Annotated in this window: 102 protein-coding genes, 2 tRNA genes, 2 pseudogenes and 1 riboswitch (2 of these 107 cut by a window edge); of the genes and pseudogenes, 62 read left to right on the top strand and 44 right to left on the bottom strand. The window is 62.9% G+C overall.

Going from position 1 to position 112,224, the window contains the following annotated elements:
* On the top strand, positions 1-1,780 hold the 3' portion of the coding sequence (gene msbA, locus ACZ6YA_RS09510; protein WP_465896837.1) for a lipid A export permease/ATP-binding protein MsbA. Its footprint begins 29 nt before the window's first position; 1,780 of the gene's 1,809 nt are visible here — the last part of the coding sequence; its start codon lies beyond the left edge, outside the window; the stop codon is at positions 1,778-1,780.
* A 130-nt stretch (positions 1,781-1,910) separates the two neighbouring features.
* The gene (hldE, locus tag ACZ6YA_RS09505) at positions 1,911-3,332 is read left to right on the top strand and encodes a bifunctional D-glycero-beta-D-manno-heptose-7-phosphate kinase/D-glycero-beta-D-manno-heptose 1-phosphate adenylyltransferase HldE (RefSeq protein ID WP_465896836.1); all 1,422 of its coding nucleotides are present in this window, start codon (positions 1,911-1,913) and stop codon (positions 3,330-3,332) included.
* Between the two features lie 30 nt (positions 3,333-3,362).
* Here the strand turns inward: hldE and ACZ6YA_RS09500 are convergent, their stop codons facing one another.
* Genes ACZ6YA_RS09500 through ACZ6YA_RS09485 form a run of 4 tightly spaced genes read right to left on the bottom strand, consistent with a single transcriptional unit; the run spans position 3,363 to position 6,746 of the window.
* Entirely contained in the window at positions 3,363-4,331 is a 969-nt protein-coding gene (locus ACZ6YA_RS09500; RefSeq protein WP_465896835.1) for a metal ABC transporter ATPase, read from the bottom strand.
* Positions 4,332-4,382: 51 nt separating this feature from the next.
* Complete coding sequence (locus tag ACZ6YA_RS09495; RefSeq protein WP_465896834.1) at positions 4,383-5,195, bottom strand: aldo/keto reductase; 813 nt, start codon at positions 5,193-5,195, stop codon at positions 4,383-4,385.
* A complete protein-coding gene (locus ACZ6YA_RS09490) occupies positions 5,192-6,367 on the bottom strand; it encodes an NAD(P)/FAD-dependent oxidoreductase (protein ID WP_465896833.1) in 1,176 nt (391 codons plus the stop codon). The genes ACZ6YA_RS09495 and ACZ6YA_RS09490 overlap by 4 nt, the downstream gene beginning before the upstream one ends.
* Before the next feature lie 46 nt (positions 6,368-6,413).
* Entirely contained in the window at positions 6,414-6,746 is a 333-nt protein-coding gene (locus ACZ6YA_RS09485) for a DMT family transporter (protein ID WP_465896832.1), read from the bottom strand.
* A 180-nt stretch (positions 6,747-6,926) separates the two neighbouring features.
* Between ACZ6YA_RS09485 and waaA the strand changes: the two genes are divergently transcribed.
* Positions 6,927-8,198, top strand: a complete 1,272-nt coding sequence (gene waaA, locus ACZ6YA_RS09480) for a lipid IV(A) 3-deoxy-D-manno-octulosonic acid transferase (RefSeq protein WP_465896831.1) — start codon at positions 6,927-6,929, stop codon at positions 8,196-8,198.
* 117 nt (positions 8,199-8,315) lie between these two features.
* Here the strand turns inward: waaA and ACZ6YA_RS09475 are convergent, their stop codons facing one another.
* Positions 8,316-9,749, bottom strand: coding sequence for a TolC family outer membrane protein (locus tag ACZ6YA_RS09475; RefSeq protein ID WP_465896830.1), 1,434 nt, complete (start codon positions 9,747-9,749; stop codon positions 8,316-8,318).
* A gap of 162 nt (positions 9,750-9,911) precedes the next feature.
* Positions 9,912-10,018: riboswitch (TPP riboswitch) on the top strand.
* 155 nt (positions 10,019-10,173) lie between these two features.
* Between ACZ6YA_RS09475 and thiC the strand changes: the two genes are divergently transcribed.
* The gene (gene thiC / locus ACZ6YA_RS09470) at positions 10,174-12,054 is read left to right on the top strand and encodes a phosphomethylpyrimidine synthase ThiC (RefSeq protein ID WP_465896829.1); all 1,881 of its coding nucleotides are present in this window, start codon (positions 10,174-10,176) and stop codon (positions 12,052-12,054) included.
* Positions 12,055-12,132: 78 nt separating this feature from the next.
* Positions 12,133-13,416, top strand: coding sequence for a putative hydroxymethylpyrimidine transporter CytX (gene cytX, locus ACZ6YA_RS09465; protein ID WP_465896828.1), 1,284 nt, complete (start codon positions 12,133-12,135; stop codon positions 13,414-13,416).
* On the opposite strand, the gene ACZ6YA_RS09460 is transcribed toward cytX, so the two are convergent.
* Positions 13,385-14,131 (bottom strand): RsiV family protein, encoded by a 747-nt coding sequence (locus tag ACZ6YA_RS09460; protein WP_465896827.1) that lies wholly within the window; start codon positions 14,129-14,131, stop codon positions 13,385-13,387. The two genes, cytX and ACZ6YA_RS09460, sit on opposite strands and share 32 nt — an antisense overlap.
* 184 nt (positions 14,132-14,315) lie before the next feature.
* Between ACZ6YA_RS09460 and ACZ6YA_RS09455 the strand changes: the two genes are divergently transcribed.
* The 9 genes from ACZ6YA_RS09455 (at position 14,316) to ACZ6YA_RS09415 (ending at position 23,683) form a co-directional block, all read left to right on the top strand.
* Entirely contained in the window at positions 14,316-14,933 is a 618-nt protein-coding gene (locus tag ACZ6YA_RS09455; protein ID WP_465896826.1) for an NUDIX domain-containing protein, read from the top strand.
* The gene (locus tag ACZ6YA_RS09450) at positions 14,924-15,376 is read left to right on the top strand and encodes a DUF1249 domain-containing protein (RefSeq protein ID WP_465896825.1); all 453 of its coding nucleotides are present in this window, start codon (positions 14,924-14,926) and stop codon (positions 15,374-15,376) included. The genes ACZ6YA_RS09455 and ACZ6YA_RS09450 overlap by 10 nt, the downstream gene beginning before the upstream one ends.
* Positions 15,377-15,461: 85 nt before the next feature.
* Positions 15,462-16,265: a 3',5'-cyclic-AMP phosphodiesterase gene (gene cpdA, locus ACZ6YA_RS09445; protein WP_465896824.1), complete on the top strand. Its 804-nt coding sequence runs from the start codon at positions 15,462-15,464 to the stop codon at positions 16,263-16,265.
* Between the two features lie 216 nt (positions 16,266-16,481).
* On the top strand, positions 16,482-17,090 hold the full coding sequence (locus ACZ6YA_RS09440) for a YqiA/YcfP family alpha/beta fold hydrolase (protein ID WP_465896823.1): 609 nt from the start codon (positions 16,482-16,484) through the stop codon (positions 17,088-17,090).
* A gap of 35 nt (positions 17,091-17,125) precedes the next feature.
* A complete protein-coding gene (gene parE, locus ACZ6YA_RS09435; RefSeq protein ID WP_400796792.1) occupies positions 17,126-19,030 on the top strand; it encodes a DNA topoisomerase IV subunit B in 1,905 nt (634 codons plus the stop codon).
* Positions 19,030-20,013 (top strand): esterase-like activity of phytase family protein, encoded by a 984-nt coding sequence (locus ACZ6YA_RS09430; protein ID WP_465896937.1) that lies wholly within the window; start codon positions 19,030-19,032, stop codon positions 20,011-20,013. Before parE ends, ACZ6YA_RS09430 begins: the two co-directional genes overlap by 1 nt.
* Entirely contained in the window at positions 20,010-20,528 is a 519-nt protein-coding gene (locus ACZ6YA_RS09425) for a retropepsin-like aspartic protease family protein (RefSeq protein WP_465896822.1), read from the top strand. The genes ACZ6YA_RS09430 and ACZ6YA_RS09425 overlap by 4 nt, the downstream gene beginning before the upstream one ends.
* Before the next feature lie 10 nt (positions 20,529-20,538).
* On the top strand, positions 20,539-22,797 hold the full coding sequence (parC, locus tag ACZ6YA_RS09420; protein WP_465896821.1) for a DNA topoisomerase IV subunit A: 2,259 nt from the start codon (positions 20,539-20,541) through the stop codon (positions 22,795-22,797).
* Positions 22,798-22,972: 175 nt separating this feature from the next.
* The gene (locus ACZ6YA_RS09415; RefSeq protein WP_465896820.1) at positions 22,973-23,683 is read left to right on the top strand and encodes a PqiC family protein; all 711 of its coding nucleotides are present in this window, start codon (positions 22,973-22,975) and stop codon (positions 23,681-23,683) included.
* Between the two features lie 153 nt (positions 23,684-23,836).
* On the opposite strand, the gene ACZ6YA_RS09410 is transcribed toward ACZ6YA_RS09415, so the two are convergent.
* Positions 23,837-25,303 (bottom strand): histidine kinase, encoded by a 1,467-nt coding sequence (locus ACZ6YA_RS09410; protein WP_465896819.1) that lies wholly within the window; start codon positions 25,301-25,303, stop codon positions 23,837-23,839.
* A gap of 134 nt (positions 25,304-25,437) precedes the next feature.
* Between ACZ6YA_RS09410 and serB the strand changes: the two genes are divergently transcribed.
* Positions 25,438-26,652 (top strand): phosphoserine phosphatase SerB, encoded by a 1,215-nt coding sequence (gene serB / locus ACZ6YA_RS09405; RefSeq protein WP_465896818.1) that lies wholly within the window; start codon positions 25,438-25,440, stop codon positions 26,650-26,652.
* 182 nt (positions 26,653-26,834) lie between these two features.
* Positions 26,835-27,236, top strand: coding sequence for a lectin OAA family protein (locus tag ACZ6YA_RS09400; RefSeq protein WP_465896817.1), 402 nt, complete (start codon positions 26,835-26,837; stop codon positions 27,234-27,236).
* A gap of 53 nt (positions 27,237-27,289) precedes the next feature.
* Here ACZ6YA_RS09400 and asd read toward each other — a convergent pair whose 3' ends face one another.
* From asd to ACZ6YA_RS09385, 3 genes are read right to left on the bottom strand one after another with little or no spacing between them, the layout of a single operon-like run.
* A complete protein-coding gene (asd, locus tag ACZ6YA_RS09395; RefSeq protein WP_465896816.1) occupies positions 27,290-28,153 on the bottom strand; it encodes an archaetidylserine decarboxylase in 864 nt (287 codons plus the stop codon).
* 9 nt (positions 28,154-28,162) lie between these two features.
* Positions 28,163-28,972: a rhodanese-like domain-containing protein gene (locus tag ACZ6YA_RS09390; RefSeq protein WP_465896815.1), complete on the bottom strand. Its 810-nt coding sequence runs from the start codon at positions 28,970-28,972 to the stop codon at positions 28,163-28,165.
* A 44-nt stretch (positions 28,973-29,016) separates the two neighbouring features.
* A complete protein-coding gene (locus ACZ6YA_RS09385; protein WP_465896814.1) occupies positions 29,017-30,552 on the bottom strand; it encodes an HDOD domain-containing protein in 1,536 nt (511 codons plus the stop codon).
* Between the two features lie 130 nt (positions 30,553-30,682).
* On the opposite strand from ACZ6YA_RS09385, the gene motA reads away from it, so the two are divergent.
* Both motA and motB read left to right on the top strand, forming a co-directional pair.
* Positions 30,683-31,534, top strand: a complete 852-nt coding sequence (motA, locus tag ACZ6YA_RS09380) for a flagellar motor stator protein MotA (RefSeq protein ID WP_400687322.1) — start codon at positions 30,683-30,685, stop codon at positions 31,532-31,534.
* 3 nt (positions 31,535-31,537) lie between these two features.
* Positions 31,538-32,560 carry a flagellar motor protein MotB gene (gene motB, locus ACZ6YA_RS09375; RefSeq protein ID WP_465896813.1) on the top strand — a complete coding sequence of 341 codons (1,023 nt, stop codon included), beginning with the start codon at positions 31,538-31,540 and terminating at the stop codon, positions 32,558-32,560.
* A 135-nt stretch (positions 32,561-32,695) separates the two neighbouring features.
* Here motB and rsgA read toward each other — a convergent pair whose 3' ends face one another.
* On the bottom strand, positions 32,696-33,727 hold the full coding sequence (gene rsgA / locus ACZ6YA_RS09370) for a small ribosomal subunit biogenesis GTPase RsgA (RefSeq protein WP_465896812.1): 1,032 nt from the start codon (positions 33,725-33,727) through the stop codon (positions 32,696-32,698).
* Positions 33,728-33,868: 141 nt separating this feature from the next.
* On the opposite strand from rsgA, the gene orn reads away from it, so the two are divergent.
* Together orn and ACZ6YA_RS09360 are read left to right on the top strand one after the other, a co-directional pair.
* Positions 33,869-34,411: an oligoribonuclease gene (gene orn / locus ACZ6YA_RS09365; protein ID WP_465896811.1), complete on the top strand. Its 543-nt coding sequence runs from the start codon at positions 33,869-33,871 to the stop codon at positions 34,409-34,411.
* Between the two features lie 91 nt (positions 34,412-34,502).
* Complete coding sequence (locus tag ACZ6YA_RS09360) at positions 34,503-35,114, top strand: trimeric intracellular cation channel family protein (RefSeq protein WP_400796826.1); 612 nt, start codon at positions 34,503-34,505, stop codon at positions 35,112-35,114.
* Between the two features lie 162 nt (positions 35,115-35,276).
* Here ACZ6YA_RS09360 and queG read toward each other — a convergent pair whose 3' ends face one another.
* The gene (gene queG / locus ACZ6YA_RS09355) at positions 35,277-36,341 is read right to left on the bottom strand and encodes a tRNA epoxyqueuosine(34) reductase QueG (RefSeq protein WP_465896810.1); all 1,065 of its coding nucleotides are present in this window, start codon (positions 36,339-36,341) and stop codon (positions 35,277-35,279) included.
* 65 nt (positions 36,342-36,406) lie between these two features.
* Between queG and ACZ6YA_RS09350 the strand changes: the two genes are divergently transcribed.
* From ACZ6YA_RS09350 to ACZ6YA_RS09270, 17 genes and pseudogenes are all read left to right on the top strand, one after another.
* On the top strand, positions 36,407-37,267 hold the full coding sequence (locus tag ACZ6YA_RS09350) for an NAD(P)H-hydrate dehydratase (protein WP_465896809.1): 861 nt from the start codon (positions 36,407-36,409) through the stop codon (positions 37,265-37,267).
* A complete protein-coding gene (gene tsaE / locus ACZ6YA_RS09345) occupies positions 37,264-37,719 on the top strand; it encodes a tRNA (adenosine(37)-N6)-threonylcarbamoyltransferase complex ATPase subunit type 1 TsaE (protein WP_465896936.1) in 456 nt (151 codons plus the stop codon). Before ACZ6YA_RS09350 ends, tsaE begins: the two co-directional genes overlap by 4 nt.
* A 20-nt stretch (positions 37,720-37,739) precedes the next feature.
* Complete coding sequence (locus ACZ6YA_RS09340; protein WP_465896808.1) at positions 37,740-39,170, top strand: N-acetylmuramoyl-L-alanine amidase; 1,431 nt, start codon at positions 37,740-37,742, stop codon at positions 39,168-39,170.
* Positions 39,167-41,065 carry a DNA mismatch repair endonuclease MutL gene (gene mutL, locus ACZ6YA_RS09335; RefSeq protein ID WP_465896807.1) on the top strand — a complete coding sequence of 633 codons (1,899 nt, stop codon included), beginning with the start codon at positions 39,167-39,169 and terminating at the stop codon, positions 41,063-41,065. The genes ACZ6YA_RS09340 and mutL overlap by 4 nt, the downstream gene beginning before the upstream one ends.
* A gap of 1 nt (position 41,066) precedes the next feature.
* Positions 41,067-42,038 (top strand): tRNA (adenosine(37)-N6)-dimethylallyltransferase MiaA, encoded by a 972-nt coding sequence (miaA, locus tag ACZ6YA_RS09330; protein WP_465896806.1) that lies wholly within the window; start codon positions 41,067-41,069, stop codon positions 42,036-42,038.
* Between the two features lie 94 nt (positions 42,039-42,132).
* Complete coding sequence (gene hfq / locus ACZ6YA_RS09325) at positions 42,133-42,393, top strand: RNA chaperone Hfq (protein ID WP_003249532.1); 261 nt, start codon at positions 42,133-42,135, stop codon at positions 42,391-42,393.
* Between the two features lie 12 nt (positions 42,394-42,405).
* Entirely contained in the window at positions 42,406-43,707 is a 1,302-nt protein-coding gene (gene hflX / locus ACZ6YA_RS09320) for a ribosome rescue GTPase HflX (protein WP_465896805.1), read from the top strand.
* Positions 43,708-43,803: 96 nt separating this feature from the next.
* Positions 43,804-44,985, top strand: coding sequence for an FtsH protease activity modulator HflK (gene hflK / locus ACZ6YA_RS09315; protein WP_465896804.1), 1,182 nt, complete (start codon positions 43,804-43,806; stop codon positions 44,983-44,985).
* On the top strand, positions 44,985-45,854 hold the full coding sequence (hflC, locus tag ACZ6YA_RS09310) for a protease modulator HflC (RefSeq protein ID WP_465896803.1): 870 nt from the start codon (positions 44,985-44,987) through the stop codon (positions 45,852-45,854). The genes hflK and hflC overlap by 1 nt, the downstream gene beginning before the upstream one ends.
* Before the next feature lie 300 nt (positions 45,855-46,154).
* Complete coding sequence (locus tag ACZ6YA_RS09305; protein WP_465896802.1) at positions 46,155-47,342, top strand: ATP phosphoribosyltransferase regulatory subunit; 1,188 nt, start codon at positions 46,155-46,157, stop codon at positions 47,340-47,342.
* 56 nt (positions 47,343-47,398) lie between these two features.
* On the top strand, positions 47,399-48,691 hold the full coding sequence (locus ACZ6YA_RS09300; protein WP_300028445.1) for an adenylosuccinate synthase: 1,293 nt from the start codon (positions 47,399-47,401) through the stop codon (positions 48,689-48,691).
* 511 nt (positions 48,692-49,202) lie between these two features.
* Positions 49,203-49,895 (top strand): annotated as a pseudogene (locus tag ACZ6YA_RS09295) (methyl-accepting chemotaxis protein); the annotation flags it as partial.
* A 21-nt stretch (positions 49,896-49,916) separates the two neighbouring features.
* Positions 49,917-50,801, top strand: a complete 885-nt coding sequence (locus tag ACZ6YA_RS09290) for a methyl-accepting chemotaxis protein (protein WP_465896935.1) — start codon at positions 49,917-49,919, stop codon at positions 50,799-50,801.
* Between the two features lie 69 nt (positions 50,802-50,870).
* A pseudogene (locus ACZ6YA_RS09285) lies at positions 50,871-51,323 on the top strand (DUF2867 domain-containing protein).
* A gap of 251 nt (positions 51,324-51,574) precedes the next feature.
* Positions 51,575-52,063 carry an Hcp family type VI secretion system effector gene (locus tag ACZ6YA_RS09280; RefSeq protein WP_465896801.1) on the top strand — a complete coding sequence of 163 codons (489 nt, stop codon included), beginning with the start codon at positions 51,575-51,577 and terminating at the stop codon, positions 52,061-52,063.
* Positions 52,064-52,072: 9 nt separating this feature from the next.
* Complete coding sequence (locus ACZ6YA_RS09275) at positions 52,073-53,047, top strand: hypothetical protein (RefSeq protein ID WP_465896800.1); 975 nt, start codon at positions 52,073-52,075, stop codon at positions 53,045-53,047.
* Positions 53,044-53,418 carry a hypothetical protein gene (locus tag ACZ6YA_RS09270; RefSeq protein ID WP_465896799.1) on the top strand — a complete coding sequence of 125 codons (375 nt, stop codon included), beginning with the start codon at positions 53,044-53,046 and terminating at the stop codon, positions 53,416-53,418. Before ACZ6YA_RS09275 ends, ACZ6YA_RS09270 begins: the two co-directional genes overlap by 4 nt.
* Before the next feature lie 64 nt (positions 53,419-53,482).
* Here ACZ6YA_RS09270 and ACZ6YA_RS09265 read toward each other — a convergent pair whose 3' ends face one another.
* The 4 genes from ACZ6YA_RS09265 to ACZ6YA_RS09250 all read right to left on the bottom strand — a co-directional run bounded on the left by ACZ6YA_RS09265 (position 53,483) and on the right by ACZ6YA_RS09250 (position 56,504).
* Positions 53,483-55,048: an ABC transporter permease gene (locus ACZ6YA_RS09265; RefSeq protein ID WP_465896798.1), complete on the bottom strand. Its 1,566-nt coding sequence runs from the start codon at positions 55,046-55,048 to the stop codon at positions 53,483-53,485.
* Complete coding sequence (locus tag ACZ6YA_RS09260) at positions 55,048-56,061, bottom strand: extracellular solute-binding protein (RefSeq protein ID WP_465896797.1); 1,014 nt, start codon at positions 56,059-56,061, stop codon at positions 55,048-55,050. The genes ACZ6YA_RS09265 and ACZ6YA_RS09260 overlap by 1 nt, the downstream gene beginning before the upstream one ends.
* Before the next feature lie 182 nt (positions 56,062-56,243).
* Positions 56,244-56,330: transfer RNA gene (locus ACZ6YA_RS09255), tRNA-Leu, on the bottom strand.
* A gap of 87 nt (positions 56,331-56,417) precedes the next feature.
* A tRNA-Leu gene (locus ACZ6YA_RS09250) sits at positions 56,418-56,504 on the bottom strand.
* Positions 56,505-56,775: 271 nt separating this feature from the next.
* Between ACZ6YA_RS09250 and rnr the strand changes: the two genes are divergently transcribed.
* From rnr to azu, 9 genes are all read left to right on the top strand, one after another.
* Positions 56,776-59,358: a ribonuclease R gene (gene rnr / locus ACZ6YA_RS09245; RefSeq protein ID WP_465896796.1), complete on the top strand. Its 2,583-nt coding sequence runs from the start codon at positions 56,776-56,778 to the stop codon at positions 59,356-59,358.
* Positions 59,355-60,101: a 23S rRNA (guanosine(2251)-2'-O)-methyltransferase RlmB gene (gene rlmB / locus ACZ6YA_RS09240; protein WP_465896795.1), complete on the top strand. Its 747-nt coding sequence runs from the start codon at positions 59,355-59,357 to the stop codon at positions 60,099-60,101. Before rnr ends, rlmB begins: the two co-directional genes overlap by 4 nt.
* Positions 60,102-60,407: 306 nt before the next feature.
* Positions 60,408-60,833 carry a 30S ribosomal protein S6 gene (gene rpsF / locus ACZ6YA_RS09235; protein ID WP_033701800.1) on the top strand — a complete coding sequence of 142 codons (426 nt, stop codon included), beginning with the start codon at positions 60,408-60,410 and terminating at the stop codon, positions 60,831-60,833.
* 28 nt (positions 60,834-60,861) lie between these two features.
* Entirely contained in the window at positions 60,862-61,092 is a 231-nt protein-coding gene (rpsR, locus tag ACZ6YA_RS09230; RefSeq protein WP_003249563.1) for a 30S ribosomal protein S18, read from the top strand.
* Between the two features lie 33 nt (positions 61,093-61,125).
* Positions 61,126-61,989 (top strand): hypothetical protein, encoded by an 864-nt coding sequence (locus ACZ6YA_RS09225; RefSeq protein WP_465896794.1) that lies wholly within the window; start codon positions 61,126-61,128, stop codon positions 61,987-61,989.
* A 20-nt stretch (positions 61,990-62,009) separates the two neighbouring features.
* A complete protein-coding gene (gene rplI, locus ACZ6YA_RS09220; RefSeq protein ID WP_012316464.1) occupies positions 62,010-62,456 on the top strand; it encodes a 50S ribosomal protein L9 in 447 nt (148 codons plus the stop codon).
* Positions 62,457-62,569: 113 nt separating this feature from the next.
* Complete coding sequence (gene dnaB, locus ACZ6YA_RS09215) at positions 62,570-63,967, top strand: replicative DNA helicase (protein ID WP_401079678.1); 1,398 nt, start codon at positions 62,570-62,572, stop codon at positions 63,965-63,967.
* Positions 63,968-64,176: 209 nt separating this feature from the next.
* A complete protein-coding gene (locus ACZ6YA_RS09210; protein WP_465896793.1) occupies positions 64,177-66,480 on the top strand; it encodes a YgiQ family radical SAM protein in 2,304 nt (767 codons plus the stop codon).
* A gap of 410 nt (positions 66,481-66,890) precedes the next feature.
* Complete coding sequence (gene azu / locus ACZ6YA_RS09205; protein ID WP_465896792.1) at positions 66,891-67,340, top strand: azurin; 450 nt, start codon at positions 66,891-66,893, stop codon at positions 67,338-67,340.
* Positions 67,341-67,472: 132 nt separating this feature from the next.
* Here the strand turns inward: azu and nadE are convergent, their stop codons facing one another.
* Positions 67,473-68,300, bottom strand: coding sequence for an ammonia-dependent NAD(+) synthetase (gene nadE, locus ACZ6YA_RS09200; protein ID WP_465896791.1), 828 nt, complete (start codon positions 68,298-68,300; stop codon positions 67,473-67,475).
* 3 nt (positions 68,301-68,303) lie between these two features.
* Positions 68,304-69,509, bottom strand: a complete 1,206-nt coding sequence (gene pncB, locus ACZ6YA_RS09195; protein ID WP_465896790.1) for a nicotinate phosphoribosyltransferase — start codon at positions 69,507-69,509, stop codon at positions 68,304-68,306.
* Between the two features lie 515 nt (positions 69,510-70,024).
* On the opposite strand from pncB, the gene ACZ6YA_RS09190 reads away from it, so the two are divergent.
* The 6 genes from ACZ6YA_RS09190 (at position 70,025) to ACZ6YA_RS09165 (ending at position 76,483) form a co-directional block, all read left to right on the top strand.
* Complete coding sequence (locus ACZ6YA_RS09190; RefSeq protein WP_182362148.1) at positions 70,025-71,161, top strand: branched-chain amino acid ABC transporter substrate-binding protein; 1,137 nt, start codon at positions 70,025-70,027, stop codon at positions 71,159-71,161.
* A 154-nt stretch (positions 71,162-71,315) separates the two neighbouring features.
* On the top strand, positions 71,316-72,230 hold the full coding sequence (locus ACZ6YA_RS09185) for an ABC transporter permease subunit (protein ID WP_016489422.1): 915 nt from the start codon (positions 71,316-71,318) through the stop codon (positions 72,228-72,230).
* 2 nt (positions 72,231-72,232) lie between these two features.
* The gene (gene livM, locus ACZ6YA_RS09180; RefSeq protein ID WP_465896789.1) at positions 72,233-73,534 is read left to right on the top strand and encodes a high-affinity branched-chain amino acid ABC transporter permease LivM; all 1,302 of its coding nucleotides are present in this window, start codon (positions 72,233-72,235) and stop codon (positions 73,532-73,534) included.
* Complete coding sequence (locus tag ACZ6YA_RS09175) at positions 73,531-74,406, top strand: ABC transporter ATP-binding protein (protein ID WP_465896788.1); 876 nt, start codon at positions 73,531-73,533, stop codon at positions 74,404-74,406. The genes livM and ACZ6YA_RS09175 overlap by 4 nt, the downstream gene beginning before the upstream one ends.
* Positions 74,403-75,119, top strand: a complete 717-nt coding sequence (locus ACZ6YA_RS09170; protein WP_465896787.1) for an ABC transporter ATP-binding protein — start codon at positions 74,403-74,405, stop codon at positions 75,117-75,119. The genes ACZ6YA_RS09175 and ACZ6YA_RS09170 overlap by 4 nt, the downstream gene beginning before the upstream one ends.
* A 596-nt stretch (positions 75,120-75,715) precedes the next feature.
* Positions 75,716-76,483, top strand: a complete 768-nt coding sequence (locus tag ACZ6YA_RS09165) for an SDR family oxidoreductase (protein ID WP_465896786.1) — start codon at positions 75,716-75,718, stop codon at positions 76,481-76,483.
* Positions 76,484-76,571: 88 nt separating this feature from the next.
* Here the strand turns inward: ACZ6YA_RS09165 and ACZ6YA_RS09160 are convergent, their stop codons facing one another.
* The 3 genes from ACZ6YA_RS09160 to ACZ6YA_RS09150 form a co-directional block, all read right to left on the bottom strand.
* Positions 76,572-77,669: an AGE family epimerase/isomerase gene (locus ACZ6YA_RS09160; protein ID WP_465896785.1), complete on the bottom strand. Its 1,098-nt coding sequence runs from the start codon at positions 77,667-77,669 to the stop codon at positions 76,572-76,574.
* A 50-nt stretch (positions 77,670-77,719) separates the two neighbouring features.
* Positions 77,720-78,352, bottom strand: coding sequence for a TetR family transcriptional regulator (locus ACZ6YA_RS09155; RefSeq protein WP_403134261.1), 633 nt, complete (start codon positions 78,350-78,352; stop codon positions 77,720-77,722).
* A gap of 122 nt (positions 78,353-78,474) precedes the next feature.
* On the bottom strand, positions 78,475-78,972 hold the full coding sequence (locus ACZ6YA_RS09150; protein WP_465896784.1) for a phage infection protein: 498 nt from the start codon (positions 78,970-78,972) through the stop codon (positions 78,475-78,477).
* A 341-nt stretch (positions 78,973-79,313) separates the two neighbouring features.
* Between ACZ6YA_RS09150 and ACZ6YA_RS09145 the strand changes: the two genes are divergently transcribed.
* Positions 79,314-81,380 carry an AsmA family protein gene (locus ACZ6YA_RS09145; protein WP_465896783.1) on the top strand — a complete coding sequence of 689 codons (2,067 nt, stop codon included), beginning with the start codon at positions 79,314-79,316 and terminating at the stop codon, positions 81,378-81,380.
* A gap of 32 nt (positions 81,381-81,412) precedes the next feature.
* On the opposite strand, the gene ACZ6YA_RS09140 is transcribed toward ACZ6YA_RS09145, so the two are convergent.
* Positions 81,413-81,943, bottom strand: a complete 531-nt coding sequence (locus ACZ6YA_RS09140; RefSeq protein WP_400796899.1) for a ferritin-like domain-containing protein — start codon at positions 81,941-81,943, stop codon at positions 81,413-81,415.
* Positions 81,944-81,991: 48 nt separating this feature from the next.
* Positions 81,992-82,333, bottom strand: coding sequence for an osmotically-inducible lipoprotein OsmE (gene osmE / locus ACZ6YA_RS09135; RefSeq protein ID WP_465896782.1), 342 nt, complete (start codon positions 82,331-82,333; stop codon positions 81,992-81,994).
* Positions 82,334-82,457: 124 nt separating this feature from the next.
* Here osmE and ACZ6YA_RS09130 point away from each other — a divergent pair, with 124 nt between their 5' ends.
* Positions 82,458-83,348: an alpha/beta fold hydrolase gene (locus tag ACZ6YA_RS09130; protein ID WP_465896781.1), complete on the top strand. Its 891-nt coding sequence runs from the start codon at positions 82,458-82,460 to the stop codon at positions 83,346-83,348.
* Here the strand turns inward: ACZ6YA_RS09130 and ACZ6YA_RS09125 are convergent.
* Positions 83,345-84,217: a DMT family transporter gene (locus tag ACZ6YA_RS09125; protein ID WP_465896780.1), complete on the bottom strand. Its 873-nt coding sequence runs from the start codon at positions 84,215-84,217 to the stop codon at positions 83,345-83,347. The genes ACZ6YA_RS09130 and ACZ6YA_RS09125 overlap by 4 nt on opposite strands.
* A 139-nt stretch (positions 84,218-84,356) precedes the next feature.
* Here ACZ6YA_RS09125 and ACZ6YA_RS09120 point away from each other — a divergent pair, with 139 nt between their 5' ends.
* The gene (locus ACZ6YA_RS09120) at positions 84,357-84,641 is read left to right on the top strand and encodes a PsiF family protein (protein ID WP_465896779.1); all 285 of its coding nucleotides are present in this window, start codon (positions 84,357-84,359) and stop codon (positions 84,639-84,641) included.
* 70 nt (positions 84,642-84,711) lie between these two features.
* The gene (locus tag ACZ6YA_RS09115; protein WP_403134277.1) at positions 84,712-85,719 is read left to right on the top strand and encodes an AI-2E family transporter; all 1,008 of its coding nucleotides are present in this window, start codon (positions 84,712-84,714) and stop codon (positions 85,717-85,719) included.
* Positions 85,720-85,843: 124 nt separating this feature from the next.
* On the opposite strand, the gene ACZ6YA_RS09110 is transcribed toward ACZ6YA_RS09115, so the two are convergent.
* The gene (locus ACZ6YA_RS09110; RefSeq protein WP_465896778.1) at positions 85,844-87,115 is read right to left on the bottom strand and encodes an Hsp70 family protein; all 1,272 of its coding nucleotides are present in this window, start codon (positions 87,113-87,115) and stop codon (positions 85,844-85,846) included.
* 164 nt (positions 87,116-87,279) lie between these two features.
* On the opposite strand from ACZ6YA_RS09110, the gene cbpA reads away from it, so the two are divergent.
* Complete coding sequence (cbpA, locus tag ACZ6YA_RS09105) at positions 87,280-88,242, top strand: curved DNA-binding protein (RefSeq protein ID WP_465896777.1); 963 nt, start codon at positions 87,280-87,282, stop codon at positions 88,240-88,242.
* A gap of 2 nt (positions 88,243-88,244) precedes the next feature.
* Complete coding sequence (locus tag ACZ6YA_RS09100; RefSeq protein ID WP_465896776.1) at positions 88,245-88,550, top strand: chaperone modulator CbpM; 306 nt, start codon at positions 88,245-88,247, stop codon at positions 88,548-88,550.
* A gap of 176 nt (positions 88,551-88,726) precedes the next feature.
* Here the strand turns inward: ACZ6YA_RS09100 and ACZ6YA_RS09095 are convergent, their stop codons facing one another.
* From ACZ6YA_RS09095 to cbiE, 17 genes are all read right to left on the bottom strand, one after another.
* Positions 88,727-89,242 (bottom strand): GNAT family N-acetyltransferase, encoded by a 516-nt coding sequence (locus ACZ6YA_RS09095; RefSeq protein ID WP_465896775.1) that lies wholly within the window; start codon positions 89,240-89,242, stop codon positions 88,727-88,729.
* 31 nt (positions 89,243-89,273) lie between these two features.
* Entirely contained in the window at positions 89,274-89,972 is a 699-nt protein-coding gene (urtE, locus tag ACZ6YA_RS09090) for an urea ABC transporter ATP-binding subunit UrtE (RefSeq protein WP_465896774.1), read from the bottom strand.
* A gap of 130 nt (positions 89,973-90,102) precedes the next feature.
* Complete coding sequence (gene urtD / locus ACZ6YA_RS09085) at positions 90,103-90,960, bottom strand: urea ABC transporter ATP-binding protein UrtD (protein ID WP_465896773.1); 858 nt, start codon at positions 90,958-90,960, stop codon at positions 90,103-90,105.
* A complete protein-coding gene (gene urtC, locus ACZ6YA_RS09080; RefSeq protein ID WP_465896772.1) occupies positions 90,957-92,036 on the bottom strand; it encodes an urea ABC transporter permease subunit UrtC in 1,080 nt (359 codons plus the stop codon). The genes urtD and urtC overlap by 4 nt, the downstream gene beginning before the upstream one ends.
* A complete protein-coding gene (gene urtB, locus ACZ6YA_RS09075) occupies positions 92,036-93,523 on the bottom strand; it encodes an urea ABC transporter permease subunit UrtB (RefSeq protein WP_465896771.1) in 1,488 nt (495 codons plus the stop codon). The genes urtC and urtB overlap by 1 nt, the downstream gene beginning before the upstream one ends.
* Positions 93,524-93,640: 117 nt before the next feature.
* The gene (gene urtA / locus ACZ6YA_RS09070; RefSeq protein ID WP_465896770.1) at positions 93,641-94,906 is read right to left on the bottom strand and encodes an urea ABC transporter substrate-binding protein; all 1,266 of its coding nucleotides are present in this window, start codon (positions 94,904-94,906) and stop codon (positions 93,641-93,643) included.
* 189 nt (positions 94,907-95,095) lie between these two features.
* Positions 95,096-96,502, bottom strand: coding sequence for a D-serine/D-alanine/glycine transporter (gene cycA, locus ACZ6YA_RS09065; protein WP_465896769.1), 1,407 nt, complete (start codon positions 96,500-96,502; stop codon positions 95,096-95,098).
* Positions 96,503-96,713: 211 nt separating this feature from the next.
* Positions 96,714-98,081, bottom strand: coding sequence for a PepSY-associated TM helix domain-containing protein (locus ACZ6YA_RS09060; RefSeq protein WP_465896768.1), 1,368 nt, complete (start codon positions 98,079-98,081; stop codon positions 96,714-96,716).
* Between the two features lie 58 nt (positions 98,082-98,139).
* Complete coding sequence (locus ACZ6YA_RS09055; protein ID WP_465896767.1) at positions 98,140-100,206, bottom strand: TonB-dependent copper receptor; 2,067 nt, start codon at positions 100,204-100,206, stop codon at positions 98,140-98,142.
* A gap of 68 nt (positions 100,207-100,274) precedes the next feature.
* Positions 100,275-100,700, bottom strand: a complete 426-nt coding sequence (locus ACZ6YA_RS09050) for a DUF2946 domain-containing protein (RefSeq protein WP_465896766.1) — start codon at positions 100,698-100,700, stop codon at positions 100,275-100,277.
* Between the two features lie 25 nt (positions 100,701-100,725).
* Positions 100,726-101,211 carry a copper chaperone PCu(A)C gene (locus tag ACZ6YA_RS09045; protein ID WP_465896765.1) on the bottom strand — a complete coding sequence of 162 codons (486 nt, stop codon included), beginning with the start codon at positions 101,209-101,211 and terminating at the stop codon, positions 100,726-100,728.
* A 48-nt stretch (positions 101,212-101,259) separates the two neighbouring features.
* Positions 101,260-101,649, bottom strand: a complete 390-nt coding sequence (locus ACZ6YA_RS09040) for a DUF2946 domain-containing protein (protein ID WP_465896764.1) — start codon at positions 101,647-101,649, stop codon at positions 101,260-101,262.
* 216 nt (positions 101,650-101,865) lie between these two features.
* Positions 101,866-102,720, bottom strand: coding sequence for an SPFH domain-containing protein (locus ACZ6YA_RS09035; protein WP_465896763.1), 855 nt, complete (start codon positions 102,718-102,720; stop codon positions 101,866-101,868).
* 25 nt (positions 102,721-102,745) lie between these two features.
* On the bottom strand, positions 102,746-103,183 hold the full coding sequence (locus ACZ6YA_RS09030) for an NfeD family protein (protein ID WP_400796955.1): 438 nt from the start codon (positions 103,181-103,183) through the stop codon (positions 102,746-102,748).
* Positions 103,184-103,294: 111 nt separating this feature from the next.
* Entirely contained in the window at positions 103,295-104,017 is a 723-nt protein-coding gene (locus tag ACZ6YA_RS09025) for a cobalt-precorrin-6A reductase (RefSeq protein WP_465896762.1), read from the bottom strand.
* Positions 104,014-105,108: a cobalt-precorrin-5B (C(1))-methyltransferase gene (locus tag ACZ6YA_RS09020; RefSeq protein WP_465896761.1), complete on the bottom strand. Its 1,095-nt coding sequence runs from the start codon at positions 105,106-105,108 to the stop codon at positions 104,014-104,016. The genes ACZ6YA_RS09025 and ACZ6YA_RS09020 overlap by 4 nt, the downstream gene beginning before the upstream one ends.
* Entirely contained in the window at positions 105,101-106,312 is a 1,212-nt protein-coding gene (gene cbiE / locus ACZ6YA_RS09015) for a precorrin-6y C5,15-methyltransferase (decarboxylating) subunit CbiE (RefSeq protein WP_465896760.1), read from the bottom strand. Before cbiE ends, ACZ6YA_RS09020 begins: the two co-directional genes overlap by 8 nt.
* Before the next feature lie 121 nt (positions 106,313-106,433).
* Here cbiE and cobG point away from each other — a divergent pair, with 121 nt between their 5' ends.
* From cobG to cobJ, 4 genes are read left to right on the top strand one after another with little or no spacing between them, the layout of a single operon-like run.
* A complete protein-coding gene (gene cobG / locus ACZ6YA_RS09010) occupies positions 106,434-107,765 on the top strand; it encodes a precorrin-3B synthase (RefSeq protein WP_465896759.1) in 1,332 nt (443 codons plus the stop codon).
* Positions 107,758-108,384: a precorrin-8X methylmutase gene (locus tag ACZ6YA_RS09005; protein ID WP_465896758.1), complete on the top strand. Its 627-nt coding sequence runs from the start codon at positions 107,758-107,760 to the stop codon at positions 108,382-108,384. The genes cobG and ACZ6YA_RS09005 overlap by 8 nt, the downstream gene beginning before the upstream one ends.
* On the top strand, positions 108,381-109,115 hold the full coding sequence (locus ACZ6YA_RS09000) for a precorrin-2 C(20)-methyltransferase (protein ID WP_465896757.1): 735 nt from the start codon (positions 108,381-108,383) through the stop codon (positions 109,113-109,115). Before ACZ6YA_RS09005 ends, ACZ6YA_RS09000 begins: the two co-directional genes overlap by 4 nt.
* A gap of 2 nt (positions 109,116-109,117) precedes the next feature.
* A complete protein-coding gene (cobJ, locus tag ACZ6YA_RS08995; protein ID WP_465896756.1) occupies positions 109,118-110,809 on the top strand; it encodes a precorrin-3B C(17)-methyltransferase in 1,692 nt (563 codons plus the stop codon).
* Between the two features lie 12 nt (positions 110,810-110,821).
* Here the strand turns inward: cobJ and ACZ6YA_RS08990 are convergent, their stop codons facing one another.
* Positions 110,822-111,418 (bottom strand): MarC family protein, encoded by a 597-nt coding sequence (locus ACZ6YA_RS08990; protein ID WP_465896755.1) that lies wholly within the window; start codon positions 111,416-111,418, stop codon positions 110,822-110,824.
* A gap of 30 nt (positions 111,419-111,448) precedes the next feature.
* Positions 111,449-112,224: the final stretch of a hybrid sensor histidine kinase/response regulator gene (locus ACZ6YA_RS08985; RefSeq protein WP_465896754.1), read on the bottom strand. It continues 1,996 nt past the right edge of the window; the window shows 776 of its 2,772 coding nt (coding positions 1,997-2,772); the start codon falls outside the window, past its right edge; its stop codon occupies positions 111,449-111,451.

Genomic DNA, 112,224 nt, shown 5'->3' with positions numbered 1-112,224 from the left:
CACCTCCAGCCTGAAGATTTATTTCCGGCTGCTGAGCTACGTGAAACCCTACATCGGCATTTTTCTGCTGAGTATTGTCGGTTTCGTGATCTTTGCCTCGACCCAGCCAATGCTGGCCGGGATTCTCAAGTACTTCGTCGACGGCCTGAGCAACCCGGAAGCGGTGTTGTTCCCCACCGTGCCTTACCTGCGCGACTTGCAGTTGCTGCAAGCGGTACCCTTGCTGATCATCTTGATTGCGGCGTGGCAAGGGCTGGGTTCGTTCCTTGGCAACTATTTTCTGGCCAAGGTCTCTCTGTCCCTGGTGCATGACCTGCGCGTCGAGTTGTTCAACAAGTTGCTCGTGTTGCCCAACCGCTATTTCGACAACCACAACTCCGGGCACCTGATCTCGCGCATCACCTTCAACGTGACCATGGTCACGGGGGCCGCCACCGATGCGATCAAGGTCGTGATCCGTGAAGGCCTGACCGTGGTGTTCCTGTTTGCCTATCTGTTGTGGATGAACTGGCACCTGACCCTGGTGATGGTCGCCATCCTGCCGGTGATCGCGGTGATGGTCAGTGTCGCCAGCAAGAAATTCCGCAAGCAGAGCAAGAAGATCCAGGTGGCCATGGGCGACGTGACGCATGTCGCTTCCGAGACCATCCAGGGCTACCGCGTGGTGCGCAGCTTCGGCGGCGAGGCCTACGAAGAGCAGCGTTTCAGCCGTGCCAGCCAGAGCAACACCGACAAACAGCTGCGCATGACCAAGACTGGCGCGCTGTACACGCCGATGCTGCAACTGGTGATCTACAGCGCCATGGCGGCCTTGATGTTCCTCGTGCTGTTCCTGCGCGGCGATTCCACCGCCGGTGACCTGGTGGCCTATATCACCGCCGCAGGCTTGCTGCCCAAGCCGATCCGCCAGTTGTCGGAAGTCAGCTCGACCATTCAGAAAGGCCTGGCCGGTGCCGAAAGCATCTTCGAGCAGCTGGACGAGGCGCCTGAGATCGACCGCGGCACCGTGGAGAAGGAGCGGGTTGAGGGCCGCCTGGAAGTACGCAACCTCAGCTTCACCTACCCCGGGACCCAACGTGAAGTGCTGAGCGACATCAGCTTCACCGCCGAGCCAGGGCAGATGATCGCCTTGGTGGGGCGTTCGGGCAGCGGCAAGTCGACGCTCGCGGCGCTGATTCCTCGGTTCTATCACCACGATCAGGGGCAGATTCTGCTCGATGGCGTTGAGATCGAAAATTATCGCCTGCGCAACCTGCGTCGGCACGTTTCGCAGGTGACCCAGCATGTCACGCTGTTCAACGATACCGTGGCCAACAACATCGCCTACGGCGACCTGGCTGGCGCGCCGCGCGCCGACATCGAAGCGGCGGCGGCCGATGCCTACGCCAAGGAGTTCGTCGACCTGCTGCCAAAAGGGTTTGACACCGACGTCGGTGAAAACGGCGTGCTGTTGTCCGGCGGCCAGCGCCAGCGCCTGGCAATTGCGCGGGCCCTGTTGAAAAACGCGCCTTTGCTGATCCTCGACGAAGCCACTTCGGCCCTGGACACCGAGTCCGAGCGGCATATCCAGGCTGCCCTGGACCATGTCATGCAAGGCCGAACCACGCTGGTGATCGCCCACCGCCTGTCGACCATCGAGAAGGCCGACCAGATCCTGGTCATGGACCAAGGCCGATTGGTGGAGCGCGGCACCCATGCCGAGCTGCTGGCAGCCAATGGCTATTATGCCCGCTTGCATGCCATGGGCCTGGAAGAGCCGGCGAAGGCCGATATCACCTGAGTACACCTTCATCGGGGCCGTTCGGCCCCGATTGTCACCGGAATTTTCCAGGGGCAGATCTGGCCATAAAGCCGTCGCCTACCCTGTGCTAATATCCTGCCCCTGTTCATTATTTTCATATGGGTTGCCCATGAAGTTGTCCATGCCGCGTTTCGATCAAGCCCCGGTATTGGTGGTCGGCGATGTCATGCTGGACCGCTACTGGCATGGCGGTACTTCGCGTATTTCGCCTGAGGCGCCAGTGCCGGTGGTCAAGGTCGACCAGATCGAGGATCGCCCTGGCGGCGCGGCCAACGTTGCCTTGAACATCGCCGCCCTCGGTGCCCCGGCAGCGTTAATCGGCGTCACCGGCCAGGATGAGGCCGCCGACAGTCTGGCCAACAGCCTGCAGGCTGCCGGCGTACGTTCAGTGTTCCAGCGCATCGCGCATCAGCCGACCATCGTCAAGCTGCGGGTCATGAGCCGTCACCAGCAGCTGCTGCGTATCGACTTTGAAGAACCGTTCGCCACCGACCCGCTATCGCTGGGGGCCGAAGTCGACAGCCTGCTCGAAGGCGTCAAGGTGCTGGTGCTGTCCGACTACGGCAAGGGTGCACTGAAAAATCACCAGAGCCTGATCCAGGCCGCACGTGCCAAGGGCATTCCGGTCCTGGCCGACCCCAAGGGCAAGGATTTCTCGATCTATCGGGGGGCCAGCCTGATCACCCCGAACCTCAGCGAATTCGAGACCATCGTCGGCCGTTGCGTCGATGAAGCAGAGCTGGTTGCCAAGGGCCTGCAGTTGCTGCTGGACCTGGACCTGGGGGCATTGCTGGTGACCCGTGGCGAGCACGGCATGACCTTGCTACGCACCGGCCAACCGGCGCTGCACCTGCCGGCCCGTGCACGTGAGGTGTTCGATGTGACCGGTGCCGGCGATACCGTGATCTCTACCCTCGCCGCGGCCATCGCGGCCGGTGAAGACCTGCCTCATGCGGTGGCCCTTGCCAACTTGGCAGCGGGTATCGTGGTGGGCAAGCTGGGTACTGCGGCAATCAGCGCACCTGAGTTGCGCCGGGCGATTCAGCGTGAGGAGGGTTCCGAGCGTGGCGTGCTGGGCCTGGAGCAACTGCTGCTGGCCATCGACGATGCGCGCGCACACAACGAGAAGATCGTCTTCACCAACGGCTGCTTCGACATCCTGCATGCCGGGCATGTGACGTACCTGGAGCAGGCGCGTGCCCAGGGCGATCGGTTGATCGTCGCGGTCAATGACGATGCCTCGGTCAGCCGCTTGAAAGGCCCTGGCCGCCCGATCAACAGCGTCGATCGGCGCATGGCCGTATTGGCTGGCCTGGGCGCAGTGGATTGGGTGATCAGCTTCCCCGAAGGCACGCCGGAAAACCTGCTGAGCCAGGTCAAACCGGATGTGCTGGTGAAGGGGGGGGACTATGGTATCGACCAGGTAGTCGGCGCCGATATCGTCAAGGCGTATGGCGGTACCGTGAAGGTGCTGGGGCTGGTCGAAAACAGCTCGACCACCGCGATCGTCGAGAAGATCCGCAAGCACTGATGTGCCGGGGGCTGCATAGCAGCCTCCCATTCACTTGTGCAATGAGGTTCGTGCGCGCTCCAGTAGCGCCCGGGCCTTGTCGCCAAAGCGCTGCAGATGTGACGCCTTGGCGGGCTTGCGCTCCACCAATCCCTGCTGCTTCACCCACTCTTTCCAGCGTATCCGCTCATCACTGACCACCCAGCCGTCCTGGCGCGCGAAGCTTTCGGCCAGGTACAGCCCGCGGGTGCTCGCAGGTATCAATTCGTCCTTTTTGAGCGTATACAACTCGGCGAGCGGCTGGCCATCCTGCACTGGCATCAGGTACAAGTCCGGTCGCTTACGGTTGAGCCGTGCCACCAGTTGATCGCCTTCGAGGCGTTCATCCACATGGAACAGGCTCAGTTTCTTCGCCTCTCTGGGCACTTGCAGGCGCATGTCGTAGATGAGCTGCAGAGAGGCTGTTGGCAGGTGCACATAGGCCCGTGGGCGCTCTAGCAGCATCAGATTGCCGCAGTGCACTGGCCGCGCAGCACCGGATTCCGGCGTCAGCACGAAGGGCAGCGACTCACGGTAGTGCAAAGCGGCGTCATAGGGCGCCGGTAGCCAGGTGTCGTTGAAGCGCCCACCCAGCCAGCCTTCCGGGGTTTCCAGCAGGCATTCTTCTGCCACCTCTTGAACCGCGGTATGCAGCGGCAGGTTGAGTTCCTGGGCTGGGACATATCCTGAAATCAATTTCAGCACCACGTCACCGCGGTCCTGCCGCCGTTGCCGCACCAGTACCCAGTAATCACGATTCTGCCAGTGCAGGGTCAGCCGTACTGAGACCCCCAGGTTGGCCAGCTCGACTACGAAGCGCTGATTGTCGGGCAACTGAATGGCGCGCCGACGCTGCTGGGTCTGGGCAAAATTCAGCGGCATACCGATGCTTTGGTAGACCAGGCCTTCGGGGGTGGCTTCGACATGCAGTGGCAGTGTCTTGAAATTGCTCGGGTTCTTGCGGATCAGCGTACGCGGCACGAGGCTCCTCCTTGCGTCGGGTCAGTCTCCAGGCCTAGGGGCAGGGACCACTCAGTGCTGGCCCAGAATACGGGCGACGGTGGCCACGTTGTGGGCCAGATGCAACGGATTGATGGTGCCGACGATAGCACTGCTGACGCCCGGGTGAGCGAACAGTAGCTCGAAACTGGCCTGCACCGGGTCGACACCAGGGGCAAGGCAGACATGCCCGCTGGCCAGGGCCTTCTTCACCAGGATGGCCTTGCCGTGTTCGGCAGCGTAGTCCAGCACCGGGCGTTCTGCCTGCTCGTCAAGGTTGTAGGTGACCATGGCGCAGTCGCCCTGTTCGAGCGCCTTCAGGCCACCGGCGACGGTCTTGCCGGAGAGGCCGTAGCCGAGGATCTTGCCCTCTTGCTTGAGCGCGGCGAGGGTCTGGTAGACCTCCTGTTGTTCGAGGATTGCCAGATCGTTGCCATCGGAATGCACCAGCACCAGCTCGATGCGGTCGGTTTCCAAGCGGCGCAGGCTGCGTTCGACCGAGAGGCGGGTATGTGCTGCACTGAAGTCGAAGTGCGACAGCCCAGCTTCGAATTCTTCGCCGACCTTGCTGACGATTACCCATTCATCGCGTTGGCCACGCAGCAGCGGGCCCAGGCGCTCTTCACTGCGGCCATAGGCCGGTGCCGTGTCGATCAGGTTGATACCCAGCTCGCGCGCCTGCGCCAGGAGCAGGCGGGCGTCGTCATCACCGGGGATGGTGAACCCGGTGGGGTACTTCACGCCCTGGTCGCGGCCAAGTTTGACCGTGCCCAGGCCCAGAGGAGACACCTTGAGGCCGGTGCTGCCCAACGGTCGGTGGAAGTCGTGAAGGGTTGGCAGGGTCATGGCAGCAGTTGCTCCCAGGCCGGTACGCCGAGCGGTGGGCGCGGCAGCTCGCTGAGATCGGCTTGAGGACCAGGGCGTATACCATCGCGTTCCAGTGCGGCCATTACACGATCACTGAAATCGGGCGCCAGCGCCAGCTTGGTCGGCCAGCCGACTAACAGGCGTTGCTGGTCGGCGAGGAAGGCATTGTCCGGGCGTACCAGGCCCGATTGTGCAGGCTCGGCACGGTCGACGCGCAGGGTGGCCCAGCGCACCAGGCGTTGGTCGACCCAGGGCAGCAAATTGGCGATTTCCTTTTGCGCCGCAGCGATCTGCGCTGCCGGCTCGCGCGCCACGCCATCGGCTTCGGCCAGGTCGCCGCCGAGGTACCAGACCCATTGACCATCGGCCGCCGGGTGGGTGGTCACCGTGACCCGTGGTTTGGGCCCGCCGCCCAGGCAGTGGGCATACAACGGTTTGAGATTCGGCCCTTTGGCCATGACCATGTGCAGCGGCCGGGTCTGCATGGCCGGCTGACTCAGACCCAGGTCCTGCAGCAAACCTTCGGTGCCGGCGCCGGCGCTTAGGACGATGCGCTGGGCGCGGATTTCACGTCCGTCCACGCGTAGGCCGACCAGCGCGTCACCTTCACGCAGCGGCTCGATGCGCTCACCCGCGAGCAGCGAGTCCCCGGCCAGTTCAGCCAGGTTGGCCAGCAGGCTGGGCACGTCGATGACCAGCTCCGCCAGGCGATAGACCTTGCCCTTGAAGGCACGGTCCTGCAGTGCGGGTGGCAGCTGGTCACCTTTGACCTGGTCGACCCGGCCGCGCACCGCCTTGCTGGCGAAAAAGCTGGTGAGGTTGCCGGCCAGCGTGCCCGGTGACCACAAGTAGTGGGCATCGGAGAGCAAGCGGGTGCGCCCGAGGTCCAGTTCGCCAGTCCCGGCCAGGGCTTCGCGCCAGCGCCGCGGCATGTCGGCAATGGCTTCCGAGGCACCGGTCAGGGCGCCGTGCAGGGCGTATTTGGTACCGCCATGGATAATGCCCTGGGACTTGATGGTCTGCTCGCCACCCAGGCTGGCGCGTTCCACCAGCACTGTCGAATAACCCAGGCGGCGCAGGCGGGCGTTCAGCCACAGGCCTGCGACCCCGGCGCCGACGATCAGCACGTCAGTGGAAATGGCGGTTGGCATGGCGGTACCTCGAAGACTGGGACAGCTGGCAAGTATACAGCCCGCATCAATGCCCGGCAGTTTTCGAGAACAGCTGAATCACCACCACTCCACCGACGATCATCGCCATGCCCAGCATGGCTGGCACGTCCAGCTTCTGCCCATAGATCACCAAGGCCGCGATGCTGATCAGCACAATCCCCAGGCCCGACCAGATGGCATAGGCGATCCCTACTGGAATGCTACGCACCACCAGGGTCAGCATCCAGAACGCGATCGCGTAGCCGACCACCATCAGCAACAGGGGCAGCGGCGTGCTGAAGCCCTTGACCGCTTTCATGGAGGCGGTGGCGACGACTTCGGCACAGATGGCGATGGCGAGGTAGGTGTAGGCGTTCATTGGGGATTCTCCGGTTGCTGGTCGGGCATTCTAAGGGATTTGTGGGGGCGGGGAGGGTGGCAGGCGACCGTCTTGAAGTTTTTAGCGCCTTTGAGATCGAGCGCCGCCCGTGCGGCGCATCGCGGATGAATCCATTCCTACATCTGGTTCGGGCCAGTCCATCCTGTAAACTTCGCCGCCATGAATAGAACTCTCTATACCCTGCTGTTTCACCTGGGCCTGCCACTGGTTGCGCTGCGCCTGTACCTGCGTGCGCGCAAGGCGCCGGCTTACGGCCAGCGCATCGGCGAGCGCTTTGCCCTTAACCTGCCAGCCATGCAGCAGGGCGGCGTCTGGGTGCATGCCGTCTCAGTCGGTGAAAGCATCGCCGCCGCCCCCATGGTGCGCGCGCTGCTCAAGGCCTATCCGGACCTGCCGATCACGCTTACCTGCATGACCCCGACCGGTTCCGAGCGCATTCAGGCCCTGTTCGCCGATGAACCACGCATCCAGCATTGCTACCTGCCCTACGACCTGCCGTGGGCGGCGGGGCGTTTTCTCGATCATGTAAAGCCCAAGCTGGGCATCATCATGGAAACCGAGCTGTGGCCCAACCATATTCACCAGTGTGCCAAGCGTGGTATCCCGGTGGCCTTGGCCAACGCCCGGTTGTCAGAGCGTTCCGCCCGTGGCTATGCGCGCTTTGCCAAGCTGACCCGACCAATGCTCGCCGAGATGAGCCTGATCGCGGTGCAGACCGAGACCGAGGCGCAGCGCTTTCGCGATCTCGGCGCGCGTTCCGAGTGCGTGCAGGTGACGGGCTCGATCAAGTTCGACTTGAAAATCGACGATCAACTGCTGCCGCGCGCCCAGGCACTGCGCGAGCAGTGGGGCGCAAGTCAGCGCCCGGTGTGGATTGCCGCCAGTACCCATGAGGGCGAAGACGCGCTGATCCTGCAGGCGCATCGCCAATTGCTCCAGGCACACGGCGATGCGCTGCTGATCCTGGTGCCACGTCACCCCGAGCGGTTCGACGCAGTGCATGCCTTGTGCGCAGAACAGTTCGCCACCGTGCGCCGCTCTACCGGCAGTGCAGTGGATGGCCAGACCCGCGTGTTGCTCGGCGATACCATGGGCGAGTTGCTGTTCCTCTACGCCTTGGCCGATATCGCCTTCGTCGGCGGCAGCCTGGTCGCCACCGGTGGCCACAACCCGCTGGAACCCGCGGCGCTGGCGTTACCGGTGATCATGGGGCCACAGGTGTTCAACTTCCTTGAAATCAGCGCGATGTTGCGCGAGGCGGGGGCGTTGCAGCAGGTGGAGGATGCCGACGGGCTGGCCGAGGCGGTGCGCCGGTTGGTGGAGTTGCCGCAGGATGCGCAGCGCATGGGCGAGGCGGGCAGGGCGGTGATGCGGGCCAATCAGGGGGCTTTGCAGCGCTTGCTGGATGGGCTGGGCGCCCTTATTCGCTGAGGAATGTGGTGCGCCCTTCGCGGGGCGAGCCCGCTCCCACAGGTATTGATGCAGAACTGCAGGTCTGCGCTGAACCTGTGGGAGCGGGCTTGCCCCGCGAAGGGCGCACCGCCCATCTCAAGGCCTACGCTCGAAGTTCTTCGCCGCCGCCGCTGCCAGGTCCGGCGGGAGGAAATCCTTGTCCGGGTTGTAGTCCGCTTTCAGATACCGCTTGAGGTCCACCAGGTCCTGCGGGCTCAAGGTCCCGGCCGCTTGTTTCAGGCTGAGGTTGTCGAGGATGTAGTCATAGCGGCTGTTGTTGTAGTCGCGCACCGAGGTGTATAGCTGACGCTGGGCGTCGAGGACGTCGACGATGTTGCGGGTGCCGACCTGGTAGCCGATTTCGGTGGCTTCCAGCGCGCTCTGGTTGGAAATGATCGACTGCTTGCGCGCCTGTACCTGCTCCACATCGGTATTCACCGCGCGGTGCAAGTTGCGCGTGTTTTCCACCACCTGACGGCGCAGGCTCTCGCGTTGCTGCTCGCTCTGGCTCAGGCGTTGATAGGCCTCGCGCACTTGCGAGCTGGTCAGGCCGCCGCTGTAGATCGGAATGTTCAGCTGCAGGCCGATACTGGTCTGCTCGACGTCACCGCTGTAGCGCACGCCCAGTTGCGAGGGGTTGCTGAAGCCCAGGTTGTCGTTGTCGCCTTTCTGGTACTTGGCCACCGCATCCAGCGTCGGGGCGTGGCCGGCCTTGCGCTGGCGCAGGGTTTCTTCGGCCGCATCGACGGCGTAATTGGTCGCCAGCAGGTTGAGGTTCTGCCGGCCGGCGGTCTCGACCCAGGCCTTGGCATCGTTGGGCGTGGGCACCTGGATCGGCAGGGTATGGACCACACCCTGAATCGAAGAGTATTCGCGGTTGGTCAGGGTCACCAGCGCCTCGAAGGCATCCTGAACCTGGCGCTCGGCGATGATCCTGTTGGCGCGGGCGGTGTCATAGCTGGCCTGGGACTGCAGCACGTCGGTCTTATCCGACAAGCCCACGTCAAAACGTTCGTTGGACTGGTCGAGTTGGCGCTTGAAGGCGGCTTCCTCGGCCTTGGTCGCTGCCAGGTTGTCCTGGGCACGCAGTACCGCGAAGTAGTTCTGCGCGGTTTGCAGGATCAGGTTCTGCTCGGTGGCCGACAGCTCCAGCGCCGCTTGCTCGTTGACCGCCTCAGCGGCCTGCAGTTGGAACCAGCGGTCGGCACGGAACACCGGCTGAGCCAAGGTTGCGCTCCAGGAATTGCCGCTGCGGTTGGAGGTGATCGACGGTTCGTCGAGTTTGGTGCGGGTATTCTGCATCTCGGCACCCGCCGACAGGTTCGGCAACAGGCCTGCGCGGGCCTGGGGCACCACTTCGCGGCGAGCGCCATAATCGGCGCGTGCGGCAGCAAGATCGGCGTTGTTGTCGACCGCTTCCTGGTAGACGCTGACCAGGTCGGTTTTCACTGTTGTGGGCACATCCGCTGCCCAGACCACTCCGTTGGACGCACAAGACACGGCTATCGCCAGTGAGAGTTTGCGCAGCATAGAGGCAATCCTTGTACGAAATTATAATTTCTGAACTGTTGAGTATCGAAAGATGGGCCAGTGTAAGGCCGAGCGCGGTTGGCAACAATCGCCGTGTGCGCCTTTCATCATCGCTACCATTTACCCGCTTGGCTTTGCCGACCACTCCAGTCTAGACTGCGCATGTTCTTGTCGGGGTGCCTTGAAGCAAAGGCTGAGATCGCATAGGTGCGGATCCCGTTGAACCTGATCAGGTTAGCGCCTGCGTAGGGAACAAGATTGCTCGCCTTCCCGGGGAGCCTCTTGTGCAAGGTCCGGGAATGTCTCAGCTGCTTGCAGCTCATGGCACCTCGTCCTCGCACTGCACTCGTCTACGAGTGCGTCCGCCTCTTTCAGGTTTACCCCCGACATTCCGCCCGCTTGGAAGCCGTCTGGAGAGCCTGTGATGACCAAACAAGAAAAAACGATCAACCTCAGTGAGTCGGCGCAAGTCGATCAGCAGTCCGTGCAACCGTTCCCGCGTTCGCGCAAGGTCTATGTCGAAGGTTCGCGCCCGGACATCCGCGTGCCGATGCGCGAAATCAGCCTGCACGACACCCCCACCGATTTCGGCGGCGAAAGCAATGCCCCGGTGCTGGTGTATGACACTTCCGGCCCGTACACCGACCCGAATGTCATCATCGACGTACGCAAAGGGCTGGCCGATGTCCGTTCGGCCTGGATCGACGCGCGTGGCGACACCGAGCGCCTGGGCGGCCTGAGCTCGAACTTCGGCCAGCAGCGCCTGAACGATGCCGAGCTTGCCAAGCTGCGCTTCAACCACGTGCGTAACCCGCGCCGCGCCAAGGCCGGCGCCAACGTCTCGCAGATGCACTACGCCCGCCAGGGCATCATCACTGCCGAGATGGAATACGTCGCCATCCGCGAGAACATGAAGCTGCAGGAAGCCCGCGCCGCTGGCCTGCTCAAGCAGCAGCACGCCGGCCACAGCTTCGGCGCCAACATCCCGAAAGAGATTACCGCCGAGTTCGTGCGCGAGGAAATCGCCCGCGGTCGCGCAATCATCCCGGCCAACATCAATCACACGGAACTGGAGCCGATGATCATCGGCCGCAACTTCCTGGTGAAGATCAACGGCAATATCGGCAACAGCGCCCTGGGCTCCTCGATTGAGGAAGAAGTGGCCAAGCTGACCTGGGGCATTCGCTGGGGTTCGGATACGGTCATGGACCTGTCCACCGGCAAGCACATCCACGAAACCCGCGAGTGGATCATCCGCAACTCGCCGGTACCGATCGGCACCGTGCCGATCTACCAGGCTCTGGAAAAGGTCAACGGCGTGGCCGAGGACCTGACCTGGGAATTGTTCCGCGACACCCTGATCGAGCAGGCCGAGCAGGGCGTGGACTACTTCACCATCCATGCCGGTGTGCTGCTGCGCTATGTGCCGCTGACCGCCAAACGGGTCACCGGCATCGTCAGCCGGGGTGGCTCGATCATGGCCAAATGGTGCCTGGCGCACCACAAGGAAAACTTCCTGTACACGCATTTCGACGAGATCTGCGAAATCATGAAGGCCTACGACGTCAGCTTCTCGCTGGGTGACGGCCTGCGCCCCGGTTCGATCGCCGACGCCAACGATGCGGCGCAGTTCGGCGAACTGGAAACCCTCGGCGAGCTGACCAAGATCGCCTGGAAGCACGACGTTCAGTGCATGATCGAAGGCCCGGGCCATGTGCCGATGCAGCTGATCAAGGAGAACATGGACAAGCAGCTGGAGTGCTGCGACGAGGCGCCGTTCTACACCCTCGGCCCGCTGACCACCGACATCGCCCCCGGTTACGACCACATCACCTCGGGTATCGGCGCGGCGATGATCGGCTGGTTCGGTTGCGCCATGCTCTGCTACGTCACGCCGAAAGAGCACTTGGGCCTGCCGAACAAGGATGACGTCAAGACCGGCATCATCACCTACAAGATCGCCGCGCACGCCGCCGACCTTGCCAAGGGCCACCCCGGCGCGCAGATCCGTGACAACGCCTTGTCCAAGGCGCGTTTCGAGTTCCGTTGGGAAGACCAGTTCAACCTTGGCCTGGACCCTGACACCGCACGCGCTTTCCACGACGAGACACTGCCGAAGGAATCGGCCAAGGTCGCGCACTTCTGCTCGATGTGCGGGCCGAAGTTCTGCTCGATGAAGATCACCCAGGAAGTGCGTGAATACGCCGCCAGGATCGAGACGGTGGACGTGTCCGTCGAGCAAGGCATGCGTGAGCAGGCCGAGCGGTTCCGCCAGGAAGGCAGCCAGCTGTATCACAAGGTGTAAGGCACTCCACTGCCTCGGTGGGAGCTTGCTCCCACAGAGGGACCGGTATCTATCCCAACATTTGCGGCGATAAGCACAATGACAACCCCCAGCCACTTCTCCCCCGACCACCCGGTCCCCACCACCCAGCGCCCGTTCGGCGGCCGCGATCTGTTCTCGCTATGGTTCTCCCTTGGCATTGGCCTGATGGTCCTGCAGGTCGGCGCTATGCTCGCCCCAGGCCTTGGCCTGGCCGGCGCGGTATTGGCCATCGCCCTCGGCACTGGCGTGGGCGTGCTGTTGCTGGGGGCCGCCGGCGTGATCGGTAGCGACACCGGCCTGTCCGCCATGGGCACCCTGCGCCTTAGCCTGGGCAGCCAAGGCGTGCGCTTGCCGGCGCTGCTCAACCTGCTGCAACTGGTCGGCTGGGGCGCCTTCGAGATCATCGTCATGCGTGACGCCGCCAGCCTGCTGGGCGCACGCGCATTTGGCGAAGGCAGCCTGTGGAACAGCCCGATGCTCTGGACCCTGTGCTTCGGTGGCCTGGCCACCTTGCTGGCGGTGAGCGGGCCGCTGGCGTTCGTGCGCAAGGTGCTGCGCAAATGGGGTATCTGGGTGCTGCTGGGCGCGTGCCTGTGGCTGACCTGGAATCTGTTCGCCAAGGCCGACCTGGGCGAGTTGTGGCGCCGCGCGGGTGACGGCTCGATGTCGCTGGCCGTCGGCTTCGACATCGTCATCGCCATGCCGCTGTCCTGGTTGCCGCTGATTGCCGACTACTCGCGCTTCGCCCGCAACGGCCGTCATGTCTTCGGTGGCACCGTACTGGGGTATTTCATCGGCAATACCTGGCTGATGAGCCTAGGCGTGGCGTACACCCTGGCTTTCGCCCCGAGCGGTGAGGCCAACGCGTTGCTGCTGGCGCTGGCCGGTGCCGGGATGGGTATTCCGTTGCTGCTGATCCTGTTGGACGAATCAGAAAAGGCCTTTGCCGATATCCACTCGGCGGCGGTATCGACCGGGATGCTGGTGCGAGTGAAAGTCGAGCACCTGGCCTTTGCCATCGGCGTGCTGTGCACCCTGATCGCCCTGCTGGCGCCGCTGGCCCAGTACGAGAACTTCCTGCTGCTGATCGGCTCGGTATTCGCGCCGCTGTTCGGCGTGGTGTTGATGGACCACTACGTGATCCGTCGCCGCCGCTTGCCTGCGCAAGTCGAGGGTTTGCACTGGCAGGCACTATTGGCCTGGGCGGTAGGCGTGGTGGCGTATCACGTGATTGCCGCGCAAGCGCCGGAGCTGGGGGCTACGCTGCCAGCATTGCTGCTGGCAGGTGGGCTGCATCTACTGCTGGGCTTCAGCCGCGGCCGGGAAACAATTCGGGCTTGAGTACGCCGTTCAGGCGCGGGTAAGGCAGCTTCAACTCCACGTGACCCATGGAATAGGGCGCGATGGAGTAGACCTCGTACTTGACCACGACTGCGCCGTAGGTCAGAGCGATGTGCGGCGACTTCTTGAACGGCCACGTCTTGACGAACTCGGCATCCTTGTCCATGCCCACGCTGATCAACCACGCGCGGTGCGATTCCTCGACCGTCTTCCAGAAGGTCTCTTCCTGGCCCGGCAGCAGCATGTCTTGCAGGGTCAGCACCTTGTCCAGCTTGCGCGAATAGTTGATGAAGCCGCGGCCCGGCATGCCGTGGGCGCCGCCGCTGTCGAGGTAGCTGGACAGCTCGATGATCACCAGCCCGTCATGCTGCTCGCGTACCTTGGCTTGCAGGTAGCTGCTGTTGCGTTTGTCGGCGCTGGCCAGGTATTGCTGTTCGTACGCCTGCAAAGTGCTGGGGGCGGTGCCATGCTGGTTGTCTTCGGTCAGCTGCAACAGGCGCTTTTCGACGATGGCGTCGAGCTTGGGCAGGTCCGGGAAGTGGATAGTATCGATGTTCACCAGCGGGCAGTCGCTGGCGCTGCAGCCGGGCTTCACATGCTCCCAGGCGTCGCGCTTGACCTCCAGCGGGGCCCGGTAATTGGGCGTGAACAGGCTCTGGCAGGCACCGAGGGCCAAGGCCAGCACAGCCACGGAAGTCAGTTTGACAAGTGTCATGATGATCCTTGCAGTACAGATAAAGTCGCCCTTTGACCGCCTGCGCGGCCTTCAGTTCGCCACTAAGCTAACAGACAGTAGACCCGCTGTCCCGAGTGCACGAACGGTTACCGGAAAGGGGTGAAACGGGAAAGCGTGCAGAGTAGGATGGCGCGAAGCAGTATTCGAGGTAATGAGGATTTCCATGTCAGACGCGTTGAATTCAGTGCCCAAGGGCTTCGACATCATCGAGCGGGCCAATTGCTTCCAGGGCTTCTACAAGCTCGACAAGCTGCGCCTGCGCCATGAACTGTTTGCCGGCGGCATGGGCCGCGAGATCAGCCGCGAGCTGTTCGTGCGTCACGATGCCGTGTGCGTGCTGCCGTACGATCCACAGCGCGACGAAGTGGTGTTGATCGAGCAGTTCCGCGTTGGCGCGCTGGGCAAGACGGACAATCCCTGGCTGATCGAAATGGTCGCCGGCCTGATCGACAAGGACGAACAGCCCGAAGAAGTCGCCCACCGGGAAGCCGTAGAAGAGGCCGGCCTGACCTTCAAAGCCCTGTGGCCAATGACCCGCTATTTTCCGTCGCCAGGCGGCAGTGATGAATACGTGCACCTGTTCCTCGGCCACTGCAGCAGTGAAGGCGCCGGTGGCCTGCACGGCCTGGAAGAAGAGGGCGAGGATATTCGCGTGCGCGTCTGGCCCTTCGAGGATGCCTTGCAGGCCGTGCGTGACGGGCGCATCTGCAATGCGGCAACTATCATCGGTTTGCAATGGCTGGCGCTGAACCGTGACGAAGTACGAGGTATGTGGAAGTGAACCTGCTGCGTGAGCGTTATCGGGTCGATCTGGCCGGGCTGCAAGCAGCCTGCGAGGCCAATTACGCCCGGCTCATGCGCCTGCTGCCCGACATGCGCACCACTCAGAGCTCGCGGCGCATCGGCATGACTCAGGGCGATCAGATGCTCGGGGTGCTGGTGCTCGACGTGTTACTGGCCTGCCCGTACACCACCACCCTGCGGGTACGCCAGGAGCACAGCCTGCCGTGGCTGCCGGTGCCGCACCTGGAAGTGCAGGTGTACCACGATGCGCGCATGGCCGAGGTGGTCAGCGTCGAACACACCCGGCGCCTGCGCAGTATCTACCCCTATCCGAACCAGGCCATGCACCAGCCGGATGAAAAAGCCCAGCTCAATCTGTTTCTGGGTGAATGGCTGAGCCACTGCCTGGCCTGCGGCCACGAACTGGCAAGCGTGCGCTGAAATGTGAAGGCGGTCGGGTTCGGGTGTTTGCTTACAACCCTTACCCCGCCATAATTCCCGCTGAATCCGCACGAGGAGACGGCCGGTGCCGTACCCAGACCCATCCGATGCACCCGTCTACGTGGTGCAATTGACCGACGCTCATTTGTTCGCCGACCCCGCAGGCACACTGCTGGGCCTGCGCACCCGCGACAGCCTGCGGCATGTGATTGCCCAGGTGCGGCGTGAGCAGCCCCGTATCGACCTGTTGTTGTGCACTGGCGACCTGTCCCAAGATGGCAGCGTCGCGTCGTACCAGGCATTTCGACAGCTGACCGGCGCGTTTGCTGTCACCACCCGCTGGCTGCCGGGCAACCATGATGAGGCCAAGATCATGGCCGACGTGGCGCCACAGCTGGTACAGGCGGTAACCGATGTGGGGGCCTGGCGTGTGGTGATGCTCAACTCGGCGGTGAGTGGCGCGACCCATGGCCTGCTTGAGCCCGATCAATTGGCCGTGCTCGATGAAGCGCTGGAGACGGCCGGCGAGCGCCACTGCCTGGTGTGTTGCCACCACCAGCCGGTGGATATTGGCTGTGCCTGGATCGCCCCAATCGGGTTGCGCAATGCCGACGCGCTGCTGGGCCGCCTTGAGGTTTATCCACAGGTGAAGGCGTTGCTCTGGGGGCATATTCATCAGCAATGGGATGAGCAGCGCGGTGGTGTGCGTCTGCTGGCCACGCCATCGACCTGCATCCAGTTCGCCGCGCGCAGCGAAGATTTCAAGGTGAGCGAAGAGCAGCCTGGATATCGGTGGTTGCGGCTGTATGCCGACGGTCGGCTGGAAACGGGTGTAGAGCGGGCGACGGACTTTGACGTGAAGCTCGACTTCAATAGCCCGGGCTATTAACGCGTTGTGCAGAGAACGCTGTGAGAGCGGCTTCAGCCGCGAAGCAGGCGACGCGGTGGATGGCGCCGGCTTTGCCGGTGATCGCGGCTGAAGTCGCTCCTACAGATAAATTGTTGCGAAAATCCCGCCGTCACGCCAAAACCCGACGAACACGCTACACTGCGCATCCCTGCGCCCGCACCCTCGGGCGCGAAGCCTAAGATTTCCGGGGGCAGCATGTCGGGTTCCATCCTCTATATCCATGGCTTGAACAGCTCACCGCTCTCCACCAAGGCGCGCCAGCTCGAAGCCGTGATGCAACAGCTAGGCCTGTCGGGCCAGTTGAGCGTCCCCGCCTTGCACCATCACCCGCGCCACGCCATGGCCCAGCTTGAAGCCGCCATCGCCGAGCTGGGTGCGCCTCTGCTGGTCGGCAGTTCGCTCGGCGGCTACTATGCCACCCATCTGGCCGAGCGCCATGGCCTCAAGGCGCTGCTGATCAACCCAGCGGTTACCCCGCACAAGCTGTTCGACGGCTATCTTGGCACCCAGCGCAACCACTACACCGACGAATCCTGGGAGCTGACCCACGACCATGTTCAGGCCCTGGCCGAACTGGAAGTGCCAGCCCCCACCGATGCCAGCCGCTATCAAGTGTGGTTGCAGACGGCCGATGAAACCCTGGACTATCGCCACGCCGCGCATTATTACCGCGCCTGCGCCCTGCGTATTCAGGCCGGTGGCGACCACAGTTACCAAGGCTTCGCCGCGCAGATCCCGGCCCTGCTGGCCTTTGCCGGGGTTGCCCGGGGGCAGTATGCGGCACTCGATTTTTCTGTATTTTGATCTTTTTGCATTCACCAGACTGACGACGAGAACCCATGGCCAATCCCAGCGCTAGCGCCTATAACGCAGACGCCATCGAAGTCCTCTCGGGCCTTGACCCGGTCCGTAAACGCCCGGGCATGTACACCGATACCAGCCGGCCGAACCACCTGGCCCAGGAAGTCATCGACAACAGTGTCGACGAAGCGCTGGCGGGCCACGCCCGTTCGGTGCAAGTCATCCTGCATGCCGACCACTCGCTGGAAGTCAGCGACGATGGCCGTGGCATGCCGGTGGATATCCACCCCGAAGAGGGTGTGTCGGGGGTCGAACTGATCCTTACCAAACTGCACGCGGGTGGCAAGTTCTCCAACAAGAACTACCAGTTCTCCGGCGGCCTGCACGGCGTCGGTATTTCGGTGGTCAACGCCCTGTCGACCCAAGTGCGCGTGCGCGTCAAACGCGACGGCAACGAGTACCAGATGACCTTCGCCGATGGCTTCAAGGCCAGCGAGCTGGAAGTGGTCGGCACGGTCGGCAAGCGCAACACCGGCACCAGTGTGTACTTCAGCCCGGACCCCAAGTATTTCGATTCGCCGAAGTTCTCCATCAGCCGCCTCAAGCACGTGCTCAAGGCCAAGGCCGTGCTGTGCCCGGGCCTGCTGGTCAGCTTCGAGGACAAGGCCAGCGGCGAGAAGGTCGAGTGGCACTACGAGGACGGCCTGCGCTCCTACCTGGTCGACTCGGTGAGCGACTACCTGCGCCTCCCGGACGAGCCATTCTGCGGCAGCCTGGCCGGTAACAAGGAAGCTGTGGATTGGGCGTTGCTGTGGCTGCCCGAAGGCGGTGACAGCGTTCAGGAAAGCTACGTCAACCTGATTCCCACGGCCCAGGGCGGTACCCACGTCAACGGCCTGCGTCAGGGCCTGCTCGATGCCATGCGCGAGTTCTGCGAGTTCCGTAACCTGCTGCCGCGCGGGGTCAAACTGGCCCCGGAAGATGTCTGGGAGCGCATCACCTTCGTCCTCTCGATGAAGATGCAAGAGCCACAGTTCTCCGGCCAGACCAAAGAACGCCTGTCGTCCCGCGAGGCGGCAGCGTTCGTTTCAGGTGTGGTCAAAGATGCGTTCAGCCTGTGGCTCAACGCCCACCCCGAGGTTGGCATGCAGTTGGCGGAATTGGCCATCAGCAACGCCGGTCGGCGTCTCAAGGCGAGCAAGAAGGTCGAGCGCAAGCGCGTTACCCAGGGCCCGGCTTTACCGGGCAAACTGGCTGATTGTGCCGGGCAGGACCCGATGCGCGCCGAGCTGTTCCTGGTCGAGGGTGACTCCGCCGGTGGTTCGGCCAAGCAAGCGCGGGACAAGGAGTTTCAAGCCATCCTGCCGCTGCGCGGGAAAATCCTCAACACTTGGGAAGTGGACGGTGGCGAAGTCCTGGCCAGCCAGGAAGTGCACAACATTGCCGTGGCCATCGGCGTCGACCCGGGCGCAGCCGACCTGTCGCAACTGCGTTACGGCAAGATCTGCATCCTTGCCGACGCCGACTCCGACGGCCTGCACATCGCGACCCTGCTGTGCGCGCTGTTCGTCCAGCACTTCCGCCCGCTGGTCGAGGCCGGCCACGTCTACGTGGCCATGCCGCCGCTGTACCGCATCGACCTGGGCAAGGAAATCTACTACGCCCTCGACGAAGCCGAGCGTGACGGCATCCTCGACCGCCTGGTGGCCGAGAAGAAGCGCGGCAAGCCGCAGGTCACGCGATTCAAGGGGCTAGGCGAGATGAACCCTCCGCAGCTGCGTGAAACCACCATGGACCCGAACACCCGGCGCCTGGTCCAGCTGACCCTGGACGACCTGGCGGGCACCACCGAGATCATGGACATGTTGTTGGCCAAGAAACGTGCCAGCGATCGCAAGAACTGGCTGGAGACCAAAGGCAACCTGGCCGAGGTCCTGGTTTGATTCGTCTGCTTGTCGCAGCGTTACTCGCGCTGGTTGCTCTGCCGAGCCTGGCAGGCAACTGGCCGGAGCTGAGGTTGACGTCCGAGCATCCGATCGACGGCATGCGCGGCGGCAACCTCTCGGGCCTTGCCTTCTGCCGTGGCGCGCTCTGGGGTGTTTCCGACCGCGACGATGACCGCATCTACCGCCTCGACCAGCAGAGCGGCGTCTGGCGCGCCCAGCCGCTGACCTTTACCCCACCACCGGTACCGGACAGCGGCTTGCCGTGGGGGCTCAAGTCGCGCAACTGGGCGGTATCGCACATTCGTGGCGGCGAGCTGGATTTCGAAGGCATCACCTGCGACCAGGCCGGCAACCTCTACCTGGTCAGCGAAGCCCATGCGGCAGTGCTGCAACTGCCGATCATCGGGGAGCCTGAATGGCTGAAGATCGACCCGGCGATGATTCGCCAGGCCCGCGCCAGTGGCATGTTGCTGCAATTCAATGCGCTGTTCGAAGGCCTGGCGATCAACCCGACGGGTGACCGGATGTGGTTGGCAGCCGAACGTGAGCGCCGCGGCTTGGTGAAGATCGAGCGCCAGCAGTCGGTGTGGACCTGCGGGCGCAGTTGTGTGCTGTTGAGCGAGGCCGGGGTCGAGATGCAACCGGCGCAAATGCCCAATGCCCGTGCGCTTTCGCGCGACTTTGCCGACTTGGCCTGGTTCGACGGCAAGCTGTTCACCCTCGAACGCAATGCCTACCGCGTCTGCCGCCGGGACGTCGACAGCGGCAAGGTCGAGCGCTGCTGGTCGTTCGCAGCTGATGCACTGGTGCCCGAGCGCCGCTACGATCAGCCGTTCGGCCTGGCTGAAGCCTTGGTGATCGATGCCAAGGGCGCCTGGATCGGCCTGGACAACAACAACGGTGATCGCGCCGATGGCGAAAGCCGGCCGATCGTCTGGCGCTTTGCCGTACCCGAAGGCGGCTGGAGTAGCAAACCATGAGCCAGCCGCCGGGCAAGCGTGCGGGCCGGGTGCTTATGGTCCTCGCCTGGGCGGCGGCGCTGTTCCTGGCCACGCGCTTTTTCGGCGAGTGGGAGGCGCGCGAGCGCAATCCAAACAGCCAGGTTCAGTCCGAGCATGGTGAAGGTTTCATCGAAGTGCGGTTGCTAGGCAATGGACAGGGCCACTTCGTAGCGGACGGTGCGATCAATGGCCGAGTGGTGCACTTCATGCTCGACACTGGCGCCACCGACGTGGCAATCCCCGAAGCGCTGGCCCGCGACCTGGACTTGCAGCGTGGCAGCCCGGTCATCCTCAGTACGGCCAATGGCCGCACGGAGGGCTATCGCACCCGCCTGGACAACCTGCAACTGGGCGACATCCGCCTGCAAGGCGTGCGTGCGTTGGTGGTGCCGGGGCTGGACGGGCAGACCGTGTTGCTCGGCATGAGCGCCCTGAAACAACTTGAATTTACCCAGCGCGGCGGCACCATGCTGCTGCGCCAGAACCTGAAATAACGAGGCCCGCATGAGCGACCCATTGGAACTCAGCCTCGACGGCGTCGAACGCCGCTCGCTGGCTGACTTCACCGAACAGGCCTACCTCAACTATTCCATGTACGTGATCATGGACCGGGCCCTGCCGCACATCGGCGATGGCCTCAAGCCTGTGCAGCGACGCATTGTCTATGCCATGAGCGAGTTGGGGCTTGATGCCGATTCCAAGCACAAGAAGTCGGCGCGTACCGTCGGCGACGTGCTCGGCAAGTTCCACCCCCACGGCGACTCGGCCTGCTACGAAGCCATGGTGCTGATGGCCCAGCCGTTCAGCTACCGCTATACGCTGGTGGATGGGCAGGGCAACTGGGGTGCGCCGGACGATCCGAAGTCGTTCGCTGCCATGCGATACACCGAGGCGCGCCTCTCGCGCTATTCCGAAGTACTGCTCGGTGAGCTGGGCCAGGGCACTGTGGACTGGGTGCCGAACTTCGATGGTACCTTGCAGGAACCGGCCGTACTGCCGGCGCGTTTGCCAAATATTCTGCTCAACGGCACCACCGGCATCGCCGTGGGCATGGCCACCGATGTACCACCGCATAACCTGCGTGAAGTGGCCAGCGCCTGCGTACGCCTGCTCGACGAGCCGAAGGCCACCTTGGAGCAGCTGTGCGAGCACATCCAGGGCCCGGACTACCCGACCGAAGCCGAGATCATCACGCCGCGCGCCGAGATTCTCAAGATCTACGAAAGCGGTCGCGGTTCGATTCGTATGCGCGCCGTGTACCGGGTCGAGGACGGCGACATCGTGGTCACCGCGCTGCCACACCAGGTCTCCGGGGCCAAGGTCCTGGAGCAGATCGCTGCGCAGATGCAGGCCAAGAAGCTGCCGATGGTTGCCGACCTGCGTGACGAATCAGACCACGAGAACCCGTGCCGCATTGTCATCATTCCGCGCTCCAATCGCGTGGATGCTGACGAGCTGATGCAGCATCTATTTGCCACCACCGAGCTGGAAAGCAGCTACCGAGTCAACGTCAATATCATCGGCCTGGACGGACGGCCGCAGCTGAAAAACCTTCGCGCCTTGTTGCTGGAGTGGCTGCAGTACCGGATTGGTACCGTGCGTCGCCGCCTCCAGCACCGCTTGGAAAAGGTCGAGAAGCGCCTGCACTTGTTGGAAGGTTTGCTCACTGCCTTCCTCAACCTGGATGAAGTGATCCACATCATCCGCACCGAGGAGCACCCCAAGCAGGCCCTGATCGCCCGGTTCGACCTGACGGATATTCAGGCCGACTATATTCTCGAGACCCGCCTGCGCCAACTGGCGCGCCTGGAAGAGATGAAAATCCGAGGCGAGCAGGACGAGTTGCTCAAAGAGCAGGCCAAATTGCTGGCCCTGCTCGGCAGCGATGCCAAGCTGCGCAAGCTGGTCCGCAGCGAGCTGATCAAGGACGCCGAAACCTACGGCGACGACCGCCGTTCGCCGATCGTAGAGCGTACTGAAGCCAAGGCTTTGTCGGAAAACGAGCTGATGCCGACTGAACCGGTCACCGTCGTATTGTCGGAAAAGGGCTGGGTGCGTTGCGCCAAGGGGCATGACATCGATGCCACCGGCCTGTCCTACAAGGCGGGTGATGGTTTCAAAGCCGCCGCTGCCGGCCGCTCCAACCAGTTTGCCGTGCTGATCGACTCCACCGGACGTAGTTACTCGGTGGCCGCGCATACATTGCCATCGGCGCGTGGTCAGGGTGAACCACTGACTGGCCGCCTGACCCCTCCGCCGGGGGCGACCTTCGAGTGCGTACTGTTGCCAGAGGATGACGCCCTGTACGTGGTGGCTTCCGATGCCGGTTACGGCTTCGTGGTCAAAGGTGAAGACCTGCAGGCCAAGAACAAGGCGGGCAAAGGGCTGCTCAGCCTACCCAACGGCGCCAAGGTGATCAGCCCGCGCCCAGTGGCCAGTCGTGAGCAGGACTGGCTCGCGGCCGTCACCACCGAAGGTCGTCTGCTGGTGTTCAAGGTTGCTGACTTGCCACAGCTGGGCAAAGGCAAGGGCAACAAGATCATCGGTGTGCCGGGTGATCGGGTCGCCAGCCGTGAGGAATATGTCACAGATCTGGCGGTGATCGCCGAGGGTGCGACGCTTGTATTGCAAGCTGGCAAGCGTACCCTGTCTCTGAAACCCGATGACCTTGAGCATTACAAGGGCGAGCGCGGTCGGCGTGGCAGCAAGCTGCCACGCGGGTTCCAGCGTGTCGATGGATTGCAGGTGGAAAGTCCTACGTAACCTGGTGAAATGTCTGAAACGGCAATTTCAGCGCCGTTTCGGGCAGAAAAACTGGAGTCGGGCCGATATTTCACGGATGATAGTGCCCCTTCGGTGCCGGCGTGGCCGTGCGCCCGATTGAATCTATATCAGTATCACTGCGGTTAGCCTGGTGGCGACCGCCTGGATGGGATGAATGAAATTTCTGCGCCTTCCAATTGCGCTGTTGATGACGGGCTTGCTGGGACTGAGCGGGTGCAGCATGCATCAGCCGGTTGCCCTGTATCAGCTCGACAGCGGTGATCCTGGCCAGCCTTCACAGAGTGCGGGCATGGCCGTGGTGGTTGGCCCGGTGTCGGTCGCCGATTACCTGCAGCGCGAAACCTTTTTGCAGCGTCAGGCCGATGGCAGCCTGAGTTCGGCGACGGACGGTCGTTGGGCGGGCAGCCTGTCGGCTGATATCGACCAACTGCTGGTGCGCCAACTGGCCTGGCGCCTGGATAGCCAGCGCGTGGTCCTGGCCCCGGCCAGCAGCGGATTCTCGCCGGATGTGCAGGTGTTGCTGTCGATCACCCGCCTGGACTCGGGCAAGAACCAGCCGGCCATCCTCGATGCCCAATGGCGTCTGCTCGACCGCCGCGGCAATGTGCGTGACAACCGCATCGTGCATCTCGAGCAGCCGCACGAGGGCACCGAGTCGTCGCAAGTGCAAGCCCAAGGGCAGCTGCTGCAGAAGCTTGCCGAGCAGCTGAGCTCTGCGGTCAAGCCGCTGGCCAACCAGCCTGCCATTGCCGAAGAAGCGCCGAAGAAGCCTGCTGCACCGGTGCAGGTCAAGAAGGCACCAGAGAAGTCGAAGATCCCGATGGCTTCACCAATTCGTACCGATATGGAAGTCTATCGGTTCTGATGGTTCCGCCAGCTACAAAAAAGCCCGCATTCTCGCGGGCTTTTTTGTAGCTGCATGTTCTGGCCTCTTCGCGGGGCAAGCCCGCTCCCACAAGTTTGAAGCCTGCGCGGCACCTGTGGGAGCGGGCTTGTCCCGCGAAGAGGCAGCCCGGTATCAGGCCCTGCGTTCGTGCATCCGCGCCAACTGTCGCTCCAGCATCGAAGGGTAGGGCTCCATCAAGCGCTCGACACAGCTGGCCCCTTCGGGGCTGGCAATCGGCCGGATGCGAGCACGCTGGCGAATCAGGACGTCATCACTGATCTTGCGCTCCACCAGCAGCAGGTTGCGGCTGTGCTGGGAAAGCGCCAGGGCGTCCTGGGCCTTCTCGGCCATCAGCAGGTCGACTTGCTCCAGACCGTGCAGGTCATCGCCCAGGGTCAGGCCCAGCTGCAGTTGCAGGGTAATTCCGCTGTCGGCCACCTCGATCTGCAGGGCGTGGCCCAACGCACGCAGCAGCTCGCCGCAGCAGATGGCGTTGGTCAGGTAGTCCTCACCGCAGTCGCGGCTGTGGAACAGCACCAGGGTGCTACCGTCGTTGAGCGTGTGGGTCTCGCCTTCATACAGCGACGCGGCCTGCTCCAGGCAGTCGCGGTAGCGCTCCAGCAGCTCGGTCAGGCGGGTGCGGGGCAGGCGGCGAAGTTGTTCCTGCGAACCCAGCTGCACAGCCAGTACCGCGCTGCTCTGTGGCTCATCGGATTCGACCACGGTGGCCTTGGGTGCGGGCTCATCGTTGTCCAGCAGGCCGGCAAAGGCCGCCTCGTCGTCTTCGTCGTCGCCCAGGGCGGCAACCTTGGCGCGTGGCGCTGCCTTGACCGGTACGGCAACCTCGTGCAGGTCGTCGAACTCGTCCTCGTCCTCTTCTTCCTCCGGTTCAGGCTCCGGAGGTGGCGGCGGCGCCAGGCGCGCGTGCAACTGACGGGCGATATCGCCGATCTCGTCCTGACGATCCGTCGCTGGGGTATAGGGGTGCGGGTCACGCAGCCATACCCGCAGTTGCAGCAGCGGCAGGGTGATGTGGCGACCTTGGCGCAGGCTCAGGCTCAGCGCCAGGGCCAGCAGGATCGCGGCCAGGATGCCCATGCTCTGCAGGCTGATCAGCATCGGCTGCTGGAACTGGCTCATGTCCAGGCTGATGCGCAACTGCCCGGCGGTCACGTCCTGGAAGGTGATCTTGGTCTGGTACAGGCCTTCCGCTTCGCCCAGCAGGCTGTTGCGCGGGCGTTGCCCGGCTTCGGCCAGGATGCGGTTGTCCACGCTGTAGATCGCCGCATGGGCCACCAGCGGGTTCTTCACCAGATTGCCCAGCAGCACGTTGAGGCTGAGGATGTCGTTAGACACCAGCAGCTCGGTCGCCGAGGTGGCGGTCTGGGTGGTCAGGCTCTGGCCAAGGGCGTCGGCCTGCTCGTGCATCGCCTGCTTGAACTGCAGGCCCATCACGCAGGCATAGATCACCAACGCCAGCGCCACCAGGAATATATTGGTGCAGGCGATGCGCAGTGCCAGGGGAACGCGACGTTGGCGCAGGGCACGGAAGATCATGAGGAAGAAGTTGTCTGGTTTGACGGGCGTGGGCCGGTTCACAGAGCGCGGCTCTTAATGGCATGAAAGTGTTGCGCAGTATAGCGATCAGAGTTTTGTCGGCAAAGTATCGTTGGCGCCCGATGGTCATGGAAAATCGGTAGAATGCGCATTTTTCATCGAAGTCGGAGCCAGTTGTGCGCGAAATCGTCCTGATCAACATCACCGGAGAGGACCGCCCCGGTCTTACCGCCGCCATCACCGGCGTCCTGCTCCAGGGCGCAGTGAACATTCTCGACATCGGCCTGGCGGTCATGCACGGCACCCTGTCGTTTGGCATTCTGGTCGATATCCCCGATAACGAAGTGGCCACCCGCTTGCTGCAAAGCGTGCAGTCCAAGGCCCATGAGCTGAACCTGCAGGCCCGTTACACACCGATTTCCGAAGCGGACTACCAGCACTGGGCCGACGGCCAGGGTGAGCCGCGCTACATCGCCAGCGTACTCAGCCGCAAGATTACCCCTGAGCAGCTGCAGCGTGTCAGTGCCGTCATCAGCCAGTATGGCCTGACCATCGAGCGCATCGAACGGTTGTCCGCACGCGTCGCTCTAGACGCCCAGAGCGATAAAGGCAAGGCGGCACTGGAGATTTCCGTGCGCGGCGAGCCGAGCGATGCCCAGGCGCTGCGTGCCGACTTCTTCGCCTTGTCCGAAGCCTTGAACATCGACATTGCCTTCCAGAAGGACGACCTGTTCCGTCGTAATCGCCGCCTGGCGGTGTTCGACATGGACTCGACACTGATCGAGGCTGAAGTCATCGACGAGCTGGCCAAGGCAGCAGGTGTCGGCGAGCAGGTCGCAGCCATTACCGAGCGAGCGATGCGCGGCGAACTGGACTTCCGCGCCAGCTTCAAGGAGCGCATGGCGCTGCTCAAGGGCCTGGATGTCGGTGTACTGGATGAAATTGGTGCTTCCCTGCGCCTGACCGAGGGTGCTGAAAACCTGTTCGCCGAACTCAAGCGCATGGGTTACAAGACGGCCATTCTTTCTGGCGGCTTCACCTACTTTGCCAAACAGGTGCAGGCGCGCCTGGGCATCGATTATGTGTTCGCCAATGAGCTGGAAGTGGTCGATGGCAAAGTTACCGGGGTGGCCGTCGAGCCGATCGTCGACGCCCAGCGCAAGGCCGAGTTGTTGCAGCAGCTGGCCAGCGAGGAGGGCCTGCAACTGGAGCAGACCATCGCCGTAGGTGACGGCGCCAACGACCTGCCGATGCTGTCGCTGGCAGGCCTTGGTGTGGCCTTCCGTGCCAAGCCACTGGTGCGCCAGTCGGCCAAACAGGCAATTTCGACCTTGGGCTTGGATGGCGTGCTGTATTTGCTCGGCCTGCGCGACCGCGACGCTCGCGGTTGAGCCGTACGTCAGGGCCGTGAAACGGCCCTGATGCCCCGCTACATTGCTTTAGTGACGATTTCGAACTGTTCTAAGTCCCTCTGTTTCCCCCATCTACGCTTGCATCCGTACGGTCTCACCCATCGACCGTGCTGGCCCGGGGGGAGTCCTCGTGGCCATTCAACTTCAAGGAGAAGAAGTTCATGTCCAAGTACGCAGCGCAGAATCAGTGGGGCGGTAATTCGGCACCCTGGCACCCGGGCGGAATCTGGGTAATAGGTGGCCGGGACAATCAGAATGTGGTGTCGGTCGAGGTCAAATCGACCGATGGTGGCCAGACACTGCAAGGCGTCATGACCTATGCCGGCGAAGGACCGATCGGCTTCAAGGGCAACCGCGTCGCGCATAACCGGTACCAGGTGCAGAACCAGTGGGGAGGCGACAGTGCCCCTTGGCACCCGGGTGGGGAGTGGGTGATCGGCGGGCGCGACGACCAGAGTGTCGTGGCGCTCAGCGTCAAGTCAGATGATGGTGGCCTGAGCCTCAATGGTACCAATACCTACATCAATGAGGGCCCAATCGGCTTCCGTAGCCTGCTCGGCTGATGTCCTCACCGAGTAGACGCCCCCTGGCCAAAAGCCGGGGGGCGTCAAGGCGGTCAACCCTGCAGCGGCTGCGCCAGCAGCTCACCCATGCGGGTGGCCGAACCAGCACCCAGGTTTTGCGCCCATTTCACCTGCTCCGGCCCGAACAGCACGATGGCCGTGGAGCCCAACTTGAAGCGGCCCAGTTCCGCACCCTTTTCCAGGTGAATCGGCGCACGGCTGCCTTCGTCGTAGCGGAAGGTCTTCAGCTCACGCTTCGGCGGGGTGACCAGGCCAGCCCATACGGTCTCGATCGAGGCAACGATCATCGCGCCGACCAGTACCACCGCCATCGGCCCGCGCTCGGTATCGAACAGGCACACCACGCGTTCGTTGCGGGCAAACAGCTCGGGGACGTTTTCCGCCGTGGTCTGGTTTACCGAGAACAATCGACCCGGTACATAGACCATCTCGCGCAGTGTGCCGGCGAGTGGCATGTGCACGCGGTGATAGTCCTTCGGCGACAGGTAGATGGTGGCGAATTCGCCGCCCATGAACGGTGCGGCCAGGGCGGGATCGCCGCCAAGTAGCTCCAGGGCGCTGAAGCTGTGGCCCTTGGCCTGGAAGATGCGGCCGTGCTCGATCGGGCCCAGCTGGCTCACGGCGCCATCGGCCGGGCAGAGGATAGCCCCAGGGGTTTCATCCAGCGGCCGTGCGCCTGGCTTCAGAGCACGGGTGAAGAAGGCGTTGAAGTGTTCGTAGGCGCTCAGGTCTTCGACCAGTGCCTCGCTCATGTTCACCTGGTAGCGCTTGGCGAACCAGGTGGTGAAGGCGTTCTTGAACCAGCGTGCGCGGCACTCGGCAACGCAGCCGGCGAGCCGCGACAGCAGGTGGTGCGGCAGCAGGTACTGGCTGATGATGAACAGACGGGATTTCATGCAGGTTCCTTAGACTTCTACAGGCGTGTCCGGGTGGTTGCCCCATTCGCTCCACGAGCCGGCGTAAGCCTTGACGCGTGGGTAGCCGAGGGCCTTGGCCACCAGGTAAGTGAAACCGGAGCGGCGGTGTGACTGGCAATGGGTGATCACTTCCTTGTCGGGGGTGATGCCCAGTTGCTTGAGGACTTCAGCGATGTCCTGGCGAATACGCTGGTGATCGTTGAGGTCCATGCCGGCGGTCCACTCGAAGTTGATCGCGCCGGGGATGTGCCCGCCTTTGGCGGCCAGGACTTTCTCACCATTGAATTCCTGCGGGGCGCGTGCATCCCAGACCACCAGGTCTTCGGCACCCAGACGGCTTTGCAGGTATTCGCGGGTTGCCGTCGGTTCGCTGTGCACGTGCAGACGCACCGGGGTATTGGCGGGTGCCGGCACCTCGGTCGACAACTTGTCCGCCGGCCAGGCCTGAATGCCGCCGTTGAGGTAATGGCTGGTCTTGTGGCCGATCACGTCGAGCATCCAGATGAAGCGCCCGGCCCAGCCACCACCCTCATCATCGTAAACCACATAGACGGCGTCGTCGCGATGACCGAGCTCACTGAACAGTTTTTCCAGGTCGGCCAGTGCCGGCAGCAGGCCTGGCGCGGGCGGCAGGCCCAGCTGGGTGCGCTTGCCCTCGACGAAGCGGGCGCCGGGGATGTGCCCGCTGACATAGCGGTTGGCGCTGCTCAGGTCGACCAGGATCAGCTGGGGCGAATCCAGGCGCGGCAGCAGGTCCGCAGGCTCGATCACCAGCGGCAGTCCGGCAAAATCAGTCATCCACGGTCTCCAGTGTGGAAAGAGGAGCGATTGTAGCGCAAGGGTCAGGCATTGCGGTTGGCAAACACGGCGAGGGCGCGCTCGATACATTGCGCGGTTTTACCGAACGCTTGCACGCTGACATCGGCCAGCGGCTTGCCCCCTTGATCCGCCACCGCCAGCATCAATACCTGGTCGTTGACCGCCAGTGAGCGCAGCAGCAGGTGTTCGCCACGGAAGAAGGCGTGCAATGGGGCCGGTAACAGGGCCGAGAATTGGGCATGGTTCTCCGGCGTCAGGCGCAGCTGAGCGGCCTTGACCAGCAGTTTTTGCAGCAATTTGCTCTGCGGTACGGGCAAAGCGATGGCCGCAGCTTCTTTAGGTAGGCCGGCAGTCTGCTGCACGCGCAGGTAGTCGCTGGCCTTGTCCAGGGTCAGCAGCATGATGCGCTGCATGCCGCAGGCCAGCAGGGCTTCACGTGCCTGGGTGGCCAGGTGCACGGCGTTGGTGAACGGGCTGGGCTGGGCCAGCAACTCCTGGCACAACTTGCGCCACTGGCCGAGCGCGTCGCTGGAGGGCGGCGGCGGAGCCAGCATGTCGGGGTGCGGGCGGCGCTGGTGCCAGGGCCAGATCAAGGCTTCGGCGGGGTGGAACAAGGCATGCCTGGCATGGCGGCGGGCACTGGCGGCTGCCTGCTGGTGGACCTGTTGCTGTACGTCTTCCAGTGAAGTCTGAAGGTACAGTGCGGTCAGCAGTTGCCAGCGCAGCAGGTGTGGGTTGTCCCAGCCCACTTGCGCCGCCAGCGCCAGGTTATTGGCCAGCAGCACGGTGTTGGCCGGCTGGTTGAACCAGCGGCTCAAGGCGGGCGCCTCGTCCAGGCGGTGCTGCTGGCTCAGCAGGTCTTCGTCGCGGGCGATGCTCAATATCTGCCCAAGCTGTTCACGCTCTTCCAGCAGCAGGCGGTAGCCCTGGGTGACCCACTGCGACAGGCGCCAGTGCTCGGCCATGGCTTGGCACAGCGCCATGATGCGCACGCCAAACAATTCCTGCTCGACATCCGCAGCCTCTTCGCCCTTGTGGATGACCCGCAGTTCCCAGGCGTCGAGCAGTTTCGGGTAGACCAGCGCCATCGGCCACAGGGGCGACAGGAACAGCAGGCTGCCCCAGTGGATTTCCTGCCACAGCCGCGCCAGGCGGCTGGCGAACAGGCCACTGGCCTGTTGGGACGCGTGCTGGCTGATCAGCAGAAACTGGCGCAGCACCGGCGGGATATCGTCGTCCGGCAGCGCTGGCAGGCGGTTGAGCAGTTCGCGGGTACGCGCCAGGCCCAGGCGATTGAGGGCGATTTCCAGGCTTTCGGCAGGTTCCGCCTGGCTGGCATTGGCCGGGTGGTTGGCCTCGCGCATCACCGACAGCACCAGGGCCGGGCTGTCCTGCATCAGTTCGGCGATATCGCGCAGCGAGCGGCGGCTATCATTGATGGCGCTCATGACCCGGTCGTAACTCTGCTTCGGCACCGGTACACGGATACCGTCGAGCAGCTTTACCCAGGCCTCTAGCGTACGCGGATTCTGAGTGGGCACCTTGGATTCCATTGGCATTTTGACATCAGTCCGAACTGGCTTTTCGCATTGAGTGGCTATAGTCTGGCGCAGTTCTGCCGATAAGTAGAAGAAGAGTTTTAAAGCTCCCGTCCCTCACCCTGACCACGACAGCAAGTGCTTTGAACCTATGGCTAAAATTATCGGCATCATCGTCGTATTCGCGAGCGTGCTCGGCGGATATGTACTCTCCCACGGCAAGATCGCGGCGCTGATCCAGCCGTTCGAAGTGCTGATCATCGGCGGGGCCGCCTTTGGCGCCTTCATGCAGGCCAACCCCGGCTACATGACCATGCATGTGGTCAAGAAGTCGATGAAGATGTTCGGCTCCCGGTTTACCCACACCTTCTACCTGGAAGTGCTGGGCCTGGTGTACGAAATCCTCAACAAGAGCCGTCGCGAAGGCATGATGGCGATCGAGAGCGATATCGAAGACGCCGCGGCCAGCCCTATCTTCGCCAAGTATCCCGCCGTGCTCGGCGATGAGCGCATGACCGCGTTCATCTGCGACTACCTGCGCATCATGTCCACCGGCAACATGGCGCCCCACGAGCTCGAAGGCCTGTTCGACATGGAGCTGCTGAGCATGAAGGAAGAGCTCGAGCACCCATCCCACGCCGTCACCGGCATTGCCGACGGCATGCCCGGCTTCGGTATCGTCGCGGCGGTACTGGGTATCGTGGTGACCATGGCGTCGCTGGGTGAGGGTGACCAGGCTGCCATCGGTATGCACGTGGGGGCGGCCCTGGTGGGTACCTTCTTCGGTATTCTTGCGGCCTACGGCTTCTTCGGGCCGCTGGCCAAGTGCCTGGAGCACGATGCCAAGGAAGAGATCAACCTGTATGAGTCGATCAAGGCTTCGCTGGTAGCCTCGGCTTCGGGCATGCCACCTTCGCTGGCCGTCGAGTTCGGGCGCAAGGTGCTCTATCCGAAGCACCGCCCGAGCTTTGCCGAGCTGGAACAAGCCGTTCGCGGTCGCTAAGCCATGGAAAACAATCAGCCGATAATCATCAAGCGCGTCAAGCGCTTCGGTGGAGGCCACCACGGCGGCGCCTGGAAGATTGCCTTCGCCGACTTCGCCACGGCGATGATGGCGTTCTTCCTGGTGCTGTGGTTGATGTCCACCGCCACCCCCGAGCAGAAGATCGCCATTGCCGGCTACTTCAAGGACCCGATCGGCTTCTCCGAAAGCGGCACGCCCTATGTGATCGACCTGGGTGGCTCGCCGGAACTGGCACCGGAAAAGACCATCAACCCGGAGCAGAAGTCCGAGCCTACGCCTGATACCAGCATCCAGCTGGACAAGGACCAGGTCGAGACCATGGCCGAACAGGTCGAGCGCGAGCGCCTCGAATTGCTGCTGCAGGAGCTGCAGAACAAGGTCGATGAAAACCCGCAACTGCAGAAGTTCAAGGACCAGATCCTCTTCGAGATCACCCAGGATGGCCTGCGCATCCAAATCATGGATGCCGAGAACCGGCCGATGTTCGACATCGGCAGTGCTCGCCTGCAGCCGTATTTCGAGGACATCCTGCTGGCCATGGCCGACACCATCAAGGCGGTGCCGAACAAGATCAGCATCAGTGGCCACACCGATGCCAAGCCTTACGCTGGCAGCGGTGACTACGGCAACTGGGAACTATCGGCCAACCGCGCCAACGCCGCGCGCCGTGCGCTGGTCGCCGGTAGCTACCCGGATGACCAAGTGGCGCGAGTGGTGGGATATGCATCGTCGTCGCTGTTCGACCGCAAGGACCCGTTCAATCCGGTCAACCGGCGTATCGACATCATCGTCCTGACCAAGAAGGCCCAGCGCAACATCGAGGGTGAGCAGGGTGCACCCGAGGCGCCAGATGCCCAGCCCGCGCCGCCTGCCGGTGCGGCTCCAGGGGCTTCTTCTGCAGCGCCCGGCGCGGAGCAAGCGCCGATGCAGCCGCGTGAGCTGCGGCAGAAGCTGAACATCTTCGAGGAAGGCACCTTGAAGATGGACGAGGCGAAGGACCAGTAACCCAGGGGGCGCTGGGTTGAAAATATAAAAGCTGACGCGCTTCCTGTGGGGGCGGGCTTGTCCCGCGAAACGGGCGAAGCCCGTGCCATCCAGCGCGGTGCTCGCTTCGCGGCTAAAGCCGCTCCCACAGGTTGATCAGTAGCTGTCTTCCGGCAAGCTGGCGATGATCGAGCGGTAGCTGTTCATGCGCTGCGGCTTGATGCGGCCGTCTTCCAACGCCTTGAGCAGCGCGCAGCCGGGTTCGCGATCATGCTTGCAGTCGCGGAAGCGGCAGGTGCCGAACAAATCCCGAAACTCGATGAACCCGCCTTCGACGTCGTCACGGCTGACATGGCCCAGGCCGAATTCGCGGATGCCCGGCGAGTCGATCAGGTCGCCGCCGTTGGGGAAGTGGTACAGGCGCGCGGTGGTGGTGGTGTGCGTGCCCTGGCCCGACCATTCGGACAGGTCGCCGACGCGGGTATCGGCTGCCGGCAGCAGGCTGTTGACCAAAGACGACTTGCCCACGCCCGACTGGCCGACGAATACACTGATGTGGCCGTCGAGCATCTGCTGTAGGCGCTGCATACCGTCACCGTGGTGGGCAGAAACCTCCAGCAATGGATAGCCGAGATCGCGATAAACCTCGAGCAGCGCATGCAGGCCCGGGCCGTTTTCGTCGTTGATCAAATCGGCTTTGTTAAGCAGCAGCAAGGGGCGAATGCCAGCATGCTCGGCGGCGACCAGGTAGCGGTCGATCAGGTTCGGGTGCGGCTCGGGCGCTGGCGCGAAGACGATCACGATCAAGTCGACGTTGGCCGCCACTGGCTTGAGCTGGCCATGGTTGTTCGGCCGGCACAGCTCGGTGCTGCGCGGCATCTGCGCGACGATCACGCCAATGCCCTGGTTGCCAGCGCGCCAGACCACGCGGTCGCCGGTGACCAGCGCCGGCAGGTTGGCCCGCAGGTGGCAGCGGAACACCTGGCCGGCGACATCGCCGTCCTGGGCCTCGACTTCGACCTGCACGCCAAAGTGTGCGATCACCAGGCCCAGTTGCTCCGGCCCCAGGTCACCGCCCTCCAGCTCATGCAGCACGTGCTGTTCGCGTTTGGCGGCGCGAGCGGCGCGTTCGTTCTGGATTTTTTCGATACGCCAGTTTTGGCGACGATTGAGCTGGCGTTTGGCCATGGACCTTCCAAGGTGGGGCAAGTTGAAAACGGCAGGCAGTTTAGCATGCCGGGTCATCGACCATTCTGGTTACCTTTGCACCGCGCATGCGCAGGCCGTCGTCGCTAGGCTAATATGACGGCCATTACGAGGAGCCCCTGCATGCAAAATCCACAGAACCTGATCTGGATCGATCTGGAAATGACCGGCCTGGATCCGGACAGCGACGTCATCATCGAGATGGCTACCATCGTTACCGACAGCGATTTGAACACTCTGGCCGAAGGCCCTGTGATTGCCATTCACCACAGTGACGAAGTGCTGGCGCGCATGGATGAGTGGAACACCCGCACCCATGGCGCCTCGGGTCTGACCCAGCGAGTGCGTGAGAGCAAGGTCAGTATGGCGCAGGCCGAGGCAGAGACCATCGCCTTCCTCGAAAAATGGGTGCCCAAAGGAAAGTCTCCCATCTGTGGCAACAGCATTGGGCAAGATCGTCGTTTCCTCTACCGCCATATGAAAGCCCTGGAAGAATACTTCCACTACCGCAACCTGGATGTCTCGACCCTGAAGATCCTGGCCCAGCGTTGGGCTCCGCAGGTAGCCGACGACTTCAAGAAGGGCAGCACCCACCTGGCACTGGACGATATCCGCGAGTCGATCGCCGAGCTGCGCCACTACCGCGAGCACTTCCTCAAGGTGTGAGCCGAAAGGGCGCAGATATTCTCGTCGCGCCCTCTTTTGGTGCCCAAGGCAACTGGTTAGACTGCGCGCCTTTCTCGCACGGACCCGCGCCATGTTGTTGATGCTCTACCTTATCGCCATCACCGCCGAGGCCATGACTGGCGCCCTGTCTGCTGGACGCCGAGGCATGGATTGGTTTGGCGTGGTGCTGATTGCCTGCGTCACTGCGCTGGGTGGCGGCTCGGTGCGCGACGTGCTGCTCGGCCACTACCCGCTGACCTGGGTGAAACACCCGGAATACCTGGTGCTGACCAGCTGCGCTGCGTTGTTCACGATTTTCATCGCGCCGATGATGCGCCGCTTGCGCTCGCTGTTCCTGGTGCTGGATGCCCTGGGGTTGGTGGCCTTCACCCTGATTGGCTGCATGACGGCGCTGGAGATGGGGCAGGGGATGCTGGTGGCGTCGATCAGTGGGGTGATTACCGGGGTGTTTGGCGGAATTCTGCGGGATATCTTCTGTAACGACATTCCGCTGGTGTTCCGACGTGAGCTGTATGCCAGCGTGTCGTTTGCTGCGGCGTGGTTCTACCTGGGGTGTGTTTACTTCAAGGTGCCGGCGGAGCAGGCCATGTTGCTGACTTTGTTTGGCGGGTTCCTGGTGCGGTTGCTGGCCATTCGGTTCCATTGGGAAATGCCGAAGTTTCACTACAACGACCAGCAGTAGCCTTGAGGCAACCCCTGTGGGAGCGGCTTTAGCCGCGAAGCAGGCACCGCGCTGGATGGCACGGGCTTCGCCCGTGTTCGCGGGACAAGCCCGCTCCCACAGGGATCGCGCAGCTTTCTAAGTTTTGTGGAAGACAGTTGCTCCCACAGTTGAATTGTGTTGCTAGTGAATGCCGTGCTTGGCCAGCGCCCACGCCACATGCTCGCGTACCAGCTCTGACGCATCCTCCCGCCGAGCCTGCAGGGCCTCCAGCACCGGAATCGTCGAAGGCGCATTACCTAGGCCCACTGCCAGGTTGCGTAAAAATCGCTCGTACCCCGCGCGCCGCAACGGCCCGCCCTCGGTCTTGCGCAGGAAGGTCTTTTCGTCCCACAGGAACATCTCGGCCAGTTCGGCATTCTCCAGCCCGTGGCGCGGCTGGAAGTCGCTCTCCTGGGTAGGCCGTGCGAAGCGGTTCCACGGGCAGACGATCTGGCAGTCATCGCAACCGAATACCCGATTGCCCATCATCGAGCGCAACTCCACGGGAATCGCGCCCTTCAGCTCGATGGTCAGGTACGAGATACAGCGCCTGGCATCCAGCACGTATGGGCCGACGAAAGCCTTGGTCGGGCAGATGTCCAGGCACGCCTCGCAGCGCCCGCAGTGCTCGCTGGCATGCGCGTCGTCCACCGGCAGCGGCAGGTCGACGAACAGTTCGGCAAGGAAGAAGTAGCTGCCGGCCTTGCGGTTGAGCAGCAACGTGTTCTTGCCGATCCAGCCCAGCCCGGCCTGTTCGGCAATCGCCTTTTCCAGTACCGGGGCGCTGTCGACGAATGCGCGATAACCGAACGGGCCGATGTCTTCCTGGATGCGATCGGCCAGGTGCTGCACGCGTTTGCGCACCAGCTTGTGGTAGTCGCGGCCCAGGGCATATCGCGAGACGTAGGCTTTTTCCGGCTGGGCCAGGCGTTGCGCCATCTGAGTATCGCCCGGCAGGTAGTCCATGCGCAGCGACACCACGCGCACGGTGCCGGGAATCAACTGGTCGGGGTGCGCGCGTTTGCCATCGTGGGCGGCCAGGTACTCCATCTCACCCTGGTAGCCGGCGTCGAGCCAGCGCTGCAGGTGTTTTTCGTGCTCGCCAAGGTCCACACCGGCGATGCCGACGTGGGCAAAACCGAGTTCTTGGCCCCAGATCTTGATCGATTGGGCCAGGGCGGCGAGGTCAAGTGTGCAAGCGGACATGGATGGGTAAGGCAATACGGGCTCAGGTGCGTATAATTCTGCCAGACATTGGAGCCTTTGACCCCATGCCGCAGACCAAACACCCCAGTCACATCCCGCAACTGCTCAGCAGCGTGTCCGTTGCGCGCCTGCCCCCCAGGCATGCGCATGCCCACAAAGGCGACTTCGGCCACGTGTTGGTGGTGGGCGGCGACCTCGGCACCGGCGGTGCCGTGCTGCTTAGCGCTGAAGCTGCCTTGCGTTGCGGTGCTGGGCTGGTCAGCGTGGCGACTCGCCCCGAACACGTGGCTGCAGGACTTACCCGCCTGCCCGAAACCATGTGCCTGGGTGTGAATTCGGCCAACCAGCTGATGGGCGTGCTGGAGCGCGCTTCGGTATTGGTGGTCGGGCCTGGTCTTGGTCAAGCCGCCTGGGGGCGCAGTTTGTTGTCAGCGGTGGCCAATGCCGAGCGGCCGCAAGTGTGGGATGCCGATGCGCTCAACCTGCTGGCGCGCACCCCGCTGGCATTGCCCAGTGGCAGCATCCTCACGCCGCATCCCGGGGAGGCGGCGCGGCTGCTGGGGATTTCCACCGAGGCGGTGCAGGCTGATCGCCCGGGCGCCGCGCGCAAGCTGGCGCGCCGTTACAACAGCATTTGTGTATTGAAAGGCGCCGGTACGCTGGTGGCCGACCCGGCCGGACAGTTGATGCTGTGTGAGCGAGGTCATCCGGCAATGGCCGGCGCGGGCCTGGGTGATGTCCTGACTGGCGTGTTGGCGGCGTTGCTGGCCCAGGGCCTGGATGCCTGGAGCGCAGCGGGTCTCGGGGTATGGCTTCACGCCTGTGCCGGCGAACGTCTGGGTGTAAAAGGTAGAGGCCTGGCGGCCAGTGATCTGGCGCCGGTCATTCGTGAGTTGTTGGAGGAGCATTCTTCGTGTCTGGCATAACCCTGTTTCTGGCCGATGAAGAGGCCACAGTCAAATTCGGCGCGGCACTGGCCGAAGTGACCGGCGGTCGCGGCGTGATCTTTCTGGAAGGCGACCTGGGCGCAGGCAAGACTACGCTTTCCCGAGGGCTGATCCGTGGCCTTGGCCATACTGGTGCAGTGAAAAGTCCGACCTTCACTGTTGTAGAACCCTACGAAATCGGTTATGTGCGCGCCTACCATTTCGACCTGTATCGCCTGGTGGACCCGGAGGAGCTTGAGTACCTGGGCATTCGCGACTATTTCGAGGGTGACCCGCTGTGCCTGTTCGAATGGCCAGAAAAGGGTGCGGGCGTTTTGCCAAAGCCTGACCTGACCATTACCATAAGCCCCCAAGCGGGCGGACGCTCGCTTCACCTTTCGCCGCAGGGGGCTCGCGGCGAGGCTTGGTGCAAGGCACTGGGCGAACACTAAAAACAGTAAGTGGGGTAGGTATGCGCATACGCGCACTGGTCGCGTTCGTTGGGCTGCTGCTGACAACGGTGACCGTTGACGCTCTGGCCGTCACTCAAGTCAAGAGCATGCGCCTGTGGCGCGCGCCGGACAACACGCGGCTGGTCTTCGACCTGTCTGGCCCCGTGCAGCACAGCGTCTTCACCCTCAGTGCACCGGATCGCCTGGTCATCGATATCAATGGCGCGACCCTGGGCGCGCCGCTTAACGTCTCCACCTCGAACACGCCAATCAGCAGCGTGCGCTCCGCCCAGCGCACGCCTACCGACCTGCGCGTGGTGGTCGACTTGAAAAAATCGGTCACGCCAAAGAGTTTCACCCTGGCGCCCAACGCCCAGTACGGCAACCGCCTGGTAGTCGACTTGTATGACCAGGAGGCCGATGCCATTGCCGCCACGGCGCCGGTAGCACCGCCAACGCCGGTACAAACCCCGGTGACCACGCCCGCCGTGCCGGTATCCCCGGCTCAGCCCGCAATCAAGCTGCCACCGGTACCCAGCGGCAAACGCGACATCGTGGTCGCCATCGACGCCGGCCATGGCGGCGAAGACCCAGGTGCTTCCGGCTCGCGCGGCCAGCACGAGAAAGACATCGTGCTGCAGATCGCCAAGGAGCTGCAGCGCCAGATCAGCGGCGAGAAAGGCTATCGTGCCGAGCTGACCCGCACTGGTGACTACTTCATTCCGCTGCGCAAGCGTACCGAGATTGCCCGCAAGAAGGGCGCCGACCTGTTCATCTCGATCCACGCCGATGCTGCGCCGTCGCGCGCTGCCTTTGGCGCCTCGGTGTTCGCCCTGTCCGACCGTGGCGCCACGTCCGAAACCGCGCGCTGGCTGGCCGACGCGGAAAACCGTTCCGACCTGATCGGCGGTGCTGGCAACGTCAGCCTCGACGACAAAGATCGCATGCTGGCTGGCGTGTTGCTGGACCTGTCGATGACCGCCACGCTCAGCTCCAGCCTCAACGTCGGGCAAAAAGTATTGGGCAACATGGGTCGCGTCACCTCGCTGCACAAGCAGCGCGTCGAGCAAGCCGGGTTCATGGTGCTGAAGTCGCCGGATATTCCATCGATCCTCGTTGAAACCGGGTTCATTTCCAACAACAACGAGGCCGCCAAGCTGGCCACATCAAGCCATCAGCAGGCCTTGGCCCGCTCGATCCATACCGGTGTGCGTCAGTACTTCCAGCAAAACCCGCCGCCCGGCACCTACATCGCCTGGCTGCGCGACAGTGGCAAGATCGCCCAGGGGCCGCGTGAGCATACCGTACGCCCGGGTGAAACGTTGGCGATGCTGGCCGTGCGCTACCAGGTCAGCGTGGCCAGCCTGCGCAGCACCAACAGCCTGAAGACCGATGAATTGAAGGTCGGCCAGCACCTCAACGTCCCTGCTACCACACTGGCTGCGCAATGAACGGTGGTTCGCGCATCCAGCTGCTCAGCCCGCGGCTGGCCAACCAGATTGCCGCCGGTGAGGTGGTCGAGCGCCCGGCGTCGGTGGCCAAGGAACTGTTGGAGAACAGCCTTGATTCCGGAGCCCGGCGCATCGATGTTGAAGTCGAGCAGGGTGGTGTCAAGCTGCTGCGGGTGCGTGACGATGGCAGCGGCATTTCCGCCGATGACCTGCCCTTGGCCCTGGCGCGTCACGCCACTAGCAAGATCCGTGAGCTGGAAGACCTCGAAGGTGTACTGAGCCTGGGCTTCAGGGGCGAGGCATTGGCTTCGATCAGCTCGGTGGCACGTCTCACGCTGACCTCGCGCACGGCCAGTGCCGGCGAGGCCTGGCAGGTCGAAACCGAAGGCCGCGACATGACCCCGCGAGTACAACCGGCGGCGCATCCGGTGGGTACTTCGGTGGAAGTGCGCGACCTGTTCTTCAATACTCCGGCCCGACGCAAGTTCCTCAAAGCCGAGAAGACCGAATTCGACCACCTGCAGGAAGTCATCCGCCGGCTGGCCCTGGCCCGCTTCGATGTGGGTTTCCACCTGCGCCACAACGGCAAGAGCATCCTCAGCCTGCATGAAGCGCACGACGAAACCGCCCGCGCCCGCCGGGTCGGCGCCATTTGCGGCGCCGGCTTCATGGAGCAGGCGCTGCCAATCGATGTCGAGCGCAACGGCTTGCGCTTGTGGGGCTGGGTCGGCCTGCCGACCTTCTCACGTAGCCAGGCAGACCTGCAGTACTTCTTCGTCAACGGTCGTGCAGTGCGCGACAAACTGGTCGCCCATGCGGTGCGTCAGGCCTACCGCGACGTGCTGTTCAATGGCCGTCACCCGACCTTCGTGCTGTTTCTGGAGCTTGAGCCCAACGGCGTCGACGTCAACGTGCACCCGACCAAGCACGAGGTGCGCTTCCGCGAGGGGCGCTCGGTCCACGATTTTCTCTATGGCACTCTGCACCGTGCCTTGGCTGACGTGCGCCCGGAAGACCAGTTGGCAGCGCCGGCAGCGGCAACTGAGCTGGTTCGCCCGACCGGTCAATCAGTCGGTGAATTCGGCCCGCAAGGCGAAATGCGCCTGGCCTCACCAGTGCTGGAGCAGCCCCAGGCGCCCCAGCATTCGATTTCCAACGGCGGCAGCGGCGCGGGTTACCAGTATCAATACACCCCGCGGCCGTCACAGCCACTGCCAGCGGCAGAAGCCCAGGCGGCCTACCGCGAGTTCTACAAACCGCTGAACGACGGCGCCGTAGCCCCTTCGGCGTTGCCGCAAAGCCAGGGCGACATCCCGCCGCTGGGCTACGCCCTGGCCCAGCTCAAGGGCATTTACATCCTCGCTGAGAACGCCGTCGGCCTGGTGCTGGTCGACATGCACGCCGCCCACGAGCGCATCATGTACGAGCGGCTCAAGGTGGCGATGGCCAGCGAAGGCCTCAGCGGCCAGCCGCTGCTGGTGCCCGAAACGCTGGCGCTGAGCCAGCGCGAAGCGGATTGCGCCGAGGAGCATGCCCAGTGGTTCCAGCGGCTGGGCTTCGAGCTGCAGCGCCTGGGCCCCGAGACCTTGGCGATCCGCCAGATTCCGGCGCTGCTCAAGCAGGCCGAGGCCAACCGCCTGGTGCAGGATGTGCTCGCCGACCTGATGGAGTACGGCACCAGCGATCGCATTCAGGCGCACCTCAACGAACTGCTCGGTACCATGGCCTGTCACGGCGCCGTGCGCGCCAACCGGCGTCTGGCCATCCCCGAGATGAACGCCCTGCTGCGTGACATGGAAAACACCGAGCGCAGTGGCCAGTGCAACCATGGCCGACCGACCTGGACCCAGATGGGCCTGGACGACCTGGACAAACTTTTCCTGCGCGGTCGATGACATGAGCGGCAAGCCCCCAGCAATATTCCTCATGGGCCCGACGGCGGCCGGCAAGACCGACCTCGCCATCGAGCTGACCAAGGTCATGCCGTGCGAATTGATCAGCGTCGATTCTGCGCTGGTCTACCGCGGCATGGATATCGGCAGCGCCAAGCCCTCCAAGGCGATCCTGGCGGCCCATCCGCACCGGCTGATCGATATTCGCGACCCGGCCGAAAGCTATTCCGCCGCGCAATTTCGCAGCGACGCCCTGGAGGCGATGGCCGAGATCACCGCACGCGGCAAGATCCCGCTGCTGGTCGGCGGCACCATGCTCTATTACAAGGCCTTGCTCGACGGCCTGGCAGACATGCCGCCCGCCGACGCTGCAGTCCGTGCTGAGCTCGAAGCCCAAGCCGAAGCGCTGGGCCTGGCCGAGTTGCACCGGCAACTGGCCGAGGTGGACCCGGTGTCTGCCGCACGCATCCATCCCAACGACCCACAGCGGTTGATTCGCGCGCTGGAGGTCTACCGGGTGAGTGGCGAAAGCATGACGGCCCATCGCCAGCGTCAATTCGCGGAAAGTAGCGCCGCAGACGCAGGCGCTGACGGGCATTTGCCCTATACTGTCGCGAGTTTGGCGATTGCTCCTACAGATCGTCACATTTTGCATCAGCGAATTGCGTTACGATTTTCGCAGATGCTGGAACAGGGCTTCGTCGACGAGGTCCGATCGCTGCGAGCCAGAAGTGACTTGCACGCCGGGCTGCCGTCTATACGGGCAGTGGGGTATCGGCAAGTCTGGGACTACCTCGACGGCAAGCTGACTGAGAATGAGATGCGAGAACGCGGTATCATTGCCACTCGCCAGCTGGCCAAGCGGCAGTTCACCTGGTTGCGCGGTTGGTCCGACGTGCACTGGCTCGACAGCCTGGCCTGCGACAATCTGTCCCGCACCTTGAAATACCTGGGAAGCGTCTCCATATTGAGCTGAGTCCCTGCTGATTGCCGTCTATTCTCACGAAGGGGCGGCCTAACTTATCGATTTCTTTGATTTTCTATTATTGATCCTTACAGGAGTGCGGCATATGTCAAAAGGGCATTCGCTACAAGACCCTTACTTGAACACCTTGAGAAAAGAAAAGGTCCCGGTTTCGATCTATCTGGTCAACGGCATCAAGCTGCAGGGTTCGATCGAATCGTTCGACCAGTTCGTGGTTCTGCTGAAGAACACTGTCAGCCAGATGGTCTACAAGCACGCCATTTCGACCGTAGTTCCTGCGCGTCCGGTTCGCCTGCCAAGCCCGACTGATTCCGAACACGGCGACAGCGAACCAGGCAACGCCTGATAGGAGCCTGCATTGTTCTTTGAGCGCCACGGTGGTGGTGAACGGGCGCTGCTCGTTCACTTGGAAGGTCAGAACCCTGAGGCGCGCGAAGACCCGCAGGAGTTTCAGGAGCTGGCATTGTCGGCCGGCGCCGACATCGTCTCGCTGGTCACGGTGGCCAGGCATCAGCCTACCGCCAAATACCTGATTGGCAGCGGCAAGGTCGAAGAGCTGCACGACCTGGTTCATGCCGAACAGGTAGACCTGGTGATTTTCAATCACACCCTCACGCCCAGCCAGGAGCGCAACCTCGAACGTGTGTTCGAGTGCCGTGTGCTCGACCGCACCGGGCTGATTCTCGACATCTTCGCCCAACGGGCGCGTACCCATGAAGGCAAGCTGCAGGTCGAACTGGCCCAGCTTGAGCACATGAGCACGCGGCTGGTGCGCGGCTGGACTCACCTTGAGCGACAAAAAGGTGGTATCGGCCTGCGCGGCCCAGGTGAAACCCAGCTGGAAACCGACCGCCGCCTGTTACGGGTGCGCATTCGCCAGATCAAGTCACGCCTGGAGAAGGTCCGCAGCCAGCGTGAGCAGGCGCGTCGCGGGCGCAAGCGCGCGGATATCCCGTCGGTATCGCTGGTGGGCTACACCAACGCCGGAAAGTCCACGCTGTTCAACGCCCTGACCCAGTCCGAGGTCTACGCCGCCGACCAATTGTTCGCCACCCTCGACCCGACCCTGCGCCGGCTTGAGCTCAACGACCTTGGGCCGATCGTGCTGGCCGACACCGTAGGCTTCATTCGTCACCTGCCGCACAAGCTGGTCGAAGCATTTCGGGCTACGCTCGAAGAGTCGAGCAACTCCGACCTGCTGCTGCATGTGATCGACGCCCATGAGCCGGAGCGCATGGAGCAGATCGAGCAGGTGTTGGCCGTATTGGGCGAGATCGGTGCAGAAGGCTTGCCGATCCTTGAGGTCTATAACAAACTCGACCTGCTCGAAGATGTCGAGCCGCAGATCCAGCGCGACGCCGACGGCAAGCCGGAGCGGGTCTGGGTATCGGCACGAGACGGGCGTGGCCTGGAGCTGGTCGGTCAGGCGATTGCCGAATTGCTGGGGGATGATCTGTTTGTCGGTACCCTGTGCCTGGAGCAGCGTTTTGCGCGCTTGCGCGCGCAATTCTTTGCCTTGGGTGCCGTGCGGGGTGAGGAGCATGACGAAGAAGGGCGCAGCCTGCTGAGTGTGCGATTGCCCATGGTCGAATTGAATCGCCTGGTCAGCCGCGAAGGCATGGAGCCGCAAGTGTTTGTCGAGCAACACACTTTGCAATAAATGCCCGCCGAGGTCGTCGGGCAGCAGTGGCAGGCATTCTGTAGCATTGGACGGCGCGCCGTGGGCGCGTCTTTGCTTTATCAGATGGAGAGCGCTATGGCTTGGAACGAGCCGGGTGGCAACTCGAACAATCAGGATCCCTGGGGCGGTCGCCGTGGTGGCGGCGGCGGTGGTGGCGATAAAAAAGGCCCGCCGGATCTGGACGAGGCCTTCCGCAAACTGCAGGACAGCCTGAACGGCATGTTCGGCAGCGGCAAGAAACGTGGCGGCGGTGACCGCAATGTCGGCAAGGGCGGGGGCTATGGCCTGCTGGGCATCGGCCTGGCGGTACTGGCTGCCATCTGGCTGTACAGCGCTGTGTACGTGGTCGACGAGCAGGAGCAAGCCGTGGTGCTGCGCTTCGGCAAGTACTATGAGACGGTCGGTCCCGGCCTGAACATCTACTTCCCGCCATTCGATCGCAAGTACATGGAAAACGTCACGCGTGAGCGTGCCTACACCAAGCAGGGCCAGATGCTCACCGAAGACGAGAACATCGTCGAGGTGCCGCTGACCGTCCAGTACAAGATCAGCAACCTGCAGGACTTCGTGCTCAACGTCGACCAGCCGGAAGTCAGCCTCCAGCATGCGACCGACAGTGCCCTGCGCCACGTGGTGGGTTCCACCTCGATGGACCAGGTGCTGACCGAAGGCCGTGAGCAGATGGCCGTGGATATTCGCGAACGCCTGCAGCGCTTCCTCGACAACTACCGTACCGGCATCACCGTCACCCAGGTCAACGTACAGAGCGCGGCAGCCCCGCGTGAAGTGCAGGAAGCCTTCGACGACGTGATCCGCGCCCGTGAAGACGAGCAGCGTGCCCGCAACCAGGCCGAGTCCTACGCCAATGGCGTGGTGCCGGAAGCCCGTGGTCAGGCCCAGCGCATCATCGAGGACGCCAACGGTTACCGCGACGAAGTCATCGCCCGCGCCAAGGGTGAGGCCGACCGCTTCACCAAGCTGGTAGCCGAGTACCGCAAGGCACCTGACGTGACCCGTCAGCGCCTGTACCTGGAGACCATGCAAGCGGTCTATAGCAATACCAGCAAAGTCATGGTGGCCACCAAGGACGGGCAGAACAACCTGCTCTACCTGCCGCTGGACAAGATGGTCGAAGGCAGCCGCAACACGTCCGCGCCAACCACCAGTGTTTCCCCGTCGGCCAACGACGCGGCGGCACGTGCGGCGCAGGACCTGCAACAGCAACAGCAGCAGCTGCGTACTAGGGAGAGCCGCTGATGAGCAATAGATCGCTGATCGCCCTGATCGCCGTCGTGGTCCTGGCCATCGTCGGCTGGAACAGCTTCTACATCGTGGCCCAGACCGAGCGTGCGGTAATGCTGCGCTTCGGTAAGGTGGTCCAGGCGGATGTCCAGCCTGGCCTGCACATGAAGATTCCGTACGTGAACCAGGTCCGCAAGTTCGACGCCCGCCTGATGACCCTTGACGCTCCGACCCAGCGGTTCCTGACCCTGGAGAAGAAAGCGGTGATGGTCGACGCCTACGCCAAGTGGCGCGTCAAGGATGCCGAACGTTTTTACACCGCCACTTCCGGCATGAAGCAGATCGCCGATGAGCGTCTGTCGCGTCGTCTGGAAAGCGGCCTGCGTGACCAGTTCGGTAAACGCACCCTGCACGAAGTGGTCTCCGGTGAACGTGACGCGCTGATGGCTGACATCACCGCTTCGCTGAACCGCATGGCGGCCAAGGAGCTGGGTATCGAAGTCGTTGACGTCCGCGTCAAGGCCATCGACCTGCCGAAGGAAGTCAACCGCAGCGTGTTCGACCGCATGAGCACCGAGCGTGAACGTGAAGCCCGTGAGCATCGCGCCAAAGGTAACGAGCTGGCAGAAGGTATCCGTGCGGATGCCGACCGTCAGCGCCGAGTACTGCTGGCCGAAGCCTATCGCGAAGCTGAAGAAACCCGCGGTGATGGCGACGCCCAGTCGGCTTCCATCTATGCCAAGGCTTACACCCAGGACGCCGATTTCTATGCGTTCTACCGTAGCCTGCAGGCGTACCGCGAGAGCTTCTCCAGCAAGAGCGACGTGCTGGTCCTGGATCCGAAGAACGAGTTCTTCCGCTATCTGGACAAGAGCAAGCCGTAATGCATTGAGCCTCGTTTCAGGGGGTGGCGCCCCGCCTGGCAGCTAAAACACCAGGCGGGGTGCATTCTGAATGAAAAGGGGTGTAAGATGCGGCAGCCGGGAAATTTCCCGGCTTTTTTGCGTCTGCAAGGTCAATTGGCGAAACGCCAGTTGACGGTTTGGTCAGCTCGCAAGGCAATTTGAGGGTGTCGGGTACGGTGGTTGCGCTGGGATCAGTGCTGCCCGCTGCTGTGCGCGATACCGGCTTTACTGACGGCTGGCCTCTCGGCAAGCCGCCCGGACCAGAGGGGAAATGGCGTAATGGCAACGGTAGACCGCTGGCTGCTGCCAGATGGCATCGAGGAAGTACTGCCACCTGAGGCTGCGCGCATCGAGATCGCGCGCCGCCAGGTGTTGGACCTGTTCCAGAGTTGGGGTTACGAACTGGTCGTCACCCCGCATATCGAGTACCTGGAGTCGCTGCTCACCGGCGCCGGCCAGGACCTGGACCAGCGCACCTTCAAGGTGGTCGACCCGCAGTCGGGCCGCCTGATGGGCTTCCGCGCCGACTTCACCCCGCAGGTGGCGCGCATCGACGCCCATACCCTGCGCCGTGAAGGCCCGAGCCGCCTGTGCTACGCCGGCAGCGTGCTGCACGCCCAGCCGCGGGCACTGTCCACCTCGCGCAGCCCGATCCAGTTGGGTGCCGAGCTGTACGGCGACGCCAGCCCCACCAGCGATGTCGAAGTCATCAGCCTGATGCTCGCCACCCTGCAGCTGACTGACGTCGCGGATGTGCACATGGACCTCGGTCATGTCGGTATCTACCGCGGTCTGGCGCGCGCCGCCGGCCTGTCGGGCGCGGTAGAGCAGCAGCTGTTCGACGCTCTACAGCGCAAGTCGGTGGATGAAGTGCAGGCACTGACCGCCGACCTGCCGAAGGACATTGGCAACATGCTGCGCGCCCTGGTCGAACTGTGCGGTGGCCGTGAAGTACTGGCCGAAGCCCGCGTGCGCCTGGGCCGTGCTCCGGCCAGCGTGCTGGCGGCACTCGACGACTTGCTGGCGATCGCTGATCGCCTGGCGTCGCGCTACCCGGACTTGCCGCTGTACTTCGACCTCGGCGAACTGCGTGGCTACAACTACCACACCGGCGTGGTGTTCGCCGTGTTCGTCCCCGGCGAAGGTCAATCGATCGCCCAGGGCGGTCGTTATGACGACATCGGCGCTGATTTTGGCCGGGCGCGCCCGGCCACCGGTTTCTCCACGGATTTGAAGACCCTGGTCACACTGGGGCGAGCGGAGGTCGTATTGCCAACTGGCGGCATCTGGATGCCCGACAGTGGCGACGCGGCCCTCTGGCAGCAGGTCTGCCAGTTGCGCAACGAGGGCCAGCGTGTGGTCCAGGCTCTGCCTGGCCAGCCGTTGAGTGCTGCTCTCGAGGCGGATTGTGATCGGCAATTGATTCAGCAAGACGGGCGCTGGCAGGTTCTGCCGCTGACCCATTGAGTTTCTGCGTCGGCAGTAGGCCGGCAACCAAGTTTGCGTGAATGAGGACCAATGTAATGGGTAAGAATGTCGTCGTCCTGGGCACCCAGTGGGGTGATGAGGGCAAAGGCAAGATCGTCGATCTGCTGACCGAACATGCTGCCGCCGTAGTGCGCTACCAGGGTGGCCACAACGCGGGCCACACCCTGGTGATCAACGGTGAAAAAACCGTTCTGCACCTGATTCCGTCTGGCATCCTGCGTGAAGGCGTGCAGTGCCTGATCGGCAACGGCGTGGTCGTTGCGCCCGATGCCCTGATGCGTGAAATCACCAAGCTGGAAGAGAAGGGCGTGCCGGTGCGCGAGCGCCTGCGCATCAGCCCGGCTGCTCCGCTGATCCTGTCGTACCACGTGGCCCTGGACCAGGCCCGCGAAAAAGCCCGTGGCGAAGCCAAGATCGGCACCACCGGCCGGGGTATCGGCCCTGCGTACGAAGACAAAGTCGCCCGCCGTGGCCTGCGTATCGGTGACCTGTTCCACCGTGAGCGTTTCGCCGCCAAGCTCGGCGAGTTGCTGGACTACCACAACTTCCAGCTGGTCAATTACTACAAAGAGCCGGCCATCGACTTCCAGCAGACGCTGGACGAGTGCATGGAATACGCCGAGCTGCTCAAGCCGATGATGCTCGACGTCACCGCTGAGCTGCACAACCTGCGTCGCGCTGGCAAGGACATCATGTTCGAAGGCGCCCAGGGCTCGCTGCTGGACATCGACCACGGTACGTACCCGTACGTCACCAGCTCCAACACTACCGCTGGCGGCATTTCCACCGGTTCAGGCGTTGGCCCGATGTACCTGGACTACATCCTGGGTATCACCAAGGCCTACACCACGCGCGTAGGTTCCGGTCCGTTCCCGACCGAACTGTTCGACGAAACCGGTGCTGGCTTGGCCAAGCGTGGCCACGAATTCGGTTCGACCACCGGCCGTGCCCGTCGCTGCGGCTGGTTCGATGCCGTCATCCTGCGTCGCGCCATCGACGTCAACAGCATCTCGGGCATCTGCCTGACCAAGCTGGACGTGCTGGACGGCATGGAAACCATCAACATCTGCGTTGGCTACAAAGACGCAAACGGCGCCGTCAATGACGCCCCGTCCGACGCCGACAGCTACATCGGCCTGGAGCCGGTGTACGAAACGATGCCAGGCTGGAGCGAGTCGACCGTGGGCGCCAAGTCCCTGGAAGCCCTGCCAGAAGCTGCTCGCGCTTACATCAAGCGTATCGAGGAGCTGGTTGGCGCGCCGATCGACATCATCTCCACCGGCCCGGACCGCAACGAGACCATCGTGCTGCGTCATCCGTTTGCCTGATCTGCCCTCCAGGCTGATCTGACGCCGCGGCCCTGAAAAGGGTTGCGGCGTTTTCATTTGTGGCCGTTGCTAAACCTTGGCGCTTATACCTGCTGTGCTCGGCACAACCCTTGCTGTAAGAAGTTTCTGTAGATGCCATCAAAATAATGGCGCCAGAAAGCACGAGGGTTTCACCGTGTCTGCCATCCTTTCAGTGTTACGAAGCCGCCTCTTGCGGCCTGTGTTTGTTGCCCTCGGTATCGCCCTTTTGGTGCAGGTGCTGGTGGCGGTTGCGCTGACCCGAAGCACGGTCACTGCCCTTGAGTCCGACCTTGGCGAGCGCTTGGGCACTGACAGCCGCAAGCTCGCCAGCGAGCTGGAGCAGGCCGGGCAGGATGTCCGTGCCGGGCTCGACAGTCTTTCCAGCAGCACTCGCCAGCGGCTCAGCGCGGGACTTTCCGATCGTCTGCAAAGCGAGCAGCAACAACTGCGCACGACGCTCGAAAAGAACCTCAAGGACTCAGCCAACGACATGGCCGAACTGTTGGCGTCGGTTGCACCACGGGCGATCTGGGACAACGACGTGCCGACGCTGTCCGACTTCGCCCGCCGCGCCCAGCGCAATCCCAATGTGCTGTTCGTAATTTATGACGACGCCCAGGGCCAGCACCTGACCCGCTACCTGAACCGACAGAACCCGATCAACCAGGCCTTGATGGAAAAAGGCCAAGGTGAGCGTGCTCTGGACAAGGTGCTCGAAGCTGCCCGCCGCGATCCGTCGGTGTATTTCGTCGAGGCCTCGATCAACCCCAATGGCGCGGAAATCGGCAAGGTCTTGATGGGCGTCTCCACTACCGGTGTCGATCAGGAGCTCAAGGCGCTGGATCAGCGCTTCAACGCCTTGATCGCCAGCGGCGAGCAACTGGTGGGCGATAGCCTTGGCGCAGCGGCGGCGGACAGTGGCAAGGCCCTCCGGGAACGTTTGGAAACTGCGCAGGGTAGCGCCACCGCGATGCAAGCCAATACCGCGCAAACCGTGCGCGATGCAGCTGCAGAGCTGCGTTGGCGGATTGGCCTGGGCCTGGTGCTGGTTGGCCTGGGCGTGCTGGTGCTCGTGGCTGTGGTGCTGGGCCGGCGGGTGCTCAGCAAGTTGCGCCTGCTGATTGCCGCCCTCAACGACCTGGCGGCCGGTGAGGGCGACCTGACCAAGCGCGTCAACCTCGACAGCCGCGACGAGATTGGCGACATGGCCTCGGCAGTCAACCGCTTCGTCGACAAGCTCCAGCCAATCGTCCGTGAGGCGGGCGAAGTGGCGCAGCGTACCGGCGTTGAAATCGGCGCCATGGCCCAACGTAATGCTGGTGCCGATGCCGCCGCTGCGCTGCAGCGTGACGAAGTGGCCGCCAGTCTGCGCGACCTGTCGAGCATGGCGGACGAAGCCCAGGCCGAGAGCCACGCCATGCAGGCAGCGTTGCAACAGGTGGTCGACATTCGCCAGGCCACCGATGAAAACAGCCGTGCTTCGACGCAACTGGCCGGCATGATCGAGAACCTCGCCGGCCAGGTCGAAACCGGTGCCCAGGTGATCGAGCGGCTGGCCAGGCAGAGCGAACAGATCGAGGTGGTGCTGACCGTGATCCACGGCATCGCCGAGCAGACCAACCTGCTGGCCCTCAACGCGGCCATTGAGGCGGCGCGTGCCGGCGAAACCGGACGCGGCTTTGCTGTAGTGGCGGATGAAGTGCGGGCACTGGCGAGCAAGACGCAAAGCTCTACCGGAGACATTCAGGCGCATATCGCAGCGCTGCAGAAGGGCGCCAAAGAAGCGGTGGCGACCATCGTCCAGGCCGGCCTCAAGGCCAGTGAAGGCCTTTCGGTGCTGCGCGACAACGAGCGCCGTCAGCAATCCGTACAGGCGGCGGTGGAGCAGGTGCATGCCGCCATTGGTCTGGCGACCCGCGCCGCTGAGCAGCAAGCCCACGGCGCCCAGGCGGTTCGTGGCCGAGTAGAAACGATCCATGCCCAGGCCGAGCGCTCGGCGGAAGTGGTGATGCAGACCACCGCCAGCAGCAAGGTACTGGACGACTTGGCAACGCAACTACGCGCCAGCCTGGGCCAGTTCCGGGCTTGATCCTCGCGCGCTCCCACACCTGAGCGGTGCTGCTATGCTGTCGGCGACACATGACAAAGGGAGTTGCTCATGTCCGCCCAGCTGGTCGCCGCCCAGGCCGACCTGAATTTTCTCCACAGTGACAGCGTACAGCTCATTTTCCCGATGACTGCCCTGCAAGCCTACTGCGCCATGACCTCGGATGTCCCAGGCTGGCTGGCCAGGGCCTTCCGCATTCGCGACTTCATCTCGCGTCGATTCAATGTCGCCGATATCCATGGCCTCTACCCCCGCGATCCAGGGCATGTGCCGGCTGTAGGTGAGCGCCTGAACTTCTTCACCGTCGAGGCCATCAGCGACCAGCAACTGGTGCTGACTTAGCGTGATACGCACCTGGCGGTGATGGTCTGCATGGAGGTGGATGGGCTGCGCTTGAAAGTGACCACGTCGGTGCAGGGTTTTAATGCCTTTGGCCGGCTATACATGCTGCCGGTTGGCCAGGTACATGGCCTGATCTTGCGTCGGATGTTGGCGAATATGTAGACAGCGCTGAATGTGAGTGTGAAACATTCATTTACGTGAACAAGCAAGCATCTTCGACAAAAAATTGTAAGAAATTTCCCAAATAGGGCCCGCTAGTATGTTTGCTGTTGCAGCGCTATACACAGGGGGCTAGTGTCGATCGGGCCTGAAGGCACTCGGTAAACTTCGCCGCTTTCTTCAGGAACAACCTCAGGACGGCGATGTCGGAACATCGTCGTTATCAGCCCAATCTTTACCAAGGAGAGGTAAGCATGGCTTTCGATGCTTATATTCAAATCGCGGAAATCACTGGCGAAGCGCTGGACGACCAGTACGCCAACTGGATCGAAATCATCGGCTACAAGTTCGGTGCAAACCAGAGTACCTCTGCCACCGCAAGCTCAGCGGGCGGCGCATCATCAGGCCGCACCACGCTCACCAACTTTACCTTCACCAAATACCTGGACAGTGCTAGCTGCAAGCTGCTGGAGGCTAGCTGCGCCGGGCAGCACCTCAAGGAGGTGAAGCTCGTACTCTGTCGTGCTGGTGGCGATAAGCTCAAGTACTACGAAGTCGTCCTCGAGGAAGTGATCATCGCCGACTATGCCCAGAGCGCCAGCGCTGGGGTGCCAGTGGAAGTAGTGCAATTGAACTACGGGCGCATCAAGACGACCTACACGCGGCAGAAGCGCCTCGACGGCAGCGCCGGCGGCAACGTTACGGGCGGTTGGGACCGCATCAACAACAAGAAGTATGCGTGAGGTGCGACCATGTCCGAGGCACGCAGCTTTATTAATCCGCAAGCGCAGTCGTATGAGTCCCTGAAGGCCGACACCCCGATGTCGGCCAACCAGCGGGCCAAGTTTGATGTATTGAATGCGCATATCGCCAATGGCGTAGTTGTTGGTGGGGAGCTGGTCATTGTGGGTGATCCTAGTACACCTTCATGTACGAGCCATGAAGCATATTTAATGGCGAAGGCGGTGGAGATACATCACCAGCTTGAAATCAACGGCGCAGGGGTAGATGACTTCTTCCTTGATAATTTTGAAATGCTGCAGACATTGATTGGGCATGTTTCTACTGGGGTGGGAGTTGCTACTGATGGGTGGAGCAAACATCTGGAGTCCATCAAGAGCACGCTAGTGCAAATTGACGAGTTGCATAGAGCATACTTGGGTGAAGGCTCGCTAAGGTCGCGTGATGAGTTTTACGCGAAGCGGGCGAGCTTGTTCCTGGCGCTGGAGGGAAAACTCGACAAAATGGCCGCGTTCGGATCAGGTTTGCGTAACAGGGGGTCGATTAAGAGAATGTTGGAAATCTCCACCAAAAGCTATTTGCACACAGGGGAGATTGCCAAGTATGCAGATAAAGTGACCGGTGTTTCGAGTGCGGCGAACTTGATAAAAAAGGGGACTTACCTAGGTACGGCATTGGAGGTAGCTTCTACAGGTCTCGCCATCCACATGGCTTGCACTTTGGGTCGAGAGGAAGATTGCAGAAAAGCTAGATACGTTGAGACCAGCGCCTTGGTCGGTAGGGTTTCTGGTAGCGCCGGTGGTGGGGTCGTGGGAGGTGCGTTGCTAAGCTCTCTGTGTGTGGCGGTTGGAATCCCCTCGGCAGGTTTTGGAGGGGTCACATGCGTCGTAATTGGTGCGGCGGTGGGGGGGAAGTATGGAGGGGACTACGGTGGGGAGTGGATGGGCAGTCTGGGGGAGTTGATTTATGAGGGAGTGCGAAAATGAGTGCCGAAGCATTGACATTAGTCGCATCTATTCTGCTCGCCTGTATGGCAATCAGCGTGTGTGTGATGATTTATTTGGCCTGTCGATACACGGACGACATTGAAACGGCCTTGATGAAATGTAGTTACATTCAGAGTAATAAGGATAACTTTTCAGCGGCCGGTTTTGTTGGGAAATTAATGCGTACTTGCCTGGCTGCAAATATGCTCATGATTCCGGGGCTATTTGTGCGAAAAGGTGTGGCAGATGCTTCGGATATCGAGAACTTTCCAAGGCCTATGAAAAGGGTTCTGCTACCGTCGTGGGTAGGGCTTGTGTTATCGACGATCTTATTTTTTGCTTTCAACTGGCTAATAGGGATTTTAAAGTGAGTCGATGATGTAGTCTCAAAAATTCAGGCGTGTGCCCAAGCCCTATGGCAGCCTGGGCAAGCTTTCAAGCCTTGTTCAAATACATCCGCGTAGTCAGCAAATACACCGGCAACCCCGACACCACGATCAATAGCGCCGCATAAGGCGCCGCCGCCGCGAACTCGACGTTGGCGGTATGCGCCCAGACCTCGGTGGCCAGGGTGGTCATGCCTGTCGGGCTGAGCAGCAGGGTAGCGGTGAGTTCCTTCATGGCATCAAGGAACACCAGCGCAAACGCCGCCGCCAGTGCCGGGAAGATGATCGGCAGAGTCACCCGGCAGAACGCTGCAAAGCTGCTGGCGCCTAAAGTGCGGGCTGCTTCTTCGAGTGTTGGCGAGGCCTTGTTCAACGCGGTGCGCACCGGCGCCTGGGCCAGCGGCAGGAACAGCAGCGCATAGGCCAGCAGCAACAGTGCGGTGGTCTGGTACAGCGCCGGCACGTAGTGCAGCGAGAACACCACCAGGGTCAGTGCGATCACCAGGCCGGGCAGGGCGTGCAGCAGGTACGGCAAGCGCTCAGCCCAGCCCGCCAGGCGGCCTTCATAGCGCACCACCAGGAAGCTAACCGGCAGCGCCAGTAGCACACAGAAACCTGCGCCACCCAGCGACACCGACAGTGAGGTCAACAGAGCCTTGCTTATCGCCGCGACCGGGAACGCCGCCGACGAACCCACGCTCAGCCAGTAGCCGAGCATGGCCAGCGGAATCCCGCTACCGAGTATCGCCAGCCCCACACAGAACAGCTGCGCCAGCGGCGTCCAGCCACCCAGGCGTACAGGCTTGGCACGGCGTGCCACGCCCTGGCCGATGCGCACGTGGCGCGCCTTGCCGCGAACTTTCAGTTCCAGCCAGAGCATCGCCAGGCACAGCGCCAGCAGCACCGCCGACAGCATCGCGGCGTTGGCGTTGCTGAACTCCAGCTCGAACTGCTGATAGATCGCCGTAGTAAACGTCTGCAGGCCGAGGATCGACAGGGCGCCGAACTCCACCAGCATGTGCAGGGCGATCAGCAGTGCACCGCCGAGCATCGACGGCCACAGCAGCGGCAGAGTGACCTTGCTGAACACGCCCCAGCGGGTGCAGCCCAGTGTTCGCGCCGACTCTTCCAGCGATGTGTCGAGGTTGCGCAGGGTCGCGGCCACTGGCAGGAACACCAGTGGGTACTTGGACAAAGCCATGACCAGGATCGCCCCGCCCAGGCCTTCGAAGTCCGAGCTTAACGACACCCAGGTAAAGCTGCTGACGAACGACGGCACGGCGAACGGCAGACACAGCACCACGCCCCACAACCTGCGCCCGGGCAGGTTACTGCGTTCGAGCAGCCAGGCCAGGGCCAGGCCGACCACCATGCACGCCAGCGTCACCCCGACCATCAGCATCAGGGTGTTGCGCATCAGGCCCCAGACGAACGGGCGCCACAGCAGGTGCAGGGCTTCGCGCCAGCCGGCTTCCCAGGCTTTCATGGCAACGTACAGCAACGGCAGCAAGCTCATCGCCACCAGGAACAGCACAGGCAGCACCACCCAGATCGAGGGGCGCTTGCGGCGCGGTACGAAGCGTACCGGCACCGGCTCGGACAGGGCGGCAGTCATCAGAGCAGGCCGACCTCACGTTCAAGCTCCAGCGCTTCCTCGGCATTGCCCAGGTCGGCCGGCGAGATCTTCGGTGGGCGCAGGTCTTCGAACGGTTTCAGGCCACGGTCGGAAACCATGCCTTTATGCAGCGGATATTCGGCGGTGGTCTGGGTGATCACGCGCTGGCCTTCTTCGCTGGCCATCCAGTTGAGCAGGGCCTGGGCTTCTTTCGGATGCTTGCTGGCCTTGACCGCAGCGGCCCCGGAGATGGTCACCAGGTTGCCGGCGTCGCCGTCGGCCAGGTAGTACAGCTTGGAGTCCAGCTTGCCGCGCTCGCGCTCCAGGGCGTACCAGTAGTAGTTGTTCACCAGTACGGCGGCGACTTCGCCTTTTTCCACGGCTTTGAGGGCGACCATGTTGTTGGTGTAGGTCTTGCCGAAGGCTTTCAGGCCGGTCAGCCATTCTTCGGTGGCTTCACGCCCGTGCATCTTGAGAATGGCTACAGCCTGTTCCTGGAAGGCACCGCTGGTCGGCACGAAGCCGACGCGGCCGTCCCATTCAGGGTCGGCGAAATCCATCACCGTGGTCGGCAGGTCTTTCTCGTCGATCTTCTTGGGGTTGAACACCACCACGCGGGTACGTGCGGTGACGCCCATCCAGGTGCCGTTGGCGCCTACGTATTCCTTGGGCAGCATGTTCAGCGTGGCAGCGTCGATTTTCGCCAGCAGGCCCAATTCGCCCAGGTTGTTCAGCGGCGGCGATTCTTCGGTGTAGATGATGTCGGCCGGCGAACGGTCGCCTTCCTCGATGATCTGGCTGGCCAGCTGGTTGCTGCTGCCCTTGCGGATATTGATGTGGATACCGGTCTTGGCCTCGTAGGCCTTGGCGATGGCTTCGCCGATTTCCTTGTGCTGACCGTTGTACATGGTCAGGCTGACCGGGTCGTCTGCCATGGCGGCCGGAGCGCCGATCACCAGGCTCAGAACAGCGGCGGCCAGGGTGCGCATCAGCGGTTGCGGACGGATCGTCATGCGGGTACTTCCTCGCTTACGGCTACATATTTGGAAACAATGGTAAACGAAATCGTTTCTCAAGTGGCCGGGTGACGAGAAATTCATGGTCAGACCTTGGGTGGGTTGCGGCCATGAAGGGGAGGGCGATGCAAAAATCGCAGGCAAGAAAAAACCCACTAGCAAGCTAGTGGGTTTTTGTATGGTGCCCAGGAGAAGACTCGAACTTCCACGACCTTGCGGTCACTGATACCTGAAACCAGCGCGTCTACCAATTCCGCCACCTGGGCAAAGCTTTACATCATCTGATGAAGGCGACTATCGTTCGCTTCACACAGTAGTAACAGATCCTTGGTCATCTGTTACTTGAAAATACTTGGTGCCCAGGAGAAGACTCGAACTTCCACGACCTTGCGGTCACTGATACCTGAAACCAGCGCGTCTACCAATTCCGCCACCTGGGCACACATTCGAGATTACAAGATGCTTTACAGCGCCGTTGATCTCTACTACAACTCCGGGGTTGCCCGTCGTTGTGGTGCGCACTATACGGGCGGTCCTGAGGACTGTAAAGCCCCCAATCGAAAAAAATTTCAAAAATTTCAACTTGTTGATTCCACACGCCTATTGCCGCACGCCGGACATGCTGCTGGGGCTGTCCAAGCCCGACATTTCCGGTTTCAATAGGCCTATGCCAGAATTCATATCTATATACCCCAAGGTGAACCCCTTCTGATGGCCGATTGGCAATCCCTCGATCCCGAGGCCGCTCGCGAAGCGGAAAAATACGACAACCCTATCCCCAGCCGTGAGCTGATCCTGCAGCGCCTCGCCGACCGTGGCGAACCGGCCGCGCGCGAGGAGCTGGCGGCCGAGTTCGGTCTTTATGAAGAAGACCAGATCGAAGCCCTGCGCCGCCGCCTGCGTGCCATGGAGCGTGACGGCCAGCTTATCTATACCCGGCGTGGCACTTATGCCCCGGTAGATAAACTGGACCTGATCTGCGGCCGTGTCTCCGGCCACCGCGACGGTTTCGGCTTCCTTATCCCTGACGATGGCAGCGAAGACCTGTTCCTCAGCCCGTCGCAAATGCGCCTGGCGTTCGATGGCGACCGCGGCCTGGCCCGGGTCTCGGGTGTCGACCGCCGTGGCCGCCGTGAAGGCGTGCTGGTCGAGATCATCTCGCGTGCCCACGAAAGCATCGTCGGCCGCTACTTCGAAGAAGGTGGCATCGGCTACGTGACGCCGGACAACCCGAAGATCCAGCAGGAAGTGCTGGTGACCGCGGGCCGCAACGGCGGCGCCAAGATCGGCCAGTTCGTCGAGATCAAGATCACCCACTGGCCAACCCCGCGTTTCCAGCCGCAGGGTGATGTGGTCGAAGTGATCGGCAACTACATGGCGCCGGGCATGGAAATCGACGTTGCCCTGCGCAGCTACGATATTCCGCACGTCTGGCCTCAGGACGTGATCAAGGAAGCGCGCAAGTTCCGCTCCGAAGTCGAAGAGAAGGACAAGGAAAAGCGCATCGACCTGCGCCATCTGCCGTTCGTCACCATCGACGGCGAAGATGCCCGCGACTTCGACGATGCTGTCTATTGCGAGCCACTGGGCAAGCTGCGCATGTTTTCCGGCGGCTGGCGTCTTTATGTGGCCATCGCCGACGTGTCCAGCTACGTACGCCTGGGTTCGGCCCTGGATGTGGAGGCCCAGCAGCGCGGCAACTCGGTGTATTTCCCCGAGCGTGTGGTGCCGATGCTGCCCGAAGAGCTCTCCAACGGCCTGTGCTCGCTGAACCCGCACGTCGATCGCCTGGCCATGGTCTGCGAAATGACCATGAACAAAGCCGGCCAGATGGTCGACTACCAGTTCTACGAAGGGGTGATCCACTCCCATGCCCGCCTGACCTACAACAAGGTCAGCAGCATGCTCGAACACGCCCGCACCCGTGAGGGCAAGGCGCTGCGCGAGGAGTACAAGGAAGTCCTGCCGGACCTGAAGAACCTGTACAACCTGTACAAGGTGCTGGTTGAAGCGCGTCACGCCCGTGGCGCGATCGACTTCGAAACCCAAGAAACCCGCATCATCTTCGGTGAAGAGCGCAAGATCGCGGAAATCCGCCCGACCGTGCGCAATGATGCCCACAAGCTGATCGAGGAATGCATGCTGGCGGCCAACGTCGCCACCGCCGAATTCCTCAACAAGCACGGCGTGCCGGCCCTGTACCGCGTGCACGACGGCCCGCCACCAGAGCGTCTGGAAAAACTGCGCGCCTTCCTTGGCGAGCTGGGCCTGAGCCTGCACAAGGGCAAGGACCCTTCGCCGAAGGACTACCAGGCGCTGCTGGCAAGCATCGCCGGGCGCCCGGACTTCCACCTGATCCAGACCGTGATGCTGCGTTCGCTGAGCCAGGCGGTGTACAGCACCGACAATAACGGCCACTTCGGGTTGAACTACGAGGCGTACACCCACTTCACCTCGCCGATCCGTCGTTACCCGGACCTGCTGGTGCACCGCGCCATTCGCAGCGTCATCCGCTCCAAGGTCGATACCCCGCACGTCAAGCGTGCCGGTGCCATGAGCATTCCCAAGGCGCGTATCTACCCGTACGACGTCAACACCCTCGACCAGCTCGGCGAGCAGTGCTCGATGACCGAGCGCCGTGCCGATGAAGCCACCCGTGACGTGGTCAATTGGCTCAAGTGCGAGTTCATGAAGGACCGTGTCGGCGAGACCTTCCCGGGTGTGATCACCGCCGTGACCGGTTTCGGCCTGTTCGTCGAGCTGACCGATATCTATGTAGAAGGCCTGGTGCACGTGAGTGCGCTGCCGGGTGACTACTACCACTTCGACCCGGTGCATCACCGTCTCTCGGGTGAGCGTACCGGGCGCAGCTTCCGCCTGGGCGACACCATTGAAGTCAAGGTCATGCGCGTCGACCTCGACGAGCGCAAGATCGACTTCGAGGTGTCCCAGCAGCAGCTCGCCGCCCCGATTGGTCGTAAAAATCGCGGTGCCGCACCGGCCGCCGAGCAAGCCGAGCAGCAGCCGGTGGAGGTGGCCAAGGCCACGCCGAAGCCGCGCAGTCGCAAGAGCGAGGCCTCCGAGGCGTACTTCCCGAAAGACGCCGTGCAGCGTAACGCCGATGTGCGCAAGAGCCGCGAAATGAAAAAGGCGCTGATGACCGATGCCCGCAGTGGCGGGCATGCCAGCAGCAAGTCGGACAAAGGTGCCAAACCGTCCGGCAAGCCGACCAAGCACCGTAAAGGCCCGCCGAAATCCGGCGGCGCGCCACGCAAGAGCAAGAACAAGTCATGAGTCAGCTGGAAAAGATCTACGGCGTGCATGCCGTGCAGGCACTGCTGCAGCACCATCCGAAGCGGGTCAAGCAGATCTGGTTGTCGGAAGGGCGCAGCGAGCCGCGCATCCAGGCGTTGCTGGCCCTGGCCGCAGAAAACCGCGTGCAGGTCGGTCAGGCCGAGCGCCGTGAGCTGGATGCCTGGGTCGAGGGCGTGCACCAGGGTGTGGTCGCCGAAGTCAGCCCGAGCCAGGTGTGGGGCGAACTGATGCTCGAAGAGTTGCTCGAGCGCACCGAGACGCCGCCGCTGATCCTGGTGCTGGACGGCGTCACCGACCCGCACAACCTCGGCGCCTGCCTGCGCACCGCCGATGCAGCCGGTGCCACGGCGGTAGTGGTGCCCAAGGATAAATCGGCGACCCTGACGCCGGTGGTGCGCAAGGTGGCTTGCGGTGCCGCGGAAACAATTCCGCTGGTGGCCGTGACCAACCTCGCGCGCACCCTGGAAAAGCTCCAGCAGCGTGGCCTGTGGGTGGTCGGTACGGCCGGCGAGGCCGAACAGGAGATTTACCAGCAGGACCTGACCGGGCCGCTGGTGATGATCATGGGCGCGGAAGGCAAAGGGATGCGCCGGCTGACCCGTGAGCACTGCGATTTCCTGGTCAAGTTGCCGATGTCGGGGAGCGTGAGCAGCCTGAACGTGTCGGTGGCGACCGGGGTTTGCCTGTTCGAGGCCGTGCGTCAGCGTCAGGCCAAGCGCTGATCGTCCGCCTGTTCCGGCCTCTTCGCGGGCAAGCCCGCTCCCACAGATACACAGCAGCCTTAGGAGCTTGTGCTTATCCTGTGGGAGCGGGCTTGCCCGCGAATGAGGCTTGATACTTTTAAAGTGTTTCCGGCTGTTCAAATAATCGCCAATCACCTTGCTTGTCCGTCCCGCCTTCTCTACAATTGCGCCCCTTGCCGAGCTGGCAGGCGCTCATGTGCCTCCCCTCCATGGCAAGACATACAGTGTCATTCACTCCTTGTCTGACCAGCATCCTGGCAGACTACTAACCCGTAAGGAGCATTCATGCGTCATTACGAAATCATCTTTCTGGTTCACCCGGACCAGAGCGAGCAAGTCGGCGGCATGGTTGAGCGTTACACCAAGCTGATCGAAGAAGATGGTGGCAAAATCCACCGCCTGGAAGACTGGGGCCGTCGTCAACTGGCCTACGCAATCAACAATGTTCACAAGGCTCACTACGTGATGCTGAACGTTGAGTGCACCGGCAAGGCCCTGGCCGAGCTGGAAGACAACTTCCGCTACAACGATGCCGTGATCCGTAACCTGGTCATCCGTCGCGACGAAGCCGTAACCGGTCAGTCCGAGATGCTCAAGGCAGAAGAGAACCGCAGCGAGCGCCGTGAGCGTCGTGAGCGTCCTGAGCATTCTGACTCCGCCGAAGGCGATGACAGCAATGACAGCGACTCCAGCGATAACGCTGACGAGTAATCCACGGACCTTTTGAGGAGCCTATTACATGGCACGTTTCTTCCGTCGTCGTAAATTCTGCCGCTTCACTGCTGAAGACGTGAAAGAGATCGACTTCAAAGATCTCAACACCCTGAAAGCTTACGTATCCGAAACCGGCAAAATCGTTCCAAGCCGTATCACCGGTACCAAAGCTCGTTATCAGCGTCAGCTGGCTACCGCTATCAAGCGCGCCCGCTTCCTGGCCCTGCTGCCCTACACCGACAGCCACGGCCGCTGAGACCGGGTTGTCGACAAGTAGTAAGGGATAAGCATGCGAGCGTTGGCTGATTTCATCATGCGCGGTCGTGTGCAGGCCACCCTGGTGGTGGTCGTGAGTGCGGTATTACCGCTGCTGTTCTGGTTGAGTGCCGCTGCCGGCAGCCTTGTGCTGCTGCGGCGCGGGTTCAAGGACGCTTCAATGGTCATCGCCTTCGGCCTTTTGCCGGCGATGGCCATCTGGGCCTTTGGTGATCCAAGCACCTTGCTGGTGCTGTTGGGAACATTGGGGCTGGCCGCCTTGTTGCGTGCCGGGCATTCCTGGAGCCGGGTGTTGTTGTTCAGTGTTGTGCTGGGGCTGGTCTACAGCCTCATCCTGGACTCGGTACTGCGTGAAACCTTCGAGGTGTTGGCCAAGGCGCTTTCCGAAGCGCTGCCGCAGGTCGAAGGCAAGCCAGTCATTCCCGGTGAGCTGATCGGCCCTGTGCTGGTCGCTTCCACAGCGGTGATGCTGCAGTTGTTCAGCGTGCTGGCATTGATGCTGGCGCGTTATTGGCAAGCAGCGTTGTACAACCCTGGAGGCTTCGGTCGCGAATTCCGCGCGCTGAAGTTGCCGCGGGCGGTCATGCTGGCTCTGGTTGCCGCGATGGTGTTGGGCCCGTTCATCGGCCCGCAGTTCATCGTCCTGGCTTCCGCGTCCAGCCTGGTGCTCGTCCTGGCCGGCATCGCCTTGATGCATGGGCTGGTGGCACAGGGGCGACTGGCCGGTTTCTGGCTGGTCGGTATGTACGTAACGTTGCCGCTCATAATGCAGCTGATTTATCCGTTGCTCGTGGTTCTGGCCATTGTCGACAGCCTGATTGATTTTCGCGGTCGCAAGTCCCCTGAGGGGAATGACTCCGCGAACGGTGAAGGTTAAAAGTTAAGAGGTTTTACCAAATGGAACTGATCCTGCTGGAAAAAGTCGCTAACCTGGGCAACCTGGGCGACAAAGTTAAGGTTAAGGCTGGTTACGGCCGTAACTTCCTGCTGCCATTCGGCAAGGCCACCGTTGCCAACGCCGCCAACCTGGCTGCGTTCGAAGAACGTCGCGCCGAGCTGGAAAAAGCTGCAGCAGACCGTAAATCGTCGGCTGAAAGCCGCGCTGCCCAACTGGCCGAGCTGGAAGTGACCATCACTGCCACCGCTGGCGACGAAGGCAAGCTGTTCGGTTCGATCGGCACCCACGACATCGCTGACGCCCTGACCGCCTCCGGCGTTGAAGTGGCCAAAGCTGAAGTGCGTCTGCCGAACGGCACCATCCGTCAGGTTGGCGAATACGACGTAGCCGTGCACCTGCACAGCGACGTTGAAGCCACCGTACGTGTGGTCGTCGTAGCTGCCTAAGCTGCGCTGACTGGCTAGCCCCTGGTGGGCAAGCCAGTTAACATCGGGCACGGTCCTGTTCTAAACAGGCCGTGCCCTTTGTCTTTTTCATCCTCCAGAATTCTTTCGTGGCCATGAACGAGATCACCAACCCCGAGCAACTCGACCTGCAAACCGCTGCCCTGAAGGTGCCGCCGCATTCCATCGAGGCCGAACAGGCCGTGCTCGGTGGCCTGATGCTGGACAACAACGCCTGGGAGCGGGTGCTGGACCAGGTGTCGGATGGCGATTTTTATCGGCATGACCACCGCCTGATCTTCCGTGCCGTGCACAAGCTGGCCGACGCCAACCAGCCGTTCGACGTCGTTACCCTGCACGAGCAATTGGACAAGGAAGGCCTGTCGACCCAGGTCGGCGGCCTGGCGTACCTGGCCGAGCTGGCCAAGAACACACCGTCGGTGGCCAACATCAAGGCCTACGCCGCGATCATTCGCGAGCGCGCCACGTTGCGCCAGCTGATCAGCATCAGCACCGACATCGCCGACAACGCCTTCAATCCGCAGGGGCGCAACGCCGAAGAGATCCTCGACGACGCCGAACGGCAGATCTTCCAGATCGCCGAGGCGCGGCCGAAGACCGGCGGCCCGGTGGGCGTCAACGAGCTGTTGACCAAGGCCATCGACCGCATCGACACGCTGTTCAACTCCGACAGCGACATCACCGGTGTGTCCACCGGTTACACCGACCTGGACGAGAAAACCAGCGGCCTGCAGGCGGCTGACCTGATCATCGTCGCCGGCCGTCCGTCGATGGGTAAAACCACCTTCGCCATGAACCTCGTCGAAAACGCCGTATTGCGCACCGACAAGGCGGTGCTGGTGTTCTCCCTCGAGATGCCAGGCGAATCGCTGATCATGCGTATGCTCTCGTCGCTGGGCCGTATCGACCAGACCAAGGTGCGTTCCGGTCAGTTGGATGACGACGACTGGCCGCGCTTGACCTCGGCGGTCAACCTGCTCAACGACCGCAAGCTGTTCATCGACGATACCGCTGGCATCAGCCCTTCGGAGATGCGCGCAAGAACCCGCCGCCTGGCGCGTGAGCATGGCGAGATCGGCATGATCATGGTCGACTACCTGCAGCTGATGCAGATCCCGGGTTCGGCCGGTGATAACCGTACCAACGAGATTTCCGAAATCTCCCGCTCGCTCAAGGCCCTGGCCAAGGAATTCAACTGCCCGGTCATCGCCCTGTCGCAGCTCAACCGCTCCCTCGAACAGCGGCCGAACAAGCGCCCGGTGAACTCCGACTTGCGTGAATCCGGTGCAATCGAGCAGGACGCCGACGTGATCATGTTCGTTTACCGGGACGAGGTGTACCACCCGGAGACCGAGCACAAGGGCGTGGCCGAAATCATCATCGGCAAGCAGCGTAACGGCCCCATCGGCTTCATCCGCCTGGCGTTCATCGGCAAGTACACCCGCTTCGAGAACCTCGCGCCGGGTATGTACAACTTCGACGACGACGAATAAAAGCTGACGTAAACCCTGTGGGAGCGGGCTTGCCCGCGAAGAGAGCACCGCGCAGGATGGCACGGGCTTCGCCCGTGTTCGCGGGCAAGCCCGCTCCCACAAAGTTTGCCAGCCGCCTGATGAATCCGACAACCACCGTCGGATTTGGTCAAAATTTGTGCTATATTCCGCGCCCGCGATTTCCCTGAACACCAAAACCGGTCACTGACATGCAAGCAGCCAAACCACTCTACGACTATCCCAAGTACTGGGCCGAATGCTTCGGGCCAGCACCTTTCCTGCCCATGAGCAGGGAGGAGATGGATCTGCTCGGCTGGGATTCCTGCGACATCATCATCGTGACCGGTGACGCCTACGTCGACCACGCGTCGTTCGGCATGGCCATCATCGGCCGACTGCTGGAGGCCCAAGGCTTCCGCGTGGGCATCATTGCCCAGCCGAACTGGCAGTCGAAAGACGACTTCATGAAGCTGGGCGAGCCGAACCTGTTCTTCGGCGTCGCGGCGGGCAACATGGACTCGATGATCAACCGCTACACCGCGGACAAGAAAATCCGTTCCGACGATGCCTACACCCCAGGCGGCATGGCCGGCAAGCGCCCGGACCGCGCCAGCCTGGTGTACAGCCAGCGCTGCAAGGAAGCCTACAAGCATGTGCCGATCGTGCTCGGCGGCATCGAGGCTTCGCTGCGCCGCATCGCCCACTACGACTACTGGCAGGACAAGGTCCGTCATTCGATCCTGGTCGACGCCAGCGCCGACATCCTGCTGTACGGCAACGCCGAGCGGGCCATTGTCGAAGTCGCCCAGCGTATGTCTCAGGGCGAGCGTATCGAGCAGATCACCGACGTGCGCGGCACGGCGTTCATCCGCCGTGACACGCCTGCGGGCTGGTACGAAATCGACTCCACCCGCATCGACCGCCCAGGCCGGGTCGACAAGATCATCAACCCCTACGTCAACACCCAGGACACCCAGGCCTGCGCCATCGAGCAGGCCAAAGGCGACCAGGAAGACCCGAACGAAGCGAAGGTCGTGCAGATTCTCGACAGCCCGAGCGTGACCCGGGAAAAGTCGGTGATCCGCCTGCCATCGTTCGAAAAGGTGCGTAACGACCCGGTGCTCTATGCCCACGCCAACCGCGTGCTGCACCTGGAGACCAACCCAGGTAACGCCCGTGCGCTGGTGCAGAAGCACGGCGAAGTGGATGTGTGGTTCAACCCGCCACCCATTCCCATGACCACCGAAGAAATGGACTACGTGTTCGGCATGCCGTACGCCCGTATCCCGCACCCGGCCTACGGCAAGGAGCGCATCCCGGCTTACGAAATGATCCGCTTCTCGGTGAACATCATGCGTGGCTGCTTCGGTGGCTGCACCTTCTGCTCGATCACCGAGCACGAAGGCCGGATCATCCAGAACCGTTCGCACGAGTCGATCCTGCACGAAATCGAAGAGATGCGTGACAAGGTGCCGGGCTTCACCGGTGTGGTCTCCGACCTGGGTGGCCCGACCGCCAACATGTACCGCATCGCTTGCAAGAGCCACGATATCGAGAAGCACTGCCGCAAGCCGTCGTGCGTGTTCCCGGGCATCTGCGAAAACCTCAACACCGACCACAGCTCGCTGATCGAGCTGTACCGCAAGGCCCGAGCCCTGCCGGGTGTGAAGAAGATTTTGATCGCCTCGGGCCTGCGTTACGACCTGGCGGTGGAATCGCCAGAGTACGTCAAGGAGCTGGTCACCCATCACGTGGGCGGCTACCTGAAGATTGCCCCGGAGCACACCGAGCGTGGCCCGCTGGACAAGATGATGAAGCCGGGCATCGGCACCTACGACCGCTTCAAGCGCATGTTCGAGAAGTTCTCGAAAGAAGCGGGCAAAGAGCAGTACCTGATCCCGTACTTCATCGCCGCGCACCCAGGCACCACCGACGAAGACATGATGAACCTGGCCCTGTGGCTCAAGGGCAACGGCTTCCGCGCCGACCAGGTGCAGGCGTTCTACCCGTCGCCGATGGCTTCGGCCACGGCCATGTACCACTCGGGCAAGAACCCGTTGCGTAAGGTTACCTACAAGAGCGAAGGGGTGGAGATCGTCAAGAGCGACGAGCAGCGTCGCCTGCACAAGGCCTTCCTGCGCTACCACGACCCGAAGGGCTGGCCGATGCTGCGTGAGGCGCTGGAGCGCATGGGCCGTGCCGACCTGATCGGCCCGGGCAAGCACCAGCTGATCCCGCTGCATCAGCCGCAGACCGACAGCTACCAGAGTGCCCGGCGCAAGAACTCGACCCCGGCGGGCAGCCATAAGGTGGCCAAGGAACAGAAAATCCTCACCCAGCACACCGGACTGCCTCCGCGTGCCAGCGACGGCAGCCAGCCGTGGGACAAGCGCGAGAAGGCCAAGGCCGAAGCGTTCGCCCGCAATCAGCAGGCGGCCAAGGAGCGCAAGGAAGCCGCGAAGGGCGGCAAGGGCGGCAACAAGAAGCCGCGACAGCCCGTTATTCCTCGCTGACCTCTGAGCTGTAAACCAAACCTGTGGGGGCGGGCTTGCCCGCGAATGCGATAGTGGATTCACTGACGTATTCGCGGGACAAGCCCGCTCCCACAGGTTTTTTTGGGCTCTTGATAATGGCTTATGTCACTCCGGGCGGGAGAATTCGCAGATGGCGCCGCTGGCACCGTGGGCATAGGCGGCAAGCAGGCTGTTCATGAAACTTGAGAGGGACATTGCGATTGCTCCTAAATGAGAGGTTGTCCCATCGTCTATTAAAAGGGCATGATGTGCCCTTAGATTGGTTGTATACAATCCATTGAACAATTCTACTGGCTGGCCACTTGACGCCCCCTTGATGCACGTCAGCAGGGGGCTTGACGGGTTCAGGCAGTCTCGCAATTGATAAAACCCTGCCAAGGAGATTCATGATGTTTGCGAAAGCTGTAGCGGTATCCCTGCTGACCCTCGCCAGCGCCTCCGTCTTCGCCGCCGAGTGCTCGGTGACTGTCGAATCGACGGACCAGATGTCCTATACCACCAAGGAAATCACCGTTGACAAGAGCTGCAAGGAGTTCACCGTCAAATTGACCCACTCCGGCAGCCTGCCGAAGAACGTGATGGGCCATAACCTGGTGATCAGCAAGACTGCCGATATGCAGGGCATTGCCACCGAGGGCATGACCCAGGGCATCGACAAGGGTTACCTGAAGGAAGACAACGCCAATATCATCGCCCACACCGCGATGATTGGTGCGCCAGAGAAGGAAACCGAGGTGAAGTTCGACACTTCCAAGCTGGAAGCCGGTGGTGATTACAGCTTCTTCTGCACCTTCCCGGGCCACATTTCGATGATGAAGGGCAAGGTCGTCGTCAAGTAATGACAGTTGTGTAGGCCTTGCGGGCCTATTCGCGGGCAAGCCGGATCGCCGGACCGCCGCTCCCACAGGTTATCTACTGATCTCAAGTGCAGTGGTGAACCTTGTGGGAGCGGGCTTGCCCCGCGAAGCTTTTCAGGGGGCGAACGGCAGTTCGCGCTTGTGCTGGGTCTTGCGGTAAGTGGCGACGATGATATCGAACGCCGCCTGATCCACCGGCTGCCCCTGCAGGAACGCATCGATCTGCTGGTAGGTCACGCCATGTGACGCCTCGTCCGGCTTGCCAGGCTCCAGGTCTTCCAGGTCCGCCGTCGGCACCTTCTCCACCAGCGACTCAGGCGCACCAAAGCTGCGCGCAATTTCCCGCACCTGGCTCTTCACCAGGCCGCTCAGCGGGGCCAGGTCACAAGCACCGTCACCAAACTTGGTAAAGAAGCCCATCACCGCCTCGGCGGCGTGGTCGGTGCCGATCACCAGGCCTGCGCGTGCACCCGCGATGGTGTATTGCGCGACCATGCGCGTACGCGCCTTGACGTTGCCGACGACGAAATCCACCAGGGTCGGCGAGGCGTTCTTCAAGTCCTGCACTTCCAACGCCAGCGCACGCACTGCGGGGGCGATATCGACCGTGTGCACTTCGTCGGCCTTGATCACTTCCAGGCAAGCCTGGGCGTCATGTTCGTCGTGCTGCACCTGATACGGCAGACGCACGGCGATGAAGCGGTAATCAGGGTCGGCTTTTTCCGCACGCAGCTCATTGATGGCGCGCTGGGCGAGCAGGGCGGCGGTCAGCGAGTCGACGCCACCGCTGATGCCCAGCACCAGCGTCTTGAGCCGGGCATTGGCCAGGCAGGCCTTGATGAACGCCACGCGCCGGGCGACTTCGGCCTCCAGCGCAGCGGCGTCGGCGAACGGCGGCTGGACCTTGAGCGCCTGGGCAATCTCTTGCTGAACGGCTTGCATGGGTTACTCCTTGCTGGGGATTTTGAATACATGACGCAGGTAGGCGACGAAATTTTCGTCGCGGCACTGGGTCTTGGCGGCTTCGTCGGAGATTTTCGCCACCGGTGAGCCGTTGCAGTCGGTCATTTTTAGCACGATGTTCATCGGTGCCACGCCGGGGATATCGCAGGTCAGGTTGGTACCGATGCCGAAGCTGACATTGATGCGCCCGCGCAGGGCACGGAAGATTTCCAGCGAGCGCGTCAGGTTGAGTCCATCGGAGAACACCAGGGTCTTGGTCATCGGGTCGATACCCAGCTTTTGGTAATGGGCGATGGCCTTTTCCGCCCAGGCCACCGGCTCGCCCGAGTCATGGCGCAGGCCGTCGAACAGCTTGGCGAAGTACAAATCGAAATCGCCGAGGAAGGCGTCCATGGTGATGCAGTCGGTCAGGGCGATGCCAAGCAAGCCGCGGTACTCGCGGACCCAGCAGTCGAGCGCGGCGATCTGGCTGTCGATCAGGCGCGGACCGAGCTGCTGGTGGGCCATGATCCATTCGTGGGCCATGGTGCCCAGTGGCTTGATATCCAGTTTCCATGCCAGGTCGACGTTGCTGGTGCCGACGAAGCGGGCCGGGAAATCGTCGCGCAGCACCCGCACCACCTCTTCCTGCACGCGGCTGGAAAAACGTCGGCGGGTGCCGAAGTCGGCCACTTGCAGTTCGACCAATTCGTCGGCGCTGGCATGCGCCTGCAGCCAGTCGAACTTGCGGTACAGCTGGTCACGCGCTTCGGCCAGGCGCATGCGCGGGTGCAGGTGGCGGTTGCGCACCTCGCTGATGATCGCCAGCAGCGGCACTTCGAAGAGGATCACATGCAGCCACGGGCCTTTCAGGCGCAGGCACAGCTGGTCGTTCTCGATGCCGAGGCGCACGTAACGCAGGTTGAAGCGGAACAGGCGCAAAAAGCGCAGGAAGTCGGGCTTGAGGAAACTGATGCGTTCGAGGAAGGCCAGGTGGCCATCATCCAGGGTGAGTTCGCTGAGCAGTTCGAGCTGGTGGTGGATTTCGCCGAGGTAGGGGCGCAGGTCCTCGCCGTTGCGGCAGCGGAATTCCCACTCGACGTCAGCGTCGGGGTAGTTGTGCAGTACGGCCTGCATCATGGTGAGCTTGTAGAAGTCGGTGTCGAGCAGGTTGTGCACGATGCGCTCGGCGAATGCGCTCTCGCTCATCAGGGGGGCTCCAGAAGCGGCGAATGGCGGCCATTGTGCCAGTCTTTTGCGGTTTGTTGTGCCTAAGCCGGCCTCTTCGCGGGCAAGCCCGCTCCCACACGTACTCCGCCAGCCTCGTGAGCAGCGCTGTACCTGTGGGAGCGGGCTTGCCCGAGAAAGGGCTAAAACAGGTGTTTTTCCGTGCAACAGCTAGCCTTCAAACGGTGCTGCCTGTAGCAGTCGCGCACCAGCGGTGTGCAGTTCGGTGACGTCCGCTGTTACAGGGCGGTTGCACGTAAACACTTGCCAGGGTTGCAATGATGGCACAAGGCGGTTGCTCCTTGTCTGTACGTGTGGTGGCGCCTGCCGCGTGGCAGACGGTTGCACGCTCAATAAAGAAAAGGCCGCCGGTCGCCTCCATGCCGCCTGCACAGTGTGTTTTCCCGGAAGACAAATCCAATGGCACGGCCCTTGCTCGGAGCACAGGGCTGAGAAGTTGTAGTGCCAACCAAAAAAAACTCTAGGAGCACCACCTCATGTCGCAGACGTTTTACAAGAAAGGTTTCCTGGCACTGGCCGTGGCTACGGCACTGGGTGTTTCTTCGTATGTTCAGGCCGACGTCAAGATCGGTGTCGCGGGCCCCATGACCGGGGCAAACGCAGCGTTTGGCGAGCAATACATGAAAGGTGCGCAGGCAGCGGCCGACAAGATCAACGCCGCCGGTGGCGTGAATGGCGAGAAGATCGTCCTGGTCAAAGGCGATGACGCCTGCGAGCCGAAGCAGGCCGTGGCCGTGGCCAACCGCCTGGCCGATCAGGACAAGGTGATCGGTGTGGTCGGCCACTTCTGTTCCTCCAATACCATCCCGGCGTCCGAGGTGTATGACGAAGCCGGCATCATCGCCATTACCCCCGGCTCCACCAACCCACAAGTCACCGAGCGCGGGCTCAGCGCCATGTTCCGCATGTGCGGTCGTGACGACCAGCAGGGCATCGTCGCCGGTGATTACATCGTCGACGTGCTCAAGGGCAAGAAAGTCGCTGTGTTGCACGACAAGGACACCTATGGCCAGGGCCTCGCCGATGCGACCAAGGCGCAGCTCGAGAAGCGCGGCGTCAAGCCTGTACTGTACGAAGGCCTGACCCGAGGCGAGAAAGACTTCAGCGCCGTGGTCACCAAGATCCGTTCCACCGGCGCCGACGTGGTCTACTTCGGTGGCCTGCACCCTGAAGCCGGCCCACTGGTACGTCAGCTGCGCGAACAAGGCCTGAAAGACGTCAAGTTCATGTCCGATGACGGCATTGTCACCGACGAATTGGTGTCCACCGCTGGCGGCGCTCAATACGTCGACGGCGTGTACATGACCTTTGGTGCCGACCCTCGCCTGCTGCCCGACAGCAAGGCCGTGGTGGAAGCGTTCCGCAAAGCCGGTACCGAGCCCGAAGGCTACACCCTGTACGCCTACGCCTCGCTGGAAGCGCTGGCCGCTGCGTTCAACGGTGCCAAGTCGAACAAAGGCGAAGATGCCGCCAAATGGTTGAAGGCGAACCCTGTCAAGACCGTCATGGGCGAGAAGAAGTGGGACAGCAAAGGCGACCTGACCGTCTCCGACTATGTGGTCTACCAGTGGGACAAGGACGGCAAGTACCACCAGCTGGAAAAACAAAAATAACAACGGCAGCCAGCCCGGGCACGTGCCCGGGCCAATGCCCCTGCGGTACCTGTCCTTCTTCGGAGATCTGCACGGTTCTGCGCTGCTGGGGTCGCTTCATCCGTGGCTCGTGGTGGTCGGCGCGCGTGCAGTCTCGCTCAGGTGAGATTGCGTTATGGATGGTATTTTCCTGCAGCAACTGGTCAACGGCCTGACCCTCGGGTCGGTCTATGGCCTGATCGCCATCGGCTACACAATGGTCTATGGCATCATCGGCATGATCAACTTCGCGCACGGCGAGGTGTATATGATTTCCGCGTACCTCGCGGCGATCAGCCTGGCATTGCTGGCCTACTTCGGTGTTGAGTCGTTCCCGCTGCTGATGTTGGGTACGCTGTTGTTCACCGTCGTCGTCACGGGCGTCTATGGCTTCACCATCGAACGCATCGCCTACAAACCCCTGCGCAACTCCACCCGCCTGGCACCGCTGATCAGTGCCATCGGCATCTCGCTGATCCTGCAGAACTACGCGCAGATCAGCCAGGGCGCCCGCCAGCAAGGCGTGCCAACCCTGCTCGAAGGCGCCTTGCGCGTCGAAGTGGGCACCGGCTTCGTGCAGCTGACCTACACCAAGATCTTCATCCTGATCGCCGCCTTCGTCGGCATGGGCCTGCTGACCTACGTGATCAAGTACACCAAGCTCGGCCGCATGTGCCGCGCCACTCAGCAAGACCGCAAGATGGCCTCGATCCTCGGTATCAACACCGACCGGGTGATTTCCTACGTCTTCGTCATCGGTGCGGTGATGGCGGCGCTGGCCGGCGTGCTGATCACCATGAACTACGGCACCTTCGATTTCTATGCAGGCTTCATCATCGGCATCAAGGCATTCACCGCCGCCGTGCTTGGTGGCATCGGCTCGCTGCCTGGCGCCATGCTGGGCGGGATCATCCTGGGGATCTCCGAGTCGCTGTTCTCCGGCCTGATCAACTCCGACTACAAGGACGTGTTCAGCTTCTCGCTGCTGGTGATGATCCTTATCTTCCGCCCACAAGGCCTGCTGGGTCGCCCGCTCGTGGCTAAGGTGTGAACATGTCCACTGCCAAAATTGCTCCTGTTGCCGAAACCAGCGGTTTCGATCTCAAACGCAGCCTGCTGGAGACTGTCGTCGCCGGCCTGCTGGCGCTCATCGTGTTCGGCCCGGTCGTCGGCGTGGTGCTCGACGGCTACACCTTCAATGCCGAGCCGCGTCGTGTGGCGTGGCTGGTTGGCGGGGTGATGGTCGGGCGCTTCCTGCTCAGCCTGTATTTTCAGAGTGCAGCGGGCAAACGCATGCTGCAAGGCTTCGACAGTGGTGGCTCGGGCGTGCATGTCAACGCGCCGGACTACAAGTCGCGGCTGCGCTACATCATTCCGGCGCTGGTGGTGATCGCCATCGTCTTCCCGATCTTCGCCAACAAGTACCTGCTGACCGTGGTCATCCTCGGCCTGATCTACGTGTTGCTGGGCCTTGGCCTGAACATCGTGGTCGGCCTGGCCGGCCTGCTCGACCTGGGTTACGTGGCGTTCTACGCGATTGGCGCCTATGGCCTGGCACTGGGCTACCAGTACCTCGGCCTGGGCTTCTGGAGCGTGCTGCCGCTGGCGGCCATCGCTGCAGCGCTAGCGGGGTGCATACTCGGCTTCCCGGTTTTACGCATGCACGGTGACTACCTGGCGATCGTGACCCTGGGCTTTGGCGAGATCATCCGCCTGGTGCTGAACAACTGGCTGTCGTTCACCGGCGGCCCGAACGGCATGCCAGCACCGTCGCCGACCTTCTTCGGCCTGGAATTCGGCCGGCGCGCCAAAGATGGCGGCGTGCCGATCCATGAGTTCTTCGGTTTCGATTACAACGCCAACCTCAAGTTCGTGTTCATCTACGCCGTGCTGTTCCTGGTGGTGCTGGCGGTGCTGTACATCAAGCACCGGCTGACCCGCATGCCGGTTGGCCGCGCTTGGGAAGCACTGCGCGAAGACGAGATCGCCTGCCGCTCGATGGGTCTTAACCACGTGCTGGTGAAGCTTTCGGCATTTACCCTCGGCGCCTCGACCGCCGGCCTGGCTGGGGTGTTCTTTGCCACTTACCAGGGCTTCGTGAACCCGTCCTCGTTCACCTTCTTCGAGTCGGCGCTGATCCTCGCCATCGTGGTGCTCGGTGGCATGGGCTCGACCGTGGGCGTGGTGATCGCGGCATTCGTGCTGACCGTGGCGCCGGAGCTGCTGCGCAGCTTCTCCGAGTACCGGGTGCTGCTGTTCGGTGTGCTGATGGTGCTGATGATGATCTGGCGGCCGCGGGGGCTGATCCGCATCAGCCGAACCGGTGTGGTCCCGCGTAAAGGAGTGGCGCCATGAGCGACGAAATCATTCTTTCGGTCGACAACCTGATGATGCAGTTTGGTGGCATCAAGGCGCTCAGCGATGTCAGCCTACAGGTCAAGCGTAACCAGATCTTCGCCCTGATCGGCCCCAACGGCGCCGGCAAGACCACGGTGTTCAACTGCCTCACCGGCTTCTACAAGGCCAGTGGCGGGCGCATCGAACTGAACGTGCGTGGCAGCCACACCAATGTGATCCAGCTGCTCGGCGAGCGCTTCCAGGCGGCGGACTTCATCTCGCCGGCGCGTTTTGCCAACCGTATGTACTACAAGATGTTCGGCGGCACCCACCTGGTCAACCGCGCCGGTCTCGCCCGTACTTTCCAGAACATTCGTCTGTTCAAGGAAATGTCGGTGGTGGAAAACCTGCTGGTGGCCCAGCACATGTGGGTCAACCGCAACCTTCTGGCTGGGGTGCTCAACACCAAGGCCTACCGCAAAGCCGAGAGCGATGCCCTGGACCACGCGTTTTACTGGCTGGAGGTGGTCGATCTGGTCGATTGCGCCAACCGCCTGGCCGGTGAACTGTCGTACGGCCAGCAGCGGCGCCTGGAAATCGCCCGGGCCATGTGCACACGGCCGAAGATCATCTGCCTGGACGAGCCGGCCGCCGGCCTCAACCCGCAGGAGACCGAGGCCCTGAGCCGCATGATCCGCGTGCTGCGCGACGAGCATGACATCACCGTGGTGCTGATCGAACACGACATGGGCATGGTCATGAGCATCTCCGACCACATCGTCGTGCTCGACCACGGCAACGTGATCGCCGAAGGCGCGCCGCAGGATATCCGCCACAACCCGACGGTGATCGCCGCCTACCTGGGTGCCGACGAAGAGGAACTGGTATGACTGCACCCATTCTCGAACTGCAGGACCTGGATGTGTTCTATGGGCCGATCCAGGCGTTGAAAAAGGTCTCGATGCACATCAACGAAGGGGAGACGGTGAGCCTGATCGGCGCCAACGGTGCCGGCAAGTCGACCCTGCTGATGTCGATCTTCGGCCAGCCGCGCGCGGCCTCCGGGCACATCGTCTACCGTGGCACCGACATCACCCGCAAGTCGTCGCACTACATCGCGTCCAACGGCATTGCCCAGTCGCCGGAAGGGCGCCGGGTATTCCCCGACATGACCGTCGAGGAGAACCTGATGATGGGCACCATCCCCATCGGCGACAAATATGCCAGTGAGGATATGCAGCGCATGTTCGAGCTGTTCCCACGGCTCAAGGAGCGCCGCAACCAGCGCGCCATGACCATGTCCGGTGGTGAGCAGCAGATGCTGGCCATCGCCCGTGCGCTGATGAGTCGGCCCAAGCTGCTGCTGCTCGACGAGCCGTCGTTGGGGTTGGCCCCGATTGTGGTCAAGCAGATTTTCTCGACCTTGCGCGAGTTGGCCAAGACCGGGATGACCATCTTCTTGGTGGAACAGAACGCCAACCATGCCTTGAAGCTGTCGGATCGGGCTTATGTGATGGTCAATGGGCAGATCCGCATGACCGGGACGGGGCAGGAGTTGCTGGTCAATGAAGAGGTGCGCAGCGCGTATCTGGGCGGGCATTGAATGAGATCCAGGGCCGCCACGCGGCCCTTTCTACGATGTGGACAACTTGTCGCCTATCTTTCTAGAGCCACGCTACGAACCCCTCGCAAGCCATTGTTTCCACAGGTTGATTCTTTTCCACGGAAAGTGTGTAGCCGCCTGTGGAAAACATGGTGGCACCTCGCTGTATGCCCCTATATTCAAGGCTTGCATGGCTTTGATTATATTTTGATCAATAGGCCGTTGTGGATGATTTTCCAGGTCTTTTCCTGCACCTGTCGAACGAGCAGCCAGAGCAACACTTGCTGTGGATAACTCTGTGAAGAACCCTTGGACAGTCCGCTGCACGCGGCATGCTTGAAAGCCTTGCGCCATCAGTAGGCAAGTGTGCAAGGACCGTGTTTCGCTGAAAGGGTTCCGCTTAGCAAGCAAGTTGCCCCCAATCTGTGGGGAAAGCCTTGTGGATAACATGCGGATAGCTGGCGCAGAGCCCTCTGCCACAGGGGTTTGCGGATAATGTACAAAAACTGACCAGTAGCGTTAACGGCTTGCTCCGCGCCCCCGGCGCGGGCATGCTGCAAGCCCTGCCGACGACAATCCACAGCGAGGATCAGCACATGACGTCCACCGTATTCATCACAGGCGCGACTTCCGGTTTTGGCGAGGCCAGCGCGCGCCGTTTCGCCGATGCCGGCTGGAAGCTGATCCTCACTGGCCGGCGCAAGGAGCGCCTGGACGCCCTGTGCGCCGAGCTTTCGGCCAAGACCGAAGTGCACGGCCTGGTGCTCGATGTGCGTGATCGCAAGGCCATGGAGCACGCCATCGCCAACCTGCCGGCGGGCTTCGACAAGCTGCGCGGCCTGGTCAACAACGCAGGCCTGGCATTGGGCGTGGATGCGGCGCAGAACTGCAGCCTGGATGACTGGGAAACCATGGTCGACACCAACATCAAGGGCTTGATGTTCACCACCCGCCTGCTGCTGCCGCGCCTGATCGCCTACGGCCGTGGGGCGTCGATCCTCAATGTGGGTTCGGTGGCGGGCAACTATCCGTACCCGGGCAGCAACGTGTATGGCGGCACCAAGGCGTTCGTCGGTCAGTTCTCGTTGAGCCTGCGTTGCGACTTGCGTGGCACTGGCGTGCGTGTCAGCAACATCGAGCCTGGGCTGTGCGAGAGCGAGTTCTCGCTGGTGCGCCATGGTGGCGATCAGGCCAAGTACGATGCTACCTACGCGGGCGCCGAGCCGATCCAGCCGCAAGACATCGCCGAGACCATCTTCTGGATCCTCAACCAGCCAGCCCACATCAACATCAACAGCTTGGAGCTGATGCCGGTGAGCCAGGACTGGGCTGGGATGTCGATCAACCGCACGAACAAGGGCTGATCCGAAGACCTATTCGCGGGGCAAGCCCGCTCCCACAGGGTACGTGGCGCTACTGATACTGTGGGAGCGGGCTTGTCCCGCGAAGACGTCAGCCCAGGCGCTTCAGGCCTTCCAAGCAGGTCGCCAAGTGATAGGGCGTAGTTGAAGGCATGTCATGTCGGCTGACAGCACCTTCACCATCCCGGCACTCATACCAGCCGCCGTCATGCAGGAACTGCTGCACCATCGCCTGCAACTGCACAGCCAACTTCCCTCCACTCCCCGACCTTAACGCCAGCGCGCGCAGATATTCGGCCTGCGCCCAGACCCGCTGGGTCGCATCGATCACCTTGCCATCCACATCGAGCATCGACAGCACGGCGGCATCTTTTACCCCGCATTGCTCGGCATAGCCGAACGCGCGATCTATCGAGGCGTGCAGCGGCGTGCCGCGCAGCAGCGGTGAGGTATCCAGCAGGTAGAACCACTCGAATTGATGGCCCGGCTCGAACCAGTTATCCACAGCACCGCGCGGTTTCTCCAGCATCAGCCCGTGCTTTGGATCGATGAAGTGCGCCTGCAGCGCATCGCACAAGCCCAAGAGCGCCTGTTGCACGCCTTCATCTTCACGCACGGCGAGGACCTGCAGGAACGCTTCTGCCAAGTGCATCTGCGGATTCTGCAGCGGCCCGCTGCCCAAGTCGGCCCAATCCTCACCAAGGCTCGCCTCGTACAGGCCATCATCACGACCGAACTGCTCGCTGACGATCTCCAGCGCTGCGTTCAACGCCGACTCCACCAGACCTTCTTGAACCTTGCCCCAGTAATGCGCGCAGGCAAACACGATGAACGCGTGGGTGTAGAGGTCCTTGCGCCGGTCCAGCGGCTTGCCCTCGGCATCGATGCTGTAGAACCAGCCGCCATGCTCGGCGTCGTGGAAATGCCGCTGCAGCGAGCGGAACAGCGCCGCGGCCCGTTCCGCCGCGCCCGGCTGCTCGATGCGACTGCTGAACAGGTACAGCTGACGCGCGCAGGCCATCGCCCGGTAGCGCTGCACCGGCAGTGGCCGGTGGTCGGCATCCAGAGCCTCGTAAGGCAGGGCCATTTCGGCGTTCCAGCCCGGGCCTTGCCAGAGCGGCACGATGCGCTCGGCGAAGTGCTGTTTGAAGCGGGCCAGTTCAGGCGGAGTGGGGCGGGGGTCGGACATGAATGCGCTCGTCACAATCGGGCAGTGCGCCATGGTAGCAGAACTGCACTTCAGCCCGGATTGCCCAGGCCCTGCCAATGCCGTGCACCGACGAAGATGAAGCGCAGCTGCTGGGTGATCTTCTCGCGCGCACTCAGTGCCTGTGGATAACCTTGCTCCGGATCATCGATCAGCTCTGGCAGGGTGGCGAACACGGTCTTCACCACCAGGTCGGCCATCACCGTCAGCGCCGCGCTGTCCAGGTGCTGCCAGCGCTTCATGCGGGCCAGGTCGGTGGCCAGGTCGTTGCTGATGCCCTGGCGCAGCCGTGCGATGGCCTGGCGCACCGCCTGCGAGCCGCCGTATTGCTCGCGGGCCAGGAACAGGAAGTGCGCGCGGTGAGCGGCGACCACATCGAGAAAAATTCGCACCGAGGCGTCGGTGATGCCACCGAGTTCGAACTCGTTGTGCCGCACCAGGCGGATGGTCTGGCGGAAGGTGTCGTCGACCTCGGCCACCAGGGCCAGGCCCAGGGCGTCCATGTCGGGGAAATGCCGGTAAAAACCGGTGGGGACGATGCCGGCGGCCTTGGCCACTTCGCGCAGGCTGATGCTGCCGAAGCCACGGCCGCTCTCCATGAGCTGGCAAGCCGCATCGAGCAGGGCCTGGCGAGTCTGTAGCTTCTGTTCGGCGCGCGGCAGCATGGTGCAAGATTCTGTGGCAGGGAAACTCGGCACTCTAGATAAAAAAACGAAGCCCGGTCAATGGACCGGGCTTGGAGGGGAGCAGGCGCTGTGCTGTAAGTTGTTCTTTTCGGTCATGGCGATCAGCTCACGCGGCTGATTTCGACCAGGCGATCCGAACCACCTTCGGCAACGCGGCCACTTTGTTCGATCAGGCGGTCCGAGCCACCTTCGGCAACACGGCCACTTTGTTCGATCAGGCGGTCCGAACCACCTTCTGCAACCCGGCCACTTTGTTCGATCAGGCGGTCAGAGCCACCTTCGGCAACACGGCCACTTTGTTCGATCAGACGGTCCGAACCGCCTTCGGCAACCCGGCCACTTTGTTCGATCAGACGATCCGAGCCGCCTTCGGCAACCCGGCCACTTTGTTCGATCAGACGGTCCGAGCCGCCTTCAGCAACACGGCCAGCGCGTTCTTGCAGACGTTCGGCGCCGCCCTCGGCAACGGTTTTCAGCGGTTGAGCGATTTCAGCGGCACTGGAGCGCGATTCGGCGGACAGGTGCTGGTCAGCAGCTGGCAGGGCGAAGGCGTTGGCAGCCAGGATGGACAGGGTCAGGGTCAGCAGATGGCGTTTCATGTTCAGGTGCTCCTCTCGGGGGCTGGAAAGTGGGTACGGAGCCAATGCTACGCCCGGTAACGCCAGAGAGAAGTTCAAATGGGTAATGGTAACAATCGACGTCATTAATAGCGGGTCATAAAGGCTCTATCACGAGTGTTTCATGGCGCGTAGTGGCTTTCTGCTGCTGTCACTGTCGGGGGTTACCTGAGCGGGGTTTCGAGTCAACGTCGAGCAAGGAGCCAGAAAAAACTTCGCTATCATGGGCCTAATCGATAAAACCCAGCGGGTTTTGATCAGTCCGAGATATGGAGTGCCATCGTTGCGCCCGTTTCATGCCAAGCCGTCAGGAGAACCACGCAATGACGCGTCCCGCCAGAATCCTCGTCTGGACCCTAACCAGCCTGCTGACCCTGCTGGCGATACTGGTGGTGGTGATCGCCACCTTCGACTGGAATCGCGTCAAGCCGCTGCTCAACGAGAAAGTTTCCGAAGCCTTGCACCGGCCTTTCGCGATTAACGGCAACCTCGCCGTAGAGTGGCGCACCGAGCCGGAAGAGGGCGGTTGGCGCGCTTGGGTGCCGTGGCCGCACTTCATTGCCGAAGACCTGACCTTGGGCAACCCGGACTGGCTCAAGGAGCCTAAGATGGTCGGACTGGAGCGCGTGGAGTTCCGCCTGGCACCGTTGCCGCTGGTGTTCCAGCAGATCGTCATCCCCCGTATCGACCTGGTCAAACCGACTGCCAGCCTCACCCGCCTGGCCGATGGGCGCGCCAACTGGACCTTCGATTTCGGCCCCAAGGACGAGAATGCAGAACCTTCGAAATGGCAGCTGGACATTGGCGCCATCGGCTTTGATCAGGGCAACGTCAGCGTCGACGACCAGACCTTGAAAACCACCATGAAGGTGCAGATCGATCCGCTCGGCAAACCCATTCCCTTCAGTGACATCGTCGGCAAGGCGAGCGCCGAAAAGGCGGCTGGCACCCAGGATTACGCGTTTGGGCTCAAGGCCCAGGGCCGCTACAAGGCCCAGCCCGTATCCGGCACGGGCAAGATTGGCGGCCTGCTGGCGCTGCAGGACGCCAGCCAGCCGTTCCCGCTGCAAGCCGACGTGCGTATTGCCGACACCCACGTGGTGCTCGCCGGCACCCTGACCGACCCACGCAACCTTGGCGCTCTGGACCTGCGCCTGCGCCTGTCCGGCGCCAGCCTGGGCAACCTCTACCCGCTGACCGGTGTGACGCTGCCGGACACGCCTGCCTACGAAACCGACGGCCACCTCACCGCCAACCTGCATGCGACTGACGGCGCAACGTTCAACTATCAGGGTTTCAACGGCAAGATCGGCGACAGCGACATCCACGGCGACCTGGCCTTCGTCGCCAGCCAGCCACGGCCCAAGCTCTCCGGCAAGCTGGTCTCCAACCAGCTGTTGTTCAAGGACCTGGCACCGCTGATCGGCGCCGATTCCAACGCTGAACAGAAAGCACGCGGTGGCGCCAGCAAGCAACCGACCGGCAAGGTGCTGCCGGTGGAAGAGTTCCGTACCGAACGCTGGCGTGCCATGGATGCTGATGTCCAGTTCACCGGCAAGCGCATCGTCCACAGTGAAAAGCTGCCGTTCAACGACCTGTCCGCCCACGTCATCCTCGAAGACGGCCTGCTGCGCCTGGAGCCACTGCGCTTTGGCGTGGCCGGTGGCAACCTGGCCTCGAAAATCCGCCTGGATGGGCGCAGCGTGCCTTTGCAGGGCCGTGCCCAGCTGACCGCGCGAGGCTTCAAGCTCAAGCAGTTGTTCCCCACGTTCGCGCCGATGCAGACCAGTTTCGGCGAGCTGAACGGCGATGCCGACATCAGCGGCCGTGGCAATTCGGTGGCGGCGTTGCTGGGCACGGCCAACGGTGACCTGCGCATGCTGATCAACGATGGCGCTGTCAGCCGCAGCCTGATGGAGATTGCCGGGCTGAACGTGGGCAACTACGTGGTCGGCAAGCTGTTCGGCGACGAAGATGTGCAGATCAACTGCGCGGCGGCGGATGTCGGCATCAAGGATGGCTTGGCGACGACGCGGCTGTTCATCTTCGATACCGAGAACGCGATCATCTACATCAATGGCACCGCCAATTTCGCCAGCGAGCAACTGGACTTGAAGATCACCCCGGAATCCAAGGGCCTGCGCCTGTTCTCGCTGCGCTCGCCGCTGTATGTACGCGGGCCGTTTGCCAAGCCCAGTGCCGGCGTGCAGGCGCTGCCGCTGGCCTTGCGCGGGGCGGGGATGGTGGCGCTGGGGGTGGTCGCGGGGCCGGCGGCGGGGTTGTTGGCGCTGGTGGCGCCGAGCAGTGGCGATGAGCCCAACCAGTGCACGCCGCTGCTGCAACAGATGAAAGCCGGCAAGGCGCCGGCTGCGGTTAAAGGGAAGAAGTGAGTGAAGGGGGGGCGCAAAGCGCCCCCGTGCGATTACAGACCTTGCAGCAGATCCGACATATCGTCCGCGTGCTCTTCTTCCTGGGCCAGGATGTCCTCGAAGATGCGCCGCGTGGTCGGGTCCTTATCACCAATGTACTGAATGATCTCGCGGTAGCTGTCGATTGCAATGCGCTCGGCCACCAGGTCCTCCAGCACCATTTCTTTCAGCGAATTACCGGCCACGTACTGGGCATGGGAATTCTTGGTCAGGTTGTCCGGGTTGAAGTCCGGCTCGCCACCCAGTTGCACGATGCGTTCGGCCAGCTTGTCGGCGTGCTCGGCTTCCTGGTTGGCGTGCTCGAGAAACTCCTTGGCCGCGACGCTCGCCTTGATCCCGCTGGCCATGAAGTAGTGGCGCTTGTAGCGCAGCACGCAAACCAGTTCGGTGGCCAGCGACTCATTGAGCAGGCGCAGGATTTCCTGGCGGTCGGCATGGTAGCCCTCGGTCACCGCGCCTTGCTCAACATGCTGGCGGGCACGCTGGCGCAGGGTTTGCACATCGGTCAGTTCAACGTTGCTCATGGTCATCTCCAAACAGATCAGGACGGTAGGTCAGGATGAAAGGGAGGCTTACGCGCCTTTTACGGCTTGGCTGTCCTCTTCTCGTTGCTTGCAAGTCTTGAAGCCCTTGGCATCGACGTGGCCGGTGGCGTCGAAACGCACGTAGTACGGCTGTTGGTGGCCGTCGCGATTCAGGATGTAGTCGTTGCAGGTGCCTCCGTGCGGCAGGTCGATCACATTCGACGGGCTGCCGCCGATGGCGATGACCTTCTGCATGGTCATGCCGTTCTCGACCTGCTTGACCAGCGGCTGATCACGGAAGGTGGCGTAGTCCACGGGGTTTTCCGGATGGCTGCCACAAGCGGCCAGGGTGGCGCTCGCCAGAAGGACTGCCAGGGTCTGCTTGTACATGGTCCCGCTCCTTGCTCAAGGGTCTGTCTGGTTTGGAACCGCGCGGCGCGTCAGGAGTTCGATTGCGATGGTCATCCAAGCCGCTGTAGTGTTGGCCGGTCGTCCACGGAGAAGGGCTCGGGATATGCAGCAGGAATTGGCCACGCGATACCCGTTGGTGCTGGTGCCGGGCATGCTCGGTTTTGTCCGGGTGCTGCTGTATCCCTATTGGTTCGGCATCGTCGCAGCGCTGCGCAAGGGCGGCGCGCAGGTCTTCCCGGTGCAGGTCTCGCCATTGCATTCCAGCGAAGTGCGCGGCGAGCAACTGCTGGCCATCATCGAAGACATCTGCCAACGCACCGGTGCCGACAAGGTCAACCTGATCGGCCATAGCCAGGGCGCCCTGAGCGCTCGCTATGCGGCTGCCAAGCGGCCTGATCGGGTGGCGTCGGTGACGTCGGTGGCCGGGCCCAACCATGGCTCGGAACTGGCTGACCATCTCGAGCGCACTGCGCCGGGCGCATCACCCCAGGGGCGCATCCTCAGGGCCGTGCTGCACGGCCTGGCGGTGCTGCTGGTGTGGCTGGAGACCGGCTGGCGGCGTGACCCGCTACCCGTCGACGTGCACGCTTCGCACCAGTCGCTGACCAGCGCCGGGGTGGCGCTGTTCAATCAGGCTTATCCACAGGGGTTGCCGGAGACCTGGGGCGGGGAGGGGGCCTATGAAGTGAACGGTGTGCGCTACTACTCCTGGTCGGGCACCTTGCAGCCGGGGCTGACCGACCAAGGGCGTAACCGCTTCGACGGCAGCAACCGCTTCTGCCGCTTGTTCGCCCGCAGCTTCGTCAAGGAAAAGGGCCATTGCGATGGCATGGTCGGGCGCTTCAGCTCGCACCTGGGGCAGGTGATCGGTGACGACTACCCGCTCGACCACCTGGACATCGTCAACCAGTCGCTCGGTGCCGTGGGCAAGGGCGCCGAGCCTGTGCGCCTGTTCACCGAACACGCCGCCCGGCTCAAGGCTGCGGGGCTTTAGCGCCGCACCGGTGTGGTCCAGCGTTCGGCAAGGATCACCCCGGCCAGGGTCAGCAGGCCGCCGATCAGGTGGTAGCGGGCCAGTTGTTCGTCGAGTACTGCAGCAGCGATCAGCGCGGTCACCAGCGGCAACAAGTTGAAGAACAGCGTGGTGCGGCTTGGCCCCAGGCGGTGCACGGCCTGCATCCACAACAGTGGCGCGATCATCGAGGCAAGCACGCAGGCGTATAGCACCAGGCCGATGTTGTGGGCGTTCAAGCCGGTCTTGTCCGAGAGCAGGAACAGCGGCAACAACACGAGGATGGCCACCAGGACCTGCAGATACAGCAACTGCAAGGGCGGCAAGCGCAGTTGCCATTTCTTCAACAGGAAGCTGTACAGCGCGTAGGCCAGCGTTGCTACGAGCATCAGCAGGTCGCCGCTGTTAAGGCCTTGCTCCAGCAGGATTCCGGGCTGGCCGGCTGAAACCACTTCGAGCACACCGAAGAACGACACCACGGCGCCCAGCAGTGCCCCATAGCTCAGGCGCTGGCCCAGCCAGGCAATGGACAGCGCCAGGGACATCAGTGGCATCAGCGAAAGGATGATGCCCATGTTGGTGGCACTGGTGATGCTCGCGGCGAAGTAGGCCAGGCTTTGGTACACGGCCATGCCCAGCACGCCGAGCACGGCTACCTTGCCCAGGTGCGGACGGATGGCCGCGCGATTGCGCCACACGGCGGGCAAGAGAAACGGGGTGAACAGCAGGCCGGCCAGCAGCCAGCGGTAAAAGCCGATTTCGGCAGGTTGGATAGCGCCGGCCGACATCTTGGTGACCACGGTGTTGCCGGCCCAGATGAGGATGGCGAAGAGGGGGAACGCGTAATTCATGCAGCAACTGACTCTTTCGTTTGGCGCGTACGCCTTGGCTGACCATTATGAGGGTCCAGGTCCGGGCAGAATGTAAAAAATCTTGTCTACACTCAGGCGCATGTCCGTGCATCGGGCACGGAACCAAGGAGATCACTCCATGAAGATGCTGCACATGCCGTTGCTGGTGTTGGCCGTGTTGTTCAGCGCGCAAGGGTTCGCCGCCACCGCGCAGCAGGAAAAGATGAAAACCTGCAACGCCGACGCCACCACCAAGGCGCTCAAGGGCGATGAGCGCAAGGCCTTCATGAGCACCTGCCTGAAGAAGGATGTGCCGCAGACCCAGCAGGACAAGATGAAGACCTGCAACGCCGACGCCAGCACCAAGGCGCTCAAGGGCGACGAACGCAAGGCCTACATGAGCGACTGCCTGAAGAAGAAATGACCTGCGCCTATGCCTGTCGGTCGAAGGCTGGCAGACTGCGGGACTTTCCGCTGTCTGCCGCCGAGGCTGTATGACCTTCACCCCCCGCCAGATTACCCTTGCCAGCTTGATCATCGTCATGGCGGGTTTACTGCTGGCCCTGCCGCTGAAGTTGCTCCCCAGCCTGCTTGCCGGGCTACTGGTGTTCGAGCTGGTCAATATGCTCACCCCACGCCTGCAACCGCTGCTCGCCGGCCAACGCGCACGCTGGCTGGCGGTGGCGCTGCTCGGCACCCTGGTGGTCACCACGCTGGCGCTGTTGATCGCCGGTGCGTTCAGCTTCCTGCTGCACGAGGCGGAGAACCCCGGTGCCTCGCTGGATAAATTCATGGGTCTGGTCGAACGTGCCCGGGGGCAGTTGCCGCCGTTCATCGAAGGCTACCTGCCGGCCAGTGCCGCCGAGTTCAAGGTGGCCATCGGTGACTGGATCAAGAGCCACCTGAGCGACCTGCAACTGGTCGGCAAGGGCATGGCGCACATGTTCGTGACGCTGCTGATCGGCATGATCCTCGGCGCCATCATCGCCCTGCAGCGCATCCCCGACATTTCCCGGCGCAAACCGCTCGCCGCGGCGCTGTTCGAGCGCCTGAGCCTGTTGGTGCAGGCGTTTCGCAACATTGTTTTCGCGCAGATCAAGATCTCGTTGCTGAACACCGCTTTCACAGGGGTCTTCCTCGCCGTGGTGCTGCCAATGTTCGGCGTGCACCTGCCGCTGACCAAGACGCTGATCGTGCTCACCTTCCTCCTGGGGCTGCTGCCGGTGATCGGCAACCTGATGTCCAACACGCTGATCACCATCGTCGGCCTGTCGTTGTCGATCTGGGTGGCGGCGGCAGCGTTGGGTTACTTGATCGTCATCCACAAGGTCGAGTACTTCCTCAACGCGAGGATCGTCGGTGGGCAGATCAGTGCCAAGGCCTGGGAGCTGTTGCTGGCGATGCTGGTGTTCGAGGCGGCGTTCGGCTTGCCGGGGGTGGTGGCGGGGCCGGTCTACTATGCCTACCTGAAGAGTGAGTTGCGGCGGGCGGAGCTGGTTTGACCTGAAAGGTGTCAGTGCCGGCCTTTTCGCGGGCAAGCCCGCTCCCACGAGTACATCACTGTTCTTGAGGGCGGTGATGTACCTGTGGGAGCGGGCTTGCCCCGCGAAAAGGGCGACACCGATGTCAGATCGAGCCGTAGCGCTTGCGCGCCTCGATCGCCAACCCGCTGCCAATGCTGCCGAAGATGTTGCCTTCCACATGCCGCGCATTCGGCAGCATCGCCGCCACACTGTTGCGCAGGGCCGGGATACCGCTGGAACCCCCGGTGAAGAACACCGTGTCCACCTGGCCTTCACTCACGCCGGCCTTGGCCAGCAACTCGGTCACGCTGCCGCGCACCCGCTCCAGCAGCCCTTCGATAGCGCCTTCGAACAGCGCACGGGTCAGGTCCACGCCCAATTCACGCTCGACACGGCCGAAGTCGATACGGCGGCTTTCCTGATCGGTCAGATCGATCTTGCTGGCCTCCACTTCCATCGCCAGCCAGTGGCCCGCGCGCTGCTCGATCACCTTGAACAGACGGTCGATGCCCAGGGTGTCCTCGATGTCGTAGCGCATGTTGCCCAGCGCCAGCTGCGATTTTTGCGAGTACACAGCGTTGATGGTGTGCCAGGTGGCCAGGTTGAGGTGGTAGCTGGTGGGCATCAGCGCGCCGCTCTTCATCCGGCTGCCATAGCCGAACAGCGGCATCACGCCCTGCAGGCTCAGCTGCTTGTCGAAGTCGGTGCCGCCGATGTGCACGCCGCCGGTGGCGAGGATGTCGCTCTGGCGCTCGGCCACCAGGTGGCGCTCGGGCGACAGGCGGATCAGAGTAAAGTCCGAAGTACCGCCGCCGATATCGACGATGAGCACCAGCTCTTCACGGCTGATGCCCGACTCGTAGTCGAACGCCGCGGCGATCGGTTCGTACTGGAATGACACGTCCTTGAAGCCGATCTTGCGCGCTACGTCGGCCAGGGTGTCCTCGGCCTCCTGGTCGGCGGCCGGGTCTTCGTCGACGAAGAACACCGGGCGGCCCAGCACCACTTGGTCGAAGCTGCGATCGGCAGCGGTTTCGGCGCGCTTTTTAAGCTCGCCGATGAACATCCCCAGCAAGTCCTTGAACGGCAGAGCGCTGCCCAGCACGCTGGTATCGTGCTTGATCAGCTTGGAACCCAGCAGGCTCTTGAGCGAGCGCATCAGGCGGCCCTCGTAGCCTTCCAGGTATTCGTGCAGCGCCAGCCGGCCATACACCGGGCGACGTTCTTCGATATTGAAGAAGACCACCGAGGGCAGGGTGATCTTGCCGTCTTCCAGGGCGATCAGCGAATCGACGCCAGGGCGGTGCCAGCCGACCGTGGAGTTGGAGGTGCCAAAGTCGATGCCAAGGGCGCTGGCCGGGGATACGTCAGACATGGGAAAAGGGTTTCCGGAGGCAAAACGGCCGCGCAGTTTATGCCACTTGGCTGAAGAATCAAGACCGGTCGTCTGCCATGGAGCAAAGCCAAGCGAACCTTGAAAGGCTATGCTTGGACCCTATCTTCAGATGCAACACGAAACTTCACACTGGTGATCCATAGATGGACTTCAAAGACTATTACAAGATACTCGGCGTAGAGCCCACGGCGGACGACAAGGCAATCAAGGCTGCGTACCGCAAGCTGGCGCGCAAGTATCACCCTGACGTCAGCAAGGAGCGCGACGCCGAGGACAAGTTCAAGGAGGCCAACGAGGCCTACGAAGTGCTTGGCGACGCGCAGAAACGCGCCGAATTCGACGAGATCCGCAAGTACGGCGGCCAGCACGGCCGTCCCTTCCAGGCACCGCCTGGCTGGCAGAGTCGTGGCGGCGCGGGTGGCGCGGGCGGTGGTTTCGAAGGCGGCGATTTTTCCGATTTCTTCAGCTCGATCTTCGGCGCACGGGGCGGCAACCCCTTTGGCGGCGCCGGGCAGCAGCGCAGTGCGGGCAGGCGAGGGCAGGACGTGGAACTGGAACTGGCGATCTTCCTTGAAGAAACCCTGAGCAAGGAATCCAAGCAGATCAGCTTCCAGGTGCCGCAAACCAATGCCGCCGGCCAGCGCACCGGGTTCACTACCAAGACCCTGAACGTGAAGATCCCCGCCGGCGTGACCGACGGTGAGCGCATTCGCCTCAAGGGCCAGGGTGCGCCGGGCAGCGGTGGTGGGGCCAATGGCGACCTGTTCCTGACCATCCGCCTGGCACCGCACCCGCTGTTCGATGTCGAAGGCCAGGACCTGATCATCACCGTACCCCTGGCACCTTGGGAAGCAGCGCTGGGCACCAAGGTGGCGGTGCCGACCCTGGACGGCAAGATCAACCTGACCATCCGCCCCGACAGCCAGAGCGGCCAGCGCCTGCGCGTGCCGGGCAAAGGCCTGGTTAACAAGCAGGGCGAGCGCGGCAACCTGTACGCGCAGCTCAAGGTGGTCATGCCACCCGCATCCGACGACGCTACCCGTGAACTGTGGGCCAAGCTTTCCGAGAAGGCCGCGTTCAACCCGAGGACTCAATGGAGTAAGTGATCATGAGCAGCACCCTGATCGTTCAACTGGACATGCGCACCCTCTGCCAGGAGGCCGACATCACCACGGATTACGTGATCGAGATCGTCGAACACGGCATCGTTGAACCCCAGGGGCGAACGCCGGAGGACTGGCTGTTCGACGATCAGGCGCCGCTGTTGGCAAAGCGCGCGGCGAAGCTGCATCAGGAGCTGGAACTGGAGTGGGAAGGGGTAGCGCTGGCGCTGGAGCTGCTGCAGGAAGTGCAGCAGTTGCGCAGTGAGAACAGCATGTTGAAGCAGCGGTTGGGCAGGTTTACCCAGATGTGATTGGGTCAGTTCCGGCCTCTTCGCGGGCAAGCCCGCTCCCACAAGTACCCCACTGAATTTGAAGGCAGTGGTGAACTTGGACTGCCCCCAAGGGTTGGATTGGTGTCCAACTTCTTGGGGGCAGTCCAACCTGTGGGAGCGGGCTTGCCCGCGAAGCGGCACAGCCAACATCAAACTCAGGCCGGCTCGGCCCCTGGGTTCAGCATCAGCTGCATGAAAGTCAAATCCAGCCAGCGTCCGAACTTCACCCCCACCTGCGGCATCTGCCCGGTCACCATGAACCCCAGCCGCTCATGCAGGCGCACCGACGCTTCATTCCCGCTCTCGATGGCCGCCACCATCACATGCTTGCCACACCCCCGCGCCCGCTCGATCAGCGCCGCCATCAACTGCGGGCCCAACCCTTTGCCGCGCTGGTCGCCACGGATATACACCGAATGCTCCACAGTTTGCCGAAACCCTTCGAACGGCCGCCAGTCGCCAAACGACGCGTAGCCGAGCACGCCGGTGTCATCCACCGCCACCAGGATCGGATAACCCTGTTGCGCCCGAGCCTCGAACCAGGCCTGGCGATTGCCCAGGTCAACGGGGGTTTCGTTCCAGATCGCCGTGGTGTTGCGCACCGCGTCGTTGTAGATGTCGAGAATGCCCGGCACGTCGGCGGGCAGGGCGTCGCGGATTTCGTGGCTCATTGCAGCGTCTCACAAGGTCGATGGGCGCAGATTAAATGGTTACCAGCCCGCGCACACCCTCGGCCTGCATGTTTTCGCCACGCCCGCGCTGAATGATTTCGCCACGGGCCATGACCAGGTACTGGTCGGCCAGCTCTTCGGCAAAGTCGTAGAACTGCTCGACCAGCAGGATCGCCATGTCGCCACGCTCGGCCAAGCGCCGGATCACCGCGCCGATTTCCTTGATCACCGAGGGCTGGATGCCTTCGGTGGGCTCGTCGAGGATCAGCAGGCGTGGCCGGCTGGCCAGGGCACGGCCGATGGCCAGCTGTTGCTGCTGACCGCCGGACAGGTCGCCGCCGCGGCGCTGCTTCATCTGTTCCAGCACCGGGAACAGCTCGTAGATGAAGGCGGGTACGTCCCGCGCCTCCCGGGCGCAAAAGCGCGACAGGCCCATCAGCAGGTTTTCCTCGACCGTCAGGCGCGGGAAGATTTCTCTGCCCTGGGGTACGTAGGCGATGCCGGCATGCACCCGCTGCTGTGGCTTGAGCGTGGTGATCGGCTTGCCTTCCCATTCGACGCTGCCTTCACGGGCCTGCACCAGGCCCATCAGGCAGCGCAGCAAGGTGGTCTTGCCCACGCCGTTGCGCCCCAGCAGGCAGGTGACTTCGCCGACCTTGGCCTCGAAGGACAGGCCGCGCAGGATGTGGCTGCCGCCGTAATATTGGTGCAGGGTTTCGATTTTCAGCATGTGCGCATTCCTGAAAGAGTTGCTGTGCCTGCACCGGCCCTTTCGCGGGGCAAGCCCGCTCCCACAAGTACAGCGCAGAACCTGTGGGAGCGGGCTTGCCCCGCGAAAAGGCCGGCACAGGCAACGAAGATCATCGGCCTAGATAAACCTCGACCACCCGCTCGTCCGCCTGCACCTGCGCAAGCGACCCCTCCGCCAGCACACTGCCCTGGTGCAGCACGGTGACATGGTCGGCAATGCTGCCGACAAAGCCCATGTCATGCTCCACCACCATCAGCGAATGCGTGCCGGCCAGGCTCTTGAACAGCTCGGCGGTGAACTCGGTCTCGGCGTCGGTCATGCCGGCCACCGGTTCGTCGAGCAGCAGCAGTTGCGGCTCCTGCACCAGCAGCATGCCGATTTCCAGAAACTGCTTCTGCCCGTGCGACAGCAAGCCTGCCAGGCGCTGGGCCAGAGGCAGCAGGCGCAAGGTGGTCAACACGTCCTCGATGCGCTGGCGTTGCTCGCCGCTCAAGCGTGCGGCCAGGCTGGCCCATACCGACTTGTCGGCCTTCAGCGCCAGTTCCAGGTTCTCGAACACCGTCAGCGCCTCGAACACCGTCGGCTTCTGGAACTTGCGGCCAATTCCGGCCTGAGCGATCTGGTATTCGCTCATGCGGGTCAGGTCGAGGGTGTCGCCAAAGAATGCGCTGCCGGTGTCAGGGCGGGTCTTGCCGGTGATCACGTCCATCATCGTGGTCTTGCCGGCGCCGTTGGGGCCGATGATGCAGCGCAACTCACCGACGCCGATGTACAGGTTCAGCGCGTTGAGCGCCTTGAAGCCATCGAAGCTGACGCTGATGTCTTCAAGGCTCAGCACCGTGCCGTGGCGGGTGTCGAGGCCGGCCTTGCGGCTGGCGCCCAGGCCAATGGCATCGCGGCTGGTGCCGAGGCTATCGAACACCGGTTCGAGCATGAATTCTGGATGCACGGGGGGCACGCCTCTCATGGCTGGCTCCTTTTCTTCAGCAGGCCGACCACGCCTTTGGGCAGGTACAGGGTGACCAGAATGAACAGGGCACCGAGGAAGAACAGCCAGAACTCCGGGAAGGCCACGGTGAACCAGCTTTTCATGCCATTGACCAGGCCGGCGCCGAGCAGCGGACCGATCAGCGTGCCGCGCCCGCCCAGGGCCACCCACACAGCGGCCTCGATGGAGTTGGTCGGTGACATCTCACTGGGGTTGATGATGCCCACTTGCGGCACGTACAGCGCACCGGCCAGGCCACACAGCACGGCGCTGAGCACCCACACCAGCAGCTTGAAGCCGCGCGGGTCGTAGCCGCAGAACATCAGGCGGTTTTCCGCATCGCGCACGGCGGTGAGCAGGCGGCCGAACTTGCTCTGGGTCAGGCGCCAGCACAGGTACAGGCTGGCCAGCAGCAGGCCGACGGTGAGCGAAAACAGCACCGCCCGGGTGCCTTGCGCGGCGATGTCGAAACCGAGAATGGTGCGGAAACTGGTGAAACCGTTGTTGCCGCCAAAGCCGGTCTCGTTGCGGAAGAACAGCAGCATGCCGGCGAATGTCAGCGCCTGGGTCATGATCGAGAAGTACACGCCTTTGATCCGTGAGCGGAAGGCGAAGAAGCCGAACACCAGCGCCAGCAAGCCGGGTGCCAGCACCACCAGGCACATCGCCCAGGCGAAGTGCTGGGTGCCGGCCCAGTACCAGGGCAGTTCGGTCCAGGACAGAAAGGTCATGAACCCTGGCAAGTCGTCACCCGCCGCCTGGCGCATCAGGTACATGCCCATGGCGTAGCCGCCCAGGGCGAAGAACAGCCCGTGGCCGAGCGACAGCAGTCCGGCGTAGCCCCAGACCAGGTCCAGGGCCAGGGCAACGATGGCGTAGCAGAGGATCTTGCCGACCAGCGTCAAGGTGTAAGCCGAGACCTGCAAAGCATGGTTCGCCGGCAGCAAAGACAGCAGTGGCAAGGCCAGCAGCAACAGCACGACGACGGCGCCGATGGCCAGCGTCAGACGTGGTCCGGCCTTTTGCGAAGCGGTGACAAGCAGTGGCTGGTTCATCAGTCGATTACCCGTCCCTTGAGGGCGAACAGGCCTTGCGGGCGCTTCTGGATGAACAGAATGATCAACGCAAGGATGAGGATTTTGCCAAGCACCGCGCCGATCTGCGGCTCCAGCAGTTTGTTGGCGATGCCCAGACCGAAAGCCGCCCAGAGGCTGCCGGCCAGTTGCCCGACACCGCCGAGCACCACCACCAGGAACGAGTCGATGATGTAGCTCTGGCCCAAGTCCGGGCCGACGTTGCCGACCTGGCTCAGGGCCACGCCGCCCAGCCCGGCGATGCCCGAGCCAAGGCCGAAGGCGAGCATGTCGACGCGCCCGGTAGACACACCGCAGCAGGCGGCCATGTTGCGGTTCTGGGTGACTGCACGCACGTTCAGACCCAACCGTGTGCGGTTTAGAAGCAGCCAGGTCAGCAGTACCACGGCCAGGGCGAAGGCGATGATCACCAGGCGGTTGTAAGGCAGTACCAGGTTGGGCAGCAACTGGATGCCGCCGGACAGCCACGCCGGGTTGCTGACCTCGACGTTCTGCGCGCCGAACAGCAGGCGGATGGTCTGGATCAGGATCAGGCTGATGCCCCAGGTCGCCAGCAGGGTTTCCAGCGGGCGCCCGTAGAGGTGGCGGATGATCGTGCGCTCCAGCGCCATGCCGACCCCGGCACTGACGGCGAACGCCACCGGCAGGGCGATCAGCGGGTAGAACTCGATGGCGCCTGGGGCGTAGCGCTGCAGCAGCACCTGGACCATGTAGGTGCTGTAGGCGCCGAGCATGAGCATCTCGCCGTGGGCCATGTTGATCACCCCGAGCAGGCCGAATGTGATCGCCAGGCCCAAGGCCGCGAGCAGCAGGATCGAACCCAGCGACAGTCCGCTGAAGGCCTGGCCGAGCAACTCGCCGACCAGCAGTTTGCGCTTGACCTGGGCCAGGCTGGTTTCAGCGGCCGTGCGCACGGCGGCGTCGGTTTCCGCGGCGGGTTGCAGGAGGGCTTCCAGGCGCGTGCGCGCCATGGGGTCGCCGGTTTCACCGAGCAGGCGCACGGCTGCCAGGCGCACCGCCGGCTCGCTGGCACCCAGCTGCAAGTTGGCCAGGGCCAGGCCGAGGGCGGCGTGCACGGTGCTTTCGGGTTCGCTGGCGAAGCGCCGGTCGAGGAAGGCCATCTGCGCCGGTTGTGCGCTTTTCTGCAACTGCTGAGCGGCGGCCAGGCGGGTGTCGATGCTGGCGCTGAGCAATTGGTGGCTGGCCAGGGCGTTGTCGATCAGGCCGCGCAGGCGGTTGTTCAGGCGCACTTTGCGCGTGTCGCCCTCGGCGATGCGACCCTGGCGCAGGCTTTCCAGCAGCGGCAAGCGTGCGGCGTCGGGTTGCGCCGCCCAGCCTTCGAGCAGGCGAGCCTGTTCGGCGGGCTTGGCGGTGAGGAAGAATTCGCCCTCGCTGGCCTGGGTTGCCAGGGGCAAGAGCAGCAAAAGAGTAAGCAGGAATCTGAGCATGGGGTGTTCCTGAAGAACAGAGGTGGCCTTTTCGCGGGCAAGCCCGCTCCCACAGGTACTGCACAGGCCTCAGGGACTACATGAAACCTGTGGGAGCGGGCTTGCCCGCGAATGGCATCAGTTACCTTTCACCGCATAATCCGGCCGCTTGTCATTCCCCGGAATGAACGGGCTCCATGGCTGCGCCCGCAACGGCTGCTCGGTCTCCCAGACCACACTGAACTGACCGTCATCCTGAATCTCGCCGATCATCACCGGCTTGTGCAGGTGGTGGTTGGTCTTGTCCATGGTCAGCGTAAAGCCGGACGGTGCCTTGAAACTCTGCCCGGCCAGCGCTTCACGCACCTTGTCGACATCGGTGGACTTGGCTTTTTCGGCGGCCTGCGCCCACATGTGAATGCCCACATAGGTGGCTTCCATCGGGTCGTTGGTCACTGCCTTGTCTGCGCCCGGCAACCCCTTGGCCTTGGCGTAGGCTTTCCAGTCGGCGACGAACTTCTGGTTGACCGGGTTATCCACCGATTCGAAGTAGTTCCACGCCGCCAGGTGGCCCACTAGCGGCTTGGTATCGATGCCTCGCAACTCTTCTTCGCCCACCGAGAACGCCACTACCGGCACGTCGGTGGCCTTCAGGCCCTGGTTGGCCAGTTCCTTGTAGAACGGCACATTGGAGTCGCCGTTGACGGTGGAGATCACCGCCGTCTTGCCGCCGGCGGAGAACTTCTTGATATTGGCAACGATGGTTTGATAGTCGGCGTGGCCGAACGGCGTGTAGACCTCTTCGATGTCCTTGTCGGCCACACCCTTGCTGTGCAGGAAGGCGCGCAGGATCTTGTTGGTGGTGCGCGGGTAGACGTAGTCGGTACCCAGCAGGAAGAAGCGCTTGGCACTGCCGCCATCTTCACTCATCAGGTATTCCACGGCCGGAATCGCCTGCTGGTTCGGTGCGGCACCGGTGTAGAACACGTTCGGCGACATCTCTTCACCTTCGTACTGCACCGGGTAGAACAGCAGGCCGTTCAACTCCTCGAACACCGGCAGCACCGATTTGCGCGACACCGAAGTCCAGCAGCCGAACACCACCGCGACCTTGTCCTGGGTTAGCAGTTGGCGGCTCTTTTCGGCGAACAGAGGCCAGTTGGACGCGGGATCGACCACCACCGGTTCGAGCATCTTGCCATTGACCCCACCCTTGGCGTTGATCTCGTCAATGGTCATCAAGGCCATGTCCTTGAGCGAGGTTTCGGAAATCGCCATGGTCCCGGACAGCGAATGCAGGATGCCGACCTTGATGGTCTCGGCGGCCTGGAGGCTCCAGCTAAGGCCCATCGCCGCAATCGATGCGCTGAGGGTAAAGGCCTTGATCAGACTGCGTCGCTTCATGTGCTCTCTCCGCTGAGTTTTTTATCGTGTTGGCCAAGCGGGGAGGGGCGTTGCAAGGGGTGTGCCGGATGGCGGAAGGTGCGTAATAGACAGGGTGTGCGAGGTATTAGGGCGTGGGGCGGGTCCAGGATGGTGCCTTGAAGTCTTTTCTGCACAGCAATGGGGCCGCTGTGCGGCCCCAAGTGTGGATCAACTTTCGCGAACAGCGCTGCGCGGATGGCGCCGGCTGCGCACACCTTGGTAGGTCGCTGCCAGCAACACGAACCAGACCGGAGTGACGATCAAGGCAGAGCGGGTATCCGCCTCCAGGCTCAGCAACACCAGAATGAAGGCGAAGAACACCAGGCACACGTAGCACATGAAGCGCCCGCCCGGCATTTTGTACTTCGACGCCTGGTGCAGCGCCGCACGGGTTTTGCGGTACTTCAGGTACGACAGCAGAATCAGCGTCCAGACGAACATGAACAGCACCGCCGAAACGGTCGTCACCAAAGTGAACGCTTCGATCACGTTCGGCACCATGTAGATCAGCACCGCCCCCAGCAGCAAGCAGATGCACGAGAAATACAGGCCGTTGGCCGGCACCGCCCGCCGCGAAAGTTTCTCGAACGCGCGCGGTGCATCGCCTTCCTGGGCCAGGCCAAACAACATGCGGCTGGTGGAGAACACACCGCTGTTGGCCGACGAGGCCGCCGAGGTCAGCACCACGAAGTTGATGATGCTCGCCGCCGCCGGCAGGCCGGCCAGCACGAACAGCTCGACGAACGGGCTCTTGCCCGGCACCACGTCGCGCCATGGGGTCACGGCCATGATCGCGATCAGTGCCAGCACGTAGAACACGATGATGCGGATCGGGATCGAGTTGATTGCCCGTGGCAGGGTGCGCTCGGGGTTCTTCGCTTCGGCGGCCGTGGTGCCGACCAACTCGATGCCGACAAAGGCGAACACGGCAATCTGGAACCCGGCGAAGAAGCCCATCAGGCCATTGGGGAACATGCCACCGTCATTCCACAGGTTGGCCAGTTGCGCGGTGCGCCCGCTTGGTGATTCGAAGCCGGTGATGACCATGTACAGGCCGGTGGCGACCAGGCCGAGGATGGCAACGATCTTGATCAGGGCGAACCAGAATTCCATCTCGCCGAACATTTTCACGGTCACCAGGTTCAGCGACAGCAGCAGCCCCACGCAGGTCAGCGCGGGTATCCACTGCGGCAAGTCCGGGAACCAGAATTGCGTGTAGGCGGCGATCGCCACCACGTCGGCGATCCCGGTGACCACCCAGCAGAACCAGTAGGTCCAGCCGGTGAAGTAACCGGCCCAGGGGCCGAGCAGGTCGGCGGAGAAGTCGATGAACGACTTGTAGTTGAGGTTCGACAGCAGCAGTTCGCCCATGGCGCGCATGACGAAGAACAGCATGAAGCCGATGATCATGTAGACGAAGATGATCGACGGCCCCGCCAGGCTGATGGTCTTGCCCGAGCCCATGAACAGGCCGGTGCCGATGGCGCCACCGATGGCGATCAGTTGAATGTGGCGGTTGGTCAGGTTGCGCTGCAGGTGCTGGTCTTCAGCAGGGGGGGAAGAGGTCCGGGTCATTGGCTGCATTCCATTTCGGGTCAGTCTTTTTGTGAAAGCCGACAAGGCTAACACGGGCGTCCCAATTCGGGGCGCGACAGATCGACTCGACTTTTCCGATACCTGTACTGGCCTCTTCGCGGGGCAAGCCCGCTCCCACAGACTTCGCAGCGCTGCGGTTCCTGTGGGAGCGGGCTTGCCCGCGAAGAGGCCAGTAAGGGCAGAGCAGGTGTCAAGCGCTAGCCAGCACGCGCCGCCGCCGCACCACCAGGCTATCCACCACCCACATCACCACCATTGATACCCCCACCAGCGGGAACATCACCCCCAGCAACAGCATTACCCCCACCGCCGTCTTCCATCGCGGCAAGTCATGGCGCAGCGGCGGCACGCCCAGCCCACCGGCTGGCCGGCGTTTCCACCACATCACCAATCCACTCACCGAGCCCAGCAGGATCATCAGGCACACCAGCAGAATGATGAGCTGATTGAACGCCCCGAACATCTTGCCTTCATGCAGCATGACACCCACTTCGGTAGCGCGGGCGACCGGGCTGTAATCCTGCCAGCGCACGTCGGCCAGGACCTTGCCGGTGTACTGGTCGACATGCAAGGTGGCGTCGTTGCGCGGGTCGTCGGCGAACACGGCGATGGTGTAGACGCCCTCGGCCGTGGTGGGGGCGGTGATGCTGTAGCCCGCTTCCACCTGGCGCGCCGTGGCGATGTCTTCGACTTGTTGCAGGCTTACCTGCGGCGCTGCCGGCGCACTGCTCATCATGTGATGCCCGGCATGTTCGGCATGCGCACCGGACTGTGGCATCGGCGTGTTTTCCATGGCCCAGGGCACGGTCTGGCGATGGGCGCTGTTCAGTGCACCGGCTTGTTGGTCGGACTTGGGCACGTCGTTCCACATGGCTGCCGGAAATCGGTTCCACAGGTCGGCGTATTGTTTGCCCCACAAGCCTGTCCAGGTCATACCGCTGAGCAGCATCAGCAACAGCAGTGCCGACCCCCAGAAACCGGTCACCGCATGCAAGTCGCGCCAAAACAGGCGACCGCGGGCGTTCATGCGCGGCCATAGCACGCCGGCACCGTTGCGCCCGCGCGGCCACCACAGGTAGAGGCCGGACACCACCAGCACGATGCCCCAGCCAGCAGCCAGTTCCACCAAGCGGTCACCGAGCGTGCCGACCATCAGCTCGCCGTGAAGGGCGCGGGCCACGGCCTGCAGGTTCTGCTGGGCGTCCTGCTGGCCAAGGATCTTGCCGCTGTACGGGTCGACGAAGACATTCAGCTCGCGCCCGCCGTCATGCACCACGAACTGGGCGCTGCGCTCGGCATCGATGGGGGGCAGGTACTGGCTGACATGGCCCTTGGGGTAGGCTTGACGGACTTCATCCAGCATCAGGTCGGCACCCTGTCGATGGTGCCCGGCTTCGACCACCATCAGGTCACGGTAAAGCAATGGGTCCAGCTGCGGCTTGAACAGGTAGATGATCCCGGTGATCGCCAGCAGGATCATGAAAGGGGCGACGAACAGCCCAGCATAGAAATGCCAGCGCCAGGCCAGGTTGTAGAAGGACACGCGTGTTCCGCTCATGGGAACCTCCTGTTTGACCAGCTGAGGGGCGCGACCATGGCCGCGCCCATTGTTGTTGTCAGAAGCTCACATCGACCTTTGTCCAGAAGGTCCTGCCTGGCTCGTTCACGGGCTGTGGATCGCTGGCAGGGTAGCCAAACCCGGCATTCCCGGCCAGGTTCAGGTGCTCGGCGTAGGCCTTGTCGAACAGGTTGTCGACCCCCGCGCTGAGCTTGAGGTTTTTGTTCACCTTGTAGGCGCCGTTGAGTGAGAACACGCCGAAGCCGGCGCTTTTCTCGAAGTCCTTTCCGACCACGTTGCCCTGGTTCTCGGCGATGCGGTTCTGCGCGGATACCAGGCGCCACAAGGCACCGGCGCTCCAGGTGTCGCGGCTGTAGGTCAGGCCCAGGCGGCTTTCCAGCGGCGGCATCTGCGGCAGCGCCTTGCCGTCGCTGCTGTTCTTGCCCCAGGCATAGGCCAGCGTCGCGTCGGCCTTCCAGTTTTCCGTCAGCTTGTAGGCGGCGCCGAGTTCGCCGCCCATGATGCGTGCGTCGATGTTCTGCGCCTGGGAGGTGCTCATGCCCATCATGCCGGTGCGGTAGTCGAACAGGATGTAGTCGCGGATCTGCCCGACGTAACCCGAGGCCCAGGCTTCCAGGCGCTCGTCGCGGTACTGGATGCCGACGTCGAGCTGGGTGGTCTTCTCCGGCTTGATGCCATCGAAGGCGTTAGCGGCACCAGGCGGCGCCAGCTTGGGCGAGAACAGCTCCCAGTAGTCTGGGAAGCGCTGGGCATGGCCGAGGCCGATATAGGTAGTGGCGGGGAAGGCCGCCAGATCGTGCTCGTAACGTACGAAGCCGCTGGGCAGGGTGTCGGCGCGGGTGTCGCCTTCGGTGGCACTGCCGGTGCGGAAATCGCGGGCCGAGGCGCGGTCGAGGCGGGCGCCGCTGATCAGCCGGTCTTCCCCTGTGGCGTACCAGGTCAGCTCGCCGAAAGCGCCGTAGTTGTGGAAGTCGGCGTCCTTGGTCCACGGCTGGGACTTATGTGCATCGACGCCCATGCCGCCACGCTGGCGGTGTTCGTTGGTCTGCGCGTCGATGCCGCTGATCAGTTGCACGTCGGCCCAGCGCCAGGTGGCCTTGATGCGCGCACCCAGGGTGCGGCGGTCGACATTGCTGACCATGGGCATGCCCATCATGCCGCTGCCCGAGGGCGTGCGCAGGCTGTAGTTGTCCATCACGTGGTCGGCGTAGTTGTAGTAGACCTGCGCCTCGACCTTGTCGAGCACCTCGCCGAGGTTGGACTTTTCAAACCGCAGGCCCAGGCTTTCGCGCTTGAATTGCGAGCCATCCATGCCACGCCCGGCGTAGCGGGCTTCGCCATCGCCCTTGCCGGCTGTGAGTTCCAGCAGGGTGTCCGAATCTGGCGTCCAGCCCAAGGCGACATCACCGTTCCATTTGTCCCAGCGCGAGGGCACGGTGTCGCCGTTGCCGTCCTGGTAGTCGTCCGAGCGCGACTGGTTGCCGACGAAGCGGGCGTAGGCCTGGCTGTTGCCGGCGGCGGCATCGAGCACCTTGTCGAAGCGGCCATTGGAACCGGCCAAAAGGCTGGCGTTGAGTCGGCTGCCGAGGGCGCCGAATTTCTCCGGCTCACGCTCGAAGAGGATGGTGCCTGCCGAGCCGCCCGGCCCCCAGATCACGCTTTGTGGGCCCTTGATCACGGTGAGCCGGTCGTAGGTTTCTGGCGCGATATAAGAAGTGGGTGCGTCCATGCGGTTGGGGCAGGCGCCGAGCATCACACCGCCGTTGGTGAGGATGTTCAAGCGTGAGCCGAACATGCCACGCAGTACCGGGTCACCGTTGGTGCCGCCAGCGCGGATGGCCGAGAAGCCGGGGATGGTCTTCAGGTAATCGGCACCGTCGCTGGCCGGTACAGGCTGGCGTGGGTCTTTCGGGTTGGTGACCACGGTCAGCGGCGAGCTCGGCGCAATGGCGGTGATCACCGTCGGGCTCAGCTCGGGCGGTGTTGGCTCGCGGCCTTCGTGGCCGGAGTCGGCAGCCAGGGCCATGGGCGCGAGCAGCGAGCCGCACAACGCGGCGAATGTCCCTCGCAGGGCGGTGGTGAAAACAAGGGTGCAGCCGGACATAGTGATTCCAGTCGATCAGTCATGGGTGGGCGCGAAGCCTCCAGGCTTCGTGCTACAAAAAAGTGATGTCAGACGCTGATCGAAAGCGGCGGCGCGCGGCTGCGGGCACCGGGGAAGTAGGCCTGCCGGGCATGGCCCTGGTGCGTTGGGAAAACGCTGATGGAGGTGGGTGTTAAATGGCCTGCGCTGAGCGGGCTAAGCGTTTGCGGGAGGGCGGGGCAATTGAACAGCAGGCTGCAGTAGCCGCACTTTTCCCACATGACATGCAGCTGGCCATCGCCGGTGTGGCATTCAGGTGCCTCGCCATGCTGATGCTCCATGGACATGCTCATGTCCATCGGCATGTTCATGCCGGCGTGATCCATCGGCATCGACTGGGAAACCAGCGGGCCGATGAAGATCATCCACATGGCGAACAGGCTCAGCCAGCCGCCACCGACGCGCCTGCGTTCAGGGCGGGTGGTACGGCTGCGGCTGTTGCGTGGCAGGTCCATGCTGGCGAGCGCCGGTTAGCTTGCGTCAGTGCGCGTGTTCGTGGCCTTGCGGCTGGTCCGCCGGCGGCTGCTTCTGCACGGCGACGTCGACGGTGATATCGCCGGCCTTTTCAAAATGCAGGGTCAGTGGGAAGTGCTTGCCGTCGACCAGCAGGCTGCGGTCACTGGGCTGCATGAGCATCACGTGGTAGGCGCTGGGGGCGAAGACCAGGTCCTTGCCGGCCGGTACGGCCACGCTCGGCACTTGCTGCATCTTCATGGCGCCGTTGCCGCTCATCACATGCTCGTGCAGTTGGGCATCGGCGGTGATCGGGGTGTCGACGCTCAGCAGGCGGTCATCGACCTTGCCGTTGTTGTGCACGACGAAATACGCAGCGACGTTGGGCGCATTCGGTGGCAGCGCGAGCGACCAGGGGTGGGCGATATGCAGGTCGCCCACGGTATATTCATGGGCATTGGCGAAGGCGCCGGGCAGCAGCAAGGCGGCCGCGATAAGAGCTTGCTTGAGCATGGTGTGAATCTCCGTTCTGTTCAGGTTCAGGCAGACAGCGCGATGAACTCAGACCAGGGGAGAGGCACGGGGATTGAGCGCAGGCCATAGTTGGCGCGGCGTCGGTTGGTAAGTGGCGAGCGGCGGTGGTTGCCCGGCCAACAGCGTGGGCGGGTTGTGCAGCTGGGGCGGGTAGCCTGGCAAGGCCAGCAGCGGCGCGGCGCCGGAACAGCACCAGCAGTGCTGCATGTTGGAATGGTCGTCGCTTTGCGTGCCGAGGTCGATCTTGGCCAGGGCTTGGACATCGACTTTGGCCTTGCCCGCCACGCTCGAACAGAAAGCCCCCCACAGCAGCTGTTCGGCCGGGCCTTTGGGCGCGGCAGAAGACAGCGGCATGGCCAGCAAGTTGAACAGCACTGCAAGGCAGGCTATCCAGGCGATGTGCCGACGTGGGGGCATGGAGAGATCCGGTCAGGAATCGTGGTGGGTATTGTACGGCGGAGTATAGGTAAAAAAGGCAGGGTGCGGTGAAGTGACGCAGGCGCGGTAGTGTAGTAGCTACTGTGCAGCCCCATTCGCGGGGCAAGCCCGCTCCCACAGGCAAGCTCTGGAATTGGTCATTTCTGTGGGAGCGGGCTTGTCCCGCGAATGGGCCGCACAGCGGCCCCGGCAGTTTCAAGCCTTGTTGCGGCCCATCAGACCACGAACGGTCTCTTGCAGGTCGGCGGGCAGTACCACCACCTTGGCATTGTTGCTGCTCGCCAGACTCTCCATGGCCCCGACATAACGCTCACCCAGCAGGTACATGGCCGGTACCGTTTCGCTGCCCACGGCTTCCTTGACCAGCGAAATCGCCCGCGCCGAGGCCTCGGCCAGGTTGATCTGCGCCTCGGCGTCCAGCTTGGCCGATTGCAGACGTGCTTCGGCTTCGAGGATCGCCGCCTGCTTGGCCCCTTCGGCGCGGGTCACGTCGGCTTTACGCTCACGCTCGGCAGCTGCCTGACGTTCCATGGCCATCTGCATGTTCTCGGACGGCTTGATGTCCTGGATCTCCACCGAGCGCACGGTCACGCCCCAGTCTTCGGTCTGCTCGGACATCGCTTCACGCAAGCGCGCCTTGATCTGCTCGCGGCTCGACAGTGCTTCGTCGAGGTCCATGGCGCCGACGATGGCGCGCAGCGAGGTCATGGTCAGGCTGGTGACGGCGAACGAGAAGTTCTGCACGCCGTAGGAGGCTTTCTGCGGGTCGACCACCTTGGCGAAGCACAAGGCATTGGCGACGATGACCGCGTTGTCGCGGGTGATGATTTCCTGCTGCTGCACGTCGAGGATGATGTCTTTGGTCGGCAGGCGGTAGGCGACCACGTCCATGTACGGGATGACGATGTTCAGGCCGGGCTTGAGCGTGCTGTGGTAACGGCCCAGGCGCTCTACGATCCATTCCTCACCCTGGGGCACGATGCGCACCCCCTTGAATACGGTGATCAGGACAAACACGGCAAGGGTGCCGACGACGATGAGACTTGTCATGCTGTGAACTTCCTTTCAGTGCGGGTCAGGCGCGAATGACCCGGGCGGTATTGCCTTCGATGGCGACGAGACGCACGCGCTCGCCGGACGGGATGTCACTGTCGGCCACGCAGACCCATTCCTCGTTGCCGAGGATTGGCTTCTGAAAGCGCACGCGGCCTTTCTGAAATTGCGAAACGCTACTGATCAGCAGCCCGACTTCGCCGATTACGCTGTCAGCGGTCCAGCGCACATCCGGCTGCTTGCGCCGGAACAGCTTGAACCACAGTGCCGTGGTGACGGAGGAAAACAGCACCCACATCAGCACTTGCATATCCAGTTGCAGGTTGGGGGCGGCGAGCGAGATGAGTGAAACCAGCACGGCACCGATGCCGAACCAGATGATGAAGAACGTGGGCAGGACCAGTTCGAGCAGGATCAGCGCGATACCGAAGACCAGCCAGATCCACCATTGCATTTCCATATGGTTGACGCCTTCCAAAGGGGAGGCGTCGAGTTTACGGCAGCAAGGCGGCACTAGGCCATTCGTTGGCTTTAGGGGAATTTCTGAAAAAAGCGTAGGACCGGCGGCAACCTACGGAAGATCGAGTGCTGAAAGAAATTGCGCTACCGTCGCAAACTCCAAGTCCACCGGTACAAGCGCTGGCCGTTTCAAAATAAGCACTGGCACGCCGCGCTCGCGCGCTATTTCCAGCTTCGGCTCCGTCGCCACGCTGCCGCTGTTCTTGCTCACCAGCACATCGATGTTGCGCCGTGTAAACAGCACCCGCTCATCTTCGAGATGAAACGGCCCGCGCGCACCGATCACTTCGCAGCGATCGTTGCCAGGGCAGGCTTCCAGCGCCCGCAGGGTCCAGAACTGCTCCTGTGGAATTTCCTCCAGGTGTTGCAACGGCTCGCGCCCGAGGGTGAATAGCGGCCGCCGAAACGGCTTGAGCGCATCCATCAGTCCTGCCCAGTCGTCCACCTCGCGCCAGTCATCACCCGGTTGCGCCACCCAGGCCGGGCGGCGCAAGGCCCAGCAAGGGATACCGACGGCTTGAGCGGCAACCGCGGCATTGCGGCTGATCTGTGCCGCATAGGGGTGGGTGGCATCGATCAGCAGCGTGATGCCTGCTTCGCGCAGGTAACTGGCCAGGCCTTCGGCGCCGCCATAACCGCCAACCCGCACCTGGCAGGCCAGGTCCTGCGGCACGCGGCCGATGCCGGCCAGGCTATAGACATGCTCGGGCCCAAACTGGCGGGCGATGGCCAGGGCTTCGGTGACCCCGCCCAGCAACAGGATGCGCCGGCTCATTGCACACCGGCCTTGCCGACGATGCCGCCCTGGCGGTCGATGGCGAAGACTTCCACCTGTACCTGCGCAGGCACCACACTGCGGGCAAAGGCCAGGGCATGGGCGCAGACTGCATCGCCCAGGGCGATACCCGCCGCGTGCGCCAGGGCCAGGGCTTGCTGGCTGGTGTTGGCGGCCATGATCGCGGCCTGCAGGTCGGCATCGGCGCCGATGTCTGCGGCCCAGCCGGCCAGTTGCGGCAGGTCGATGCTCGAATGGCGGCTGTGCAGGTCCATGTGCCCGGCGGCCAGTTTGCTGATCTTGCCGAAACCACCGCACAGGGTCAGGCGGGGTACCGGCACTTTGCGCAGGTGTTTGAGCACGGCGCCGACGAAGTCGCCCATCTCGATCAGCGCAATCTCCGGCAGGCCGTAGACCCGGCGCATGGTGTCTTCGCTGGCATTGCCGGTGCACGCGGCGATGTGGGTGTAGCCATTGGTGTGGGCGACGTCGATGCCCTGGTGGATCGACGCGATGTAGGCCGCGCAGGAGAACGGGCGGACGATGCCGCTGGTGCCCAGGATCGACAACCCGCCGAGGATGCCCAAGCGCGGGTTCATGGTTTTCAGCGCCAGTTCCTCGCCGCCCTGCACGTTCACGGTGACCTCGAAGCCGCCCGGGTAGTTGCAGCTGTCGGCCAACTGCTGCAGGTGCTCGCTGATCATCCGCCGTGGCACCGGATTGATCGCCGGTTCGCCAACTGCCAGCACCAGACCTGGGCGGGTGACGGTACCGACGCCGACGCCTGCGACAAAGCGTACGCCAGGCGCGGCCAGCAGACGCACCTGGCTGTAGAGCAGCGCGCCGTGGGTGACATCCGGGTCGTCGCCGGCATCCTTGAGCGTGCCGGCCTCGGCGCGCTGGCCGTCGCGGCGGCAGAACTCCAGACGCATCTGCACCACCTTGCCTTTGGGCAGGGTAATGCTGACGGCGTCATCCGCCTGGCCGGCGAGCAGCAGGCGCGCGGCCGCCAGGCTGGTGGCGGTGGCGCAGCTGCCGGTGGTCAGGCCGCTGCGCAGGGGCGCGGGTTGTTCGCGGGTTTCCTCACGCATCGAAGGGTTTCACCACGTCGAGCAAGGTGATCGGCAACGCCTGACGCCAAGTGTCGAAGGCGCCGAGGGGTTGGGCCTGGGCGACATGAATGCGGGTCAGCTCGCCGCCATGCTGCTCGCGGAAATGCGCCAGGGCCAGCTCGCTCTGCAGGGTTACGGCATTGGCCACCAGCCGCCCGCCAGGGCGCAGGCGTTCCCAGCACAACGCCAGCACGCCTTCGCGGGTGACGCCGCCACCAATGAAGATGGCGTCCGGGCGCTCCAGCTCGGCCAGCGCCTGCGGGGCCTTGCCGCGAACCAGTTGCAGCCCGGGGACGCCGAGGGCATCGCGGTTGTACTCGATGAAACCCTGACGGCCTTCGTCGGCTTCGATCGCCAGCGTCCGGCAGGCAGGGTGGGCACGCATCCATTCGATGCCAATCGAGCCACAGCCCGCGCCCACGTCCCACAACAATTCGCCGGGCTGAGGAGCAAGACGGGCCAGGGTGATGGCGCGCACGTCACGTTTGGTCAGCTGGCCGTCGTGGCGGAAGGCGTCATCTGGCAGGCCTGGGGTACGAGCAAGACGCGGGGCGTCTGCTGTGGCCTGGCACTCGATGGCGACCAGGTTCAGCGCGGCAATCTCGCAGTGCGGCCAGTCATCGGCACTACCCACCAGCTGGCGTTCAGCTGCACCGCCTAGATGCTCGAACACCTGCAGCCGACTTGGCCCGAAGCCTCGCTCGCGCAGCAGGGTGGCGATGGCGGCAGGGCTGTCGCCGTCGTTGCTCAGCACCAGCAGGCGCTGGCCGCTGTACAGGTGGGCATTGAGTGCGGCCAAGGGGCGCGCGACCACCGACACCACCTGCACGTCCTGTAACGGCCAACCCAGGCGCGCGGCGGCCAGGGCACAGGAGGAGGGCATCGACAGCACCTGCATTTCATCAGCCGGCACCTGCCGCGCCAGGCTGGCGCCGACGCCGAAGAACATCGGGTCACCGCTAGCCAGCACGCACACCGGTTCACCGCGCAGGGCCAATACTGGGGCCAGGGAGAACGGGCTCGGCCAGTCCTGCTGGGCGGCTGTTATACAGCGGGGCAGCAAGGCCAGCTGGCGCGGGCTGCCGATGATCCGCGAGGCGCCTAGCAGCGCGCGCCGGGCCTGCTTGCCCAAGCCGCTGAAGCCGTCTTCGCCGATGCCTACTACTGTCAGCCAGGGTGTCATGTGTTTCAGATCCGTCATTTTTTGGGGCCGCGGTGATGAATGCTCGACCACCGGTTTTTCATGCCGCCGGACAAAGCAGGCATAATACCGCGCCTTCTACACTCAAGCGCATTTTCAGCGATTGCCGGACGCCCCTTTGAAGCAGGTCCATGCCCCTACCGTATCGCCCCGTCCCTCGGCTTGCCCGGGGTTGTGGCGTATCGTCGGCGCCCGCGATGGCGGGATCTGCCGGATCAAGCTGCCCGGCGGTTTGCTGCTGGCAGACCAGGCCGATGCGGTGGCGGGCGCTGCCGAGCGATTCGCCACCGGCGTGATCGAGGCGACCAACCGCGGCAACTTGCAGATCCGTGGTGTCGGTGACGATCACCAGGGCCTGATCGACAACCTGCTGGATGCAGGCCTGGGCCCGCGCGAAGCCGCCAGCGACGATGTGCGCAACCTGATGCTCAACCCCCTGGCCGGCCATGACCCGGCCATGGTGCTGGATGTGCGGCCATTGGCCGCACAAATACTCGACCTGCTGCAAGGCACCCCGCGCTTTCATCAGTTGTCGGCCAAGTTCGCCCTACAGCTGGACGGTGGCGAAGGCCTGGCGATGCTCGAACACCCGCACGACCTGTGGCTCTCGGCATTGCGCCTGGAGCAGCGCACTTGGCTGGCGTTCGGCCTGGCTGGCTGCCCTGCCGATGGCCAGGTACTCGGTGCGGTGCCGGTGGAGCAGGGCCTGGCGCTGGTGCGTGCAGTGCTTGAACGCTTCCTCGACCTGGCCAGCCCGGATCAGGCACGCATGCGCCAATTGCTTGAAGGTTGTCCGGTGGACAGTTTCATCGATGGCCTGGGGCTGAACATCCGCCGTGACGCTGCCGTCCTCGATTGGCGACGCGAAGCAGGCAACCGCCCATGGCTGGGCGCTGTGCCACAGCAGCATGGCATGGCGCTGGGCATCGCCCCGCCGCTGGGCAGGCTGACGGGCGACATGCTCCGTGGCGCTGCGCGAGTCGCCCGCGAACTGGGCGATGGCAGCCTGCGCCTGAGCCCTTGGCAGAGCCTGGTCCTGCCCAACATCGCTGTCGCCTGCATCGCCGAGGCGCAACGTGATTTGTCGGCCTTGGGTATGCTCTGCCACAACCATGAACCCTTGGCCCGTCTGGTCGCCTGCACGGGCAGCAGCGGTTGCGCCAAGGCGCACGGCGAAACCAAGACCGATGCCGTGACCCTGGCAGCCCTGTTGCCCGCTGGCGCCCCTGCCAGCGTGCACTTGTCCGGCTGCCACCGATCCTGCGCCGTGGCCCATGTCGCCGCGGCGACCCTGCTGGCCCGTTCGCCGGGCCGTTATGACCTCTATTTGCGTGACGCGCGCCTGCCAGGCTTTGGCGCCCTGCGCGCCGCCGACCTCACCTTGAATGAAGCAGGCGCCATGCTCGCCCTGCCGACGGAGCACCTTGATGATTGATTACATCCGCGATGGTCAGGAGATCTATCGCAACTCCTTCCGGATCATCCGTGAAGAAGCCCGACTCGAGCGGATCCCCGCAGACCTCGAGAAGCTCGCCGTGCGTGTGATCCACGCCTGCGGCATGGTCGAGGCCATCGACGGTTTGCAGTTCTCCGAAGGTGCCGGCCGCGCTGGGCGCGAAGCCCTGGCCAAGGGGGCGCCGATCTTGTGCGACGCGCACATGGTCGCCGAAGGCATCACCCGCGCACGCCTGCCGGCGGACAACAAAGTGATCTGTACCCTGCGCGACCCGAGTGTGCCAGGCATGGCCAAGGAGGCTGGCAACACCCGTTCGGCATTGGCCCTTGAATTGTGGCGGCCGTACCTGGAAGGCAGCGTGGTGGTGATCGGCAACGCCCCCACCGCGTTGTTCTATCTGCTGGAAATGATCGACGCGGGCGCGCCCAAACCGGCACTGATCCTCGGCTTCCCGGTCGGCTTCGTCGGCGCTGCCGAGTCCAAGGCGATGCTCGCCGCCGACAGCCGCGGCGTGCCGTTCGTAATCATGCAAGGCCGCCTGGGCGGCAGCGCGATGGCCGCCGCCGCGGTCAACGCCCTCGCCACGGAGGTGGAATGATGACGCCGCGCGGCCGCCTGCTGGGCCTGGGCGTGGGCCCTGGCGACCCTGAGCTGATCACCCTCAAGGCCCTTCGCCTGCTGCGCGAGGCCCCGGTGGTCGCCTACTTCGTGGCCAAGGGCAAGCGTGGCAACGCCTTCGGCATCATCGAGGCGCACCTGCAGCCTGCGCAAACGCTGCTGCCGCTGGTCTACCCGGTGACCACCGAAGCGCTGCCGGCACCCTTGTCGTACGAGCAGGTGATCAGCGACTTCTATGATGAAGCCAGCGTGCAGGTGGCCGAACACCTGGATGCCGGCCGCGATGTGGCGGTGATCTGCGAGGGCGATCCGTTCTTCTATGGCTCCTACATGTACTTGCACGACCGCCTGGCGCAGCGCTATGAGGCGCAGGTGATCCCGGGTGTCTGCTCGATGCTCGGTGGCGCTTCGGTACTGGGCGCACCGCTGGTGTACCGCAACCAGAGCCTGTCGGTGCTGTCCGGCGTGCTGCCGGCCGAAGAGCTCAAGCGCCGCCTGGCCGATGCCGATGCGGCGGTGATCATGAAACTGGGCCGCAACTTCCCCAAGGTGCGCCAGGTGCTCGGCGAGCTGGGCCTGGACGGGCGTGCGTTGTACGTCGAGCGGGCGACCATGGCCAACCAGAAGATCGTCGCGCTGGACGCGGTCGACCCGCAGTCCTCGCCGTACTTCTCGCTGATCATCGTGCCGGGTGAAAAATGGCAGGGATGAGCATGCACCAGGCACCGGCAATCATCGTGCTCGGCGCTGGCAGCCTGGCGACCGCGCAGCGCATCCAGCAGCAGTATCCGCAGGCGACGATCCATGGCCTGGCCGGCCGAGTCGAGCAGGCCGACCATTATTACGAAGCGTTCGGCGACACGCTGCGCGCGCTGTACCAGCAGGACACGCCAATCATTGCGCTGTGTGCTGCAGGCATCGTCATCCGCAGCCTGGCCGGGCTGCTCAACGAGAAGGGCGCAGAACCGCCGGTGCTGGTAGTGGCCGAGGACGGTAGCGCAGTAGTGCCGCTGCTCGGTGGGCTGAGTGGCGTCAATGTCATGGCCCGCGAGATAGGCGCGGCGCTGGGCGTGGCGGCGGCAATCACCACCAGCGGTGAACTGCGTTTCGGCACCTGCTTGCTTAACCCGCCCGAGGGCTATGCTTTGGCGGATATCGAGCAGGGCAAGCGCTTCGTTTCCGACCTGCTGGCAGGCGAGGCCGTGCGTATCGAAGGAGATGCACCTTGGCTGGCTCAGGCACAACTACCGGGGAGTGACGCTGCCCTGCGCACCATTCATGTGGGGTGTGAGGCACGACCTGCCAGCCGTGACGAACTGCTGATTCACCCCCGTTCAGTGGTGGTCGCGGTGGATACAGCGAGCGCCGACCTGGTCGAGCGGGTGCGTGGTGCACTGCGTGAAGTGGGCATCGCCGAGCAGTCGCTCGCCTGTCTTCTGGCAGCAGAAACAGTCATGGCCGAAGCGTCCTTGGGCCAAGCGGCCAAGCTGCTTGGCGTTCCACTGCGTTTTGCCGCCATGGACAGCACGCTTGCGAACATGGCTACCCAAGCTTTGCCTGATGCCCGCCTGATCGATCAGGCAGGCATGGTCATTGCCGTGGCCTCGGCGCCTGTCGAAACTGCACGGCTGGGCCGCAGGCGAGGTCGCCTCGCGGTCATCGGCCTAGGCCCTGGCGCCGCCGAACTGATGGTGCCGGCGGTCAAGGCCGAGCTGGCACGCGCCGAAGATATTCTCGGCTACGAAACCTACGTGCGCATGGCCGGGCCGTTCCGTAACGACCAGGTGCAACATTGCACTGACAACCGAGAGGAAATGCAGCGCGCTCGACATGCTTTCGAGCTGGCAGCACAGGGGCGTTCGGTGGTGGTGGTGTCGTCGGGCGACCCAGGCGTTTTCGCCATGGCCGCTGCAGTGCTGGAGGCATTGCATGCGTCCAGCGACCCCGCCTGGCATCGAGTCGATCTCGAAATTCTGCCGGGGGTCTCGGCTTCGCTGGCCACAGCGGCTCAAGCGGGGGCGCCACTGGGGCATGACTTCTGCGTAATGTCACTTTCCGACAACCTCAAGCCCTGGGCGACCATCGAGCATCGGCTGGATCTGGCGGCTCAGGCCGACCTGGTGCTGGCCTTCTACAACCCGATCTCACGCTCGCGGCCCTGGCAGTTGGGGCGCGCGCTGGAAATCGTGCGCCAGCATCGGGTGGGGGCTACCCCTGTGGTGCTGGGGCGCGATATCGGCCGGCCTGGGCAAACGCTCAAGGTCGTTACCTTAGGTGAGTTGACACCGGAAATGGTCGACATGCGCACCATGGTCCTGATCGGTTCGTCTACCACCTGCACGTTCGCCCGTGCCGAGGGTGGGCAATGGGTCTACACCCCTCGCTGGTACCCGGTCGCGCCGTAAGGGGCGGGGGGGCTAGCCAACCAGGTAGCCCCTGATCCCGGTGAAAATGATCTGCGCCGCCAGGGCGCAGACGAACAGCCCCATCAAGCGGCTGACGATCTGCAGGCCCTGTTCGCCGAGAAGCCGCTCGATCCCGTGCGAGAGGTACAGCACCAGGCCCACGGTGAAGCTGGCCAGCGCGATGCTGACGATGGCCAGCGCCTTGTCATCCCAGTGCGGCTGGCCCACGCCCATCACCAGCAAGGCGCCGATGGTACCGGGGCCTACGGTGAGGGGGATGGTCAGTGGCACGATGGTCACGTCCTGCTGCACGTTGTCGGCCTGCACCGCTGGCTTGCCCTGGGCCATGCTCAGCGCCGAAATGAACAGCACGCTGCCGGCGCCGATGCGGAAGGCGTCGGCGGTGATGCCGAAAATGCCGAAGATCGCTCGCCCGAACAGGTACAGCAGCACGCTGGCGACCAGCGCAGCGAAGGCGACCTTCCAGGCTAGCTGCTTGCGCTCCTTGCTGGAGTGCCCACGGGTCAGGCTGATGAAGCACGACAGCACAAAGAATGGGCTGTAGAGCACCAGCATCTTCAGGTAGACACTGAACAACTCATGGAGCATGAGGCTGGATCCTTGTAGAAACGATGTCGGCTACGTGTGCAGCGGATCGGTCTTGGCCTCGCGCTGATTCGCCCAATACTGGATCAACTCGCGCAATTGCGACAGCTCCACCGGCTTGGCCATATGCCCATCCATCCCGGCCAAACGTGCGCGCTCTTTGTGCTCGGCAAGAATGTGCGCGGTCAGGGCCACCACCGGTGTGCGCTGGCGCTGGTTGGCGATTTCCCAGGCGCGTAGTTGCTGGGTGGCGGAGAAACCATCGAGCACCGGCATTTCGCAGTCCATCAGCACCAGGTCGTAGCGCTGGGCCTTCATTGCCTGTAGGGCTTCTTCGCCGTTGCTGGCGGTGTCCGGCTCCAGGTTGAGCTTGCCGAGCATGCCGCGGATGACCTTGGTCGAGATGCTGTTGTCTTCGGCGACAAGCACGCGAAAATCACCGGGCAGCTCGTGGCTGGGCGGTGTGCCTGGCAACGGCATCGGTACTGTCTGTTCGCGGCCACGCTGGGCCAGTTCTTCGGCCAACGTTGTCTTGAGCGTATAGCCGGCGACCGGTTTGGCCAGGATGCGCTTGACCCCGGCATTGCGCGCGATGACCTTGCTCGGCGCATTGCTGATACCGGTCAGCATCACCACCAGGATGTCGTGGTTCAGGCTGGGGTCTTCCTTGATTTTCGCCGCCAGTTGCATGCCGGTCATGCCGGGCATGTTCTGGTCCAGCAGGACTGCATCGAAATAGTCGCGCAGGTGTGCCTTGGTACGCAGCAGGGCCAGGGCTTCCTTGCCGGACGGTACCGCACTGACGTTCA

The organism is Pseudomonas sp. NPDC090752 (genome assembly GCF_055584805.1).
This window is presented reverse-complemented; position numbering and strand designations above follow the sequence as displayed.

What these genes read in the sequence shown, in the direction of transcription:
- hldE (WP_465896836.1), top strand. Translation starts at nt 1,911, where the DNA reads ATGAAGTTGTCCATGCCGCGTTTCGATCAAGCCCCGGTATTGGTGGTC.
- ACZ6YA_RS09495 (WP_465896834.1), bottom strand. Translation starts at nt 5,195, where the DNA reads ATGACCCTGCCAACCCTTCACGACTTCCACCGACCGTTGGGCAGCACC.
- ACZ6YA_RS09490 (WP_465896833.1), bottom strand. Translation starts at nt 6,367, where the DNA reads ATGCCAACCGCCATTTCCACTGACGTGCTGATCGTCGGCGCCGGGGTC.
- ACZ6YA_RS09485 (WP_465896832.1), bottom strand. Translation starts at nt 6,746, where the DNA reads ATGAACGCCTACACCTACCTCGCCATCGCCATCTGTGCCGAAGTCGTC.
- waaA (WP_465896831.1), top strand. Translation starts at nt 6,927, where the DNA reads ATGAATAGAACTCTCTATACCCTGCTGTTTCACCTGGGCCTGCCACTG.
- ACZ6YA_RS09475 (WP_465896830.1), bottom strand. Translation starts at nt 9,749, where the DNA reads ATGCTGCGCAAACTCTCACTGGCGATAGCCGTGTCTTGTGCGTCCAAC.
- thiC (WP_465896829.1), top strand. Translation starts at nt 10,174, where the DNA reads ATGACCAAACAAGAAAAAACGATCAACCTCAGTGAGTCGGCGCAAGTC.
- cytX (WP_465896828.1), top strand. Translation starts at nt 12,133, where the DNA reads ATGACAACCCCCAGCCACTTCTCCCCCGACCACCCGGTCCCCACCACC.
- ACZ6YA_RS09460 (WP_465896827.1), bottom strand. Translation starts at nt 14,131, where the DNA reads ATGACACTTGTCAAACTGACTTCCGTGGCTGTGCTGGCCTTGGCCCTC.
- ACZ6YA_RS09455 (WP_465896826.1), top strand. Translation starts at nt 14,316, where the DNA reads ATGTCAGACGCGTTGAATTCAGTGCCCAAGGGCTTCGACATCATCGAG.
- ACZ6YA_RS09440 (WP_465896823.1), top strand. Translation starts at nt 16,482, where the DNA reads ATGTCGGGTTCCATCCTCTATATCCATGGCTTGAACAGCTCACCGCTC.
- parE (WP_400796792.1), top strand. Translation starts at nt 17,126, where the DNA reads ATGGCCAATCCCAGCGCTAGCGCCTATAACGCAGACGCCATCGAAGTC.
- ACZ6YA_RS09425 (WP_465896822.1), top strand. Translation starts at nt 20,010, where the DNA reads ATGAGCCAGCCGCCGGGCAAGCGTGCGGGCCGGGTGCTTATGGTCCTC.
- parC (WP_465896821.1), top strand. Translation starts at nt 20,539, where the DNA reads ATGAGCGACCCATTGGAACTCAGCCTCGACGGCGTCGAACGCCGCTCG.
- ACZ6YA_RS09415 (WP_465896820.1), top strand. Translation starts at nt 22,973, where the DNA reads ATGAAATTTCTGCGCCTTCCAATTGCGCTGTTGATGACGGGCTTGCTG.
- ACZ6YA_RS09400 (WP_465896817.1), top strand. Translation starts at nt 26,835, where the DNA reads ATGTCCAAGTACGCAGCGCAGAATCAGTGGGGCGGTAATTCGGCACCC.
- asd (WP_465896816.1), bottom strand. Translation starts at nt 28,153, where the DNA reads ATGAAATCCCGTCTGTTCATCATCAGCCAGTACCTGCTGCCGCACCAC.
- ACZ6YA_RS09390 (WP_465896815.1), bottom strand. Translation starts at nt 28,972, where the DNA reads ATGACTGATTTTGCCGGACTGCCGCTGGTGATCGAGCCTGCGGACCTG.
- ACZ6YA_RS09385 (WP_465896814.1), bottom strand. Translation starts at nt 30,552, where the DNA reads ATGCCAATGGAATCCAAGGTGCCCACTCAGAATCCGCGTACGCTAGAG.
- motA (WP_400687322.1), top strand. Translation starts at nt 30,683, where the DNA reads ATGGCTAAAATTATCGGCATCATCGTCGTATTCGCGAGCGTGCTCGGC.
- motB (WP_465896813.1), top strand. Translation starts at nt 31,538, where the DNA reads ATGGAAAACAATCAGCCGATAATCATCAAGCGCGTCAAGCGCTTCGGT.
- rsgA (WP_465896812.1), bottom strand. Translation starts at nt 33,727, where the DNA reads ATGGCCAAACGCCAGCTCAATCGTCGCCAAAACTGGCGTATCGAAAAA.
- orn (WP_465896811.1), top strand. Translation starts at nt 33,869, where the DNA reads ATGCAAAATCCACAGAACCTGATCTGGATCGATCTGGAAATGACCGGC.
- ACZ6YA_RS09360 (WP_400796826.1), top strand. Translation starts at nt 34,503, where the DNA reads ATGTTGTTGATGCTCTACCTTATCGCCATCACCGCCGAGGCCATGACT.
- queG (WP_465896810.1), bottom strand. Translation starts at nt 36,341, where the DNA reads ATGTCCGCTTGCACACTTGACCTCGCCGCCCTGGCCCAATCGATCAAG.
- ACZ6YA_RS09350 (WP_465896809.1), top strand. Translation starts at nt 36,407, where the DNA reads ATGCCGCAGACCAAACACCCCAGTCACATCCCGCAACTGCTCAGCAGC.
- ACZ6YA_RS09340 (WP_465896808.1), top strand. Translation starts at nt 37,740, where the DNA reads ATGCGCATACGCGCACTGGTCGCGTTCGTTGGGCTGCTGCTGACAACG.
- mutL (WP_465896807.1), top strand. Translation starts at nt 39,167, where the DNA reads ATGAACGGTGGTTCGCGCATCCAGCTGCTCAGCCCGCGGCTGGCCAAC.
- miaA (WP_465896806.1), top strand. Translation starts at nt 41,067, where the DNA reads ATGAGCGGCAAGCCCCCAGCAATATTCCTCATGGGCCCGACGGCGGCC.
- hfq (WP_003249532.1), top strand. Translation starts at nt 42,133, where the DNA reads ATGTCAAAAGGGCATTCGCTACAAGACCCTTACTTGAACACCTTGAGA.
- hflK (WP_465896804.1), top strand. Translation starts at nt 43,804, where the DNA reads ATGGCTTGGAACGAGCCGGGTGGCAACTCGAACAATCAGGATCCCTGG.
- hflC (WP_465896803.1), top strand. Translation starts at nt 44,985, where the DNA reads ATGAGCAATAGATCGCTGATCGCCCTGATCGCCGTCGTGGTCCTGGCC.
- ACZ6YA_RS09305 (WP_465896802.1), top strand. Translation starts at nt 46,155, where the DNA reads ATGGCAACGGTAGACCGCTGGCTGCTGCCAGATGGCATCGAGGAAGTA.
- ACZ6YA_RS09300 (WP_300028445.1), top strand. Translation starts at nt 47,399, where the DNA reads ATGGGTAAGAATGTCGTCGTCCTGGGCACCCAGTGGGGTGATGAGGGC.
- ACZ6YA_RS09290 (WP_465896935.1), top strand. Translation starts at nt 49,917, where the DNA reads ATGGCCTCGGCAGTCAACCGCTTCGTCGACAAGCTCCAGCCAATCGTC.
- ACZ6YA_RS09280 (WP_465896801.1), top strand. Translation starts at nt 51,575, where the DNA reads ATGGCTTTCGATGCTTATATTCAAATCGCGGAAATCACTGGCGAAGCG.
- ACZ6YA_RS09275 (WP_465896800.1), top strand. Translation starts at nt 52,073, where the DNA reads ATGTCCGAGGCACGCAGCTTTATTAATCCGCAAGCGCAGTCGTATGAG.
- ACZ6YA_RS09270 (WP_465896799.1), top strand. Translation starts at nt 53,044, where the DNA reads ATGAGTGCCGAAGCATTGACATTAGTCGCATCTATTCTGCTCGCCTGT.
- ACZ6YA_RS09265 (WP_465896798.1), bottom strand. Translation starts at nt 55,048, where the DNA reads ATGACTGCCGCCCTGTCCGAGCCGGTGCCGGTACGCTTCGTACCGCGC.
- ACZ6YA_RS09260 (WP_465896797.1), bottom strand. Translation starts at nt 56,061, where the DNA reads ATGACGATCCGTCCGCAACCGCTGATGCGCACCCTGGCCGCCGCTGTT.
- rnr (WP_465896796.1), top strand. Translation starts at nt 56,776, where the DNA reads ATGGCCGATTGGCAATCCCTCGATCCCGAGGCCGCTCGCGAAGCGGAA.
- rlmB (WP_465896795.1), top strand. Translation starts at nt 59,355, where the DNA reads ATGAGTCAGCTGGAAAAGATCTACGGCGTGCATGCCGTGCAGGCACTG.
- rpsF (WP_033701800.1), top strand. Translation starts at nt 60,408, where the DNA reads ATGCGTCATTACGAAATCATCTTTCTGGTTCACCCGGACCAGAGCGAG.
- rpsR (WP_003249563.1), top strand. Translation starts at nt 60,862, where the DNA reads ATGGCACGTTTCTTCCGTCGTCGTAAATTCTGCCGCTTCACTGCTGAA.
- ACZ6YA_RS09225 (WP_465896794.1), top strand. Translation starts at nt 61,126, where the DNA reads ATGCGAGCGTTGGCTGATTTCATCATGCGCGGTCGTGTGCAGGCCACC.
- rplI (WP_012316464.1), top strand. Translation starts at nt 62,010, where the DNA reads ATGGAACTGATCCTGCTGGAAAAAGTCGCTAACCTGGGCAACCTGGGC.
- dnaB (WP_401079678.1), top strand. Translation starts at nt 62,570, where the DNA reads ATGAACGAGATCACCAACCCCGAGCAACTCGACCTGCAAACCGCTGCC.
- ACZ6YA_RS09210 (WP_465896793.1), top strand. Translation starts at nt 64,177, where the DNA reads ATGCAAGCAGCCAAACCACTCTACGACTATCCCAAGTACTGGGCCGAA.
- azu (WP_465896792.1), top strand. Translation starts at nt 66,891, where the DNA reads ATGTTTGCGAAAGCTGTAGCGGTATCCCTGCTGACCCTCGCCAGCGCC.
- nadE (WP_465896791.1), bottom strand. Translation starts at nt 68,300, where the DNA reads ATGCAAGCCGTTCAGCAAGAGATTGCCCAGGCGCTCAAGGTCCAGCCG.
- pncB (WP_465896790.1), bottom strand. Translation starts at nt 69,509, where the DNA reads ATGAGCGAGAGCGCATTCGCCGAGCGCATCGTGCACAACCTGCTCGAC.
- ACZ6YA_RS09190 (WP_182362148.1), top strand. Translation starts at nt 70,025, where the DNA reads ATGTCGCAGACGTTTTACAAGAAAGGTTTCCTGGCACTGGCCGTGGCT.
- ACZ6YA_RS09185 (WP_016489422.1), top strand. Translation starts at nt 71,316, where the DNA reads ATGGATGGTATTTTCCTGCAGCAACTGGTCAACGGCCTGACCCTCGGG.
- livM (WP_465896789.1), top strand. Translation starts at nt 72,233, where the DNA reads ATGTCCACTGCCAAAATTGCTCCTGTTGCCGAAACCAGCGGTTTCGAT.
- ACZ6YA_RS09175 (WP_465896788.1), top strand. Translation starts at nt 73,531, where the DNA reads ATGAGCGACGAAATCATTCTTTCGGTCGACAACCTGATGATGCAGTTT.
- ACZ6YA_RS09170 (WP_465896787.1), top strand. Translation starts at nt 74,403, where the DNA reads ATGACTGCACCCATTCTCGAACTGCAGGACCTGGATGTGTTCTATGGG.
- ACZ6YA_RS09165 (WP_465896786.1), top strand. Translation starts at nt 75,716, where the DNA reads ATGACGTCCACCGTATTCATCACAGGCGCGACTTCCGGTTTTGGCGAG.
- ACZ6YA_RS09160 (WP_465896785.1), bottom strand. Translation starts at nt 77,669, where the DNA reads ATGTCCGACCCCCGCCCCACTCCGCCTGAACTGGCCCGCTTCAAACAG.
- ACZ6YA_RS09155 (WP_403134261.1), bottom strand. Translation starts at nt 78,352, where the DNA reads ATGCTGCCGCGCGCCGAACAGAAGCTACAGACTCGCCAGGCCCTGCTC.
- ACZ6YA_RS09150 (WP_465896784.1), bottom strand. Translation starts at nt 78,972, where the DNA reads ATGAAACGCCATCTGCTGACCCTGACCCTGTCCATCCTGGCTGCCAAC.
- ACZ6YA_RS09145 (WP_465896783.1), top strand. Translation starts at nt 79,314, where the DNA reads ATGACGCGTCCCGCCAGAATCCTCGTCTGGACCCTAACCAGCCTGCTG.
- ACZ6YA_RS09140 (WP_400796899.1), bottom strand. Translation starts at nt 81,943, where the DNA reads ATGAGCAACGTTGAACTGACCGATGTGCAAACCCTGCGCCAGCGTGCC.
- osmE (WP_465896782.1), bottom strand. Translation starts at nt 82,333, where the DNA reads ATGTACAAGCAGACCCTGGCAGTCCTTCTGGCGAGCGCCACCCTGGCC.
- ACZ6YA_RS09130 (WP_465896781.1), top strand. Translation starts at nt 82,458, where the DNA reads ATGCAGCAGGAATTGGCCACGCGATACCCGTTGGTGCTGGTGCCGGGC.
- ACZ6YA_RS09125 (WP_465896780.1), bottom strand. Translation starts at nt 84,217, where the DNA reads ATGAATTACGCGTTCCCCCTCTTCGCCATCCTCATCTGGGCCGGCAAC.
- ACZ6YA_RS09120 (WP_465896779.1), top strand. Translation starts at nt 84,357, where the DNA reads ATGAAGATGCTGCACATGCCGTTGCTGGTGTTGGCCGTGTTGTTCAGC.
- ACZ6YA_RS09115 (WP_403134277.1), top strand. Translation starts at nt 84,712, where the DNA reads ATGACCTTCACCCCCCGCCAGATTACCCTTGCCAGCTTGATCATCGTC.
- ACZ6YA_RS09110 (WP_465896778.1), bottom strand. Translation starts at nt 87,115, where the DNA reads ATGTCTGACGTATCCCCGGCCAGCGCCCTTGGCATCGACTTTGGCACC.
- cbpA (WP_465896777.1), top strand. Translation starts at nt 87,280, where the DNA reads ATGGACTTCAAAGACTATTACAAGATACTCGGCGTAGAGCCCACGGCG.
- ACZ6YA_RS09100 (WP_465896776.1), top strand. Translation starts at nt 88,245, where the DNA reads ATGAGCAGCACCCTGATCGTTCAACTGGACATGCGCACCCTCTGCCAG.
- ACZ6YA_RS09095 (WP_465896775.1), bottom strand. Translation starts at nt 89,242, where the DNA reads ATGAGCCACGAAATCCGCGACGCCCTGCCCGCCGACGTGCCGGGCATT.
- urtE (WP_465896774.1), bottom strand. Translation starts at nt 89,972, where the DNA reads ATGCTGAAAATCGAAACCCTGCACCAATATTACGGCGGCAGCCACATC.
- urtD (WP_465896773.1), bottom strand. Translation starts at nt 90,960, where the DNA reads ATGAGAGGCGTGCCCCCCGTGCATCCAGAATTCATGCTCGAACCGGTG.
- urtC (WP_465896772.1), bottom strand. Translation starts at nt 92,036, where the DNA reads ATGAACCAGCCACTGCTTGTCACCGCTTCGCAAAAGGCCGGACCACGT.
- urtB (WP_465896771.1), bottom strand. Translation starts at nt 93,523, where the DNA reads ATGCTCAGATTCCTGCTTACTCTTTTGCTGCTCTTGCCCCTGGCAACC.
- urtA (WP_465896770.1), bottom strand. Translation starts at nt 94,906, where the DNA reads ATGAAGCGACGCAGTCTGATCAAGGCCTTTACCCTCAGCGCATCGATT.
- cycA (WP_465896769.1), bottom strand. Translation starts at nt 96,502, where the DNA reads ATGACCCGGACCTCTTCCCCCCCTGCTGAAGACCAGCACCTGCAGCGC.
- ACZ6YA_RS09060 (WP_465896768.1), bottom strand. Translation starts at nt 98,081, where the DNA reads ATGAGCGGAACACGCGTGTCCTTCTACAACCTGGCCTGGCGCTGGCAT.
- ACZ6YA_RS09055 (WP_465896767.1), bottom strand. Translation starts at nt 100,206, where the DNA reads ATGTCCGGCTGCACCCTTGTTTTCACCACCGCCCTGCGAGGGACATTC.
- ACZ6YA_RS09050 (WP_465896766.1), bottom strand. Translation starts at nt 100,700, where the DNA reads ATGGACCTGCCACGCAACAGCCGCAGCCGTACCACCCGCCCTGAACGC.
- ACZ6YA_RS09045 (WP_465896765.1), bottom strand. Translation starts at nt 101,211, where the DNA reads ATGCTCAAGCAAGCTCTTATCGCGGCCGCCTTGCTGCTGCCCGGCGCC.
- ACZ6YA_RS09040 (WP_465896764.1), bottom strand. Translation starts at nt 101,649, where the DNA reads ATGCCCCCACGTCGGCACATCGCCTGGATAGCCTGCCTTGCAGTGCTG.
- ACZ6YA_RS09035 (WP_465896763.1), bottom strand. Translation starts at nt 102,720, where the DNA reads ATGACAAGTCTCATCGTCGTCGGCACCCTTGCCGTGTTTGTCCTGATC.
- ACZ6YA_RS09030 (WP_400796955.1), bottom strand. Translation starts at nt 103,183, where the DNA reads ATGGAAATGCAATGGTGGATCTGGCTGGTCTTCGGTATCGCGCTGATC.
- ACZ6YA_RS09025 (WP_465896762.1), bottom strand. Translation starts at nt 104,017, where the DNA reads ATGAGCCGGCGCATCCTGTTGCTGGGCGGGGTCACCGAAGCCCTGGCC.
- ACZ6YA_RS09020 (WP_465896761.1), bottom strand. Translation starts at nt 105,108, where the DNA reads ATGCGTGAGGAAACCCGCGAACAACCCGCGCCCCTGCGCAGCGGCCTG.
- cbiE (WP_465896760.1), bottom strand. Translation starts at nt 106,312, where the DNA reads ATGACACCCTGGCTGACAGTAGTAGGCATCGGCGAAGACGGCTTCAGC.
- ACZ6YA_RS09005 (WP_465896758.1), top strand. Translation starts at nt 107,758, where the DNA reads ATGATTGATTACATCCGCGATGGTCAGGAGATCTATCGCAACTCCTTC.
- ACZ6YA_RS09000 (WP_465896757.1), top strand. Translation starts at nt 108,381, where the DNA reads ATGATGACGCCGCGCGGCCGCCTGCTGGGCCTGGGCGTGGGCCCTGGC.
- cobJ (WP_465896756.1), top strand. Translation starts at nt 109,118, where the DNA reads ATGCACCAGGCACCGGCAATCATCGTGCTCGGCGCTGGCAGCCTGGCG.
- ACZ6YA_RS08990 (WP_465896755.1), bottom strand. Translation starts at nt 111,418, where the DNA reads ATGCTCCATGAGTTGTTCAGTGTCTACCTGAAGATGCTGGTGCTCTAC.